At 68.8% G+C, this 115343-nt stretch carries 85 protein-coding genes (1 of these 85 running past the window's edge); 44 read left to right on the plus strand and 41 right to left on the minus strand.

The features are described 5' to 3' along the window. Positions 1-166 precede the first annotated feature (166 nt). The 18 genes from SK803_RS36040 to SK803_RS36125 all read right to left on the minus strand — a co-directional run bounded on the left by SK803_RS36040 (position 167) and on the right by SK803_RS36125 (position 28849). Positions 167-1009 (minus strand): helix-turn-helix domain-containing protein, encoded by an 843-nt coding sequence (locus SK803_RS36040; protein WP_319970666.1) that lies wholly within the window; start codon positions 1007-1009, stop codon positions 167-169. Between the two features lie 29 nt (positions 1010-1038). Then, a complete protein-coding gene (locus SK803_RS36045; protein ID WP_406601634.1) occupies positions 1039-1554 on the minus strand; it encodes a DUF6879 family protein in 516 nt (171 codons plus the stop codon). After that, a complete protein-coding gene (locus SK803_RS36050) occupies positions 1551-1790 on the minus strand; it encodes a hypothetical protein (protein WP_319970668.1) in 240 nt (79 codons plus the stop codon). The genes SK803_RS36045 and SK803_RS36050 overlap by 4 nt, the downstream gene beginning before the upstream one ends. Positions 1791-1937: 147 nt before the next feature. Beyond that, positions 1938-2324, minus strand: coding sequence for a VOC family protein (locus SK803_RS36055; protein WP_319970669.1), 387 nt, complete (start codon positions 2322-2324; stop codon positions 1938-1940). 23 nt (positions 2325-2347) lie between these two features. Next, positions 2348-3292 (minus strand): alpha/beta hydrolase-fold protein, encoded by a 945-nt coding sequence (locus SK803_RS36060; protein WP_319970670.1) that lies wholly within the window; start codon positions 3290-3292, stop codon positions 2348-2350. Then, positions 3289-4980, minus strand: a complete 1692-nt coding sequence (locus tag SK803_RS36065; protein WP_319970671.1) for an ABC transporter ATP-binding protein — start codon at positions 4978-4980, stop codon at positions 3289-3291. The genes SK803_RS36060 and SK803_RS36065 overlap by 4 nt, the downstream gene beginning before the upstream one ends. Beyond that, a complete protein-coding gene (locus tag SK803_RS36070) occupies positions 4967-15844 on the minus strand; it encodes a non-ribosomal peptide synthetase (RefSeq protein WP_319970672.1) in 10878 nt (3625 codons plus the stop codon). The genes SK803_RS36065 and SK803_RS36070 overlap by 14 nt, the downstream gene beginning before the upstream one ends. A 29-nt stretch (positions 15845-15873) precedes the next feature. Next, positions 15874-17670 (minus strand): ABC transporter ATP-binding protein, encoded by a 1797-nt coding sequence (locus SK803_RS36075; protein ID WP_319970673.1) that lies wholly within the window; start codon positions 17668-17670, stop codon positions 15874-15876. A gap of 230 nt (positions 17671-17900) precedes the next feature. Then, on the minus strand, positions 17901-18929 hold the full coding sequence (locus SK803_RS36080; RefSeq protein WP_319970674.1) for an iron-siderophore ABC transporter substrate-binding protein: 1029 nt from the start codon (positions 18927-18929) through the stop codon (positions 17901-17903). Between the two features lie 84 nt (positions 18930-19013). Continuing rightward, positions 19014-19856 (minus strand): ABC transporter ATP-binding protein, encoded by an 843-nt coding sequence (locus tag SK803_RS36085; protein WP_319970675.1) that lies wholly within the window; start codon positions 19854-19856, stop codon positions 19014-19016. A gap of 29 nt (positions 19857-19885) precedes the next feature. Further along, positions 19886-20239 carry a DoxX family protein gene (locus SK803_RS36090; protein WP_319970676.1) on the minus strand — a complete coding sequence of 118 codons (354 nt, stop codon included), beginning with the start codon at positions 20237-20239 and terminating at the stop codon, positions 19886-19888. Between the two features lie 86 nt (positions 20240-20325). Next, on the minus strand, positions 20326-21204 hold the full coding sequence (gene sigJ, locus SK803_RS36095; RefSeq protein WP_319970677.1) for an RNA polymerase sigma factor SigJ: 879 nt from the start codon (positions 21202-21204) through the stop codon (positions 20326-20328). 10 nt (positions 21205-21214) lie between these two features. Further along, entirely contained in the window at positions 21215-22279 is a 1065-nt protein-coding gene (locus tag SK803_RS36100; RefSeq protein WP_319970678.1) for a FecCD family ABC transporter permease, read from the minus strand. Further along, complete coding sequence (locus SK803_RS36105; protein ID WP_319970679.1) at positions 22276-23340, minus strand: FecCD family ABC transporter permease; 1065 nt, start codon at positions 23338-23340, stop codon at positions 22276-22278. Before SK803_RS36105 ends, SK803_RS36100 begins: the two co-directional genes overlap by 4 nt. Before the next feature lie 50 nt (positions 23341-23390). Continuing rightward, positions 23391-23840, minus strand: a complete 450-nt coding sequence (locus SK803_RS36110) for a hypothetical protein (RefSeq protein ID WP_319970680.1) — start codon at positions 23838-23840, stop codon at positions 23391-23393. Positions 23841-23920: 80 nt separating this feature from the next. After that, on the minus strand, positions 23921-26632 hold the full coding sequence (locus tag SK803_RS36115) for an AfsR/SARP family transcriptional regulator (protein ID WP_319970681.1): 2712 nt from the start codon (positions 26630-26632) through the stop codon (positions 23921-23923). A gap of 169 nt (positions 26633-26801) precedes the next feature. Further along, entirely contained in the window at positions 26802-27647 is an 846-nt protein-coding gene (locus SK803_RS36120) for an alpha/beta hydrolase (protein ID WP_319970682.1), read from the minus strand. A 29-nt stretch (positions 27648-27676) separates the two neighbouring features. Then, a complete protein-coding gene (locus SK803_RS36125) occupies positions 27677-28849 on the minus strand; it encodes a right-handed parallel beta-helix repeat-containing protein (RefSeq protein WP_319970683.1) in 1173 nt (390 codons plus the stop codon). 348 nt (positions 28850-29197) lie between these two features. Here SK803_RS36125 and SK803_RS36130 point away from each other — a divergent pair, with 348 nt between their 5' ends. The 5 genes from SK803_RS36130 to SK803_RS36150 all read left to right on the plus strand — a co-directional run bounded on the left by SK803_RS36130 (position 29198) and on the right by SK803_RS36150 (position 32559). Continuing rightward, positions 29198-29659, plus strand: a complete 462-nt coding sequence (locus SK803_RS36130) for a hypothetical protein (RefSeq protein WP_319970684.1) — start codon at positions 29198-29200, stop codon at positions 29657-29659. Between the two features lie 64 nt (positions 29660-29723). Continuing rightward, on the plus strand, positions 29724-30050 hold the full coding sequence (locus SK803_RS36135) for a lycopene cyclase domain-containing protein (RefSeq protein WP_319970685.1): 327 nt from the start codon (positions 29724-29726) through the stop codon (positions 30048-30050). Next, positions 30043-30360 (plus strand): lycopene cyclase domain-containing protein, encoded by a 318-nt coding sequence (locus SK803_RS36140; RefSeq protein WP_319970686.1) that lies wholly within the window; start codon positions 30043-30045, stop codon positions 30358-30360. Before SK803_RS36135 ends, SK803_RS36140 begins: the two co-directional genes overlap by 8 nt. After that, positions 30347-31039: a class I SAM-dependent methyltransferase gene (locus SK803_RS36145; protein ID WP_319970687.1), complete on the plus strand. Its 693-nt coding sequence runs from the start codon at positions 30347-30349 to the stop codon at positions 31037-31039. Before SK803_RS36140 ends, SK803_RS36145 begins: the two co-directional genes overlap by 14 nt. Continuing rightward, positions 31036-32559, plus strand: coding sequence for an FAD-dependent oxidoreductase (locus SK803_RS36150; RefSeq protein WP_319970688.1), 1524 nt, complete (start codon positions 31036-31038; stop codon positions 32557-32559). Before SK803_RS36145 ends, SK803_RS36150 begins: the two co-directional genes overlap by 4 nt. A 4-nt stretch (positions 32560-32563) precedes the next feature. On the opposite strand, the gene SK803_RS36155 is transcribed toward SK803_RS36150, so the two are convergent. From SK803_RS36155 to SK803_RS36170, 4 genes are all read right to left on the minus strand, one after another. Further along, the gene (locus SK803_RS36155) at positions 32564-33430 is read right to left on the minus strand and encodes a MerR family transcriptional regulator (RefSeq protein WP_319970689.1); all 867 of its coding nucleotides are present in this window, start codon (positions 33428-33430) and stop codon (positions 32564-32566) included. Next, positions 33427-33714 carry a WhiB family transcriptional regulator gene (locus SK803_RS36160; RefSeq protein ID WP_319970690.1) on the minus strand — a complete coding sequence of 96 codons (288 nt, stop codon included), beginning with the start codon at positions 33712-33714 and terminating at the stop codon, positions 33427-33429. Before SK803_RS36160 ends, SK803_RS36155 begins: the two co-directional genes overlap by 4 nt. Positions 33715-33793: 79 nt before the next feature. After that, complete coding sequence (locus SK803_RS36165) at positions 33794-34756, minus strand: DUF5914 domain-containing protein (RefSeq protein ID WP_319970691.1); 963 nt, start codon at positions 34754-34756, stop codon at positions 33794-33796. A 13-nt stretch (positions 34757-34769) separates the two neighbouring features. Beyond that, positions 34770-35696, minus strand: coding sequence for a phytoene/squalene synthase family protein (locus tag SK803_RS36170; RefSeq protein WP_319970692.1), 927 nt, complete (start codon positions 35694-35696; stop codon positions 34770-34772). A 143-nt stretch (positions 35697-35839) separates the two neighbouring features. On the opposite strand from SK803_RS36170, the gene SK803_RS36175 reads away from it, so the two are divergent. The 4 genes from SK803_RS36175 to SK803_RS36190 all read left to right on the plus strand — a co-directional run bounded on the left by SK803_RS36175 (position 35840) and on the right by SK803_RS36190 (position 42004). After that, the gene (locus SK803_RS36175; protein ID WP_319970693.1) at positions 35840-36916 is read left to right on the plus strand and encodes a polyprenyl synthetase family protein; all 1077 of its coding nucleotides are present in this window, start codon (positions 35840-35842) and stop codon (positions 36914-36916) included. Between the two features lie 17 nt (positions 36917-36933). Then, positions 36934-38394, plus strand: a complete 1461-nt coding sequence (gene crtI, locus SK803_RS36180; RefSeq protein WP_319970750.1) for a phytoene desaturase family protein — start codon at positions 36934-36936, stop codon at positions 38392-38394. Between the two features lie 154 nt (positions 38395-38548). Continuing rightward, the gene (locus SK803_RS36185; RefSeq protein WP_319970694.1) at positions 38549-39916 is read left to right on the plus strand and encodes a glycoside hydrolase family 43 protein; all 1368 of its coding nucleotides are present in this window, start codon (positions 38549-38551) and stop codon (positions 39914-39916) included. 246 nt (positions 39917-40162) lie between these two features. Continuing rightward, positions 40163-42004 carry a rhamnogalacturonan lyase gene (locus SK803_RS36190; RefSeq protein WP_319970695.1) on the plus strand — a complete coding sequence of 614 codons (1842 nt, stop codon included), beginning with the start codon at positions 40163-40165 and terminating at the stop codon, positions 42002-42004. A gap of 43 nt (positions 42005-42047) precedes the next feature. Here SK803_RS36190 and SK803_RS36195 read toward each other — a convergent pair whose 3' ends face one another. After that, positions 42048-43319, minus strand: coding sequence for an ROK family transcriptional regulator (locus tag SK803_RS36195; RefSeq protein WP_319970696.1), 1272 nt, complete (start codon positions 43317-43319; stop codon positions 42048-42050). Between the two features lie 182 nt (positions 43320-43501). Here SK803_RS36195 and SK803_RS36200 point away from each other — a divergent pair, with 182 nt between their 5' ends. The 10 genes from SK803_RS36200 to SK803_RS36245 all read left to right on the plus strand — a co-directional run bounded on the left by SK803_RS36200 (position 43502) and on the right by SK803_RS36245 (position 56112). Then, the gene (locus SK803_RS36200) at positions 43502-45184 is read left to right on the plus strand and encodes an ABC transporter substrate-binding protein (RefSeq protein WP_319970697.1); all 1683 of its coding nucleotides are present in this window, start codon (positions 43502-43504) and stop codon (positions 45182-45184) included. 7 nt (positions 45185-45191) lie between these two features. Continuing rightward, entirely contained in the window at positions 45192-46181 is a 990-nt protein-coding gene (locus SK803_RS36205; RefSeq protein ID WP_319970698.1) for an ABC transporter permease, read from the plus strand. A gap of 12 nt (positions 46182-46193) precedes the next feature. Continuing rightward, positions 46194-48002: a dipeptide/oligopeptide/nickel ABC transporter permease/ATP-binding protein gene (locus tag SK803_RS36210; RefSeq protein WP_319970699.1), complete on the plus strand. Its 1809-nt coding sequence runs from the start codon at positions 46194-46196 to the stop codon at positions 48000-48002. Continuing rightward, entirely contained in the window at positions 47999-48874 is an 876-nt protein-coding gene (locus tag SK803_RS36215) for an ABC transporter ATP-binding protein (protein ID WP_319970700.1), read from the plus strand. Before SK803_RS36210 ends, SK803_RS36215 begins: the two co-directional genes overlap by 4 nt. Before the next feature lie 103 nt (positions 48875-48977). Then, a complete protein-coding gene (locus SK803_RS36220; protein ID WP_319970701.1) occupies positions 48978-50384 on the plus strand; it encodes a glycosyl hydrolase in 1407 nt (468 codons plus the stop codon). A gap of 131 nt (positions 50385-50515) precedes the next feature. Next, positions 50516-52984, plus strand: coding sequence for a glycoside hydrolase family 2 protein (locus tag SK803_RS36225; RefSeq protein ID WP_319970702.1), 2469 nt, complete (start codon positions 50516-50518; stop codon positions 52982-52984). Then, complete coding sequence (locus tag SK803_RS36230; RefSeq protein ID WP_319970703.1) at positions 52985-53860, plus strand: LacI family DNA-binding transcriptional regulator; 876 nt, start codon at positions 52985-52987, stop codon at positions 53858-53860. Between the two features lie 121 nt (positions 53861-53981). Beyond that, the gene (locus SK803_RS36235; RefSeq protein WP_319970704.1) at positions 53982-54458 is read left to right on the plus strand and encodes a pectate lyase family protein; all 477 of its coding nucleotides are present in this window, start codon (positions 53982-53984) and stop codon (positions 54456-54458) included. A 71-nt stretch (positions 54459-54529) separates the two neighbouring features. Then, positions 54530-55279 (plus strand): class I SAM-dependent methyltransferase, encoded by a 750-nt coding sequence (locus SK803_RS36240; RefSeq protein ID WP_319970705.1) that lies wholly within the window; start codon positions 54530-54532, stop codon positions 55277-55279. A 14-nt stretch (positions 55280-55293) separates the two neighbouring features. Then, entirely contained in the window at positions 55294-56112 is an 819-nt protein-coding gene (locus tag SK803_RS36245; protein ID WP_319970706.1) for a GH12 family glycosyl hydrolase domain-containing protein, read from the plus strand. Positions 56113-56157: 45 nt separating this feature from the next. Here SK803_RS36245 and SK803_RS36250 read toward each other — a convergent pair whose 3' ends face one another. Next, on the minus strand, positions 56158-57489 hold the full coding sequence (locus SK803_RS36250; protein ID WP_319970707.1) for a TIGR01777 family oxidoreductase: 1332 nt from the start codon (positions 57487-57489) through the stop codon (positions 56158-56160). An 86-nt stretch (positions 57490-57575) separates the two neighbouring features. Here SK803_RS36250 and SK803_RS36255 point away from each other — a divergent pair, with 86 nt between their 5' ends. Next, complete coding sequence (locus SK803_RS36255; RefSeq protein WP_319970708.1) at positions 57576-58025, plus strand: hypothetical protein; 450 nt, start codon at positions 57576-57578, stop codon at positions 58023-58025. 30 nt (positions 58026-58055) lie between these two features. On the opposite strand, the gene yjfF is transcribed toward SK803_RS36255, so the two are convergent. The 4 genes from yjfF to SK803_RS36275 form a co-directional block, all read right to left on the minus strand. Beyond that, positions 58056-59045 carry a galactofuranose ABC transporter, permease protein YjfF gene (gene yjfF / locus SK803_RS36260; protein WP_319970709.1) on the minus strand — a complete coding sequence of 330 codons (990 nt, stop codon included), beginning with the start codon at positions 59043-59045 and terminating at the stop codon, positions 58056-58058. Beyond that, positions 59042-60022, minus strand: coding sequence for an ABC transporter permease (locus SK803_RS36265; RefSeq protein WP_319970710.1), 981 nt, complete (start codon positions 60020-60022; stop codon positions 59042-59044). Before SK803_RS36265 ends, yjfF begins: the two co-directional genes overlap by 4 nt. Then, positions 60019-61548 carry a sugar ABC transporter ATP-binding protein gene (locus SK803_RS36270; protein ID WP_319970711.1) on the minus strand — a complete coding sequence of 510 codons (1530 nt, stop codon included), beginning with the start codon at positions 61546-61548 and terminating at the stop codon, positions 60019-60021. Before SK803_RS36270 ends, SK803_RS36265 begins: the two co-directional genes overlap by 4 nt. A gap of 81 nt (positions 61549-61629) precedes the next feature. Next, on the minus strand, positions 61630-62598 hold the full coding sequence (locus SK803_RS36275; RefSeq protein ID WP_319970712.1) for an ABC transporter substrate-binding protein: 969 nt from the start codon (positions 62596-62598) through the stop codon (positions 61630-61632). A 201-nt stretch (positions 62599-62799) separates the two neighbouring features. Between SK803_RS36275 and SK803_RS36280 the strand changes: the two genes are divergently transcribed. The 7 genes from SK803_RS36280 to araA all read left to right on the plus strand — a co-directional run bounded on the left by SK803_RS36280 (position 62800) and on the right by araA (position 72452). Further along, entirely contained in the window at positions 62800-65280 is a 2481-nt protein-coding gene (locus SK803_RS36280) for an alpha-L-arabinofuranosidase C-terminal domain-containing protein (protein ID WP_319970713.1), read from the plus strand. Beyond that, complete coding sequence (locus SK803_RS36285; RefSeq protein WP_319970714.1) at positions 65277-66710, plus strand: family 43 glycosylhydrolase; 1434 nt, start codon at positions 65277-65279, stop codon at positions 66708-66710. Before SK803_RS36280 ends, SK803_RS36285 begins: the two co-directional genes overlap by 4 nt. Before the next feature lie 83 nt (positions 66711-66793). Further along, positions 66794-67807, plus strand: coding sequence for a LacI family DNA-binding transcriptional regulator (locus SK803_RS36290; RefSeq protein ID WP_319970715.1), 1014 nt, complete (start codon positions 66794-66796; stop codon positions 67805-67807). 222 nt (positions 67808-68029) lie between these two features. Further along, positions 68030-68374: a hypothetical protein gene (locus tag SK803_RS36295; RefSeq protein ID WP_319970716.1), complete on the plus strand. Its 345-nt coding sequence runs from the start codon at positions 68030-68032 to the stop codon at positions 68372-68374. Between the two features lie 213 nt (positions 68375-68587). Then, complete coding sequence (gene araB / locus SK803_RS36300) at positions 68588-70273, plus strand: ribulokinase (protein ID WP_319970717.1); 1686 nt, start codon at positions 68588-68590, stop codon at positions 70271-70273. Next, the gene (locus SK803_RS36305) at positions 70273-70926 is read left to right on the plus strand and encodes an L-ribulose-5-phosphate 4-epimerase (protein WP_319970718.1); all 654 of its coding nucleotides are present in this window, start codon (positions 70273-70275) and stop codon (positions 70924-70926) included. Before araB ends, SK803_RS36305 begins: the two co-directional genes overlap by 1 nt. 17 nt (positions 70927-70943) lie before the next feature. Continuing rightward, complete coding sequence (gene araA / locus SK803_RS36310; protein ID WP_319970719.1) at positions 70944-72452, plus strand: L-arabinose isomerase; 1509 nt, start codon at positions 70944-70946, stop codon at positions 72450-72452. Here the strand turns inward: araA and SK803_RS36315 are convergent. Further along, entirely contained in the window at positions 72422-73237 is an 816-nt protein-coding gene (locus SK803_RS36315; RefSeq protein WP_319970720.1) for an alpha/beta fold hydrolase, read from the minus strand. The genes araA and SK803_RS36315 overlap by 31 nt on opposite strands. A 180-nt stretch (positions 73238-73417) precedes the next feature. On the opposite strand from SK803_RS36315, the gene SK803_RS36320 reads away from it, so the two are divergent. The 3 genes from SK803_RS36320 (at position 73418) to SK803_RS36330 (ending at position 77249) form a co-directional block, all read left to right on the plus strand. Next, positions 73418-74194 (plus strand): hypothetical protein, encoded by a 777-nt coding sequence (locus SK803_RS36320; RefSeq protein WP_319970721.1) that lies wholly within the window; start codon positions 73418-73420, stop codon positions 74192-74194. Between the two features lie 160 nt (positions 74195-74354). After that, positions 74355-76337: an RICIN domain-containing protein gene (locus SK803_RS36325; protein WP_319970722.1), complete on the plus strand. Its 1983-nt coding sequence runs from the start codon at positions 74355-74357 to the stop codon at positions 76335-76337. Between the two features lie 12 nt (positions 76338-76349). Then, on the plus strand, positions 76350-77249 hold the full coding sequence (locus SK803_RS36330) for a cellulose binding domain-containing protein (RefSeq protein ID WP_319970723.1): 900 nt from the start codon (positions 76350-76352) through the stop codon (positions 77247-77249). 3 nt (positions 77250-77252) lie between these two features. On the opposite strand, the gene SK803_RS36335 is transcribed toward SK803_RS36330, so the two are convergent. Next, a complete protein-coding gene (locus tag SK803_RS36335; protein ID WP_319970724.1) occupies positions 77253-78395 on the minus strand; it encodes a hypothetical protein in 1143 nt (380 codons plus the stop codon). A 132-nt stretch (positions 78396-78527) separates the two neighbouring features. Here SK803_RS36335 and yicI point away from each other — a divergent pair, with 132 nt between their 5' ends. Further along, complete coding sequence (gene yicI, locus SK803_RS36340; protein ID WP_319970725.1) at positions 78528-80756, plus strand: alpha-xylosidase; 2229 nt, start codon at positions 78528-78530, stop codon at positions 80754-80756. A gap of 17 nt (positions 80757-80773) precedes the next feature. On the opposite strand, the gene SK803_RS36345 is transcribed toward yicI, so the two are convergent. Beyond that, positions 80774-81610: an SGNH/GDSL hydrolase family protein gene (locus SK803_RS36345; RefSeq protein WP_319970726.1), complete on the minus strand. Its 837-nt coding sequence runs from the start codon at positions 81608-81610 to the stop codon at positions 80774-80776. A 148-nt stretch (positions 81611-81758) separates the two neighbouring features. Here SK803_RS36345 and SK803_RS36350 point away from each other — a divergent pair, with 148 nt between their 5' ends. From SK803_RS36350 to SK803_RS36370, 5 genes are all read left to right on the plus strand, one after another. Continuing rightward, on the plus strand, positions 81759-83066 hold the full coding sequence (locus SK803_RS36350) for a DUF1996 domain-containing protein (protein WP_319970727.1): 1308 nt from the start codon (positions 81759-81761) through the stop codon (positions 83064-83066). A 107-nt stretch (positions 83067-83173) separates the two neighbouring features. Continuing rightward, on the plus strand, positions 83174-84871 hold the full coding sequence (locus SK803_RS36355; RefSeq protein WP_319970728.1) for a cellulase family glycosylhydrolase: 1698 nt from the start codon (positions 83174-83176) through the stop codon (positions 84869-84871). Continuing rightward, positions 84868-85920, plus strand: a complete 1053-nt coding sequence (locus SK803_RS36360; protein WP_319970729.1) for an SGNH/GDSL hydrolase family protein — start codon at positions 84868-84870, stop codon at positions 85918-85920. The genes SK803_RS36355 and SK803_RS36360 overlap by 4 nt, the downstream gene beginning before the upstream one ends. Continuing rightward, positions 85917-86762, plus strand: coding sequence for an expansin EXLX1 family cellulose-binding protein (locus SK803_RS36365; protein WP_319970730.1), 846 nt, complete (start codon positions 85917-85919; stop codon positions 86760-86762). The genes SK803_RS36360 and SK803_RS36365 overlap by 4 nt, the downstream gene beginning before the upstream one ends. Positions 86763-87041: 279 nt before the next feature. Then, positions 87042-88349, plus strand: coding sequence for a glycoside hydrolase family 6 protein (locus SK803_RS36370; RefSeq protein ID WP_319970731.1), 1308 nt, complete (start codon positions 87042-87044; stop codon positions 88347-88349). A 4-nt stretch (positions 88350-88353) separates the two neighbouring features. On the opposite strand, the gene SK803_RS36375 is transcribed toward SK803_RS36370, so the two are convergent. Continuing rightward, on the minus strand, positions 88354-89109 hold the full coding sequence (locus tag SK803_RS36375) for a hypothetical protein (protein ID WP_319970732.1): 756 nt from the start codon (positions 89107-89109) through the stop codon (positions 88354-88356). A gap of 247 nt (positions 89110-89356) precedes the next feature. On the opposite strand from SK803_RS36375, the gene SK803_RS36380 reads away from it, so the two are divergent. Both SK803_RS36380 and SK803_RS36385 read left to right on the plus strand, forming a co-directional pair. Next, entirely contained in the window at positions 89357-92440 is a 3084-nt protein-coding gene (locus SK803_RS36380; RefSeq protein ID WP_319970733.1) for a glycoside hydrolase family 2 TIM barrel-domain containing protein, read from the plus strand. 7 nt (positions 92441-92447) lie between these two features. Continuing rightward, positions 92448-93335: an extracellular catalytic domain type 1 short-chain-length polyhydroxyalkanoate depolymerase gene (locus tag SK803_RS36385; protein ID WP_319970734.1), complete on the plus strand. Its 888-nt coding sequence runs from the start codon at positions 92448-92450 to the stop codon at positions 93333-93335. Positions 93336-93353: 18 nt separating this feature from the next. Here SK803_RS36385 and SK803_RS36390 read toward each other — a convergent pair whose 3' ends face one another. The 5 genes from SK803_RS36390 to SK803_RS36410 all read right to left on the minus strand — a co-directional run bounded on the left by SK803_RS36390 (position 93354) and on the right by SK803_RS36410 (position 100863). Further along, positions 93354-94811 carry a glycoside hydrolase gene (locus tag SK803_RS36390; RefSeq protein WP_319970735.1) on the minus strand — a complete coding sequence of 486 codons (1458 nt, stop codon included), beginning with the start codon at positions 94809-94811 and terminating at the stop codon, positions 93354-93356. A gap of 208 nt (positions 94812-95019) precedes the next feature. Then, positions 95020-96393 (minus strand): glycoside hydrolase family 30 protein, encoded by a 1374-nt coding sequence (locus SK803_RS36395; RefSeq protein WP_319970736.1) that lies wholly within the window; start codon positions 96391-96393, stop codon positions 95020-95022. A 70-nt stretch (positions 96394-96463) separates the two neighbouring features. Then, the gene (locus SK803_RS36400; protein ID WP_319970737.1) at positions 96464-97549 is read right to left on the minus strand and encodes an aldose epimerase family protein; all 1086 of its coding nucleotides are present in this window, start codon (positions 97547-97549) and stop codon (positions 96464-96466) included. Between the two features lie 15 nt (positions 97550-97564). After that, positions 97565-99856 (minus strand): beta-xylosidase/alpha-l-arabinosidase, encoded by a 2292-nt coding sequence (locus SK803_RS36405; protein ID WP_455032252.1) that lies wholly within the window; start codon positions 99854-99856, stop codon positions 97565-97567. Further along, the gene (locus SK803_RS36410) at positions 99853-100863 is read right to left on the minus strand and encodes a LacI family DNA-binding transcriptional regulator (protein WP_319970738.1); all 1011 of its coding nucleotides are present in this window, start codon (positions 100861-100863) and stop codon (positions 99853-99855) included. The genes SK803_RS36405 and SK803_RS36410 overlap by 4 nt, the downstream gene beginning before the upstream one ends. 130 nt (positions 100864-100993) lie before the next feature. On the opposite strand from SK803_RS36410, the gene SK803_RS36415 reads away from it, so the two are divergent. Genes SK803_RS36415 through SK803_RS36435 form a run of 5 tightly spaced genes read left to right on the plus strand, consistent with a single transcriptional unit; the run spans position 100994 to position 106581 of the window. Beyond that, complete coding sequence (locus SK803_RS36415) at positions 100994-102244, plus strand: extracellular solute-binding protein (RefSeq protein ID WP_319970739.1); 1251 nt, start codon at positions 100994-100996, stop codon at positions 102242-102244. Continuing rightward, complete coding sequence (locus SK803_RS36420; protein WP_319970740.1) at positions 102244-103206, plus strand: carbohydrate ABC transporter permease; 963 nt, start codon at positions 102244-102246, stop codon at positions 103204-103206. Before SK803_RS36415 ends, SK803_RS36420 begins: the two co-directional genes overlap by 1 nt. Then, positions 103206-104018, plus strand: a complete 813-nt coding sequence (locus SK803_RS36425; protein ID WP_319970741.1) for a carbohydrate ABC transporter permease — start codon at positions 103206-103208, stop codon at positions 104016-104018. The genes SK803_RS36420 and SK803_RS36425 overlap by 1 nt, the downstream gene beginning before the upstream one ends. A gap of 3 nt (positions 104019-104021) precedes the next feature. Beyond that, positions 104022-105014 carry an endo-1,4-beta-xylanase gene (locus tag SK803_RS36430; RefSeq protein WP_319970742.1) on the plus strand — a complete coding sequence of 331 codons (993 nt, stop codon included), beginning with the start codon at positions 104022-104024 and terminating at the stop codon, positions 105012-105014. A gap of 13 nt (positions 105015-105027) precedes the next feature. Beyond that, on the plus strand, positions 105028-106581 hold the full coding sequence (locus SK803_RS36435) for a glycoside hydrolase family 43 protein (protein WP_319970743.1): 1554 nt from the start codon (positions 105028-105030) through the stop codon (positions 106579-106581). Here SK803_RS36435 and SK803_RS36440 read toward each other — a convergent pair. From SK803_RS36440 to SK803_RS36455, 4 genes are read right to left on the minus strand one after another with little or no spacing between them, the layout of a single operon-like run. Continuing rightward, on the minus strand, positions 106548-110627 hold the full coding sequence (locus tag SK803_RS36440; RefSeq protein ID WP_319970744.1) for a glycoside hydrolase family 38 N-terminal domain-containing protein: 4080 nt from the start codon (positions 110625-110627) through the stop codon (positions 106548-106550). The two genes, SK803_RS36435 and SK803_RS36440, sit on opposite strands and share 34 nt — an antisense overlap. A gap of 37 nt (positions 110628-110664) precedes the next feature. Further along, complete coding sequence (locus tag SK803_RS36445; protein WP_319970745.1) at positions 110665-111966, minus strand: ABC transporter substrate-binding protein; 1302 nt, start codon at positions 111964-111966, stop codon at positions 110665-110667. Between the two features lie 28 nt (positions 111967-111994). Beyond that, entirely contained in the window at positions 111995-112825 is an 831-nt protein-coding gene (locus SK803_RS36450; protein WP_319970746.1) for a carbohydrate ABC transporter permease, read from the minus strand. Further along, positions 112815-113717 (minus strand): carbohydrate ABC transporter permease, encoded by a 903-nt coding sequence (locus SK803_RS36455; protein ID WP_319970747.1) that lies wholly within the window; start codon positions 113715-113717, stop codon positions 112815-112817. The genes SK803_RS36450 and SK803_RS36455 overlap by 11 nt, the downstream gene beginning before the upstream one ends. Before the next feature lie 336 nt (positions 113718-114053). Here SK803_RS36455 and SK803_RS36460 point away from each other — a divergent pair, with 336 nt between their 5' ends. Then, positions 114054-115343, plus strand: partial view of a hypothetical protein gene (locus SK803_RS36460; protein WP_319970748.1) — the 5' portion only. The gene runs 678 nt beyond the window's last position; only the first 1290 of its 1968 coding nucleotides appear in the window; it begins with the start codon at positions 114054-114056; the stop codon falls past the right edge of the window.

Genomic DNA, 115343 nt, shown 5'->3' on the forward strand with positions numbered 1-115343 from the left:
GCCGGGCGATCCGGTCCTTGCTGAGCAAAGGCACAGGCGTGATCACGGTGCTCTTCTCCAAGGTCAGAGGGCTTGACGCTGGGTGAGAGTAAGCACGTGATTTCCGTCTGGCCAGAAATTTGCTCGTCTTTTCTCGAAATACTTTGAGATCACCTAACAGAAGAAATCAGGAGCCAAGATCTTCTTCGGTTTCGTCTGCCAGCTCCCTCATCACACGGCTGATGATCGCCCGCGCCTCACCGCCGTAGCTGGCGACAGCGGCCAGGTGTTCGAAGATGTTGGTGTAGAGCTCGATCTCCTGAGGCTGCCGAAGGTTGATCTCTGCCGAGTACGACTCGAACCGCACGAGATGGTCGTCCAGTACCCAGAAGCCGTGCCGAGGGTCGGTGACGTACCGGGTCTTGAAGCCGATGATCCCGAGCTTCACGTTGCGCATGGAGGTCATGGCCATCAAGCGGTCGAGCTGGCCGATCATGATGTCCGGGCTCACCAGCCGGTAGCGCAGCGCAGCTTCTGTTAGCACGAAGTGGAAGCGCTTGTCCGGCTGGTACAGCATCTCCTGGCGCCGCATACGCGCCTTCACGGCTTCGTTGATGTCGTTGGGCACCTTGTGCACGGCCACAACTTGAGCAAAGCGAGCGCGAGCGTACTCGGGCGTCTGGATGAGTCCAGGAATCACCGTGTTGTCGAACCCGCGATAGAGCCTGGTCTTCTGATCCACCTGGCTCAGCGTGGCCTGGTGAGACTTCATGCCGGCTCGGAGCACGCGCTGCCACTCGGCGTGCTGAAGCTCAAGATTTTGCAGCGCCGCCAGAAGACTGGCGGTTTCCCCCTGCGATTTCGTGGCCTTGGTCCACGCCCGGATGTCTTCCTCGGTCGGGGCCTGGTGCCCATTCTGGATCTTGGAGACCTTTGAACCTGGCCACGACAAGGACTCCGCGAGCTGTTGACCGGTCAGCTCGGCGGCTACCCGCAGCTCGCGGAGTCGTTTGCCCAAGGCGCTGCGCATCTCGTCAACGCCCGATGTCCCGCTATTACTCATAGTCTGGCTACGAACTCGTCTCGGATCGTGGCGTAGTGCTTCGCCGCATCACGCCAGTAGTTGTGTTCAACGACGACGGCCGGATCTTCGATCACTTCCCCGTGAGCGAAGCGGCCATCGTCGCCGAAGTGCATCTTCACCAGCTTGCGGGAGTCGAACAGCCAGTAGTCGTACTGCGGGAGTTCGACCGCCTGCTCACGAGTGACATAGCGGATGTCGTCCCCGGCCTCCCTGGTGAACCCGGCGACCCACATACCGAAGTGGATGTAGTCGGAGAGAGGCAGGCTGACCACCCGCACCCGAGAGAACAGGCGTCCTTCCGCGGTCGCCTGCCGCACCATGCTCAGCCAGTTCTCGTGGTACGAGGCGTCACGCTCTCCGGCGAGAAACTTGCGATACGCCTCGGCCTCGCGCGGCGAGTTGTACTGATCGCGCGTCTCCAGGCGGAAGGCGGTGTGCTCGAAGCTCGTGAAGAGCTTGGCGAACTCCGGCCCCGGCTCGATGAGGGTCAGTTCCCCGTCTCCCTGTCCTGGGCGTAGCGGCGGACGTACATCTTCAGGACGTCCTCGGGGATCTCGATCAGGGTCTCGTGATCCGGCACCGACCCGACATCGGCAAGCACCTGGGGGTCGGTCACCTTCCAGCCCTGGGCGATGTAGGTGACACGGTCGGCGCGGTCCGTGGCGAACAGCGTCGGGGAGTCGCCTTCGGTGGACTCGGGATCTTTTCCGAGAAATTCAGCGCGCATGGCCAACCTTTGCTCGAAGGTCGAGAAAACTGCTCGACCATGGTGGGACACGAGCAAAGTCGGCGTCAAGGCTTGAACAGGGCGAAGTGGCCGTCTCGCCTCGAATGACTCGGCCCCGGCGGAGTGGTGGAGGTGTGGCCGTTGGAGTCAGCGCAAAGGTGACCTGTCGCCCACGGACCACTTGTGGCCGAACGGATCCGTGAAGCCGCCCTGCCGATGCGTCCCCCACGGCATCTGATGCTCCACGACCGCCGATCCGGCGACCGCCCCGGCGGCGAGAGCGCGCCCCACCAGACCCTCGGGGTCATCGCAGAACAGCTCGACGCGCACGTTCGTGACCCCACCGGGGCTGGTCTCCGCCGGGTTGTCGGGGTTCACCTGGTGGATGAAGAAAGGCGCTCCACCGATCGAGAGACCGGCGACGCCGCCGAGGTTCCACAGCTCCGTGGCGCCGAGCGCGGCCCTGTACCAGGTGACCGCGGCATCGGCGTCCGGGACGATCAGCATCACTGAGATCACCGCAGGCTCGCCCATGCCGGACAGCCTGCCGGATCCGCTCAGAGATCGCTGAGCAACCAGGCCACGTCGCGCACCAGAGCGTGCCGCCAGCCCACGCGGTCGTGCCCGGCAGGAGACCGGTTCACCCGCACGGTCGCACCCGCCTGCGCGGTCAGCTCTTCCACGGCCTCGCAGTGGCGGTGCATCTTCGGCTCGTGCTCGCCGACGTCGAACGCGACCCGCAACCAGGACAGGTCCGGAGCCGAACGCAGGCGCTCAGCGGTGTCACCACCGGCCGGGCCGTCCAGCGCGAGCCCGGCCTGGGGCAGCTCGCGGGCGTACCAGAACGACCCTGACTGGCACGCCACCCGCGACACCAGCGAAGGGAAGTCCAGCGCTGCCTGGAAAGCGCTCAGACCGCCCAGACTCTGCCCCGCGACCACGAACCGTGAAAGGTCCACGGTCACGCCGTTCTCCGCCAGCAACGGCAGCAGCTCGTCCCGGATCGCCTCCCACAGCGCGGAAGAGCCGTACTCGGCATCGCGATCCCGTGGCGTGGGCAGGAAGATCAGGGTGGGCATCGCATCGCCCATCGCCGACTCGAACGCGGCGACGGCTGGGTGCACGTACATCCAGTCGTCGCCGTCGAGCAGCAGCACGACCGGCTCGCCACCCTTGTGCACGCGCACTGTCTTGCGCCCCAACGCACCCGTCCAGCGGATCCGCGACGATGGCACGTCCAGCACCTCGTCCGGCCCGACGACCGGCCAGTGCGGTTGCGGTTCCAGATCGGGCGTGGTGAAGATCGATCGGTTCGGCCCGGCACCGGCGGGGTTGGCCGGGTCGGCGTGCTCCTCGCCGTCGAAGAAGTGGTAGGTCACGCGCAACCGCGGCGGCATCTCGACCTCTGCCGACCACAGCGAACCGGATTGCCTGAACGGCACCGGGTCCAGCGCGCTCTCGAACCGCACCTCGCCGGGACCCGTCCACCGGAACGTCGTCATCGGGCCACCGCCAGAAGGTATGAGGAGTCACGGCCGAGGAGTTCGCGGTGCGTGCCCTCGCCGGTCACCGTGCCGTCGGACAGCACGATCACCCGGTCGGCCACGTCGAGCAGCGCCGGGCTGCTGGTGATCACGATCGTCGTGCGGCCGCGGCGCAAAGCCGTGACGTTGCGGGCGATGAGCTGTTCGGTCACCGCGTCGACGGCCGTGGTCGGGTCGTGCAGCACCAGGATGTCCGGGTCCGCGGCCAGCGCGCGGGCCAGTGACAGGCGCTGTCGTTGCCCGCCGGAGAGGTTCGCGCCGCGGTCGCGCACGGCGTAGTCGAGGCCGTCGGAGTGCAACGCCACCACGTCGGTCAGCATCGCGGCGGACACGGCTTCCTCGACCGACGAGCTGGTCCCGGACGGATCCACGTTGTCGCGCAACGTTCCCGCGAACACCTCGTGGTGCGACGGGTTCACCAGCAGCGCCGTCCGCACGCTCTCGATGGACAGCGAGGCGATCTCCCGCTTGCCCACCCGGACGACACCCGAGTACGCGGAAGGCGGCACCTCGACGGAAAGCAGCGACGCGAGCTCGGCCGCAGCCTGGGGCTCGTAGGCGGCGATCGCCACGAACTCACCGGGTCGCACCGAGAACGTCAAGTCCCGCAACGTTCCGTGCGTGACAGCCGAGACCTCGAGGCCGCTCGACGGTCCGGGTACGTCGACGCCGGGCGTCATCCTGGCGGGTGCGGCCAGGATCAGCGCCATCCGCTCGGCGGAGGCCCGCGCGATCATCACGTACTTGGGCATCTCGGAGAACAGCTTGAGCGGCTCGATCAGGAACTGCGCCAGGCCGACCACCATCACCAGCTGGCCGATCGTGATGGAACCCTGGAACGTCAGCACACCCGCCCACAACGTCACCGCCGCGGCGAGCAACGAGTTCAGCGCCAACGCGAGCCCGGCATAGATGCCGTTGACCCGCGCCACGACGATCGACTGCTTCTTGGCCTCGGTGCTCACCCGGCGATAGGCCTGGAAAGCCGCGTAGCTGCCGCCGAAACCGTGCAACGGCCGCAGACCTGCGATCAGGTCGGACACCTTGGCGCCGGCCCGCGCGACCTTGGCCTGCTGCGTCTGCGTGCTCGCCCCGATCCGCCGCGACATCACGCTCAGCACGCTCAGGATCGCCGCGGTACCAACGAACACCAGCACGCCGAGCGGGACGCTGATCACCGCCAGCACCACGCCCGTGATCACCACGGACACGAGCGAGCTGACCAGCAGCGGCACCACCTCGATGATGTCCGCGGTCTGGTCGGCGTCCTCGGTGGCGATGGTGAGCACCTCGCCGGACTTGAGGTCGACGTCGCGCGCCACCGGCTGCAGGCCGTGGTCCGCGACCGCGACCCGCCATCGATGCGCTTCCGTCGTGTTCGCCTTCTGCAGGATGCGCATGCCGAACCGCCACGAGTACGAGACGGTGGCCATGACCAGCCCGAGCGCCAGCAACGCCAAGCCCAGCGAACTGAGCTGACCGCCGCGCAGGGCGAACTCGACGATCACGCCGAGCAGGATCGGCACGGCGGTCTCGGCGGCCTGGTAGCACCCCATCAGCAGGGTTCCCGAGGCCATGGCGCCGCCGTTGCGGCGGAGTGCGACCCGCAGGATGTCCCGGCCGGTCCGTACTTCAGTGTTCGTCAACGTGGCGCGCAATCGCTTCGGGGGTGGACAGGGCCAGAAGGTCGCGGATCGTGACGACCGGGCCGAACTCGCGGCGCAGCAGGCCGATGAGCCGGACCGCGAGCATGGAGTGCCCGCCCAGGTCCGTGAAACCGCTCGCCATGCCCACCTCGTCCTCGTCGAGGTCGAGCGCCTCGGCGAACATCTCCCTCACCACGAGCTCGGTTTCGGTGAGCTCCCTGACCTCCTGCTCGACCAGGGTGCCGAGCGGGCGGGCCTCGGGCAAGGCTGACGTGTCCGCCTTGCCGTTGACCGTCAACGGGATCGCGTCCACCTCGGCGAAGTGCGACGGCCGCAGGTAGTCCGGCATCCCGGCACCGACCTCCGCCGCGATCGACGGGATGTCCGCGCCTTCGGCCAGCACCAGGTAGGCCGCGAGCCGGTACGCGCCGTCGACCTGCGGGTCGGCCTGCGCGACGGCGGCGACGAACCGGACGCCCGGATGCGCGGCGAACCGCGCCTCGACCTCGCCCAGCTCCACGCGGTGGCCGCGGATCTTGACCTGCTTGTCGGTGCGGCCCAGGTAGAGCAGGTTCCCGTCGGGCCGCCTGATCACCAGGTCGCCCGTCCGGTACATCCGCTCACCCGGCACCCACGGGCACGCCACGAACCGTTCCGCGGACTGCCCTGGCTGGCCGAGGTAACCGCGCGCGATGCCCACGCCCGACACGTAAAGCTCACCCGCGACCCCGTCCGGCACGTGCCGCAGCCACGGGTCCAGCACGTACACGTCGGTGTTGTCGATCGCCACGCCGACCACCGGGTCGACGCAGTCGAACGTGCCGACGCCCAACGTGTTGATCGTGTACTCCGTTGGCCCGTAAAGGTTGTAGCCGATCGTGCCGGGGGTGTCGGCGAGCTGCTGCCACAGCGTCGGCGTCACGGCCTCACCGCCCAGCAGCACCAGCGCCGGCTTGTGCCCGGCACCCAGCAGACCCTCGGCCACCAGCTGCTGCGCGTAGGTCGGCGTCACGTTGATGACGTCGATCTCGTGCTGGAGGCAGTACTCGACCAGCCCGGTCGCGTCGCGGCGCAGCTCCTCGTCGCAGATGTGCACCTCGTGCCCGTCGGCGAGCCAGAGCAGCTCCTCCCACGACATGTCGAAGGCGAACGACACGGTGTGCGCGATCCGGAACATCCGGTGCCCGTGCTCGGCCAGCACCGGCTCGAAGATCCGCCGCTGGTGGTTGACCAGCATGTTCGTCAGGCCCGCGTACTCGGTGACCACGCCCTTGGGCTTGCCGGTCGAACCCGAGGTGTAGATCGTGTAGGCCGCGTGCTTCAGCCGGTTCGGGTCGCCGGCCGCGAACGTGATCACCGGTTCGGCGTCCGGCCACGGCTCGTCGAGCTGGAACACCTCGCCCCGGATCCGCGGCGCCACCGCGCTGGTCGTGATGATCAACGACGGCTGCGCGTCCTCGATGATCGCGGCGATCCGCTCGTCCGGGTGGTCCAGTTCCAGCGGCACGTACGCCGCACCGCACCGCAGGATTCCGAACAGCGCGACAACCCAGTCCAACGAGCGCGGCACCGCGATGGCGACCGACGTCTCGACGCCGATCCCCTTGCCGGACAACACACCCGCGAGGTGCCGGCTGCGGTCCCTGAGCTCCGCGAACGTCATCGTCTTGCCGTGCGCGACCAACGCGATCCGGTCCGGGTTGCGGTCGGCCGCGGTGTCGAACAGGTCGACGACGGTCTGGTTGCCGAAGTCGTTGGCGGGGTTGAGTTCCGGCTGCGGCCCGGTGCCGCGGATCGCGCCAAGTGCGCCTTCAGCGGTGGCAAGATCGCCGAGCACCCGCAGGTAGTCGTCGAACAACCGCTGGGCCAGCGCGGTGTCGGTGACCTCTGGCCGGTACTCCAGCTTGACCGTGAGCTGCTTGCCCGGCGTCACCACCCAGGTGAACGGGTAGTGCGTCGAGTCCTCGGACTCGTGGTCGATGATGCCGTTCGCGGTGTTCAGCTCGTCGAACGTGCTGTCGTCCAGGAAGTTCTGCAGCACGAACAGGTTGTCGAACAGCTGGTCGTGGCCGCTCGCGCGCTGGATCTCGCCGAGCCCGACGTGCTCGTGGTCCATCGCGTTGACCCGCGACGCCTGCACGTTCGCGAGGAACGTCGCCGCCGTGTCGTCCGGCCGCGCGGTGATCCGCATCGGCACGGTGTTCAGCAGCACGCCGACGATCCCGTCCGTGGCCTCTTCCTCACGTCCGGACACCGTGACACCGAACGTCGCGTCGCCGCGTCCGGTCTCGCTGCCGAGCAACAACCCGAGCGCGCCCGTGACGACCGAGTTCAGCGTGACGCCGTGCCTGCGCGCGGCTTCCCTGACCCGATCGGAGTCCTCAGCGGACAGTGTCCGCACGATCTTCGTCGGCAGAGCGTCCGAAGTGGACCCGTCGCCGAGCAGCGTCGGGCCCGGCAGGTCCGCGAGGTAACCGGCCCAGAACCGTTCGGCTGCTCGGGCGTCCTTGGCGGCGAGAGCACGGGTGTAGCTCTCGAAGCTCGGCGTGGCGGGGGAGGAGTCGAGCGGTTCGCCCGCGAGGAACGCCCGGTAGGCACCGAACAGGTCGCGCAGCACGATCTCGCGCGACCAGCCGTCCCACAGCAGCAGGTGGTAGCTGAACAGCAACGCGTCCCTGCCCTCCGGCAGCCGCAACACGGTGAGCCGCACCAACGGCGGCGCGCCGAGGTCGAAGCCCGTCCGGCGGTCTTCGACGCGCAACGCGTCCACGGTGTCCTGGTTCAGCACGTCGACCGTGCGGACCTCCACCTGGCCGCCGGGGGTGAGGACCTGGACCGGTGCGCCGTCCTCGTCCTCGAAGCCCGCGCCGACGACCGGGTGCCGGGCGATGACGTGCGCCATCGCCTTCTGGAGCGCGTTGACGTCCAGCCGGCGGTCGAACGTGAAGTAGCTCTGCGCCACGTAATGCCCGGCGTCGCCCGCGAGCTCGGCCTGGAAGTACAGGCCGCGCTGCAACGGCGAGACCGGCGCGGTGCGGCGCGCGTTCACCGAGGCGTCCGCGATCCGTTCGAGCGCGAGCAACCACCGTGCGGCGATCTCGTCGGACACGTCCTCGCTCAGCGCGAACGTGGCCCGCAGACTGCCGGTCGTCGTGTCGACCCAGGAGTTGACCTCGACCGCGTACGGGCTCGGCTGCGATCCGGCGTCGACGTGCAGGGCCTGCGCCTCGCTGCCCCGGCCGAGGTAGTTGAACAGCACCTGCGGCCTGGGCAGCGCCGCCAGCACCGGCGCGGTCTGCGGGTTGAGGTACCGCAGCTGCCCGTACCCGACGTGCGCCTGCTCGTCCGGCTGACGTGCCACGAGCTCGCGCGCCGCCTTGACCGGGTCGGTGTGCGGGCTGAGCCTCACCGGCGCGATGGAGGTGAACCAGCCGACCGTGCGCGTGTAGTCGTGGTGGTCGAGCACCGGCACACGGCCGTGGCGTTCCAGCTCGATCACCAGATCCGTGGGGTTGCCCTGGATCTCGGTCAACGCGGTGCGCAGCGCGCCGCACAGGAGTTCGGTCAGGCCGACGCCGAGCGCGGTCGGTGCGGTGTGCACGACGCGGTCCGTGATGTCGGCGGACAGGTTGACCGTGACCTCACGCTGGTCGCCGATCTGCGGCGTGAGCACCGGGGTGTCCAGCACCTCGATCCAGCGGCGCAGGTCGCCGCCGGTTTGTGCGCTCAGGGTGAGAGCACTGGTGTAGGCGGCGAACGAGGTGGTCGCGGGCGCCAGGTCCTCGCCGCGCAGGGCGGCGGCGATGTCATCGAGGAGGATCAACCAGGAGACGGCGTCGACGGCGAAGTGGTGCACGACGATCACGAGCGTCCGGGTGGACTCCAGCCACGTGAACGCGACCATGACACCGGCTTCGGGGTCGAGGCGGCGAGCGGCCTCGTCGGCGGCGACCTGCGGATCGTCAGAATTGTCAGACCCGTTTGAGACGATAGGAGTGGGGACCCGATCCCCCCAGGGGGCCTGCGAATCGGGATCGATTCCGAACGCCCACACCCCGTGCTCGACCCGCAATCGCATCCGCAGCGCGGGGTGAGCGTCGATGACGGCCTTGGCCGCCCGTTCGATGCCCTGCAGCTCAACGCCTTCGGGCACCTGCAGCTGCCGCGCCTGGGCGAACGAACGAAGGTCGCCGCCCAGCTCCCGCTGCCGCAGCACGATCGGCGTCGGCACCACCGGCCCGTCCGCTCGCTCTTCGAGCGCACGCGGGGAGCTTTCGTGCGATTGGAGCGCACGGGAGGGCCCCGCGTGCGAGGCGAGGGCGCGCGGGGTTTTGTGGAGGAAGAGGTCTCGGGGAGCGATGCGCAGGCCGATCGCGCGCGCCCGGTTGACCACGCCGATCGCGATGATGCTGTCGCCACCGGCCACGAAGAAGTCCGTGTCGGCGTCCACAGTGGACCCCGGCAGCACGTCGGCGAAGATGCCGACCAGCGACTCCAGCGCCGGCGAGTCGCCAGCCACAACAACGTCCTCGGACGAGCGGGCGCGCTCTTCCAAGGCCTTGCGGTCCAGCTTGCCGTTCACCGTCAACGGCAGCGCGTCCAGCGGAATCACCCGCTGCGGCACCATGTGCACCGGCAGCTTCGACCCGAGAACCGCGGCGACATCGGCAGAAGGCGTGCCCACGACGTGCGCGATGAGGTGGTCGGCGGTGTCGGCCACCGTCACGGCCACGTCGACGACGCCGGGCACAGAACGGATCGCCGACTCGACCTCGCCCAGCTCGATCCGGAAACCCTTGAGCTGCACCTGGTTGTCGGCGCGGCCGATGAACTCCAGTTCGCCGTCGAGGTTGCGGCGCGCGAGGTCGCCCGAGTTGTACATGCGCGAACCGTCGGCGGCGAACGGGTCCGCCACGAACCGGCTGGAGGTGAGGTCCGGCCGGTTGTGGTAGCCGAGCGCGAGTTGGGAGCCCGCCACGTAGATCGCGCCCACCTGGCCCGGCGCGACCGGCTGCAGCCGCGAGTCCAGCAGGTACGTGCGCAGGCCGGGGATCGGGCCGCCGATCGGGCTGACCTCACGGCCTGAGGCGAAGTCCGAGGAGTCCAGCACCCGATGCGTCACGTGGACCGTGGTCTCGGTGATGCCGTACATGTTGACCAGCTCGGGACGGCCGGTGCCGTACCGCTCGACCCAGCCGCGCAGGCGGGAGAGTTCCAGCGCCTCGCCGCCGAAGATGACGCGGCGCAACGCGGGCAGCGGCTCGGCCAGCCGGTCGGCCTCGATGAACTGGTAGAACGCCGACGGCGTCTGGTTCAGCACGGTGACGCCACGGGCGCGAACCAACTGGTGGAAGTCGACCGGCGAACGGGTCAGGCCGTGGTCGGGCACCAGGAGTTCGCCGCCGTACGCGAGGGCGCCCCACAGCTCCCACACCGCGAAGTCGAACGAGTACGAGTGGAACTGCGTCCACACGTCGTCCGGTCCGAAGTCCATGTCCGGCTGGGTGTTCGCCAGCAGCGACACCACGCTCGCGTGCGGCACGACGACGCCCTTGGGCTTGCCGGTCGAGCCGGACGTGTAGATCACGTACGCCGGGTTCTGCCAGTCGAACGCCGGCAACTCCGCGTCGCCCGGTACCTCGTCGCCGTAGACCAGCACCCGCGCCGGGACGCCGGCGTTGGCGAGCAGGCGTTCGAAGCGCTCCCGGTGCTCGCGTTCCACCAGCACGACCTGGGGTGCGGAGTCGGCGAGGACGTACTCGAGGCGTTCGTCCGGGTACGCGAGGTCCAGCGGCACGTACGCGCCACCGGCCGACACGATCGCGACCAGCGCGACGACCTGCTGCAACGAGCGGGGGATCGCGACCGCGACCCGTTGCCGCGGACCGACACCCGCGTTGGCCAAAGTCCGGGCGAGCCGATTCTTGGTGTCGGCGAGCATGCCGTAGGTGAGGCCCTCGGAGCTGCCGTCCAGGTGGCACATCGTCACGGCGCGCGCCGACGGGTCGCGCTGGGCGGCCGCGTCGAACAGGCCGGCCAGCGTGACGGGCTCGATCTCGGCCGCGGCGCGCGCGGTGGTGAGCGATGGCGTCGGAACAACACCGCCGCTGAGCAACGAGTCCACCGTGTCGGCGAACGCGCGCAGGATCGTGCGGGCGCCCTCCTCGCGGACGACGGCGGTGTCGTAGATGAGGTTGAACCGCAGCGTGCCGTCGTGGTGCCGCTGGACCTCGATGGTCAACGGGTAGTGCGGCGCGCCCTCGTTCACCGCGTTGGTGATCTCGAACCCGGTGGCCGAGCCGAGCGCGGTCACGTCCGTCGCGATGTCGAACACGACCAGCGTGTCGAACGCCGACCCGTGCGGTGCCTGCCGCCCGATCCGGGTGAGCGAGACGTGCTGGTGCGGCAGCACAGCGGTCTGGTGGCGTTGCACCGACGCCAGCAGTTCGGCGGCGGTCGTGCCGGCGGACCACCTGGCGCGCACCGGAATCGTGTTGATGAACAGGCCGACCAGCGCGTCGATGCCCGGCACGTCGGCGTCCCTGCCGGACACCGTGGAGCCGAACACGACGTCCTGCCTGCCGAGGATGCCGCCGAGCGTCACACCCCACGCGCTGTGCACGGCGACGCTGAGCGACACCCCGGCCGCCCGCAGCTTCTCGTCGAGACCAGCGGGTGCGTCGATCGCCGTGTCGGTGAAGCGGTTCGACGGCTCGTGCCCCTCGATGGTGAGCGACGGACCGGGCAGTCCGGCGAGTTCCTCCGCCCAGACGCGGTCGCTCTCCGCCGCGTCGGCCCGCACGAGCCACCGCACGTAATCGGCGTAGCTGCCGCGCACGTGCACCGAGCCCGGCGCGTCGTACTCGGCCAGCAGCGCGCGCCACATCGGCGGCACCGACCAGCCGTCCGCGATGATGTGGTGCACGGTCTGCACGAGGACATACCGGCCAGGCGCGGTGCGGATCAGCGTGAAGCGCATCAACGGCCCGCGGGCGAGGTCGAACCCGGCGACCCGGTCCTGCTCGGCGAAGGCCGCGATGTCCTCCTCGGTCATGCCCTGACCGTCCACAGTGGAGAACTCCGGCCGCACACCGGACTCCAGCACGGAGACGACCCGGCCGTCCGGCAGACCGACGAACCGCGCGGCGAGGTTCGGGAACAGCTCCAGCACGCGCGTCGCGGCTGCTTCGAGCCTGGAAGCGTCCACCGAACCAGTCAGCGTCAGCAGCTGCTGCTCGACGTACCGGTGTGCCGACTCGTCGTCGAACACCGAGTGGAAGTACAGGCCCTCCTGCAACGGCGTCAGCGGCAGCACGTCCCGCAACGCCGGCGAGTCCAGGGAGTCGACGTCGGCCTGGGTGAGCGGCAGCAGGTCGAAGTCGCTGGGGGAGTGGCCGCCCTCGGCCAGAGGGGAATGTGCCAGCGCGGCCAGGCCCTCCAGCGCGCCCACGAAGTACTCGCCGATCTTCGCCGTGTCAGCGTCCGTGAACACCCCGGACGGCCACGAGATGACCGTGACCAGTTCCAGTTCGCCGTCGGCGCCAGGCTCGGCGGAGGCGTTGAACTCCAGTGCCCGCGGCAGCCGCATCGCCGGGTCGCGCTTCTCGCCGAGCTGGCCTGCGTTCTCCGCGAGCTGCCAGTCGCCGGTGGTGCCACCGTTGAACCGGCCGAGGTAGTTGAACAGCACCTGTGGCCGTCCGACACCGAACTCGTCGCGCCCCAGGTACTTCAGCGCGCCGTACGAGACGCCGTTGCTCGGCACCCGCGCGAGGTCTTCCTTGACCCGCTTCAACGCCGAAGCCAGGTCGCCCGCACCCGGATCCACGGTGACGGGGAACAGCGTCGTGAACCAGCCGACCGTGCGGGAGAGGTCCGGGTCGAGCGGCACGAACCGGCCCTCGCGGCCGTGGCCCTCCAGTTCGATGTGCGCGAACGTCTGGTCCTGGCCGTTGTCCCGGCGCCACCGGGCCAGCGCGACCGCGAGACCGGTCAGCAGCACGTCGTTGACTTTGGCGTGGAACAACGCGGGCACGTCGCCGAGCAGCGCGGCCGTGGCGCGGGAACCGACTGTCACCGTGCGGACCTGTTCGCCCGCAACGACGTCCTCGTCGGTGAGCTCACGCCGGCCGAGCAGCTGGTCCACACCCGGCAGCGCGCGCTGGTAGTACTCGCGATCGGCCTCGAACCCGGCCTGCTCCAGCAGCTGGGTCCAGCGGCGGAACGACGTCCCGACCGGACGGAGTTCCACGGAGGCACCGGAAAAAACCTGTTGCCACGCCTGCGCGAGATCGTCGAACAGGATCCGCCACGACACACCGTCGATCACCACGTGGTGGATCACGATGACGAGCTGCCGCGCCTCGGAACGCCACACCGCGCGCAGCATGATGCCCGCGTCCGGGTTGAGCCCCTCGGTCGCGGCGGCCACGCACTCGTCGAGCGGCGCGTTGCTCTCCTCCCACAACGCATGGCCGTCGGCCGGGATGTCGAACGACCAGCGCTCGCCCCGGACCAGCTTGGCGCGCAACATGTCGTGCCGCTCGACCAGCGCGTGGAGGATCTCGCTCAGCTGGGAGGCGGTGAGCGCCGCGGGCGTGTTGAGCACGACCGACTGCACGAACCCGTCGACGGCGTCCGTGGTCTCGCCGAGCCACTGCACGATCGGCAGACCCGCCACCGGCCCGGTCGGCACGTCGTCGTGGTCGACGGTCGAGGCACCGTCGCGTGACGCGACGGCGGCCAGCGCGCGGGGAGTGCGGTTGAGGAAGATCTGGGTGGCGGTGACGAACACGCCCTCGGCACGCAGCGCGGACAGCAGCGAGATCGCCAGGATGCTGTCGCCGCCCAGCTCGAAGAAGTCCTGGTCGGCGCCGACCTGCTCGACCCGCAGCACCGCCGCGATCGCGGCGCAGATCACGGCCTCGTCGTCGTTGGCAGCGGCGGTGACCGGCCCGGTCTCGACGGTCGGCTCGGGCAGTGCGCGCCGGTCGAGCTTTCCGTTGGCGGTCAACGGGAACTCGTCCATCACCACGATGTGCGTGGGCACCATGTACTCGACCAGGTGCTCGGTCGCCCACTGCTTCACGGCGTCCGCGGTCAGGCTCCCGACGGACGGCACGACGTACCCGACGAGATAGTTGCCGCCGGCGGAGTTCTTCCTGACCACGACACAGGTGTGGCGGACCTCGGGGTGTTCGGCCAGCGCGACCTCGACGTCCTCCAGCTCCAGCCGCATGCCGCGGATCTTGACCTGGTTGTCGACGCGGCCGAGGAAGTCGAGCGACCCGTCCGGCGCGAACCGCGCCAGATCACCGGTGCGGTAGAGGCGCGACCCGTCGGACGCGAAAGGGTTCGCCACGAACCGTGAGGCGGTGAGGCCGGGCGCGTTCACATATCCGCGGCCCAACAGGAATCCGCCGATGTACAGCTCGCCGCCGACGCCGGGAGGGCACGGCCGCAGCTGGTCGTCCAGCACGTAGAGGTCCGTGTTCGGGTTCGCCTTGCCGATCGACGTCGACAGCCGCTCGGCCTCGCTGCGGTAGATCACGTGCGAGACGCCGATCGTGGCCTCGGCCGGGCCGTAACCGTGGTACATCGGGATGTCGAGCTGCGTGCGGAACCGGTCGTACAGCTCGGGAGTCAGCACCTCGCCGCCGCACCACACGTGCCGCAGGCTGTCCAGCTCACCGTCGCCCGCGATGTTCAGCAGCACGTCCAGCATCGACGACACCAGGTACACGAACGTCACGCGGTGCTGGGAGATCGTGCGCAGCAGGTGGTGCGGGTCGCGCTCGCCGCCGGACCGCACGACGACGGTGCGGCCGCCGCACACCAGCGGCAGGAAGATCTCGTTGATGGAGATGTCGAACGACAGCGGCGCCTTGAACAGCGACGCGTCGGAGTGTCCGAAGTGGAGGATCTGGTGCACCTGCCACAGCAGGCGTTCGCTGATCGCCTCGTGCCGGATCATCGCGCCCTTGGGGCGGCCGGTCGAGCCGGACGTGAACATCACGTACGCCAGCTGCGCGCCCTGGATCGTGACATCCGTGGGTTCGCCCGAGTAGTCCCCGAAACCCCACGAGCCGAGGTCGACGGCGACCGCTTCGGGTTCGCCTTCCTGTCCTGTCCCGAGAAGTAACACGACCTGTGCGTCGGTGATCACCGACTCACGCCGCGACGCCGGCCACTGCGGGTCGAGCGGTACGAACGCGGCCCCGGCCTGCAGCACGGCGAGCAGGCTGATCACCATCTCGGCCGAGCGGTCCAGCGAGATGCCGACGACCTGCTCAGTGGTCAGGCCGCGGTCGATCAGGTGGCGGGCCAGCTGGTTGGACCGGGTGAGCGCCTCGCCGTAGGTGAACGCGCGCTCGCCGTCGTTGATCGCGACGGCGTCCGGGCGCTGCCTGGCCTGCTCGCGGAACAGTTCGACGATGCTCGGCCGGTCTCGTGCGAACTCGTTGTCGTTCCACCGCGCCAGATCCGCGAGCCGTTCGTCCACGGTCTGGGACGTCAGCGTGCCGATCGCGCGGTTCGGGAACTCGGCCAGGTCGTCCAGCGCCCGCTGCGCCTCGGCCGGATCGACGCCCTCTGGCAACGGGATCAGCCAGCCATCAGGCCGCTCGACGACGTCCGACTGCTGGCCTTTGTCGGCCCAGACGAGCAGATCGCTGAAAAGCGTGGCAGCGGTGAGCTCAAGTCCATCGACCGCTAGACCGGGGTTCGCCCAGTGCGTCAGGGCGACGGCACTCGCGACGGCGATGGTCCGCTGAGGGTACTCACCGGCACGGCGCCGAATGGAGGCGATCCGGGCGGTCGAAAGAAGTACGTCACGCTCGGCCATCAGTTCCATCGACGACTCAGCCATCCCTTCACGATCGGTGAAGGTAGCCTAACCTAAGTATTTGCGGATCCGAATCGCCAAGCGGCCCAAAGTGCCGCGTAACGCCCGTCACGCGCGACAAGTTCTTCATGTGTGCCCTGCTCGATGACGCGTCCTGCGTCGAGCACAGCGATCCGGTCCGCCGCGATGGCCTGAGTCAACCGGTGGGCCACCAGAAGCGTCGTACGGCTGCGACAGGCCGCCAGGGCCGCCCGTTCGAGCGCCGCGGCACCCTGGCTGCCCGCCTCGGCCGTCGACTCGTCGAGCACGACGACGGGGGAGCGGCCGAGCACGAGCCGGGCCAGCGCGATCTGGGCGATCTTGGTCACGTCGAGGCGTTCGCCACCCTCGCCGACGTCGGTCCGCAGGCCCTGCGGAAGTGCTTCGACCCACGAATCCGCGCCCACCGTGCGCAGTGCGTCCATCAACTCGTCGTCGGTCGCGTCCGGGGCCGCCAGCCGCAGGTCCTCCGCGAGCGGACCGGCGAAGACGTGCGCCTCCTGGGTCAGGATGCTGACCAGCGCGCGGGAACCCGCCTCGTCGAGTTCGGCGAGATCGGCCTGCCCGATGTGCACGGACCCGGTCTGCGGCGTGCCGGTACCGGCGACCAATGCCGCCAGCGTCGTCTTGCCCGCGCCGGTGGCACCCACCAGGGCGAGCGAGGTGCCCGCGGGGATCTCCAGGTCGATGTCCTGCAACACGTCGTGCTCGGATTCGGGATAGCGGAAGGAAAGCCCGCGCACCGACACGGGTAGCGGCTCTGCGAACGGATCGATGGCGACCGCGCTGCGGACGAGTTCGTCGCCGTCGGATTCGGTGAGCACGCCGACCAAACGCGTCAGTCCGGCACCGGATTTCTGCGCCTCGTCGAAGAACGCCATGATCAAACCGAGCGGCACGAACAACTTGTGGAACAACAGCGCCGCGACCGACACCTGGCCGAGCGAGGATTCCCCGTTGGTCACCAGGAAGTAGCCGGCCACGATGATCAGTGCGAGGCCGATGAACTCGGCGCGGTTCTCCCTGCCGATGAACCGGCCGAAGAACCGGAAGACGTCGATGCCGATGTTGCGCACCCGCCACGACTCGGCGGTCACCTTGTCCCGGAAGGCGTTCTCGAGACGATAGGCGCGAACCGTCTCGATGCCGTCCAGACCGCTGATCAACGCCTGGGCGCGGTCGGCCTGAGCCTCGGAACGCGCGCGGTAAAGCGGTTGCGAGCGCGGCAGATACCAGCGCAGCGCCAGCCAGTAGGCGGGCAGCGCGCAGGCTCCGGCGAGACCGAGCCGCCAGTCGAGCCCGAACATGCCGGCGGTGGCGATGACGACCAGCACGACCGCCGAGAAGATCGTCGGAATCGCCGTGCGGAAACCCTTGGAGATCACCGCGACGTCGTCACCGACGCGGGACAGCACGTCGCCGCGGCCGACCTGCTCGATCCGCGCACTCGGCATCCCGAGCACCGCGCGGACCGCACCTTCCCTCAACCGCGCCAGCATTTCCGCGCCGACCCGGCCGACCAGGTACGTCGAGACCGAGGTCATGGCCGCGCCGAACAGCGCGGACACGACCGTGGCGATGCCGATCGACCAGAGGATCGACGCGTCACGCCCTTCGACGACGCCGTCCACCACGGTGCCCAAGAGGAACACCGGGATGATCTGCAGCACCGCCCCGGCCACCGTCGCCACTACGGTGGCGATCGGCAGGCCGGGGGCGGCGCGGCAGTGGTCGAGCACCCAGCGCAGCGCCTCCCGTCCGGTCGCCGTGCGCAGAATCTTCGCGGACGTGCCGGACACGCTCGTGGTCACGAGGGGACAGACCTTTCGCTGGATTGTGCTGCGCTACTGGCGCGACCCGGACGCCGGCCGCGTGGCTGGGCATCTGCAAGTACCACCAACTCATGATCGAATCGCCGCCAACCACACCCAACCTGTTCGCCATTCCTCGAACCAGCGGCGGGCGAGTTGGTGGCAGGAAAGTGCTTGTTGATGTTGAGTTGGTGGTACTTGCAGGCGCCGTCAGCGACGGCCTTGCTGGATCAGCCCGCGGACTTCGCGGCCTTGACCAGCTCGTCGATCGCGTACGGCATGGACGCCAGAGTGGCCTGCGAGATCGCGGCACCGACGGCGGGGCCCTCGCTGTCGAGGATGTAGTGGACCTTGCCGGCCTTGACCGCGGGCAGGTTCGCGAAGAGCTGGAAGCCCTTGATCGCCTTCGTGTCCGCCTCGTCGTTGATGATGAAGATGCGGTCGACGTTCATCACGTCGATGCGCTCGGGGGACAGCGACACGTAGAACTTGCCGGCCGCGAGCTCGTCGACCTTCGTGTTGCCCTTGAAGCCGATGCCGGTGAGGACCTGGCCACGCACGTCGGTCGTGGCGAACGGTCCGACGGCGTCCTTGTACCAGGACGCGACGACCGCGGTCTCGTTCGCCCAGGCCGGGTTCGCCTTCTTGGCCTCGGCCAGCTTGTCGTCGATCGCCTTGATGGCCTTGGCGCCCTCGTCGCCCTTGCCGATCGCCTTCGCGACCTGCAGCGCGTTGTCCTGCCACTTGGCGGAGAAGGGCTCCTTCTCCGCCTTGGTGCGGCCGACGGTCGGCGCGATCTTGGTGAGCTTGTCGTACCACTCCTGGGTCGCCTCGGAGTAGACGGCGACGATCAGGTCGGGACGCAGCTCCGCGATCTTCTCGAAGTTCGGCTCGGTGTCACCGTTCTTCATGATGACCTCGGGCGTGGTCGAACCCCACTTGTCCTTCACCCACGGCCACTGGGTGTTGATGTCGGGCTTCTTGCCCTCGGGGTTCGGGTACTGGTCGACCATGCCGACCGGGACGACGCCCAGGGCCAGCAGCGTCTGGTCGTCGGTGTAGCCGAGGGAGACGACGCGCTTGGGCGCTTCCTTGATCTCCGTCGTGCCGAAGAAGTGCTCGACCTTGGTCGGGAACGTGCCACCGGAGGCGGTGTTCGCGTCAGGGGTCGTGGCAGGCGTGGAAGAACCGCACCCGGCGAGGACGCTGGCACCGACCACCACAGCTGCTGCCACAGCGGTCAATCGCTTCCAGGTCATGGTCGTTCTCTGGCCCATTCGGCACCTCGTTCTTCGCTGCCCACGCGGCGGGGGAAATTAGGACAGCCGAACCTTATCACCCGGTTAGGGCAGGCTAACTTGTGTTTGGTCACTCTTCGATACCACGTGGGTCCGGCCGATGGGCACGATCAACGGCCGCTCGCTCACCGGGTCGTCGATGACCTTCGCCTGCAGGCCGAACGTGTCCAGCAACAACTCGCTGGTGATCACTTCGCTGGGGTGTCCCTGCGCGACGATGGATCCCGACTTCATCACGATCAGGTTGTCGCTGTAGCGAACGGCCAGGTTCAGATCGTGCAGCACCATGACGATCGTGCAGCCGCCCTCGTGCAGGTCGTCGACGAGGTCGATCACGTCGATCGCGTGCGCGAGATCCAGATAGGTCGTGGGCTCGTCCAGCAACAGCAGATCGGTGCCCTGGGCGAGCGTCATGGAGATCCACACCCGCTGCCGCTGACCGCCGGAAAGCGAGTCGACCGGCCGGTGGGCGAGATCGGCCACGCCGGTCATCCGCAGAGCCTCGGCGACGACGTCCGCGTCGTCGCTCGACCACTGGCGCACCCAGCTCTGGTGCGGATGCCGGCCGCGGGCGACCAGGTCGGCGACCGTCAGCCCCTCCGGCGCGATCGGGGTCTGCGGGAGCAGGCCCATCCTCTTCGCGACGTCCTTGGTCTTCAGGCGCGCGATGTCGTGACCGTCCAGCAGCACGGTTCCCTGGCGCGGTTTGAGCAGCCTGGACAGCGTGCGCAGCAGGGTCGACTTGCCGCAGCCGTTGGGCCCGATGACCGTGGTGATGACACCGGTCGGGATGGAGACGTCGAGGTTGTCGAGCACGACCCGGTCGGCGTACCCGACCGTGACGCCCTCGGCCCCCAGGCGGGCGGCATCGTTGCGCAGCGCGGTCATAGGGCAACCTTACTTAACTGAGGCATACCTCAGGCCGCGTGGTGCGCGAGATTGACCGCGAGTGCGGCCAGAGCGAGGCCGAAGAAGAGTGCCCAGCCGCCGAGCCGGAAATTGCCCGCCCGCACATGTGCGCCCAGCGCACCGAGGAAGTACAGCACCAGACCGGCCGCGGCGAGCACGCCCACGACCGGCACGACGAACCCGGCCAGCAGGCCGAGCGCGCCCGCACCCAGGAGCAGTCCCAACGGCCGTGTCCATGACCGGGGGATCCGATTGCGGTCCGCCTCCTTCTTCGGGTACTCGTGGCCGATCAGGTTCGCCACGGCGGCCGAACCGTTGAGGGCTGAGGCGAGCAGGGTCACCGTGAGATAGATGGTGAACATCGACGTCTCCGTATCCGTGGAAGCGGTGGTTCGCTCACGGACGAGACGGCGACCCTGATGTGTGACACCGTGTCGCGTGTCCTGCGTCACAGCGCGATGGCTGTCAGCTTCCGCGGGTTGCTGACGACGTGGATGGTCTGAACGAGGCCGTCCGCAAGGTGCAGCGTCATCGCCAGCACCGGTGTGCTGCCGCAGCGGACGACGACACCGGGGCCGCCGTTGAGGTGGAGCACCTCGGCCGTCGAGCCCGCCGGCTGTTGCCGGGACAGGACGACGATCGCGCGGGCGACGAGGTCCGCACCGTGGACGGGCTTGCGCGGCGCACCGGTGAGGCCGCCGCCGTCGCTGATCATGGTCACGTCAGGTGCCAGAACCTCGATCAGCGCTGTGATGTCACCGCCGGAACAGGCGGCCAGGAACCGCTCGGTCACCTGCTGCCGAGTCACGAGGTTGCTGTCATATCGGCGACGGCGGCTCTCCACCGCCTTCCTCGCCCGGTGCGCGAGCTGCCGCACCGCCGGCTCCTCACGTCCTACGAGCCGCGCGATCTCGGCGTACGGGTACCCGAACGCCTCGTTCAGCACGAACACCGCGCGTTGCAACGGAGACAACGTCTCGAGGACGAGCAGCAGCGCGGTGGAGACGGAGTCGGCGAGGACCGCGTCGGCGGCGACGTCCGGTCCGGTGAGGACGGGCTCAGGCAGCCACGGTCCGATGTAGGACTCACGCCGCGCACGGGCGCTGCGCAGGTGGTCGATCGCCAGCCGGATGGTCACCCGGACCAGGAAGGCCTCGGGGTCCACGACGGTGGCCGGTTCGACGCGGGTCCACCGCAGCCAGGCCTCCTGCACCACGTCCTCGGCTTCCGTGACGCTGCCGAGCACCCGGTACGCGACCGCGTACAACAACCCGCGGTGCTTGGTGAAGAGCGGCTCGTGCTGGTCACCTGGCACGTTGCCGGTCACCTGAACCACTTCAGGCCGCGCGCTTCACGTTCGCGCGCACCAGGAGGTAGACGAGGAACGGTCCGCCGATCATCGCGGTGACGATGCCGACCGGCAGATCGTTGGGCAGCACCAGCCGTGCGATGAGGTCGGAGCCGATCAGCAACAGCGCGCCGAACATCCCGGAGGCGAGCAGCGGTGGCACCGGGCTCTTGAGCAGCCGCATGGTGATCTGCGGCGCGACCAGGGCGACGAACGGCACCGGGCCCGCGGCCGAGACCGCGACAGCTGCCAGCAGAACGCCGCACAGCAGCAGTACGGCACGCACGGCGCCGTACCGGACACCGAGACCGGCGGCCACGTCGTCGCCGAAGTGCATCGGCCGGAGCTGGAAGGAGATCACCAGCACCACGAGGACGAGCGCGATGGTGACCCACAGCGTCGTCCACACCTGGCTCCACGACCGCGAGTCGAGCGAGCCGACCAGCCACACCTGCGCGCGGGCGACGTCCCGGATGTCCGCCAGTACCAGCAGCCACGTCGTGAGCGCCTGCATGACCGCGCTGACCGAGACACCGATGAGGATCAGCCGGAAACCGTCGATCCCCTTGCGCCACGCCAGGAAGTAGACGAGCAGTCCGGTGAACAGTCCGCCGGTGAGCGCGGCCGCCGGCAGGCCGATCGAGCTCGTGATCGCCGCGCCGCCGCTGGCCGTCACGAGGAACACCGCGGTCGCGCTGGCGCCGCCGGTGATGCCGAGAACGTCCGGGCTCGCCAGCGGATTGCGTGCGATCGACTGCGTGAGCGCGCCGGAGATCCCCAGCGCGGCGCCCGCGATCAGGCCGACCAGCGCGCGTGGCATCCGCAGGTCCATGATCACGAACTCGTCGACCCGCTCGCCCTGCCCGATCAGCGTCCGGAACACGGCGCCGAGGTCGATGGTGAAGTCGCCGATCGCGATCGACACGCAGAAGATCAGGAACGTCAGCGCCGCCAGGATCACTGTGACGAGCACGATCCACGGCCGCCAGACCCAGGACCAGCCGCCGACGCGGACACCGGCGTGCATCTGTTCTGGATGCGTCTGGGTGCTCATGCCTGCCTGAACTTTCCGAGCCAGACCAGCGCCGCGAAGAACGGTGCGCCGATGAGGGCGATGACGATGCCGGCCTGCAGTTCGGCGGGCCGCACGACCAGTCGTCCCAGGACGTCGCCGCCGAGCAGCACGACCGCGCCGAGCAATCCGGCGTACGGCACCATCCAGCGGTAGTCCGGGCCGGTCATCCACCTGGCGATGTGCGCGACCATCAGCCCCAGGAACGCGATCGGCCCGCACGCCGCCGTCGCCGCGCCCGCCAGCAACGTGACGGCGACGACGCCGACGGTCCTGCCCGCCGCGATGTTCACGCCGAGCCCGCGCGCCACGTCGTCGCCGAGGTTGAGCAGGTTGAGCGTGGGGGAGTTGAGCAACGCCAGCACCAGACCGACGCCGATGAACGCCGTCGCGACCCAGATGACGTCGAACCCGACGCCCTGCACGGAGCCTGCGTTCCAGAACCGCAGCACGTCCAGCGACTGCTTGTCGGCCAGCGCCACCGCGGAGGTCATCGCGGCGAGGAAGATCGTCACACCCTGCCCGGCCAGCGCGAGGGTGAGCGGGTTGCCCGACCCCCGGCCGAGACTCGACAGCCCGAACACGAGCACCCCTGCCGCCGCGGCGCCGACGAACGCGAACCACATGTACTGGACGGGGTTCTGCAGCCCGAACAGGTAGACCGCGAGCACCACGGTGAACGACGCCCCGGCGTTGACCCCGAGCAACCCGGTGTCCGCGATGGGGTTGCGGGTGTGGCCCTGGATCAACGCCCCGGCGACGCCGAGCGCGACACCCGCCACGATCGCGAGCACGGTCCGCGGGATGCGCAGGGTGTGCACGATGAGCGTGATCTCGGTGAGTCGCTGGTCGGTGCCTGGATCGCCGAACAACCCCTGCCACACCTCGGCCGGGCTGAGCGACCGCGCGCCGATGACCAGCGACAGCACCGCCGCCGTGGCGAGCAACACCACCAGGCACGCCAGCCCGAGCAGCCGCCGCTGCCGCGGACTCGCTCCGGCCGGTGCGGACTCCAGCCCGCGTTGCTCCACCACGATGCTCACGACGGGTTACGTTAGCTTCCGCCGGTCGGTCGGACCTAGGGCACCCTTACCTAACCGTTGTGAACCCTCGTCTCGATCGCTCGCACCGTCTTGGCGAGCGCTCCGCCCAGGACCTTCCGGCCGAACAGGCCGAGCGTGAGCCCGAGCAGCCGTCCCTTGAAGTTCTTGCCCTCCCGCAGCACTTCCGCGCGCACCACGGTCGTCCCGTCCGCCTGCTTCGAGAAGGTGTAGGTGTGCCCGGAACGTCCACCCCACACGTTGGAGTCCACGGTCCTGAGCACGACGTGACTGAGGTCGGACCAGTCGTAGTGCAGGCGCTCCCAGATGCCGCCGGACCCCTCGGTGACGTCGGCGAACGCGTCGCCCTGGTCGTGGACCACCAGCGCGTCGTCGGCGCTGTTGGGGAAGAGCGTCGCGCGGCCGGGACCGAAGTCGGTGAGTCCCGCGACGAACTGCTCGGGCGTCGCGGTGGTCTGCTGGGTCAGGCTGATGGTGGCCATGTCCTCGCTCCTCGTTGTGCTGATGGAGCAAGATTCGCCTGCCAGGGCCCTCGTTCGCGCCCGTGAACAACCCTGGTCGTTCAGTCCCCGGGGACCTCGGCGAGCTGCTTGCGCATGCGGTCGGCCTCGTCCTCGCGGCCCTGCTGCTCGAACATCTCCAGCGCCTGCTCCCAGACCTCGACGGCCTGGTCGCGCTGGTCCAGAGCCAGGTGCGGGTGGCCGAGGTTCGTCAGCACGTTGGCGGTGGTGTAGTCGTCGTTCTCGGCCCGGTACAGCTCGATGGCGTGCTCGTAGAGGGCGATGGCCTTGGCGTGGGCACCCACCTGGTGCTCGATCCGGGCGAGCGTGTCGACCGCGGTGGCCTCGCCCTGCCGGTCACCCAGCTCGTGCAGCAGGGTGAGGGCGTTCGTGGCGTGTTCGCGGCCTTGGTCGGTGTCGCCGACCTCTCCGGCGCAATGGCCGATGTTGTTGTGTGCCAACGCGATCAGCATCTGGTTGCCGGTCTTCTGGTAGTGCGGCAACGCGGCTTTGGCGTGCTCGAAGGCCTTGCCGTACTCCGAGCGGCTCGCCCACAACCAGGCGAGGGTGCCGTGCGCGTCGGCCAGTTGAAGCGGTTCGCCGACCTGTTCGGCCAGCGCCAGCGACGAGGCGAGGTGGTGCTGTGCCTCGTCGAAGCGGTGCACCTGGCCGAGGCTGCTGCCCATGATCCGGTGCGCGACGACCCTGTCCTCGGGATCGTCGGCGGCGTCGATGGCGGTCTGCCACATGGCCAGCTCGTCGTCGAGGTGGCCGCGCAGCTGGTGGTAGGCGTGCGACACCCTGGCCAGCAGCACGACCCTGTCGTTCCAGCCGCGCCAGGCGGCGGCCTGCTGGACGGCCTGGCGCGTGCCCCGTTCCGCGTCGAACCACGCCAGCGCGCCGGCCCTGTCGTCCGCGGGTGTGACAACGGTCTTCGGGGCAGCCTTGCCGAGTTCGATCAACGGGCGGTGCGGGTCGATCAGCCGGTCGTTGGCGTGCGCGGTGTGCGCGTGGTGGTCGACGAGCCGTCGCAGCGCTTCGCCGCGGTCGACGGGCCGCTCCGCCGCGTAGGCGCGGACCAGGTCGTGCATCCGGGCGCGGAACCCGCTGCCGATAGAGACCAGCGAGGCCTGTTCGAGTGCCAGCAACGTCGTCCGTGTGTCCTCTGTGGACAGACCGGCGAGGCTGGCCGCCGCCGGCAGGCCGATGTCCTCACCCGGTGCGCTGCCCAGCAGGGCGAACAGTTCCTTCTGCCGGTCGGTCAACGCGCGGTACGACCAGGAGAGCACGACCGGCACGCTGACGCTCGGGTCGGCGTCGAGCGCGCCCAGGCCGAGTTCTTCCAGCTGCTGGGCGATGGCGGCCAGCGAGAGTTCCGGTTCGGTGAGAATGCGCGCGCCGACGATGCTCAACGCCAGCGGCAGCCCGCCGCACAGGTCGATCAGCCGTGCCACGGCGAGTGGTTCGGCGCTCAGCCTGGTCGCGCCGATCCGGCCTGCCAGCAACGTGCTCGCGTCGCCGTCGGCGAGCACGTCCAGCCCGACCGCGCGGGCGCCGTGCCCGGTGACCAGGCCCTGCAGCCGGTTGCGGCTGGTCACGAGCACGCGGCAGGTGTCACCGCCGGGCAGGATCGGGACGACCTGCGAGGCGTCGACGGCGTTGTCGATGACCATGAGCATGCGCCGTTGAGCGGTCAGCGTGCGGAACAACGCGGCGCGAGCGCGCCGGTCGGATGGGACGCGGTTCGCGTCGAGGCCGAGCGCGTGCAGGAACCCGCGGATGGCGACGTCCGGTTCCATCGGCGTCTCGTCGGGGCTGAAACCGCGCAGGTCGACGAACAGCTGGCCGTCCGGGAAGCGGTGCAGGTTGCGGTGCGCCCAGTGCAACGCGAGCCACGTCTTGCCCATGCCGCCCGCGCCCGCGATCGCCGCGACGCCGTCCGTGCGCATCGCGTGGTCCAGCTCGGCCAGGTCTTCCTCGCGGCCGGCGAACTGCATGGGCGCGGACGGCAACTGCCGGGGCACCTCCGCGGCCGGTTCCTGGTCGCTCAGAAGGAGCTTTTCGTGCAGTTCGCGCAGCTCCACACCCGGTTCGGCGCCCAGCTCCTCGACGAGCCGGGCCCGGACGACGCGGAACTGGTCGAGCGCGTCGGAGCTCCGGCCGGCCTGCGCGAGCGCCCGCATGTGCTGTGCCGCAACGCGTTCGTCGAACGGTCGAGCGGACGCGCGGGCCGAGATCGTCGCGAGCAGCTCGGGACCGTGGCCGAGCCGCAGCCGTGCGTCGACGAGATCCAGCTCGGCGGCGTCACGTTCCAGCGCGAGCCGGTCGCGGGTGAGATCGGCCCACTCACCGCCGACCCCGGTCAGCGGTTCACCACGCCACAGGCTCGACGCTTCGGACAGGATCCGCGCGATGGCCTCGTCATCGGTCTGCTGCCGCGCGTCGTCGCGGAGCTGCCGGAACCGCGTGAGATCCACAGCGGACTCGTCGACGACGAGCGCGTACCCACCCGCCCGGCTGGCCAGCTCGATGTCGGTGTCCGCGAGCGCCTGCCGCAACCGGGACACGTAACTGTGCAACGTCGCCCGCGATCGCGCCGGCGGATCAGCACCCCAGATGCGTTCGGTCAGCTGCGCCACCGACACGGCCCGGTTGACGTCGACCGCCAACGCCGCGAGCACGCACCGCTGCCGCGCGGGGCCCAGTTCGACGCCATGGCCGCCGACCCGCGCGCTCACCTCTCCGAGCAGGGCGATTTCGACCGCCGATCCCACCGAACCTCCCGTCAGCGCCGTCAAACCAGCCTATGACACGGAGTCGGAACGGACGGCGGAGATACAGATCAGCGCTGTCTCTTCGACGCGACCAGCGAAACGACCGGGCACGAGCGTGCGGATGCCACGCGGACACAGGCCAGGGCGGTCCGCGTGACATCGCCCAGCTTCATCCAGCCACCTCTCGTTCCGAGGCGAAGTCCAGGCGGGCGGCGAGCCACCGCTCGATGTCGTGGCGTGCTGCCCTGGCCACGTCCGTGTCCCGGTTTGTGAAGGCGTGCGGCGCCTCGGCGTAGGTCCGCAGGTCGACCTCACCACCGGCCGCCGACACGCGCGCCGCCATGGCCTTGTTGTCCTCCACCAGGACATCGGCGGTTCCGACGACCATCAGGAGCGGAGGCAGGCCGCGCAGGTCGCCGTACACGGGGGAGATGTCGGGAATGGTCCGATCCGGCACGTGGCCGGCGTAGGCCTCGATGAAGTACTCGTCGGCGATCAGCCGGCCCGCGGGCGTCAGTCCACTCAGGTCGTACGTGCCGAACTGCAGCGCGGCCCCGGCGAACCGACCGGCCAGCCCGCGATCACGCAGCCGCAGGAGCGTTGTGACGGCGAGGGTGGATCCGGCCGAGAACCCGCCGATGGTCAGCCGGGCCGTGCCGAACCTCGCTCCGGAGTGCTCGATCAGCCACAACGCCGCCGTTTCGCAGTCGTCGGGCGCTGCCGGCCAGGGATCCTCCGGCGCGATCCGGTAGTCGACGCTCACCACGACGACGCCCAGCGCCTCCGCGAGCTGCTGGTTGCGCACGTTCTCCCGCAGCGTCGGGCCCAGGTAGAAGCCGCCGCCGTGGATGTCCAGGTGGACGCCACGCGGTGTCACGGCGGGAGAGAAGACGCGCACCGGCACCTGCCGTTGAGATGTCTCGACGACCTCGTGCGAGGTGGCCGCATCCCGTCCGGCCCGCAAAGCCAGCAGCTCGCCGTGGTTGCTCGGGCCTTTCATGGTGTCTGCTGACACGTGTGTCCCCCTCGGTTGTTTCCCCGCCGTCAGAACCTGGCGCCCACGTTCGCGCCGTTCTTCGGACGCAGGAAAGTAGACGACGGGATGGCACCGTCGGCGTTCCTCTGGCCGGTGATCGTGCCGGCGTCCGTGCTCGCCAACGGCCACGAGCCGCCGATGTTCCACGAGTTGCCCGTGCCGGTGGAGTTCGAGCCCAGCGACACGTCTGTTCCGTTCGCGACCGACAGGTTCCCGTTCAGCGTGCCGGCGGACCGGTTGAAGGCGAACCCGGTCTTCGGGTTGTCCCAGGCGGTGCTGCGTTCGATCCGGTGCTGACCGGGGTTGTTGTTGTCCACGAAGCCGCCGGCCGCGTTGTCCCACGTCATGCTGTTGCGCACGGTGTGGCCGGCCGCGACGCCGTTGCCGCCGAGTTTGAGCCCGTTGCCGTCACCGGTGAATCCCGGCAGGTTCCAGCGGTTGAACCCGTTGCCCCACGCCAGGGTGTTCTCCGTGAGGATCGACGAAGAGAACATCCAGTAGTCGAGGCCGTCGTCGGAGTTGTTCCACAGGCGTGCGCCGCGCACGACGTTGCCTGTGCCGGAACCTTCCTTGATGGCGAGGCCGTCCGCACTTTCACCGTTCTTGCGTGGATCGCGATTGCCGTAGGCGTCGAGGTTGACAATCAGGTTGTTGCTCGACGAACCCTGGATGTGCAGTCCCGACTCGTAGTTGTCCCTGGTCACCAGTAGCTCGAAGATGTTGTTGTTCGTGTCCACGCCGAACACGCCGTACGGGCCGTGGACGATCTCCAGGCCGATGAGTCGCCAGTGATCGCCTTCGATGTGGATGGCGCCACGGTCGGCGCGCGGGATCGACGATCCCACAGCTCCGGGTGTGTACGGCATGTTCTCGCCGTCGACGACCACCCGCTCACCGTCGTGGTTGCGAATGGTGATGGGGCGGGCCGAAGTGCCGTCCTTGAGCAGCTTGATGGTGGTGCTCGGCGCGTAGGTGCCGCCGCGGATCGAGACGGTGTCACCTGCCTGGGCCAGGTCGACGGCTTTCTGGATCGTCTTCAGCGGGGCGGCCGAGGTGCCCCCGTTGTTGTCGTCGCCGTTGGTCGCCACGTACAGCACCCGGAAGTCTTCTCCGGCTGCCGGGAGCGTCGGCGTTGTCAGAAGTGCCGCTGCGCTTAATGCGACAAGAAGTTTCACTCGCATGGCCCATCTCCGTCCCGGTCATCATTGCGGATCAATTCTTCATCGCCGTTTTGGGGAGTGCTTTGCGCACGCTACGCACGCCGTTGAAAAGGTGCAACGTCGGCGAAGAATCGCACTCGCCCGTTCAGAATTGTGAACAGTCGAATTGTTGTTCGACCAGCTGGAAGTCGAATTTCGTCGATTGTTCGACGCCGGTCAGTTCGTCCGTCCGCGCAGGTGACGCGGAGCCGGCTCCAGGTTTGAAAATCCGGCAGACGGGTGAAATGTCGGTCAGCCGTCATGCAGGTCTCCTCCGGCCGCTCGACGATGTTTCCGGTGTGCGACGCACGTGGAGGAGGTAGACCGTCGATGAGCGGAATCGACGACGCGCAAGCCAGAGGTCTGACGCTGGCTGCCGTGGGCGCGCTGAACCGGCGCGATCACGTCTGGGCCGGCGAAGCCGTGCAGATCCTGGCGTCGGACGAGCGGTCCAGGACGGTGGTCGTCGACACCTGCGCGTCCATCCTGCTGAGGGGTGTTCCCCGCGGTTCACTCGACCCGTCCACGAAGATCCCGGTCGCCTTCCTCTCCAGGCCTGGAGACGAGGCTCCCGCGCACGCTGTCGAAGTGGCTTCGGACGTCCTGAGCGCTCTGGCATGTGATGACCAACGTCGCGTTGCGTCCGTGCTGAGGCTGTTGGCGGATGAAGAGGGATTCGACGTGTTGCTGGTGCTGGTACGCGCCGCTGCCGCGTGGATCGACGCCTATGTGGGTATAGACGGTGACACCGTTGACGCTTACTACGCGATCTCCAAGGAGGCGGAAGCCTGACCCGTCGCCCCGCCGTTGTGCAGACCCGCCGCAGCGCCCATACGGTCGTTGCGGGAGGTTGGTGATGCGGAGCCAGTACGAATACCTCGTGGTGCTGGGCGTGTGCGTGCTCATCACGGTGCCACTGGAATGGATGGGACGCGGCGTCTACCGGCGCGGCTCGGAGCTGGCGCGTGCCATCGCTCCCGTGCTGCTCGTGCTCGCGGTCTGGGACGTCATCGCGATTCTGCGCGGCCACTGGAGCTTCCACCCCGAAGCCACGACGGGCGTGCTGATCGGCGGGGTGCTGCCGATAGAGGAAGTCCTGTTCTTCGTCGCCATCCCGATCTGCGCGGTGCTGACGTACGAGGCCGTGCGCGGACGTTCGGAACGTTGGTTGCGCGATGGTTGAGGAGTACCTGTTCGCCGCGATGGCGGCGGTTGTCGTGGTGCTGCTGCTTGAGCTGTGTGTGCTGCGCACAGGGTTGTTCAAGCGGCCCGCCTACTGGATCACGATGGTCATCGTGCTCGCGTTCCAGGTTCCGGTGGACGGGTGGCTGACGAAACTCGACGCGCCGGTGGTGCTGTACGCGGACTGGGCCATCAGCGGCTTGAGGGTGCCGTGGGACATTCCGGTGGAGGACTTCCTCTACGGGTTCGCCATGGTCACCGCTGTGTTGTTGTTGTGGGAGCGGGGAAGGCTGGCACGTGAACAAGCTTGAGGTACCGCGGAAGTTCGACCGCGCCGCTCGTGGTTACGACTTCCTCGTCGGGCTCAATCCCGGCTACCACGAGGCACTGCGCCGTTCGGCTCGAGCGCTGGGCCTGCGTCCCGGCATGCGGGTGCTGGACCTCGGTTGCGGCACCGGCGCGTCCACCGCGGCGTTGGTCGCGGCCGCGCCCGGAGTGGAGATCGTGGCCGTGGACGCGTCGGAGGGCATGCTCGCGCGAGCACGCGAAAAACGCTGGCCGAGCACGGTGAGGTTCGTGCACAGCCGCGCCGAGGACGTGGACGAGGGGCAGTTCGACGCGGTGTTCGCCGCCTACCTGGTGCGCAACCTGCCCGAGCCGGACGCCACGTTGCGGCGTGTTCGCGAGCTGCTGAAACCCGGTGCGCCGTTGGTGCTGCACGAGTACTCGGTGCGGGATTCGCTGGTGAGCACGGCACTGTGGACGATGCTGTGCGGGTTCATCGTGCCGGTGGGGTGGTTGGTCACGGGCGACCGCTCGCTCTACACCTATCTCTGGCGCAGCGTGATGAACTTCGACGGTGCGACCGCGTTGCGAGACCGGTTGCGGCGTAACGGTTTCACCGGGGTGCGCAGTGCTCCGGTGCCGGGCCTTCAGCTCGGCGTGGTGCACACCTTCGCCGGCCACGTGCCAGAGCAGGAGCAGCGGTGAGGGATCGCAGGGCGGTGCGCGTTCCCGCGCCGGTCGGGCGCGCGCAGTTCGAGGGAGAAGCGCCCGCGGTCGTCGTGGTGGGTGGTGGCATCGCGGGGCTCTCCGCGGCGACGCTGCTCGCCGAGCGCGGGGCCAGGGTCGTGCTCTGCGAACGGGAGAACTACCTGGGTGGCCGGGTCGGCGGCTGGAGCACCAGGCTTGCCGACGGCAGCGAAGTCACAATGACGCGCGGGTTTCACGCCTTCTTCCGTCAGTACTACAACCTGAGAGCGTTGCTGAAGCGCGTCGACCCCGCTGGACGTGCTCTGGTCGGGCTGCCGGACTACCCGCTGCAACACGCCTCCGGCCACCGGGACGGATTCGCCGGGCTGCCGACGGCGGTGCCGTGGAACGCGCTCGCGTTCCTGCGCAGCAGCCCCACGTTCCGCTGGCGCGATCTGCCCCAGGTCAACGCACGCGCCGCACTGTCGCTGCTCGACGTGTCCGTGCCGCGGGTGTACGAGGAGCTCGACGGCATCGACGCCGCGTCCTACCTCGAACAGATCCGCTTTCCCGAGGCGGCGCACGCACTCGCCTTCGAAGTGTTCTCCCGCAGCTTCTTCGTGCATCCCACCCGGATGTCGGCCGCCGAGCTCGCGGTGATGTTCCACATCTACTTCCTCGGCTCCGGCGAGGGCCTGCTGTTCGACGTCGCGGCGGACCCGTTCCCGCACGGCCTGTGGGAGCCGCTGGGGCGCCACCTCGCATCTCTCGGCGCGACCGTGTGCACAGGAGTCGAAGTCCGGTCCGTACAACCGGGCGAGCACAAGCGCTTCTCGGTCACCATCGGCGACGGTTCGATCGAAGCGGACGCCGTGGTGCTCGCTGCGGACGTGCCCGGCTTGCGCACCGTGGTCGGTGCCTCACCCGCGCTCGGGGACGCGGCGTGGCGCGAGCAGGTCGGCGAGCTGCGCACCGCACCCCGGTTCCTCGTGTCGAGGTACTGGCTGGACACCCCGGTGGATCCGGACCGGCCCGGGTTTCTCGGCACCAGCGGACATGATCTGCTCGACAACATCAGCGTGCTGAACCACTACGAGCACGAGGCACGGGCGTGGGCCGCGCGCACCGGTGGCGCCGTGGTGGAGCTGCACGGGTACGCGCTGCCGTCCGATGTGGACGAAGGTTCGGCGCGCACCCGGCTCTGGGAGCAGCTCACCGAGGTCTACCCGGAGACCAAGCGGGCCGCCGTGGTCGACGAACGACATGAGCTGCGTGAGGACTGCCCGTTGTTCCCGGCGCGCGGATACACGCGCAGGCCGGCCGTGGTGACACCGGACGACTTCCTGGTGGTCGCCGGAGACCTGGTGCGCATCGACCTGCCGGTCGCGCTCATGGAACGCGCTGCCACCACGGGTTTCGCGGCCGCCAACCACCTGCTGCAACGCTGGGGCGTGGCGGGCACCGACCTGTGGACCGTGCCGGTCGAAGGTCGCGTGCCGTTGCTGCGCTCGGTGGCCCGTCGCTGGAGGACGCTGTGATGTTCTAGTGCCGCACGCGATCCAGCACCAGCCCGAGCGCTTCGGTCAGGGTGCCCGGCCGGCGCACGAGCGGTGGCAACGACAGTCCGGCCCAGCCGGGTCCCGCGACAGCGAGCAGCGCGCTGGACCTCGCGCCGAGTTCGTCCAGCGGCACCTGCTGGGCGAGATCCGCGCGATGTGCCCAGATCAGCACGACGGTGGGGCGCAGCCGGTGCACGGCGTCGCACAACGCCTCCGCCGGCACTCGCGCGCCGAGGGCCCGCCAGGAGCAGTCCTGTTCGGACAGTGCGCCGCCCAGTGCCTCCAGCGCGAGCACGTGCTGTTCGTCCGGCGCACAGGACAGCAACGCGGACAGCACACCGGGCCTGCTCGGGCGCGGAACCGCACGCAAGGCGCTCTGCAGGCTCGCGCTCGCCACGTGCTCGACGTCCACACCCCGGCCGCTCTCGGCGACCAGGTGGCCCAGTTCCACCAGGCACGGAACGAACACCGACTCCCAGGCCGAGACGACGCCGTGCTCGGCGATGAGCCCGGCGGCGAGTTCGAGCATGAGCGACTCGTCGAGGCGTTTCGCCGCGGTGAGGAATCCCCGTCGCGCTGAACGCGCCGTCTCGTCGCTGATCGCCGCGCGCTGAGCGTCCGGTCTCGCCACCGGTTCCTGCCGAGCCAGGACGGCGGCGGAGGCGGGAGCCACTCCCTGTCCGGTCCACATCACCATGCGGCGCAGCACTTCGACATCCGCCTCCTGGTAGCGGCGATGCCCACCTTCGGTGCGGCCGGAGGGACCCAGGCCGTAGCGCTGGTCCCACGTTCTCAGCGTGGTGGGGGCGATCCCGAGCATCGCCGCTACCGCACGTGGCGCATAGATCATGGTTTGGGCGTGCGCCCCGCGAGGATCGCTCTCAACTCGCTCTCACCGAGCCCTCCCCAGATGCCGAAGGTCTCGTGCACCTCCAGCGCGTGTGATCGGCACTTTTGCATGACCGGGCACCGTTGGCAAATGGCCTTGGCGGCGGCTTCGCGCTGCTCACGGGCTGCGCCGCGCTCGTTGGGCCGGTGGAAGAAGTAGGCGCTGTCCATGCCGCGGCACAGACCGGACAGCTGCCAGTCCCACGACTCCGTGACCGGCTGAGGCAGACGGGACAGTTCTGGCATGACGCACGTCCTCTGCTGGGTCGACGCGGATGATGCCGCCATCCTAGAATCGACTCAGAAACGTTTCAACTCGACGTGGTCAGTCTGGGAAACGGCCCGCCTGGCGCAGTGCGTACCGGCGTTCGGCGTAGGCGAGGTCGTCGCGCCACAACCGTGCCGCTGCCCACCGCATGACCGGCCGCAACACCCCTGCGGCGGGCCTGGCCAGGGCGAAGCCGCGGCGGCCGGAGTGCGCGATGGTCGCCTCCACCACGGCGGTGCGGCCGTCGCGGATCGGGGTCGCGTGCGTTTCGACCACGCTGCCCTCGCCCTCGCCCTCGACGATGTGCATCACCACGGTTCGCGGTTCCGGGCAGGTGAACGCGGCGACGACCGGCACGCCGACGCGGCCGGCGAGGCGGAAGGTGACCTCGACCAGGAACCGGTCCTGCGCCTCGGTCGGGGTTTCCAGGACGTGCAGGTTGGCGAACGAGTACGGGTGGAACCACGCGCCGTGCCAGGGATCGAGCCGGTTGGCGACGACGTCCTCGGGGTCGCAGCGGCCGATGAGCGTGGCCACCGCGTCGATCGAACCCGGCGGCGGGCGTTCGGGCAGCACCGGCGCGGGCAGCGGTTCCTCACCGCCCGCGTGGTCCAGCCGGACCCACACCAGCACGCCGTCGTCGTGCGCGGGGTAGGGCGTCCACGCGCCGAACCGCGTGCCGTCGAGCGCGAGTCCGTGCCAGCGGCAGATCAGCTTGCCCTCGGCGACAGCGCCGTCGCACAGAAGCGCGCCCAGGTGCGGGCACGAGCCCGACCCCGCCATCAGCACGCCGTGCGGTCCGCGCCAGAGCACGACCTCGTGACCCGCGATGGTGCGACCGCACGGCTTCCCCTTGACGACGTCACTGCTCGCCCCTGCCACGAACCAGTTGCCGGACGGCCGGGCGACGGCGCGCTTGAGCGCCGCCTCGATCAGGGCCGGCTTCGCGTCCTGCCACGTCGGCCGTTGTGCCCGCCACGGCGGGCTCGAATAGATCCGCAACGGAATCCGGTCGCTCATCGGAGTCCCCTTCTCACGCCGCACGGGCGAACACCGCCCTCGCCAACGCCGGTAGCGCCACGGCAAGCCGCCTTCCGTTGGACACGACGACACGGCGCGACAGCACGTCGTAGTCCGCGTTCTCCACGAGATCGAGAATGCGTCCGTACAGCCGATACGCGGTCGACACGCACGGGCGTGATCTCGGCGCCAGCATTCCGATGCCGGGCAACGCACGCGTGTACACCTCGCGGGCCCGCCGCACCTGATCCCGCAGGGCGGCCCTGACCTGCTGGTCGGCGCGCCCCGCTGCCCGCGCGTGCAGCAGGCGTTCGCGGTCGACGCCGAACTCGGCCAGCTCGTCCGCGGGCAGGTACACCCGGCCGCGGTCGAGGTCCTCCCCGACGTCGCGGATGAAGTTGGTGAGCTGGAAGGCGATCCCGAGCGCGGCGGCGGCGGGCTCGGCGTCCTCCCTGGGCACGCTGGTCCCGAGCACCGGCAGCATCTGCAGGCCGATGACGGCGGCGGATCCGTGCACGTACCGTCCAAGATCGGCGTAGGTGGGGTAGTCGGTGACGGTGAGGTCCATCCGCATCGAAGCCATGAAGTCGTGGAAGTGCCGGACCGGGATGTCGTAGCGGTGCACGGTGTCGATCAACGCCGCCAGCACGGGCTCATCGGACGTACCGCTTTCCAGGGCTGCCTGAAGGCGGGTGTCGGCAGCTTCCAAAGCCGCGGCCTTGTCGTCCGGTCCACTGTGGATGTTGTCGACCACGTCGTCCACCCATCGGGCGAACCCGTAGAGCGCGTGCACGGCAGGACGTTGCTCCGCGCTGAGCAGTTTCGTCGCCAGGTAGTAGGTGCGGCCGTGCTGGGCGTTGAGCGCACGGCAGCGCCGATACGCGTCGCGCAGCGCCGGTGCGGTGACGCCCGCGGCGTCCAGTTCGCGCTCAGCCGACATGAGCGTCCTTTCGCGGAGAAGATTCCTCCACGCTAAGTCGGCGAGTTGCCCTTCGCACAACGGCGGCGCTCATCATGCAGACCCCTCGGCGCGCTGCTTAGCTCGAATCACCGAACTCCGACCGAACTCCCGAGGGAACGCCGATGTCGCTGTTGACCAGCGTGCACGCTGGCACGTCGCAGGTGGACGACTTCCGCGTCCTCCTCGACGAGGCGTTGCACGACTTCGTGCGAGCCAGACAGGATCTGGCGCCAGAGCTCACCGCGGAGCTGTCCCGGCTGATTCTGGCCGGTGGCAAGAGGATCCGGCCCACCTTCGCGTGGTGGGGATGGCGTGCGGCGGGCGGCGCACCGCGTGCGGACGCCGTGGTGCGGGCCATGGTGGCGTTGGAACTGCTGCAATGCTGCGCGCTGGTGCACGACGACGTGATGGACCGCTCGACGACCAGGCGCGGCAGGCCCTCCGTGCACGAGTCGTTCGCGGCGCGGCATCGGCGCGAACGCTGGGCGGCCAGCGCCCGCCAGTACGGCGACTCCGCGGCGATCCTGGTCGGCGACCTGGCGCTGGCCTGGGCGGACGACGCTCTCGTGACGGCCGGCCTGCCCGCCGACGCGCTGAGCCGTGCCTGGCAGCCGTGGCAGGCGATGCGGACGGAGATGATCGCGGGACAGCACCTCGACCTGCTCGCCGTCGCCCGGCGCGAGGAGTCCCTGGAACACGCCGTTCGGGTGGCCGCGCTGAAGACCGCCGCCTACACCGTGGAACGGCCGCTGCACCTCGGGGCCGCTCTCGCGGGTGCTGATGACGACGTCGTGGAGTGCTTGCGCGCGTACGGACACGACATCGGCGTGGCCTTCCAGCTGCGGGACGACCTGATCGGTGTGTTCGGCGACTCCTCGGTCACGGGAAAGCCGGTGGGGGAGGACCTGCGGGAGGGCAAGCGGACGACGTTGATGGCGATCGGGCTGTCGCGCGCGCAAGGCAGGACCTCGGCGCAGAGGCTGCTTCGCCGATGCCTGGAGAGCGGGAGCATCAGCGAACAGGCCGTCGGCGAGGTGAGTGCGCTGCTGGTGGAGCTGGGAGCGGTCACCGCGGTGGAGGAGCACATCGAGGCGCTGGCCGGCTCCGGGCTGGCCGCCCTGAAGCGAGCCGAGATCGACGACGGGGCACGCCAGGAATTGATGCGCCTCGCCGGCCGTGCCGTCACGAGAACGACCTGACCAAGGAGATCGCAGTGGTGCACGTGGTGAAAGGCCGCACGGACCGCGTGGTCGTGGTCGGGGCGGGGCTCGCCGGGCTGTCGGCTGCCCTGCACCTGCGCGGCGCGGGGCACGAAGTCACCGTCCTCGAACGGAACGCACACCCTGGTGGGCTCGCGGGCCGTCTGGACATCGGTGGCCACCGGATCGACACGGGTCCGACCGTGCTCACCATGCCGGAACTGCTCGACGACGCGTTCGCCGCTGTCGGCCGACGGCGAGAGAACTACCTCGAACTGCTGCCGCTGCATCCCGCCTATCGTGCGACGTTCGCCGACGGCACGGCGCTGGACGTGCACACCGACGCGAACCGCATGGAGCAGGCGGTGCACGAGTTCGCGGGCGGCCGGGAGGCGCAGGGGTACCGCGACCTGCGGACCTGGCTCACCAAGCTTTACGAGGTCGAACGCGACAGGTTCATCGGTGCGAGCTTCGACTCGCCGTTCGACCTGGTGGGACCTGATCTGGTGCGGCTCACCCGGCTCGGCGGCTTCGGCTCACTCGCCCGCGCCGTGGGGAAGTTCCTGCACGACGAACGGCTTCGGCGGGTCTTCACCTTCCAGTCGCTCTACGCCGGCGTCGCACCGCGAGACGCCCTCGCGGCCTACGCCGTCATCGCCTACATGGACACCGTGGCCGGCGTGTGGTTTCCGCGCGGAGGCATGCGCGCCGTGCCACAGGCACTGGCCGACGCTGCTTCCGACGCAGGGGTTCGGTTCCACTACGGCGTCGAAGTCGAGGAGCTCGAACGTGCGGGACACCGGGTGACCGCCCTGCGCACACCCGACGCCCGATTTCCTTGCGATGCGGTCGTTCTCGCCACCGGGCCCGCGCAGAGCACCCGTCTGCTGCGCGGCGAGCCGCGCCGGATCAGGCCGCTGCGCTGGTCGCCGTCCGCCGTCGTCGTGCACCTGAGCGCTCGCCGCGTGGTGGACGACCTCGCACACCACACGATCTCCTTCGGCGACAAGTGGAACGGCACGTTCGACGAGATCATTCGTCAGGGGAAGCTGATGAGCGACCCCTCGTTGTTGCTGACCACGCCGACGCTGACCGACCCCGCACTCGCCCCCGAGGGAAAGCACCTGCAGTACCTGCTGGCGCCCTGCCCGAACCTGGACAGCGCTCCGATCCGCTGGGACGCAAGGGCACGCGGGTACGCCGAGCAGCTCGTCGAGGAGATGTCCGCCCGCAAGCTCGTCGTCGACGCCGAGCCGCTCGCCGTGGTGACACCGGATGACTGGGCACGCGACGGCCAGGCCGCCGGCACGCCGTTCTCCGCCGCGCACACCTTCGCGCAGACAGGCCCGTTCCGGCCGAACAACCTGCCGTTCCGCGACGGCAACGTCGTGCTCGCCGGCAGCGGCACCACGCCCGGTGTCGGAATCCCTCCGGTGCTCATCTCCGGCAGGCTCGCCGCGGAACGGCTCCGGCGCTAGTTGGTGTTATCGCTAACGCGACACGCGGGGATTCTGCATCTGGCCAGTCTGCGTTGGCGTGTCTGGACAGAAGGCCATTGCCACGCGGTCAGTCATGCCACATAGTGTTAGCGCTCACTATCCGGTGCCTCTCAACGTTGCAAGGAGCCGGTCCATGCGCTCGTCCCTGCCGCGCGCCGCTCGTTTCGCGCGAAAGTCCGTGCTGATCGCTGCCACGATCACCCTCGCCGTCGTCGCGAGCGTCCTCGCCCCGTCGGTGGCTTCGGCCGTCGGCCCTGTGCCGCACTACCTGATGACGGCGTTCACCAACAGCAGCGAGTCGAACATGTACGTCTACGACTCGGCGAACGCGACCAGCTTCACGCAGGTCAGGGCCAACGCCTACACGCCACCGTCAGGCCTGATCCGCGATCCCAGCGTGCTCCGGCACACCGATGGCTACTACTACATCGTCTACACGACGAACTGGACAGGCGACACGATCGGTTTCGCCCGCAGCGCCGACTACGTCTCCTGGACGTTCTTGCGCAACGTCAAGGTGGGCCTCAACGGGGCGACCGGTAGCACGTGGGCGCCGGAGTGGTTCAAGGACTCCGACGGCAGCGTGCACGTGATCTTCTCGGCGTCGACGACAGGCACGGCGGGACAGTTCCGCCCGTATCGGATCACTGCCACGAACTCGGACCTGTCGGCGTGGACCAGCCCGGTGGCGCTCGGCATCCCGGCCAACTTCATCGACAGCTTCGTGGTCAAGGTCGGTGGCACCTATCACAACTTCCTCAAGAACGAGTCCACGAAGTACATCGAGCACGCGACCGCCACCTCGTTGAACGGCCCCTGGACGTTCACCGGAACGGGCAACTGGGCGGGCTGGGGCTCCGGCCTGGAGGGCCCGGCGCTGGTGCGGCTGCCGGACGGCCGCTGGCGGATCTACTTCGACCAATACGGTCAGCGGCGCTACTTCTACGCCGACAGCGCGAACCTGAACTCCTTCGGCGCCAAGGTCGAACTGCCCGGTCTGTCCGGTGTGGCACGTCACTTCACGGTGCTGCGGGAGGACGCGGGCGACAACACCGCGGTGCCGACCGGCAACCGTTCCCTGCGCTCGATCAGCGTTCCCGACCGCTTCGTCCGCCACCGCGACAACCTGGCCTACATCGAGCCGGTGAGCTCCTCCAGCAGCGTCACCGCTCGCCAGGACGCGACGTTCACCATCGTGCCGGGACTCGCGAACGGCAACTGCTACTCGTTCCGCTCGGTGAACTTCCCGGACCGCTACCTGCGGCACTACGCGTTCCGCGTCCGGCTGGACACCAACTCCGGTGACTCGGTGTTCGCGCGCGACGCCACGTTCTGCGGCCGCGCCGGCTTGGCCGGTGGTACGAGCACGTCGTTCGAGTCGTACTCCCATCCGGGTCGCTACCTGCGTCACCACAACTTCGAGGTGCGGGTCGACTGGCGCACCTCGGATGCGGCGTTCGCGGGCGACGCGTCGTTCACCGTGTCGGCGCCACTGGCCTGAAAGGACAGTCGCGGGGCGGAACTGGTGGACTGCCTGCACAAAGCGGGCACGGGTCGAACCGTCGAATTCGCTCGTCGAATGCGAAGTCGAACCAGGTCGAATTGCGACCGCGGTTGAAGTCGAATGCCGTGTCGTCGGCCGATCGCAATGTTGACCGGCCTTGACCGCTCCTCTACCTTCATTCTCGGAAAGCGCTTTCCCGTTGCCTTCTCAATCCCTGGACGGTTCCCTGACTGGACGGTAGAAATGAAACGGTTCAACAGATCGGCGCGGATCTGTGTCACCCCTGTGCTGGCGATGGTGCTGACGGCCGCCGCCCTCACCGCCGCCACCGGGACGGCGGTCTCCGCACCGGTGAGCAAAAGCGGGCAGTCCCTGGCTCAGAGCGAACGGCTGGATCGTGGCCTGACAAGCATCCGGACGGCCACCGGAAACGGCAACTTCGTGTCGTGGCGGTTGCTGGCGACGGACGCGGCAGATGTGGCGTTCAACGTCTACCGCGACGGCGGGAAGGTGAACAGCACGCCCATTTCCGCGGCGACGAGCTTCCTCGACGCCGGGGCTCCCGCGGGGGCGAGGTATTCGGTGCGGCCGGTGGTCGCCGGCGTCGAGTCGGCACTGGCGGACGAGGTCGGCACGCTGGCGACGAGCCAGGACGTTCCACTGCAGATCCCGCCGGGCGGCACCACGCCGAGTGGTGAGTCGTACAGCTACCAGGCGAACGACGCCTCCGTCGGTGACCTGGACGGCGACGGCACCTGGGAGATCGTTCTCAAGTGGGATCCCAGCAACGCCAAGGACAACTCGCAGGCCGGATACACCGGCAACGTCCACCTCGACGCCTACAAGCTCAACGGCACCCGGTTGTGGCGCATCGACCTCGGCCGCAACATCCGGGCGGGCGCGCACTACACCCAGTTCCAGGTCTTCGACTACGACGGGGACGGCAGGGCCGAGGTGGCGGTGAAGACCGCCGACGGCACCCGGTCGGGTACGGGTCAGACGATCGGCAACGCGAGTGCTGATCACCGCAACTCGAGCGGCTACGTCCTGGCGGGGCCGGAGTACCTGACCGTCTTCCGCGGCACCGACGGCGCTGTTCTCGACACCGAGAACTACGTCCCCGCCCGCGGCACGGTGTCGTCGTGGGGCGACAGCTACGGCAACCGGGTGGACCGGTTCCTCGCTGGAACGGCCTATGTGGACGGTTCGCGGCCGAGCATCATCATGGCTCGCGGCTATTACACCCGTGCGGTCGTCGTCGCGTGGGACTTCCGCAACGGCGCTTTGACGCGCAGGTGGACCTACGACTCGGGAACGGGTGGTGGCGGCGCCTACGGACAGGGTGCGCACAGCCTGTCCGTGGCGGACGTCGACGCCGACGGCCGGGACGAGATCATCTACGGCGCCGCGACGATCGACGACAACGGATCTCTTCTGTACCGGACCGGTTTCGGCCACGGTGACGCGCTGCACGTCGGTGACTTCGTGCCGAGCAGGCAGGGTCTGGAGGTCTACATGCCGCACGAGTCCGGCAACCAGCCCGCGGAGGATCTGCACGACGCGCGCACCGGCGCGGTCATCAGGCAGGCGGCTGCCTGCAACTGCGACAACGGCCGCGGTGTGGCCGCGGACGTGTGGGCGGGCAACCCCGGCGCGGAGGTGTGGTCGAGTGCCGTCGGCGGACTGCGCAGCGCCACCACGGGCGCACAGGTGGCGAGCCGCAAGCCGGGCTCGGCCAACTTCGTGATCTGGTGGGACGGAGACGCTCAGCGGGAGCTGTTGAACGGCACGACGATCGACAAGTACGGCACCTCCGGCGACACCCGTCTGCTCACCGGTTCAGGTGTCTCCTCGAACAACGGGACCAAGTCCACTCCGGCGCTTTCGGCGGACATTCTCGGTGACTGGCGCGAGGAAGTCATCTGGCGGACGTCGGACAACACGAAGCTGCGCATCTATTCCACCACGGAGCCGACGAGCATCAGGCGCGTGTCCCTGATGCAGGACCGGCAGTACCGCGTCGCGGTCGCATGGCAGAACACCGCCTACAACCAGCCGCCGCACGCGAGCTTCGCCTCTCCGTGAGGAACGCGGGCAGGTGGGACGAACTCGTTGTGCGGTAACCGGATCACGCGCTGGGCGGGGAGACGAGCGCCGGTTCGTCACCGGTGAGGTTCTCCGGCAGCCGCTGGGCCGCGTGCAGGGGTACGAGTTCGGACTGCAGCACCATGGCGGCAGCGCCGATCGCGGGCGCTGTCGCCGCCGTGTGGGAAAGCCGCACGTCGACCTCGTGCACGCCGCGGGCGAAGAAGCCCCGGTCGAGCTCCTCGCGCACGATCGGCAGGTAGATCGATCCGGCGATGGCGAAGCTCGGTCCGGTGAGGACGAGGAAGTCCACGTCCATCACGTTGGCCAGGGTGCGGGCGGCGACCGCGACGTACCGCGCGGAGCGTTCGAGGATCGCGGTGGCCTGCGGCTCGCCTCGCCGGGCGGCGCGGCTCACCGCCGCGAAGTCCGCTGCCAGGGAGTGGTGGGACCGGCTGGTGCCGACGAGGCGGGCCAGTGCCTGGTCGGCGCGTGCCGCGGCGACCACGGCGCCGGGGCCGGCCAGCGCCTCGACGCACCCGCGCGCCCCGCACCAGCACTCGGGACCCATGACGTCGACGCAGGTGTGCCCGATCTCGCCGGCGTTGCCGCTCGTGCCGCGGTAGGTGATGCCGCCGATCACGATGCCCGCCCCGATACCGGTGCCCATGTAGAGCGCCGCGGAAGTGGAGGAACTGCCCATGCCGCCCGACCAGTGCTCGCCGAGCGCCGCTGCCGTGGCGTCGTTGTCCAGCACCACCGGCAGGTCGGTCGCCGCGGAGAGCTCGCGGTCGACGGGATAGTCCTCCCACTGGCGCATCGCGGGCGGGGCGAGGGCCATCCCGGTGCTGGCACCGAGCGGGCCGGGGGACACCAGTCCGATCCCCAGGACCCGGCTGGGCTCGACGCCGACCCTGGTGACGAGCGTCGAGACCTCGTCGGCCATGCGCTGGACGATCACGGAAGGTTCCCGGACTCCGGCGCCGGGCCTGGTGATGCGCGCGACCACGGCACCACCGAGATTGGTCAGCACGTACGTGATGCGTCCGTGGTCCAGGTGCACGCCGACCGCGTAGCGGGAGTTGTGGTTGAGCTGGAGCAGCACCCTGCGTTTGCCGCCGGTGGACTCGGCGCGGCCGGTCTCCACCACGAGGCCCTCGTCGAGCAGCTTGCGGACCGAGATGGAGATCGTCGCACCGGTCAGTCCCGTGGCGTTGATCAGTCCGACCCGGCTGATCGTGCCCGCCGCTCGGATGACGTCCAGCACCGCGGCCTTGCTGCTCGCGTGCGGGGTGATGCGGGCCGGGCCGTTCACGGTGACCTCCCCGAGGTTACTTCGCCTGCCGATCAAAGGTTAGCAACCGGCGGTGTGGGCACCGCGCGTTAACACCAGTGATCCGACAGGTATTGACTTTGTTTCTTCATCTACTTAAGAATCTCACCCGATGGTGTGATGCAGCCCACTCCAAGGTCTCCCGGTCAGTGAGAGGATCCACGATGTCCCTGAAGTCACAGCGGGTGCGCGTCGCCGCAGCCGGCTTGGCGGTGCTCGGCCTGGTGGCGACCGGATGCGGCTCGTCCACCGGCACCAGTTCGGTGGACGCCGAGACGCTGGTCGTCTTCACCGGGCAGGCCGGTGACTACCAGGGCAACTTCAACCCGTACTCGCCGACCGTCAACGAGGGTCCCGGCACGATCTTCGAACCGCTGTTCTTCTTCAACGCCGTCAAGCGCGACGCGGAGCCGAAACCCCGGCTGGGCAAGGAGTTCTCCTGGAACGCCGACGGCACGGAGCTGTCGGTGACCTTGCGCGACGACGTCAAGTGGTCCGACGGGCAGAAGTTCTCCGCGAAGGACGTCGTGTTCACGCTCGACATGGTGCGCAAGAACAACACCATGAACTCGACCGGCTATCGCGGCACGGCGACGGCCGTGGACGACACGCACGTCGTCATCAAGTTCGACGAGCCCGCGTTCATGGAAGGCCCGCAGGTGCTCGGCAGGCTGTGGATGGTCCCGGAGCACCTCTGGAAGGACCTCGCCACACCGGCGACCGACCCGATCAAGACGCCGGTCGGCACGGGCCCCTTCCAGCTCGAGGAGTTCAAGGCGCAGGCCATCACGCTGAAGTCGAACCCCGGCTACTACGGCGGAGAGCCCGCCGTGAAGAAGGTCCGTTACCTGTCCCTGTCCGGCAACCAGGCCGGAGCCGACGCGCTCAAGGCCGGCAAGATCGACTGGCAGACCGGACCGGTCCCGGACATGAAGAACGTCGAGAAGAACTACCCCGGCTACAAGGCCATCACCATTCCGCAGAACCAGACGGCGCTGTTCACCTGCTCCAGCGCCGAGCTCGGCTGCGCGGGCCCGCAGACCGATCCCGCCGTCCGCAGGGCGATCTACTACGGCCTCAACCGCGGGCAGCTCAACGCGCTCGCGTTCCAGGACACCTCGAGCGAGATCTCGCCGGGATTCGCGCTGCTCGACCGGGACCAGCCCTACATCTCCGGGAAGCTGCGGGAGAAGTCCGCGCCGATGGGTGCCGACGTGGCGAAGGCGACCCAGCTGCTCGAGAGCGCGGGCTACGCCAAGGGGCCGGACGGCATCTACGCCAAGGGCGGCAAACCGTTGTCGCTCACCCTGAAGGTCGTGTCCGGCTGGACCGACTACATCACGGCGGTCAACACGATCGGTCAGCAGCTGCAGCAGGTCGGCATCAAGGTGACGCCGCAGCAGCTCTCCTGGAACGAGTGGTCGGATCAGCGCAACCAGGGCAACTACGAGCTGTTGATCGACGCGGTCGACCAGGGGCCGGCGGCGGACCCGTACTACACCTTCAGCTACTTCTTCGACAGCGGCAACACGGCGCGCGTCGGTGAGACCGCCAACCCGAACTTCGGCCGGATGAAGGACGCGCAGGTCGACGCCGCGCTGGCCGCGCTCAAGCGCATCAACCCCGAGGACACCGCGGCCAGGCAGCCCCACTTCGACGTGATCCAGACCCGGATCGAAGAGGTCATGCCGTACATCCCGGTCCTCACCGGCGGCACGACCAGTGAGTACAACGCGAAGAAGTTCACCGGCTGGCCGACCAAGGACGACCTCTACGCCTTCCCTGCGGTCTGGTCGCGGCCGGCGCACTCGGAGATCTTCATGAAGCTCAAGCCAGCGGGCAAGTGACGAACAGATGGCGTACTATGGCAGGAAGCTGCTGTTCTACCTGGTCGCCCTCTGGGCGGCGGTGACGCTGAACTTCATCATTCCCAGGCTGATGCCGGGCAACCCGGTGGACATCCTGCTGGCGAAGCTGCAGCAGCGAGGTGGCTCGGTCGACCCGTCCGTGCGGCGCTCGTACGAACTGCTGCTCGGCACCGGCGGCGGTGGATCTCCGGTGAGCGAGTACTTCTCGTACCTCGGCAACCTGGCCCGTGGCGATCTCGGCATCTCGGTGAGCGTGTTCCCGTCGCCGGTGTCCGAGGTCATCATGGCCTCGCTGTGGTGGACCATCGTGCTGGTCGGCATCGCGACGCTGCTGTCGTTCCTGCTCGGCGTCTCGCTGGGCGCCGTGGTCGGCTGGCGGCGGGGCACCTGGCTCGACAACCTGGTGCCCTCGACCACCGTGCTCGCGGCGGTGCCGTACTTCTGGCTCGCCCTGCTCCTGGTGGCGCTGTTGTCGTCGGCGCTGGGCTGGTTCCCGCTGCTCGGCGGGTACGACGTGGTGCTGTCGCCCGGATGGAACGCCGAGTTCCTCTCCTCGGCGATCTACCACGGCACGTTGCCCGCGCTCACCATCGTCATCTCGTCGGTGGGCGGCTGGCTGCTGGGCATGCGCAACATGATGGTGTCGGCGATGTCCGACGACTACGTGCTGACCGCGCGGGCGAAAGGCTTGCGCGGCAGCCGGGTCATGATCCGGTACGCGGCGCGCAACGCCGTGCTGCCGTCGGTGGCCGGTTTCGCGATCTCGCTGGGTTTCGTGGTCGCCGGCTCGATCGTCACCGAGCAGGTCTTCTCCTATCCCGGCATCGGCTCGCGGTTGCTGCAGGCGGTGCAGAACAACGACTACGCCCTGATGCAGGGCATCTTCCTGGTGATCACCATCGCCGTGCTCGGCGCCAACCTGGTGGTCGACCTGGCCTACGCCCTGATCGACCCCCGAACCCGCGTGAGCGGCTGAGAGGAGCTGGCCGTGACCAACATCAGCACAGCCACCACCCCGTCCGCCGCGGCAGCCTCCCGTGCGGGGTGGCGGTCGATGCTGCCGCGCTGGACGCCGAAGCTCGGCGTCGGGCTCGGCCTGATCATCGTGATCACCCTGTTCGGGGTGCTCGGGCCGCTGTTCGCGGGCGATCCGGACGCGGTGCGCGACATCGGGCTGACCGCGCCGAGCGGCGAGCACCTGGTGGGCACCACCCAGACCGGCCAGGACGTGCTCTCCCAACTCACGCACGCCACCAGGGGTTCGTTGCAGATCGGCCTGCTGGTGGGCGTGATGGCCACGATCCTGTCCGCCTTCTTCGGCATCATCGGCGCCTACGTCGGTGGCTTCACCGACGAGTTCTTCTCGTTGTTCTCCAACGTGATGCTGGTGATCCCAGGCCTGCCGCTGGTGATCGTCATCGCCGGGTTCGTGCCGGCCGACCAGCGCGGGGCGTGGACGATCGCGATCGTGCTGGCGGTCACGAGCTGGGCGGCGTCGGCACGCGTGTTGCGAGCGCAGACGCTGTCGTTGCGCAGCCGTGACTACGTCGCCGCGGCACGGGTGGCGGGGGAGAAGTCCTGGCGGGTGATCACGGTGGAGATCCTGCCGAACCTGCTGCCGTTGCTGGCTTCCCAGTTCGTGTTCGCGGTCATCGCGGCGATCCTCGGTGAGGCCGGGCTGTCGTTCCTCGGGCTGGGGGCCTCGAACTCCTCGACCCTGGGCACGATGCTCTTCTTCGCGCAGAACGGTTTCGCGTTGCAGCTCAACGCGTGGTGGTGGTTCATCCCGCCGGGCCTGATCATCGCTTTGTTCGGGTGCGGCCTCTCGCTGGTGAACTTCAGCATCGACGAGATCATCAACCCGAAGCTGCGCCACGTGCCGCTGCGCACGAACGAGGCTCCGGTGGCGTCACAGGCACGACCGGCCGCACGTGCGAGCGAGGACGCGGTGCTCACCGTTGAGGATCTTTCCGTTGTGTACCAAGGACCTGCTCCGGTGCACGCGGTGCGCGACGTGTCCTTCACCCTGCGCCGCGGCGAGATCCTCGGCCTGGCGGGGGAGTCGGGGTGCGGCAAGACCACCCTGGCCTACGCGGTCAACCGGTTGCACCGTCCGCCGGCCGAGGTGACGTCCGGGTCCGTGACCTTCCACGACCGCGACGGCGAGGACGTCGACGTGCTGGCCTTGGAGCCGGAAGAACTGCGTGTTTTCCGGTGGTCGAAGCTGTCCATGGTCTTCCAGGGAGCCATGAACGCGCTCAACCCGGTGACGACCGTCGGCGCGCAACTCGACGACGTGCTCACCACGCATCGTCCGGAGATGTCCCGCGACGACCGGCGGCAGCGGTGCGCCGAAGTGCTGGAACTGGTCGGTGTCGACCCGCGGCGGCTCAGTTCGTTCGCGCACGAGCTGTCCGGCGGGATGCGGCAACGGGTCATGATCGCGATGGCGCTGCTGCTCGACCCGCAGGTCATGATCATGGACGAACCGACGACCGCACTGGACGTCGTGGTGCAGCGCGGCATTCTGCAGGAGATCCTGCGGTTCCGCGACGAGCTCGGCTTCGCGGTCGTCTTCATCACCCACGACCTGCCGCTGCTGCTGGAGATCAGCGACCGGATCGCGGTCATGCGCGACGGCCGCATCGTCGAGCTCGGCACGGCCGAGGAGATCCATCGCGCCGCCGAGCACCCCTACACCCGTGAGCTGCTCGCCGCGTTCCCGAGTCTCACCGGTGAACGCGACGGATTCCTGCGCGACGCGGAACCCGTGCTGCACGAAGGAGGAGTGCGATGACCACGCTGCAGGCACGCGACCTGGTCAAGGACTTCACCGTCCGCAACGGACTGCGCCGCACGGCTCTGCGTGCGGTCGGCGGTGTGTCCTTCACGCTCGAACCCGGCAGGACCGTGGCGCTCGTCGGCGAGTCCGGCTCCGGCAAGTCGACGATCGCGCGGATGATCGCCCGGCTGGAGAAGCCGACCTCCGGGGAGATCGTCGTCGCCGGTTCCGACGGCACCCCGGTGCCGGACCGCGACTACCGGCACCGCGTGCAGATGGTGTTCCAGGACCCCTTCGCCTCGCTCAACCCGTTCCACACGGTCGAGCACCACCTCGTGCGCCCCTTGCTCCTGCACGGCAGGGCACGGGGACGGGCGGAGTCGGCCCTGCTGGCGGAGGAGCTGCTGCAACGGGTGACCCTGCTGCCGCCCGGCGACTTCCTCCAGCGGCGGCCGCACGAGCTGTCCGGCGGCCAGCGTCAGCGGGTCGCCATCGCGCGTGCGCTCGCTCCTGGCGCGGAGATCCTCGTCGCCGACGAGCCGGTGTCCATGCTGGACGTCTCGATCCGGCTCGGTGTGCTCAAGCTGCTCGCCCGGTTGCAGCGCGAGGAGAACCTCGCCGTCCTGTACATCACGCACGATCTGGCGACGGCCCGGCACTTCTCCGACGAGATCCTGGTGCTGCACCGGGGCCGGGTGGTCGAACGCGGCCCTGCCGACGCGGTGATCCTCGATCCCCGCCACCCCTACACCAAGCTGCTCGCCGCCGCCTCACCGAATCCCGACGCCCGCGGGCGCACGTTCGACGCCGGGCGCGATGTCGTGGCGGAGGCCGGTGCCGCCGCGGCGTACGACCACCACACGGGTCAGTGGGAGGGCGCGGCGTGATCTGGTCCGCGAGTGGTGTGCGACTGGAGCACATCGCCTGTGCGGCAACACCCCCGACTTCCGCCGTCGTCCGACTCGCTCGCAAGTGATCAAGGGAGATCTCATGCGACACCTCTCCAGGGTGGGTGCGGTCCTGTCCGCTCTCGTCCTGACAACCCCTCTGCTCGCGCTGATCGACCAGGGCGTCGCGGTCGCGGCACCCGCGGCCTACGTCAGCGCGGCGTCCGGCCGATGCCTGGACGTCACCGGCGCCTCCACCAGTCCGGGCGCGCTGGTTCAGATCTACGACTGCAACGGCGGGGCGAACCAGGCCTGGGACCTGACCTCCGCGGCGGAACTGCGCGTGTTCGGAGGCACCCGGTGCCTGGAGGTACCGGCGGGCCAGACCGCGCCCGGCACGCGCCCGCAGATCGCGAACTGCACCGGCGGCGCCGGCCAGAAGTTCCGGCTCAACTCCGACGGCAGCATCGCGTCCACCCAGGTCGGCCTCTGCCTGGACGTCGCCAACGCGGCCACGGCGAACGGGTCGGCGGTGCTTCTCTGGAACTGCAACGGACAGTCGAACCAGCGGTGGTCGGCGGGCGGCGGTACACCACAGCCCGTGTGCTCGGCCAACCCGGTCGGCCCGAACTCGACCACCCAGGCCCGCAAGCTGTTGTGCTACCTGTACAGCCAGTACGGCAACCACATCCTGTCCGGCCAGCAGGAGTCGACGTGGATCGGCGGGCCCGACTACGAGATCAACTACATCCGGAACAACACCGGCAAGCTGCCGGCCATCCGGGCCCTCGACTACGGCGACTCCAAGGACCTCGCGCCCAGGGCGATCGCGTGGTGGCAGGCGGGTGGCATCCCGATGATCGGCTACCACATGGGCGCGCCGACCAAGCCGGACACCTACGAGGGCACCCAGATGACGGTGTCGATCAATGCCGTGCTCACGCCCGGCACGGCCGAGTACGCCTCGTTCATCCAACGCCTGGACGGCGCGGCGGGCATGCTGCAGCAGCTGAAGAACGCCGGCGCCGCGGTGATCTGGCGGCCGTTCCACGAGGCCGGCGGCACCTGGTTCTGGTGGAGCAAGGAGGGCGGCGGCCAGTACAACCGGCTGTGGCGCTTCATGTTCGACTACTTCACCAGGGTCAAGGGGCTGAACAACCTGGTGTGGCTGCACGGGTACAACGGTGCTCCGCAGTCGTCGTTCTACCCAGGTAAGTCCTATGTGGACGTCGGTGGCGCGGACACCTACGCCGGTGACGGCAACTACGACCCGCTCAAGCCGATGTTCGACTCCGTGCGCAACATCGTCGGCGGCACGATCCCGATCGCGCTGCACGAGAACGGTCCCATCCCGGACCCGGACCGCATGCAGTCCACCGGCGCGCGCTGGGTGCTGTTCGGCACCTGGCACGGCAACCACCTGACGCAGAGCAACTCGGTGAGCCACCTGCAGAAGGTTTACGGCCACAGCTATGTGATCACCCGCGATGAGCTGCCCAGTCTGAGGTAGCCCGCGCGGCTGTCGCGGGCACACGCGGGCGCGGCGCCCGCGACAGCCGGTCCCACATCGCGTTGACTTACTTTACTTGCCAACGTAAGAATCGCCGAGGGTTGACCGCGGCATCGGGGAGCGAGGAAACGATGGAGCGCCAGACGTTGCACGACGGGTGGCAGCTGAGCGTGGCGGCGGGCCCTGCGTCCGACAGCGTGCCCGACAGCGTGCGGGACGCCCGCGTGCCTGCCGCGGTGCCCGGCAGCACACACCTCGACCTGCTGGCCGCGGGACTCATCCCGGATCCGTTCCTCGACCGGAACGAGGAGTCGGTCACCTGGATGCACCGCGCGGACTGGCGGTACGAGCTGACCTTCGAGACCAGGGCGCCCGCCGGGAACGAGCGGGTCGACCTCGTGTTCGAGGGACTCGACACCGTGGCCACCGTCGAGCTGAACGGCATTCCGGTCGGCGCCGCGGCGAACATGCACCGAACGCACCGGTTCGACGTGCGCCCTCTGCTCCGCAACGGCGCCAACGAGCTGACCGTCGTCTTCTCGTCCGCGTTGACGCACGCCCAGCAGGTCGAGCAGGAACTGGGCTGGCGGGACCACGCCTACCCGCACCCGTTCAACATGATCCGCAAGATGGCCTGCTCGTTCGGCTGGGACTGGGGTCCCGACCTGCAGACCGCGGGCATCTGGCGGCCGGTGCGCCTGGAACGCTGGCGCACCGCGCGGCTGGCGTCCGTGCGCCCGCTGGTGACCATCGACCCCGACGGCACGGGCCGGGTCGAGGTGCACGCCGACGTCGAGCGCGGCGAGCCGGGGACGCGGCGGCTCTGGCTGGTGGCCGAAGTGGACGGACGCACGGCACGGGTTCCGTTCAGCGGTGACAAGGCCGTGGCGACCGCGTTCGTGCCGGACGCGCGGTTGTGGTGGCCGGCGGGACACGGCGAGCAGCCCCGGTACGACCTCGCCGTCTCGCTGGAGTCCGACGGCGAGAAGATCGACGCGACCGAGCACCGCATCGGGTTCCGCACGATCACGGTGGACACCGAACCCGACGAGGTCGGCACGCCGTTCACCTTCGTGGTCAACGGCAAGCGGATCTTCGCCAAGGGCGCGAACTGGATCCCGGACGACCACTTCCTCACCCGCGTCACCCGCGACCGGCTGGCGGGCCGGATCGACCAGGCCGTCGAGGCGAACTTCACGATGTTGCGGGTGTGGGGCGGCGGCATCTACGAGACCGAGGACTTCTACGACGTCTGTGACGAACGCGGAATCCTGGTGTGGCAGGACTTCCCGTTCGCGTGCGGCGCCTACCCGGAAGAGGAGCCGTTGTGGAGCGAGGTGGAGGCGGAGGCACGGGAGAACGTCGCCCGGCTGACCGGCCACCCGTCGCTCGCGCTGTGGAACGGCAACAACGAGAACCTGTGGGGCTTCGCCGACTGGGGCTGGCCGGAGCAGCTCGGCGGAAAGACCTGGGGCCTGCGGTACTACACCGAACTGCTGCCCGCGATCGTCGCCGAGCTGGACCCGACCAGGCACTACTCGCCGGGCAGCCCGTACAGCCCTGGTGAGCGGCATCCCAACGACGCCGACCACGGCACCCGGCACGACTGGGAGGTGTGGAACCGCGTCGGCTACCAGCACTACCGCGACCACGTGCCGCGCTTCTGCTCCGAGTTCGGCTTCCAGGGCCCGCCCACGTGGGCGACGCTGTCGAGGTGGGTGCACGACGAACCACTCACCCCGGCCTCCGCGGGTTTCCTGACGCACCAGAAGGCGGACGACGGCAACGGAAAGCTCGAACGCGGGCTGGCCGCCCACCTGCCGGTGCCGGCCGACTTCGCCGACTGGCACTGGGCGACCCAGCTCAACCAGGCACGTGCCGTGTCGTTCGGCATCGAGCACTACCGGTCGTGGTGGCCGCGCACGGCCGGCGCGCTGGTCTGGCAGCTCAACGACTGCTGGCCCGCGACGTCGTGGGCGGCGGTCGACAGCGACGGCCGGCGCAAACCGCTCTGGTACGCGCTCCGGCACGCGTTCGCGCCGCGCTCGCTGACCGTGCAGCCGAGGGACGGCCGGTCCGTCCTGTTCCTGGTGAACGATCACGACGACCAGTGGAGCGGCGACGTGCGCGTCGAGCGGCAGTCCTTCGCGGGAGCGGTCCTGGACTCCGCCGCCGTCCCGTTCTCGGTGGCCGCCCGGTCCGTCGTCGGCGTCGAGCTGCCGGACGCCCTGCTCACCCCGTCCGCACCGGCGGCGGAGGTGCTCGTCGCGACCACCGACGAAGCACGTGTCGTGCACCTGTTCCGCGAGGATCTCGATCTGGCCTACGACCCGGCACCGCTCACCGCGCAGGTGGTGGCCGTCGAGGGCGGATATCGTGTGGACGTGCGTGCCACGTCGTTCGCACGTGATGTCGCGGTGCTGGCCGACCGGGTCGCCCCGGACGCTGTTGTCGAGGAGATGCTGGTGCCGATGCTCGCCGGTGAGTCCCGTTCGTTCTTCGTGCGGACCGAAACACCGCTCGCCGACCCTGCCGTGCTCGCCGGGCCGCTGGTGCTGCGCAGCGCCAACGGACTTTGCGCACCAGTGGTGAGGTCCTGAGTGGCTGTCGTGAATTCCTCTGGCGTGGCTTCCTCCGGTGCCGTCGGGCTGGTGCTGGCCCGCCCGACCCGGCTGCTCGGCGCCGAGCCGTTCTTCATGGAGTTCATCGCCGGCATCGAGGAACGCCTCACCGAGCACGACCTGTCCGTCCTGCTGCACACCGTCACGACGCACGACGCGGAGCTCGCCGCGTACCGGCGCTGGGCGGCAGGAGGGCTGGTCGACGCGGTGGTGCTGGTCAACCGGTCGGTCCACGACCCGAGGCCCGCGCTGCTGCACGAGGTCGGCTTGCCGTTCGTCGTCGTCGGCGAACCCGCCGCCGGCCTCGACGCACCCGCGGTGCGCACCGACCACGCCGGCCCGGTCGTGGAGGCGCTGCGTCATCTGCTCGACCTCGGTCACTCGCGCATCGCCAGGATCAGCGGCCCGGCAGGCCTGCTGCACACCGAGGCGCGCACGGCGGCGATGATCGACTGCTGCCGCGCCGCCGGTGCTGTTCCGATGATCCTGGAAGGCGACTACTCCGAGGAGTCGGGCGCGAAGCTCACCGCCGCGTTGCTGGGACTCGCGGAGCCGCCGACCGCGATCCTCTACGACAACGACGTGATGGCGGTCGCCGGACTGGGTGTGGCGAAGGAGCTGGGCGTCCCGGTACCGGGCAGGCTCAGCCTGATCGCCTGGGACGACTCGACGTTGTGCCGGCTGGCGTCGCCCGCGCTGACGACGATGAGCGTCGACGTCCACCAGTTCGGCATCTCGGTCGCGGAGTCGGTGCTGGAACTGACCGGCGGACAGCAGGTCGCTGAACGGTGGTCGCCCACCGCCACGCTCCTCGTCCGGGAAAGCTCTTCTGTCGTGCCCTCTCAACAGGACTGAACAAGAAGCTCGACACAGCGCTGCGCACGGGAACCATTCGTGACGCACGCCGGTTTTTTGCTGCGCGAAAAGCATCCCTTCACTTGATGGAAGGTGCCATGTCCGCGAAAAAGATCACCAGGTGGTTCGCCTGTGCGCTCGTCGCGCTGCCGTCGACATCGTGCGCGGTGCCGAGTACGTGACCGTGTCCTGGAACTGGTTCCGCGGCACCGACAAGTCGATGCTGATCGGGCACTCGGACGGCAGCGCGAGCACCGACAAGGGCCACCCTCGTGTGCGGTTCGGCGAGCCGGTGCACGTCTACAACAACTACTTCCGCGCCAACGAGCTGTACGGCGTCGCGTCCACAATGGATGCCGGAGTGATGGTCGAGGGCAACTACTTCGACAACGTCCCGCACCCGGTTCTCGTCGGCTACGGCGACAGCGGCCCCGGCCGCGTCGTGCAGCGCGACAACGTCTTCGCGGGTTCGGGTGTCCCGCAGACGGCGGGCAGCGTGCAGGAACCGCGCTCCTACTACGCCTACACCCTGGATCGCGCTGCCGACGTGCCGCGCATCGTCCGGGCGAGTGCGGGTGTGAGCGTGCTCAGTGGTTGAACCGGTACGTCGTCAGGCGCGTATCCAGAGGTGGGATTCAGCGCGATCGCGGAGGTACGCACAGTAGGAGCATGGAACCAGTCACCAAGCGGAATCGGGCCGCGTGGGAAGTGGCGTCGGAGAAGCACGTCCGCGAGTACCGGGACTTGCTCGACCAAGCCAGGAACGGGTCGTCTCTTTTCGCGTGCGAACTCGATCTGCTGCGCCCCATGCTCATGAGCTCGCCCGACATCGTCCATCTGCAGAGCGGGCACGGGCTGGACGACATCGCTCTCGTCGCCGCCGGCGCGAAGTCCGTACTGGGAGTCGACTTCAGCGAGGTCGCCGCGACCGCGGCACAACGCCGGGCGGACGAGCTCCGTGTGCCGTGCCGCTACGTGGTGGCGGAACTGCCGGGTGCTCCGCTGTGTGACGAGTGCGCAGACCTCGTCTACACCGGCAAGGGGGCGTTGATCTGGATGCCTGATCTGCGCGCGTGGGCGAAGGACGCCGCTCGTCTGTTGCGACCGGGGGCCAGCCTGTTCGTCTACGAGGCTCACCCGGCTGTGCCGCTGTGGACCTGGGACGAGGACGAGCCCCGGATTCGGCCTGACCGCGGGTACTTCGAGCGTTCCCACGTCAACGACACGTTCCCCGCCAACGGAGCCGTGGAGTGGCAGGCGAGCCTGGGCGAGATCATCAACGCGGTGATCTCCGCCGGCCTGCGGATTCAGCACGTCGCCGAGTACGCCGAACCGTTCTGGCGACCCGATGACGTCTCGGCGGCCGCCTGGCGAGGGCGGCTGCCGAACTCGTTCTCCCTTGTCGCGCGACGGGAGTGAAAGGAGCTTTCCTCGTGAACAGTCCCCATGCCCAGATCGCCTTTCGTGCGGCGATCACGCTGGCGGCCGTAGGACTGGGCGGAGCACTGCTGGCCGCGCTCGTGGGAGTGGTGCTGTCCGTGGTCGGTTCGTCGGCGAGCGCCACCACCCGGCTCTGCGGCAAGGTCGACGTCGCGCCCGCCGGCGGCAGGGACTACCTCGCGCAGAACAACGTCTGGGGCGCGGACACCCCGCAGTGCGTCGCCGTCGGCGACCAGTCGCTGCAGGTCGAGAGCGCCGGCCACAGCCGCCCGCCCGAAGGTGCGCCGGCCGCGTCGCCGTCGCTGATCAGGGGATGTCACTGGGAGGAGTGCACGGACGTCGGAGATCTGCCGGTCCAGGTGTCGGCCATGCCGGAGGTCACGAGCGACCTCGTCACCAGGCAGGTCGACACCGGCGTCTTCAACGCGGCCTACGTCGTGTGGTTCCACAGCGGACCGGTCGCGAGCGGCACACCGGACGGCGCCGAGCTGGTGATCTGGATGCGCAGCAGGGGCGGCATCCGGCCCGGGGGCTCGATGGTGGCCGAGAACGTGGAGGTCGCCGGTGCCCGGTGGAACGTGTGGCTGGCCAGGGATGGCGGGCGCACCCGGATCACGTACGAGCGCGTGGTCGAGGTCACCGCGGTCTCCGGGCTCGACATCCGGGCGTTCACGCTGGACTCGACCAGGCGAGGTCACATCGACCCCAGGTGGTATCTCGTCGCCGTCGAGGCTGGGTTCAACCTGTGGCGCGGCGGCGCGGGCAACGCCATCGAGAGCTTCTCCGTCTCCGTCGGAGATCAGACGCCCTGACCGCGTGACCTGGCAGACACGGATCTGATCGGCCTCGGACGCGAATCAGCTCTCCGGCACGCGCCCCAGCACGTGCCGGAGAGCCGTTTCGAGGTCCGGATGCCGGAACGTGTGACCGGCCTTGGTGAGCACGGCCGGCCGGACGAGCTGGCTCGCCTCCGCCAGTTCCCTGGCGTCCTGCTCGCCGAGCAGGAGCCGCGGCCCGAACGACGGCACCGGCAGCAACGCGGGCCGGTGCAGCACTTTCGCGAGCGTGGCGGTGTAGGCGCTGTTGCGCACGGCGTGCGGGGCGACGGCGTTGACCGGCCCGCTGAGCGAGGTGTCGTAGAGCGCGCGGTGGTAGACGTCGACCAGGTCGTCCATGCCGATCCAGGACTGCCACATCCGGCCGTCGCCGAGCTTCCCGCCCAGACCGGCGGCGAACAACGGGTGGAAGAGCCGCAGGGTGCCGCCGTTGGGCGACTGGACCAGCCCGGTGCGCACGGTCACCACGCGCACCCCTGCCGACGCGGCGGGCTCGGTGGCGGCCTCCCAGTCGGCGACCACGTCGGCCAGGAAACCCTCACCGCGCGCACTGTCCTCGGTGAGTTCCTCGTCACCGCGGTCGGCGCCGTAGAAGCCGATCGCCGACGCGCTCACGAACACCTGCACGCCACTGGTCGCGGCCAGGCCGGCGAGCGCTCGGGTCGGCTCGATCCGCGAGGAACGGACCTCCCGCCGATGGTTTTCGGCGAACCTGCCCGCGATCGAAGCGCCCGCGAGGTGCACCACGGCGTCCACATCGGACAACAGATCGGGCTTCGGCCGTGCGGGGTCCCACTGTCGCTCGTCCGGGCCGGCGGGGGTGTGGCGCACCAACCTGATCACCCGGTGCCCCGCCGTGCTGAGGAACGGCCACAGCGCGCCGCCGACGAATCCGCTGCCGCCGGTGATCGCCACCGTCATCGGCCGGTCGCCTGCCTGCCGCGCGGCCGCCTGCGCGGCGAGGTCGGCGGCGAGCTGGCGGTGCCGGTAGGCGAACATCGACCGCAGCAACGCACCGGGCACCGGCGTGTCCACCCGATCCGTCATCCGCGTCCGATCGCCCTCGGCCTCGAACTCGTGGGTGTGCCGCCACCGCAGCGCCCAGCGCAGCGGCGCGGAGTCGAGCTCGTCGACGAACCGGTGCGGCGGCGCGTACTCGGTGTGCTTGGCGCCCCAGCGCAGTCCCAGCGGCAGCCCCAGCACCGCGCGGCCACCGTCCAGGGAGCCCGCCTCGCGCACGACTCCCACCGGCTGCCACGGCGGCGTCAGCCGGTGCACGGCTCCAGGTCGCTCGTGCCAGGCGAACACTTCGTCCAGCGGCGCGTCCACGACGCTGGAACAGATCAGGGACATGGCTCAACGCTAGGTGCGGCGTCGCGCGGCCGCATGATGAGCGAAGGGGCAGATGAGCGATGTGCCCGCCTGACTAGGTTGGGCACGTGACGACGATGCTGGTGGCTGTGGAAGCTGAGGTCGGGATGGGGAACCGGCACTGCTACGTCGAAGATGTCGCCGTTGAAGAGCCGATCGACGCCCTCGACTTCTCCCGTCCAGGTCGTTGGCTGGTCGCCATGACGAACCGCCTGGCGTTGCTCAGTGAAGCGCACAGCTACCACCACGCACTGGTCCGGATCGAGGCTTGGACCGCGGAACCGCCGACCGAGGTCGAGTGGGGCGAGGCGCAGGACGTCGCACTGTGGCTGGACGAGGGTCAGGTCGAGATGTGGGAGCTCGGCGCGGGCCGGGCGACCGCGGGGCCTGTCGCGCTGGGGTTTCGCGGCGAGGTGCGGGCACGCGGCTACCGCAGGGGTGGGCGGGCGGTCGACGCGCACGAGGGCGTTGCCCGCGGGGTGGAGAAGTTCCTGGTGCGGTTCTGGCCGGCGCGGTGAACCGGCCAGAACCGCCCGTGGAACCAGAGGTCAGGACGCGAGTATCGCCCGTCGTCGTGGGCCGCGCGCCATGCCTCGCTGCACCGCGATGAAGACCAGCAGCAACGCGCCGATCACGATCTTGGTCCACCACGAGCTGAGCGTGCCCTGGAACGAGATCAGCGTCTGGATCGTGCCGAGCACCAGCACGCCGGCCAGCGAGCCGAGGACGTAGCCGACACCGCCCGCGAGCAGGGTGCCGCCGATGACGACGGCCGCGATCGCGTCCAGTTCCATGCCGACGGCGTGCAGGCCGTAGCCGGACAGCATGTAGAGGCTGAACAGCAGGCCGGCCAGCGCCGAGCAGAAGCCGCTGATCACGTACACGCCGACCTTGGTGCGCGCGGTCTTGAGGCCCATCAGCAACGCCGACTGCTCGTTGCCGCCCACCGCGTAGACGGACCGGCCGAACCTGGTGCGGTGCAGGACGTAGAGCGCGGCGAGCACGACCAGGAGCGCGATCACGACGTTGTAGGTGATCGTGACGCCGCCGGGCAGTTCGATGACGGCGGTGGCGACCGCGCGGAACGTGCTGTCCTTGATGGACACCGACTCCACGCTGATCAGGAAGCACAGGCCGCGGGCGAGGAACATGCCGGCGAGGGTGACGATGAACGGCTGGATGTCGAACTTGTGGATCACCAGGCCCATCAGCAGGCCCAGCGTGCTGCCGATGACCAGCACGGCGACGACCACGAGCGGGACCGGCCAGCCCGCCTTGAGGCCAGCCGCGGTGACCATTGTGGACAGTGCCACGACCGAGCCGACGGACAGGTCGATGCCGCCGCTGAGGATCACGAACGTCATGCCGGCCGCGAGCACGATCAGGAACGCGTTGTCGATGAACAGGTTCGCGATCACCTGCCCGGACGCGAAGCCCTCGTAGCTCGCCGAGCCGGCGCCGAACGTGAGCACGAACAGCACCACGGTCGCGAGGACGGGGAGGAACCGCGCCGGAATCCGTTCGGTGAGAGCGGTCATGACACGGCCACCTTCCGGAAGCTGAGCATTGCACGGGCCTTCGGCGCCTGGACCAGGCACACGGCGATGACGACGACCGCCTTGAACACCAGCGTGATCTCGGGCGCCACGCCGATCGTGTAGACGGTCGTGGTGAGGGTCTGGATGATCAACGCGCCCAGGAGCGTGCCGGTGAGGGAGTACCGGCCGCCCGCGAGGGACGTGCCGCCGATGACGACCGCCAGGATCGCGTCCATCTCGATCCACAACCCGGCGTTGTTGGCGTCGGCGGCGTTGACGTTCGAGGCGATCATGAGGCCCGCGATGCCCGCGCACACCGCCGCGAACACGTACACGGTCCAGATGATCGTCCGTGACCGCACACCGGCCAGCCTCGACGCCTCGGGGTTCACGCCGACCGCTTCGATCAGCATGCCCAGCGCGGTCTTGCGCGTGGTGAGGGCCACCAGGCCGAGGACCGCGAGGCTGATCAGGATGGAGATCGGGAGTCCTACGAACCCTGCTCCGACCTGCCGGAACGCGTCGTTGTTGACGGTGATGATCTGGCCCTCGGTCACCAGCATCGCGATGCCGCGGCCCGCGGTCATCAGCACCAGGGTGGCGATGATGGGCTGGATGCCGAGTCCGGCGACGAGGAAACCGTTCCACAGGCCCAGCAACGCGCACAGCACCAGTGCGATCGCCATGCCCGCGAACGCCGTTCTCGCGTCTCCGGACGTGCCGATGTGGACGCACGTGACCGCGCCCGCGATCGCCGCGACGGCGCCGACGGACAGGTCGATGCCGCGGGTGGCGATCACCAGCGTCATGCCCAGCGCGATGAGGAGCGTCGGCGCGCCGTTCTTGAGCACGTCGACCAGGCCGCCGTAGAGGTGGCCGTCCTGGATGCGCAACGAGAAGAACGACGGCGTGACGACGAGGTTGAGCAGCAGCAGCGCGACGAGCGCGATCAGCGGCCAGAGCAGGCGGTTCTTCATGACGCCGTCCTCTCCGGGACCGGGTCGCCCGCGATGAGTTCGACGACTTCGTCGATGCTCGCGCCACCGTCCAGTTCGGCGATCTTGTGCCGGTCGCGCAGCACGACGATCCGGTCGGCGATGCGCACGACCTCCTCCAACTCCGCAGAGATGAACAGCACCGCTGTCCCTTCCGCGGCCAGGGTCGTGACGAGCTGCTGGATCTGGGCCTTCGCGCCGATGTCGATGCCGCGCGTCGGCTCGTCCAGGATCAGCAGTCGTGGTTCGGTCACCAGCCAGCGGGCCAGCAGCACCTTCTGCTGGTTGCCGCCGGAGAGCGTGCGCACCAGCGCGTCCGGGTTGGCGGGCCGGATGTCCAGCGCTGCCAGGTACTTCTCGACGAGGCTGTCCTTGAGCCGGCGCGACACCGGGCGGCTCCACCCGCGGGCGGCCTGCATGGCCAGCACCAGGTTGTCGCGGATCGAGAGGTCCGCGACGAGCCCTTCGCCCTTGCGGTCCTCCGAGCAGAACGCGATTCCGGCCGCGATGGCCGACCGCGGTCCGCGCAGGTGCAGCGGCGCGCCGTCGACCAGCAACCGGCCGGTGTCGGCCTTGTCGGCACCGAACAGCAACCGGGCCATCTCCGTGCGACCGGACCCGAGCAGGCCGGCCAGCCCGACCACCTCGCCCGCGCGGATCTCCAGGTCGAACGGCGCGATCGCGCCGCGCCGGCCGAGCCCTTCCGCGTGGACGAGCACGGGACCGGAAGCGGTTCGACGCTCACTCGCGTCCTCGATCGCCTCCAGCACGCCCAGCTCGCGGCCGATCATGGCGGAGATCAGCGCACGCCGGTCCAGTTCCTTGGTGAGGTGCTCGCCGACCAGGGCTCCGTTGCGGAGCACGGTCATCCGGTCGGAGATCTCGTAGACCTGGTCCAGGAAGTGCGACACGAACAGGATCGCGACACCTTCGTCGCGCAGCACCCGCATGATCCGGAACAGCTCGGCGACCTCGCCCGCGTCCAGGCTGGACGTGGGTTCGTCGAGCACGAGCACCCGGCAGTCAACGGCGATGGCCCGCGCGATGGCGACAAGTTGTTGCACCGCAATGGGGTGCGTGCTGAGCACGGATGCTGGGTCGATGTGCACGCCGATGCGGGCCAGCACCTCGGCTGCCCGCGCGCGCATCGCTGGGAAGTCGATGCCGCCGAACCTGCGGGGTTCTCGGCCCAGCAGGATGTTCTCCGCCACCGTGAGGTTCGCGCAGAGGTTGACCTCCTGGTACACCGTGCTGATCCCGGCCTGCTGAGCCTGTCCGGGAGAGGAGAACGCGACGGCGTCACCCGCCAGCAGCACTGAGCCGCTGTCCGGGCTGTGCACGCCCGTCAGCGTCTTGATCAGGGTGGACTTGCCGGCGCCGTTCTCGCCCATCAGAGCGTGCACTTCGCCCGGGAACAGCCGGAAGTCGACGTCCTGCAACGCCTTCACGCCGGGAAACGCGAGGCTGATGCCCCGCATTTCGACGAACGGCGGCGGTGACTCGGTCATGGCGGGAGCCTTCGTCGCTGGAGTGCGGGGCCCGGCACCGGATGCGCAGTCGGTGCCAGGCCCCGCAGTCTGTGGGGGAGATCAGTACTGGCGCTGCGGGAGTGCGGCCTTGGCCTGCTCCGGCGTGAACGTGCCCTCCACGGTCACGACCCGCGCCGGCACCTCCTCGCCCTTGACGACCTTCTTCGCGAGCTCCATCAACTGCTTGCCCAGCAGCGGGTTGCACTCGACGATGAAGTTGATCTCGCCGTTGGACAGTGCGGTCATGCCATCCTTCACCGCGTCGACGGTGATGATCTTGATGTCCTTGCCGGGCACCTTGCCGGCGGCCTTGATGGCCTCGATCGCGCCCAGGCCCATGTCGTCGTTGTGCGCGTAGACGACGTCGATCTTCGGCTGGGACTTGAGGAACGCCTCCATGACCTGCTTGCCGCCGGACCGGGTGAAGTCACCGGTCTGCGAGGCGACGACCTTGATGTCGGGCTTGGCGGCGATCTTCTCCTCGAAGCCCTTATTGCGGTCGATCGCCGGCGCGGCACCGGTGGTGCCCTGCAGCTCCACGACGTTTGTCGGTCCGGTCGCGTTGGCGACCATCCAGTCGCCGGCCTTGCGGCCCTCTTCGACGAAGTCCGAGCCGAGGAACGTCTTGTACAGCGACGTGTCGTCGGAGTCGATCGAGCGGTCGGTGAGGATCACCGGGATGTTGGCGCGCTTGGCTTCCAGCAGCACGGTGTCCCAGCCGGTCTCGACGACCGGGCTGAACGCGATCACGCTGACCTTCTGCTGGATGTACGAGCGGATCGCCTTGATCTGGTTCTCCTGCTTCTGCTGAGCGTCGGAGAACTTCAGGTCGATCCCGGCGGCCTTGGCCTCGTCCTGGATCGACTTGGTGTTCGCGGTGCGCCAGCCGCTCTCGGCGCCCACCTGGGCGAAGCCCATCGTGATGGTGTCGCCGGAAGAGGCGGCGGTACCACCGCCAGAGCCAGAGCTGCAAGCTGTCAGCACGAACAGCGCGATCACGCTGGCGGCTGTCGTGATCTTCTTCAACACAGGGATTCCTCCGAGGTGACTACGGTGTCGCGGAGCCCGACCGCGTTGACGCGGCTGTCAGGTGGACAAGAGTGAACGCTCACATCAGTCCCGTCAAGCCTTCAACCATAACGACTTGTGAGCGTTGACCTGATCTGTCGGCAATCGTATGTTAGCGCTAACTTTCGCAGCGAACCCACGAACGCCGGGAGCTCACCCCCCATGTCCCCCAGGCACGTTCTGCTGTCCGCGGCACTCGCGGCCTCCCTGCTCGCCGCCGTCCCCGGTTCGGGAGCGGCGGCAGAGACCGATTACACGATCAAAGTCGACGCCACCAAGAAGGGCGCGTCGATCGACGACACGATGTACGGCGTCTTCTTCGAGGACATCAACCGGGCCGCTGACGGCGGCCTGTACGCCGAACTCGTGCAGAACCGCTCGTTCGAGTACGACAAGGCCGACAACGCCTCGTACCACGGCATGACCTCGTGGGCACCGCAGAGCGGCACCCTCGACGTGGTCGACGACAGCGGCCGGATGAACGAGCGCAACCGCCGTTACCTGAAGCTCGGCCTGCCCGCCGGCGTGATCAACTCCGGTTACAACTCCGGCATCGCCGTCCAGGAGGGCCAGCGCTACGACTTCTCCGTCTGGGCTCGCACCGACCAGGGCAGCGGCGTGCCCCTCACCGCCGCGATCACCGACCCGGCGGGGAACCCGCTCGGCGACCCGGTGAAGGTCCAGGTCAAGGGCGACGGCTGGACCCGCTACACCGGCACCGTCCGCGCGAAGAAGGCCACGACGACCGGCCGGCTGCTGGTCACCGGCGGCGGCACCGGGACCCTGCGCCTCGACATGATCTCGCTGATGCCGCAGGACACCTTCAAGGGCCACGGCCTGCGCCGCGACCTCGCCGAGAAGATCGCCGCCCTGAAGCCCGGCTTCGTCCGGTTCCCCGGCGGCTGCCTGGTCAACACCGGCAGCCACTACGGCTACGACGCGCCGGACTACGAGCGCCGCCGGTCCTACCAGTGGAAGGACACCATCGGGCCGGTCGAGCAGCGCGCCACGAACTCGAACTTCTGGGGCTACAACCAGTCCTACGGCCTCGGCTACTACGAGTACTTCCAGTTCAGCGAGGACGTCGGCGCCATGCCGCTGCCGGTCGTGCCCGCGCTGGTCACGGGCTGCGGTCAGAACCGCGCCACGAACGACCCCGCGCTGTTGCAGCGGCACATCCAGGACACCCTCGACCTGATCGAGTTCGCCAACGGGCCCGCCGACTCCACCTGGGGCCGCAAGCGCGCCGAGATGGGACACCCGAAGCCGTTCAAGCTGACCCACCTCGGCGTCGGCAACGAGGAGAACCTGCCGGACGAGTTCTTCGCCCGCTTCACCGAGTTCCGCAAGGCGATCAACGCGAAGTACCCGGACATCACCGTGGTCAGCAACTCCGGCCCCGATGACACCGGCGGCACGTTCGACCGGTTGTGGCAGCTCAACAAGCAGGCCGGCGTGAAGATGGTCGACGAGCACTACTACAACAGCCCGAACTGGTTCCTGGAGAACAACAACCGCTACGACTCCTACGACCGCAACGGCCCGAAGGTGTTCCTCGGCGAGTACGCCTCGCTGGACAACAAGTTCTTCAACGCGCTGAGCGAAGCCGCGTTCATGACCGGCCTCGAGCGCAACGCCGACGTCGTGAAGCTCGCCTCCTACGCGCCGCTGCTGGCCAACGAGGACTACGTGCAGTGGCGGCCGGACATGATCTGGTTCAACAACCACGCGTCGTGGGGCTCGGCGAGCTACGAGACGCAGAAGCTGTTCATGAACAACGTCGGCGACCAGGTCGTGCCGAGCACCGCATCGGCCACGCCGTCCACCCAGGGCCCGATCACGGGCGCGATCGGCCTGTCCACCTGGGCGACCGCGGCGTCGTACGACGACGTGCGCGTCACCAGCGCGGCCGGTCAGCAGCTGTTCAGCGACGACTTCTCCGGCACCGACGCGCAGTGGACCAGGACCGGGCCGGGCGCCTGGAACGTGGTCAACGGCGCCTACGTCCAGTCCGACGCCGCCGCCGAGAACACCCTCGTCACGGCCGGCTCGCGGGACTGGCGCGACTACACGCTGAACCTCAAGGCCACCAAGCAGGCCGGCCGCGAGGGTTTCCTCGTCGCGTTCGGCGTGCAGGACACCGGCAACTACTACTGGTGGAACCTCGGCGGCTGGAACAACACCCAGTCCGCCGTGGAGAAGGCCGTGGCGGGCGGCAAGAGCACGTTGATGAGCAACGGCACCAGCATCGACACGGGCCGCACCTACGACGTGCGGATCGACGTGCGCGGACGGCAGGTCACGCTGTTCCTCGACGGCCAGAAGTGGGGCGAGTTCACCGACGACTCGCGCGTTGAACCGTTTCGACAGGTCGTGACCCGCGACAACGCGACCGGCGAACTGATCGTCAAGGTCGTCAACGCCCAGGACAACGCCGCCCGCACGAACATCGACCTCGGCATGCCGGTGGCGTCGACCGCGCGGGTCACCGTCCTGCAGGGACGCCCCGACGACGTGAACACCGAGTTCGCCCAGCCGATCAGGCCGCGCACCACCCAGATCAGCGTGCGCACGTCGTTCAGTCACACGTTCCCGCCGAACTCCATCACGGTCTTCCGCGTCAAGGACAGGAGCCGCAAGTGATCGACCGCAGAACCCTGCTGCTGGGCACGGGTGGCGCGCTGGCCGTGGCCGGCACGCTCACCGCCGCCGCTCCTGTCGTCGCCGCGCCGGAGACTCCCGCGGAACTGCCGACCCGCAACCCGCTCGTCGAGCAGCGCGCCGACCCGTTCATCACGCCGCCGACCGACGGCATGTACTACCTGACCGGGTCCGTGCCGGAGTACGACCGGATCGTCGTGCGCGGCGCGTCCACGTTGGACGGTCTGAGTTCCGCGCGGGAACGGACGATCTGGCGCAGGCCCGCCACCGGCAGGATGGGTGGCTACATCTGGGCGCCGGAGCTGCACCGCGTCGACGGCAAGTGGTACGTCTACTTCGCCGCCGGGGACAAGGACGAGCCGTTCCGCATCCGCACCTACGTGCTGGAATCCTCGAACGCTGATCCGCGTGCCGACGGGTGGGTGCTGCGTGGCCAGGTGGTGACGCACCTGGACACCTTCACGCTGGACGCGACGACGTTCGAGCACCGCGGGAAGCGCTACTTCCTGTGGGCGCAGAACGATCCCGCGGTCGGTTCCGGCACCAACCTCTACATCGCCGAGATGGCCTCGCCGCTCGCGTTGAGGACGACGCCGGTCCGCATCGCGACGCCCACGCTGTCGTGGGAGGTGCAGGGTTTCCGGGTGAATGAGGGGCCCGCGGTGCTGATCCGCAACGGCCGGGTGTTCGTCACGTTCTCCGCGAGCGCCACCGACGCCCGTTACTGCATGGGTTTGCTCACCGCCGACGAGAACGCGAACCTGCTCGACGCGCGGTCGTGGACGAAGTCGCCGAACCCGATTTTCGCCACTCACGTGCCGACGTCGCAGTACGGACCGGGGCACAACTCGTTCACCACGGTCGGTTCTCTCGACGTGCTCGTCTACCACGCACGCGACTACCGCGACATCAGCGGAGATCCGCTGTTCGACCCGAATCGTCACACGCGAGTGCAGCGGTTGCACTGGAACGACGACGGCACACCGAGTTTCGGCGTGCCGGTCGGCAAGGGCGGGCCGATCGTGCGGCTGACCACGTTGGACGGTCTGTTCGTGCGGCACTACGAGTACCGGATGCGGGTCGACGGCAACGTCCGCGAGCTGGCCGACTCGCAGTTCCGTTTCGTACCGGGGTTTCTCGGCTCCGGCACGGTGGCGCTGCAGTCGGTGAACTTCCCCGACCGGTACGTGCGGGTGGACGGGGATGCCATCCGCATCGACCCCTTCGAGGACACAGATGCTTACGGTCGTGCGGCGAGCTTTGTTCGCGTACCAGGACTCGCTGACAGCAAGGCGATTTCGTTGAATGTTGGAGCAAACTCTTATCTCATTCACGATCGAGGCAGACTGGTGGTCGCCAGCCCGGGCAACGACCGCGACGCGCGCCGACGTGCGACGTTCCGGCTCGGATAGACGTCACAATGGGTGCGCTGCAACGAGGCCGAGAGGTGTGATCGCTAACATCATCGGTCTAGACCAAGGATCGGAGCCCGTCCGTGGACCAGAAGACCCAGCGTGATCCCGCGATGACCGATGTCGCCCGCCTCGCCGGGGTGTCCCACCAGACGGTTTCGCGCGTCCTCAACGACCACCCGAACGTCCGCGAACAGACTCGTCTGCGCGTGCGCGCCGCCATCAAGGAACTGGGCTACCGCCCCAACCGCGCGGCGCGCGCGCTCGTCACCGGCAAGACGCAGCTGATCGGCGTGGTGGCGCAGAACTCGACGCTCTACGGCCCGGCCTCCCTGCTGTCCGCCTTCGAGGAGGCGGCGGGCGAGGCCGGGTTCGCGGTGAGCATCGGCCGGGTGAAGGTCCTGGACCGCGAGTCGATAGCGGCCGCTGTCGAACGCCACCGCGACCAGCGCGTGGCGGGCCTGGTGGTGATCGCCCCGAACGCCTCGGCCGCCGACGCGCTTGCCGACGTCCCCGCCGGTCTGCCGCTGGTCACTGTGGACGGTGATCCGGAGCGCACGACCGCGCTGGTCACGGTCGACCAGGCGGCCGGTGCCTTCGAGGCCACCACGCACCTGCTGGAGACGGGCCACCAGACCGTCTGGCACGTGTCGGGCCCGCAGGACTGGTTCGACGCGGCCGGTCGCGTGCAGGGCTGGAAGCGCGCCCTGGACGCGGTGAACGCCGAGGTCCCGCCAGTGGTGGCGGCCGACTGGAGCGCCGCCGCCGGCTACAAGGCGGGCCAGATGCTGGCCAGGATGCCCGAGGTCACCGCCGTGTTCGCGTCCAACGACCACCTCGCCCTGGGCGTGCTGCGCGCCATGCACGAGCGCGGCCGCCGGGTGCCGCACGACGTCAGCGTGGTCGGGTTCGACGACGTGCCGGAAGCGGCCTACTTCATTCCGCCGCTCACCACGGTCCGCCCGGACTTCGCGGCGGTGGCGCGGGAGACGCTCGGGCTGCTGCTCGAGCAGGTCACCGCGGGCGAGTCCACGACGTCGAGGCGGACCATCGCGCCGGTGCTGGTGCGGCGGGAGAGCGTGGCGTTCCCGTCCTGACCGAGGGGCCGGCTGGCGGGCGGTCCAGCGGGCGGGCGATGGCGTGTGCCAGGTCGTTGGGCTGTCAGCTGCGGGGCTGCTGGCGGGTTGGGTGTGATGTGCGGTGCTGCTGGCGCGTGCTGTGCCGCCGGGCTGGCCGGTGGTCGGCGGGCGGCGATGGCGTGTGCCAGGTCGCTGGATTGTCAGCTGCGGGGTTGTCGGCGGGGTTGGGTGTGACGTGCGGTGCTGCTGGCGCGTGCTGCGCCGCCGGGCCGGCCGAGGGTCGGCGAGCGCGTGACCTCGCGGGCCAGGCCGGCGGCGATGCGGTGGGGTTGGGCGTGCCGGTGCTGCTGGAGCGCGGTGCCGGCGTACGGCGACGGGTGGCGTGCTGGTGCGGCCCGAGCACGCGGCACCGCTGACCTGACCGCAGGGCCTGGCTGGCGTGCGTGCGACGGCGCAGGCCGGGTCGGCGGCGATGCGTGCGGTGCCAGGATCACCGTGCCGCAGGGCGAAATTCCGGACGGCGCGGTCCTGCTGCTCACGGGACCTGTGGCAGCGCATCCGGGTACGCCGGGCGGCGGGGCGTGACACCGCGGCCCCGAGCGGCGATATGCCGGTCATGGCACTTCAGCACGTGGCCGGCGATCGTTCTGACGTCGCTCGCCCGGGCAGGGGCCGGGATCAGCTGACCGGGGGCTTTGTCGTGCGTTCACTCTCCTGCGCATTCCGTGGTTCATCACGGGTTTCGCGACGTTCGGCCCGCATCTTGACGCGCAGAATGTTAGCGATAACACTCATCTCGTGACTGACGAGACGATCCATCCCGACGCCTGTGTGGTGGGCGTCGACTTCGGTACGTTGTCCGGGCGCGCGGTGGTGGTCCGCGTCCGCGACGGCGCTGAGCTCGGCACCGCTGTGCACGACTACGGCCATGGTGTGGTGGACCGCGCTTTGCCCGGGTCGGGCAGGGCGCTGCCGCCCGAGTGGGCGTTGCAGGTGCCGTCCGACTACGTCGACGTGCTGCGGACCGCCGTCCCGCAGGCCGTCGAGGCGGCCGGGGTCGCGCCGGAGCTGGTCATCGGGATCGGCACCGACTTCACCGCCTGCACCATGGTGCCGGTGACCGCGGACGGGACGCCGTTGTGCGAGCTGCCCGAGTTCGCGGACAACCCGCACGCCTACATCAAGCTCTGGCGCCACCACGCTGCCCAGCCGCAGGCCGATCGCATCAACGAGCTTGCGCGGCAACGGAAGGAATCGTGGCTGCCGCGGTACGGCGGGCTGATCTCCTCGGAGTGGGAGTTCGCCAAGGGCCTGCAGGTCCTGGAAGAGGCGCCCGAGGTCTACGAGGCGATGGCCCGGTGGGTCGAGGCCGCCGACTGGATCGTCTGGCAGCTCACCGGTGAGTACACCCGCAACGCGTGCACCGCCGGTTACAAGGGAATCCTCCAGGACGGCGAGTATCCGAGCGAGGACTTCCTCGCCGCGCTCAACCCGGCGTTCGCGAAGTTCGTCGCGGACAAGCTCGATCACCCGTTGTCCGCTCTCGGTGACAAGGCCGGCAGCCTGACCGCGGAAGCCGCGGCCTGGACCGGTCTGCCGCAGGGGATCGCGGTGAGCGTCGGCAACGTCGACGCGCACGTCACCGCCCCCGCCGCGCAGGCCGTGGAGCCTGGGCAGATGGTCGCGATCATGGGCACCTCCACCTGTCACGTCATGAGCGGCGACGTGCTGCGCGAGGTGCCGGGCATGTGTGGCGTCGTCGACGGCGGGATCGTGCCGGGCTTCTGGGGTTATGAGGCCGGGCAGAGCGGTGTCGGTGACATCTTCGGGTGGTTCGTGAAGAACCAGGTGCCGCCCGCCTATCACGAGCAGGCGAGCGAACGCGGGATCACCGTGCACGAGCTGCTCACCGAGCTCGCGAACGAACAGGCGGTGGGCGAGCACGGGCTGATCGCGCTCGACTGGCACAGCGGCAACAGGTCCGTGCTCGTCGACCACGAGCTGTCCGGTGTGGTCCTCGGGCAAACGCTGGCCACGAAGGCGGAGGACGTCTACCGGGCGCTGCTGGAGGCCACCGCGTTCGGCACGCGGGTGATCGTGGACGCGTTCACCGACGCCGGTGTCCCAGTGACCGAGCTGGTGATCGCGGGCGGCCTGATCAAGAACAAGCTGCTGATGCAGATCTACTCCGACGTCACGGATCTGCCGCTGTCGGTCATCGGGTCCGAGCAGGGACCGGCGCTCGGCTCGGCGATGCACGCCGCGGTCGCCGCGGGTGCGTTCGCGGACATCCGCGAGGCGGCCGCGGCCATGGGATCGGTGCAGCGTCACGTCTTCACGCCGATTCCGGAGAACGTCGACGCCTACGAAGCGTTGTTCCTCGAGTACCAGGAGCTGCACGACCACTTCGGACGCGGTGGCAACGATGTCATGCGCCGGTTGCGCAGGTTCCGCCGTGAGGCGCTGGAAGGGAAGCTGAACTGATGTCCGCCACGGCAGAGCTGCGCCAGACGGTCGCCGACCTGCACCGCGAGCTGACCCGCTACGAGTTGGTGATCTGGACCGCGGGCAACGTCTCCGCACGGGTGCCCGGCCACGACCTGATGGTCATCAAACCGTCCGGTGTGTCCTATGACGAGCTCGGGCCCGATGCGATGGTCGTGACCGACCTGCACGGCAATCTCGTCGAAGGCGAGCTCGCCCCTTCCTCGGACACCGCGGCGCACGCGTACGTGTACCGGCACATGCCCGAGGTGAACGGGGTCGTGCACACGCATTCCCCTTACGCCACAGCGTGGGCGGCGCGCGGTGAGCCGATCCCGTGCGTCCTGACGATGATCGCGGACGAGTTCGGCGGCGACATCCCGATCGGCCCGTTCGCGTTGATCGGCGACGACTCGATCGGCCAGGGCATCGTGGAGACGCTCAAGGCCAGCAGGTCCCGGGCGGTGCTCATGCGCAACCACGGCCCGTTCACGATCGGCCCGACGGCACGGTCCGCGGTGAAGGCCGCGGTGATGCTGGAGGACGTGGCGCGAACCGTCCACTTCGCACTCCAGCTGGGCAAGGCCGAAGTGATCGAACAGCAGCACGTCGACCGTCTTTACGAGCGCTACCAGAACGTCTACGGGCAGTGAGCCCACGAGGAGAGCACATGTCGTTCGCGGGCAAGCCGCAGATCTGGTTCCTCACCGGCAGCCAGCACCTCTACGGCCAGGAGACGCTCGACCAGGTGGCGGCGCAGTCCCAGCAGATCCAGCGGATGCTCGGCGAGTCCGGGCGGATCAGCGCGGAGATCGTGTGGAAGCCGGTGCTCACCGACGCCTCCGCGATCCGTTCCGCCATGCAGCACGCCAACAACGACCCGTCCTGCGTCGGCGTGATCGCGTGGATGCACACGTTCTCGCCGGCGAAGATGTGGATCACCGGCCTCGATCTGCTGCGCAAGCCGTTGCTGCACCTGCACACGCAGCTCAACGAGGCACTGCCGTGGTCCACGATCGACATGGACTTCATGAACCTCAACCAGGCCGCGCACGGGGACCGCGAGTTCGCCTACGTCCAGACGCGCATCGGCGTGGCCCGCAAGACGGTGGCCGGGCACGCCAGCGACCCGGAGCTGGCCGGCCGGATCGACGGCTGGGCCCGCGCCGCCGCAGGTCTTGCGCACCTGCGCACGTTGAAGCTCGCGCGGTTCGGCGACAACATGCGCGACGTCGCGGTGACCGAGGGCGACAAGGTCGAGGCCGAGCTGCGGTTCGGCGTCTCGGTCAACACCTACGGCGTCAACGATCTCGTCGCCGTGGTGGACGCGGTGCCGGACGAGGACATCGACCTGCTCGTCGCCGACTACGCCGAGGCCTACCGGCTTGCCCCGGAGCTCGCGCGCGGGGGAGAACGGCACGCGTCGCTGCGGTACGCGGCCCGCATCGAGATCGGCCTGCGGTCCTTTTTGGACGAGGGCGGGTTCGGCGCGTTCACCACGAACTTCCAGGACCTGGGCGGACTGCGGCAGCTCCCGGGAATCGCGGTGCAGCGGCTGATGGCCGACGGCTACGGCTTCGGCGGCGAGGGCGACTGGAAGACCTCGGCGTTGCTGGCCGCGGTGAAGGTGATGGGCGCGGGAACGGGTCGCGGCACCTCGTTCATGGAGGACTACACCTACCACTTCGGGCCGGGCGTGCCGAAGGTGCTGGGCGCGCACATGCTCGAGGTGTGCCCGACGATCGCGGACGGCCTGCCGTCGTGCGAGATCCACCCGCTCGGCATCGGCGACCGGGAGGACCCGGTGCGGCTGGTGTTCGACGCGGCGGCCGGTCCCGCGGTGGTGATCGGCCTCGCCGATCTCGGCGACCGCTTCCGGTTGGTGGCCAACGAGGTCGAGGTGGTCGGCCCGGACGAGCCGCTGCCGAACCTGCCCGTCGCTCGCGCGGTGTGGCGGCCGGCGCCGTCGCTCTCGACGTCCGCGGAGTGCTGGCTCACCGCGGGCGGCCCGCACCACACCGTGCTGACCCAGTCGGTCGGCTCGGAGTCGTTGCGGGACTTCGCGACCATGGCGGCCACCGAACTGGTGCTGATCGACTCGTCGACCACCCCCGATCAGTTCGGCGACCGGCTGCGCTGGAACTCCGCCTACCACCGCCTCGCCGCGGGAATGCGCTGACTGACCGTGCGCGCGTAGAACTCGGCGATCCGCTTCCAGGTCGCGACGGGGTTCGAGTAGATCGGGAGGTGCCCGCTGTGCGGGATCTCGGCGAGCTCGACCCCGTTCGCGTCCAGCAGCGGCAGGTAGGACAGTGACGCACACTCCTCGCCGTAGAGGTACATCCGCGGGCAGGGCAGCGAGAGGAACTTCGGCAGCAGGTCGCCGTGGTCGGCGAGTTCCACCACGGACCTGAAGATGCTCGGCACGGCGCCGCGGCGGACCTTGTGCGGCAGACCGGCGGCGTACAGGCCGCTCGAGTAGCCCTGCCCACCTCGGACGAGGTCCATGAACCGGGTGAACACCTCACCCGGTTCCTGGTTCGACAACACGTGTCTGGTCGGCGCACAGTCCTCGGGTGCCAGCGTGCCCTTGATGTTCACGAAGCTGAGCACACGGCCCGGTTCGCGGTGCGCGAGCAGCAGCGCGGTCAGTCCGCCCAGCGAGTGCCCGACCAGGTGGTAGCGCCCGATACCGGCCCGGTCGAGCACGGCTCTGGCCGTGTCGACCAGGAACGGCACGTCGATCGCCCCGAGATCGGCGCACTCCGTGGCACCGCAGCCCGGTGCGTCGTAGGCGAGAAAGGCGCGGCCGGTGAACTCGTGCCGCTGCGTGATGTCGGTGTAGTCCTCCTTGCTGGTCCCGAAACCGTGCATGAAGACGATCGGTTCGTCCGTGCCGCCGCGGTGCGTCGCGGCGATCTTGAGATTGACGCCCTGGACTCTCAAGCGAAGTTGTTCGTCCACGACTCTGTGCCCCGATGGCATGGTGATTTCCCCGAATTCTGCGCAGGTGCGGGTCTGCGTGACGAGACGGCCAGCATGCCACCGACTGTGAACGCTCACAAGTAGTTGAACCCCGTACGGTCCCGGTCCGTATCCCGGTATGCCGGCAAATGACGTCCACCGATTCGTGAGGGTTCGAACATGTCGAGAGCACATGCAAAACCAGAACGGCGCAAGAGGGTGCTCGTTGCCGGAATCGCCGTCGCGGCCACTTTGACCGGCGTGACCGCGGTCGCCGCGTTCGCAGGTGGGGAGAGCGGAAGCACTCAGTCGATCGCCTGTCCGCAGCCCGTCGTCCCCGCGGTCCCCGCCCAGGCGCAGGCCGAGGTGCAGCGCGAACTGGCCAATCTGGACAAGCAGATCGCCGAGGCGAACAACCGGTTGCGCACCTCCGCTGGCGAGGGCGGGCCGAACTTCGTGCAGAACGCGATCCTCGGCCCGCTCGCGAGCAAGCGGGTCGCGGCGCTGAACCGGATCGAGACCGCGATCGGCCGCGTCGCCGAGAAGCCGGAAGGTTTGGAACGGTTCGCGACCTGCGGACTCGGTCAGGCGCCCGCCGTGTCCGCGGCGCCGGCGACGACCTCGCGCTCCTCGTCCGCTGGAACCGGTTCCGGTACTGGTTCGTCGGCGTCGGGGAAGACGATCGAGTGCCCGTTGCCGGTTCTGCAGAACGTGCCGGCCAAGGCTCAGGCCGAAGTGGACCGTGAGCTCGCGAACCTGAGCAAGCAGCAGGCGGAGGCGAACGAGCGGCTGCGCACGTCGGCCGGTCAGGGTGGGCCGAACTTCGTGCAGAACGCGATCCTCGGTCCGTTGGCCGGCAAGCGGGCCTCCGCGCTCGACCGGATCGCGATCGCCATCGGCCGCGTGGGCGAGCGGCCTCAGGGACTGGAACGTTTCGCCACCTGTTCGCTCAAGTAACTCTCCTCGGGGTTCGAGCGTCCAGGGCCCGCCTCTCCTCGGGGGTGAACGTCCCAGGGGGTCTGCCGAGCGGAACGCGCCACCGCTCGGCAGGCCCTTGACGTGCAGGGTGGTCCTCGGTAGTTGTTAGCGTGAACATCGCCCGTTCAACGGAGAACCGATGACCAGATTCCCTGCCTTTCTCGTCGCTTCGGCGCTCACACTGTCCACAGTGGTCTTCGGCGGCGCACCTGCCTCCGCCGCCGTGGAATCCGTGACCGTGCGGCCGGATCCGACCTACCAGCAAGAGCCTTTTCAGGGTTGGGGAACGAGCCTCGTGTGGTTCGCCAACGCGACCGGGGGATACCCGGACGAGATCCGCAACCAGCTCGCGGAGTTGTTGTTCGGAGAGGACGGGCTGAACCTCAACATCGCCCGCTACAACATCGGTGGCGGCAACGCGCCGGACGTCCCGGAGTACCTTCGCGCGGGTGCCGCCGTGCCTGGTTGGTGGAAGGCGCCGGCGGGCACGACCCGCACGGACACCGACTGGTGGAAGCCAGGCGATCCCCGGTTCTTCGACGCCGCGGCGGATCCCCGCCAGCGCTGGTGGGTCGACCGGATCAAGTCGCAGGTGACCAAGTGGGAGGCGTTCAGCAACTCGCCGCCGTGGTTCCAGACCGTCAGCGGGTACGTGTCGGGTGGCTTTGACGCGTCCGCGGACCAGCTGCGCGAGGACAGGATCAAGGACTTCGCCTCGTACCTGACGCAGGCGACCGCGGAGCTGGAACGCGCACACGGCATCAAGTTCGCGACGCTCGACCCGTTCAACGAGCCCAACACCCCGTACTGGAGCACCAAGCTCGGCCCGGACGGCAACCCGACCGGCGGCAGGCAGGAGGGCGCGCACATCGGCCCGGCGCTGCAGGCGAAGGTCGTGCCCGCGGTGGCGGACGCGTTGCGCGCCAAGCGGTTGAAGGCCGTCGTCTCCGCGCCGGACGAGACCAACCCCGGCATCTTCGCCGACGACTGGGCCGGCTACCCGGCCGCCGTGCGGTCGCAGGTCGGCCAGTTGAACGTGCACACCTACGGCCAGGACCGCCGCACGTCCGCCCGTGACATCGCGAAGGCCGCGGACAAGCCGTTGTGGATGAGCGAGGTAGACGGCTCGTGGGGGACCGGGCAGAGCTTCACCGCCATGGACTCAGGGCTGGGCATCGCCGCGCGCGTGATCGACGACGTGCGCGAGCTGGAACCGCGCGCCTGGCTGCTGTGGCAGGCGATCGAGGACTACGACAACATGAAGCCCGGCGGTGAGACGCCGAACGGCATGAACTGGGGCGTCGTCCAGATCCCGTTCAACTGCGGCCCGCAGGACACGCTCGCGACGTGCCCCGCGCGGGTCAACAGCAAGTTCCACACGCTGCGGAACTTCACCCACTACGTCAAACCGGGCGACCGGATGATCAAGGTCAACACCAGGACCGACGTGGCGGCGGTGCGCAACACCGAGCTGAAGACCGTGGTGCACCTGAACCAGTCCGAGCAGCCGCGGTCCGTGACGCTGGACCTCTCGGCGTTCGGGTCGGTGCGGCCGAACGCATCGGTCCGGCCGATCGTGACGGACATGTTCGGCGCGCTGGTCAAGGGCGCCGCGGTGCGCGTGAAGGACCGCAAGGCAACGCTCAGCGTGCCCGCGCGGTCGGTCGTGACGTTCGACGTGTCGGGTGTCAGCGGTCTCGACCGGTCGGCTGCCCTGAACGGCGCCTACCGGCTCACCGGCGCGCAGAGCGGCAAGTCCCTCGCTCCGTCCGGCACCACGCTAGTCCAGCGCACGACGGACACCGGTGCGCGGGACCAGGTGTGGCGGCTTGAGCGGAAGACGGGCGGGTACGGCAACGACGTCGAGTTCTCCGTGGTCAACACCGCCACCGGGCAGCGAATCGCGGCTGTGGACGGTAACGCGACGTTGATCTCCAACGACAGTCCTGCCGCCAGGTGGGTCCTGTCGTCCACCGGGGACGGCAGCTGGACGTTCGTCAACGCCGTCACCGGATCGCTGCTCGACGTGGTCGGCGAGTCGCGTGAGGACGGTGCCAGAATCGGTTTGTACCACGCGACTTCCGGTGCGAACCAACGTTGGTCAGCTTTGTCGGTCAGGTAGTCGGGAGTGACGGTGGCACGCAAGCACTTGCTGGTGATGTTGGTTCTGCTCAGCGGAGCCTGCACGGCTGATCCGGTCGCGCCGTCACCGTCCTCCCGCACCCCGCCCAAACCACCCACGCTCATCAACGAGGTGGTGCCACCACAGAACGTGATCACCGTCGTGCGAGACGTGATCGACGGCCGCACGATCGAACTCGCCGACGGCTCGAAGGTCCGCGTCACGTCGCTGGCCGCGCCCGCGCCCTGCTGGGCCGAGGCCGCACTGGCGTTCGCCAGGAAGACCCTGCTGGCCAGCTCCGTCCGGTTCACCGGCCTCGCGCCCGGCGAGATCACCCTGGAGCTGGAGGACGGCACGGACTACGCGGTGCTGGCCGTGCAACAGGGCGCGCTGCGGCCGGAAGGTGTCGACGGCGGCCCGCTGATCAACGCCCAGTCCGAGGCGGCCGCGGCCAAGCGGGGACTGTGGGGACCGCCCTGCGACGGCTCCGAGAAGTCGAAGCCCGCTCCGCCTCCGGCGGCCACGACCACCACGCCTCCCGCCGCGCCACCGCCTCCTCCTCCGGCGCCGACGACCACTCCGCCGCCCGCCAAGCCGTGTGCCGTCGCCTACCGGATCATCGGCCAGTGGCAGGGCGGCTTCCAGGCCAGCGTGACCGTGCGCAACACCGGCACGAAGACGGCGAACGGCTGGTCGCTGCGCTGGACCTTCGCCAACGGTGAGTCCATCAGGGAGATGTGGAACGCCTCGCCGCGGCAGTCCGGCGCGACGGTCACCGCGGTGAACGCCGACTACAACCCGCAGATCGCACCGGGCGGTTCGGTGCAGATCGGCTTCAACGGCAACTCACGCGGTGCGAACTCTGCGCCCGGAGCGTTCTCGTTCAACGGGGCTCAGTGCTCGGTCGAGTGACCGTTACGGGCAGACGTTCGACGTGCTGTTGTTCAGCGTGAGGTTGCGGAACGTCGTGTTGGTGCCACAAGGACTTTCGCGCACCGACGAGTTGGTCACCGTCAGGTTCTGGACGGTGATGTCGCTGTTGTTCGGGAACTCGGAGCGCGCGGCCAGCCGGATCTCCCCGCCGCCGCTGACCGTGCCGCTCTGCGCCGCGAGGTTCACGTTGTAGCAGTTCTCGATCAGGACGGCGTTGTTGCCGGTGTTCGCGAGGTCGATCCGGTCGATGGTCAGCCCGCCGCTCTCCGACACGCAGAAGACACCACGGCCGCCACCGCGGGCCCGTACGGTGCCGACGCGGATGTTGGCCGGGTAGCTGGAGCCGATGCGGCCGTTGCGGTTCGCCGTGCGGAAGGCCGCGTAACCGGTGCCCGCGCCGGCGTTCTCGGCGTCGACGGTGCCCACGGTGGCGTTGATGGTGTCGTTGAGCAGCAGGCCGGACTCGCCGACGTTGCGGGCTGTCACGGTGCCGATGGTGATGGTGTCGACGCCGTACGTTTCGACGGCGTGGCTGCTCGCGCCGGAGACGAAGACGTTGTCGATCCTGATGTTCCGGCTGCGCACGCTGGTGTTGCCGCGGTTGTCGACGCGCACGCCGAGGCCGCCGGACAGGCGCATGTCGATCTGGCCGAGGACGAGGTTGTCGACGTTGCGCATGAAGATCCCGTACAGCGGGCGGCCGGTGACGGTGAGGTAGCGCACCTCGACGTCGCGGGTGCCCCTGGAGTAGATCGGGGCCTGGTCGCCGGAACCGGTGCCGGTCACGTTGATCGTGCCGCAGACGTCGATGCCGGTGTAGCTGGGCAACGAGATGCGCGAACCCGCGCTGATCGAACCGCTGCCGCGCACCAGAACCCATTGCTTCGACGTGCGTCCCGCGGTGAGGCTGCCGACCGCGGCCTGCACGGCGGACCGCATGTCGCCGCCGGTGTAGACGGTCCGGGCGCCGTTGCGGGCGGTCCACGTGCTGCCGCTCAGCACGGCCTCGGCGTTGAACGAGCGGTCACCGCAGGCGAGAATCCGGGTTTCGGCCGCCGCGGGAACACCGCCGAGCAGCGCGGACACGGCCACGACCGCGCCCAGCCGCCACCTGGTGGAAAGCATGGGAAATCTCCGTCCGGTAAGGGAATGCGGGAATCGGCGGGGCTTCCTCACCAGGCACGTTATCGCTAACGTTTGCCGCGGGAAAGCGTGTCGAAACGGTTCGATTCGAATTCGAACGGCGAAAGCGGTCGAATGAAGTTCAGCAACGGGTACTGGCTGCTGCGCGATGGTGTGCGGGCGGCGCATCCGGTCGAGGTCTACGACATCACCCAGTCGGCGGGGGAGCTCGTGGTCCACGCGCCGACGCGCCCGATCCGCCATCGCGGCGACCTGTTGCAGGGACCGGTGGCGACGGTCCGGTTCTCCTCGCCGATGCCGGACGTGATCGGCGTGAGCCTGACGCACTTCGAGGGCGAACGGCGCAGGCGGCCGGAGTTCGCTTTGGCCACCGGCGACACGGACGTCCACCTCACCGGCGAGAGCCTCACGTCCGGCGCGCTGGAGGTGAGGATCGGGCGTGACTGGAAAGTCGAGTTCGTCGCAGGCGACGAGGTGCTGACCGCCAGCCCGGCCAAGGGCATGGGGTTCATGACGCTGGACGGTCAGCACTACGTCCGCGACCGGCTCGACCTCGGCGTCGGCGACGTGGTGTACGGGCTCGGCGAGCGTTTCGGGCCGTTGGTGCGCAATGGTCAGGTGGTCGACATCTGGAACGCGGACGGCGGCACGAGCAGCGAGCAGGCGTACAAGAACGTGCCGTTCTACCTGACCAACGCGGGTTATGGCGTGTTCGTCAACCATCCCGGCCACGTCTCGTTCGAGGTGGCGTCGGAAAAGGTGTCGTGCGTGCAGTTCAGCGTCGAAGGGCAGTCGCTGGAGTACTTCGTGATCTACGGCCCGAGCCCCAAGGAGATCCTGCGCAAGTACACGTTGCTGACCGGCCGCCCGGCGATGCCGCCGACGTGGTCGTTCGGCCTGTGGCTGTCCACCTCCTTCACCACGTCGTACGACGAGCAGACGGTGTCCGGCTTCATCGACGGCATGATCGAGCGCGATCTGCCGTTGAGCGTGTTCCACTTCGACTGCTTCTGGATGCGCGAGTACAACTGGTGCGACTTCGAGTGGGATCCGCGCACGTTCCCGGATCCGGTGGGCATGCTCGACCGGCTCAGAGCGCGCGACCTCAGGATCTCGGTCTGGATCAATCCCTATGTGGGACAACGATCTCCGCTGTTCGCCGAAGGCGTCGAGGGTGACTACCTGCTCAAGCGGCCCAACGGTGACGTGTGGCAGTGGGACCTCTGGCAACCGGGGATGGCGCTGGTGGACTTCAGCAACCCGGCCGCGCGTGAGTGGTATGCGTCCAAATTGGACGCACTGCTCGATCAGGGCGTGGACTGCTTCAAGACCGACTTCGGCGAACGCATCCCGACCGACGTCGAGTACTTCGACGGCTCCGAACCCCAGCGGATGCACAACTACTACGCCTATCTCTACAACAAGACCGTTTTCGATGTGCTGCGCAAACGCCGCGGCGACGGTGACGCGGTGGTGTTCGCCCGTGCGGCCACGGCGGGATCGCAGCAGTTCCCGGTGCACTGGGGCGGTGACTGCGAGTCGACCTACGAGGCCATGGCCGAGAGTCTGCGCGGCGGGCTTTCCCTGGGGTTGTCCGGTTTCGGCTTCTGGAGTCACGACATCGGTGGCTTCGAGGGCACCCCCGGTCCGGCGTTGTTCAAGCGGTGGATCGCGTTCGGCCTGTTGTCGTCGCACAGCCGCCTGCACGGCAGCTCGTCGTACCGCGTGCCGTGGCTGTTCGACGAGGAGGCCGTCGACGTGCTGCGGGTGTTCGCCAAGCTCAAGGCGCGGTTGATGCCGTACCTGCACCACGCCGCGCTGCAGGCGGCCACCGAGGGCACACCGATGATGCGGGCGATGGCGCTGGAATTCCCGGACGATCCGGCGTGCACGCACCTCGAACGGCAGTACATGCTCGGTGACGGCCTCCTGGTGGCGCCGGTGTTCTCCGACAGCGGCGAGGTGTCGTTCTACGTGCCGGACGGTGTGTGGACCGACTACTTCAGCGGCGCCGAGGTGCGAGGCGGCCGGTGGACAACGATGACGTGCGACTTCCTCACCGTGCCGTTGCTGGTGCGGCCGAACACCGTCCTCCCGCTCGGTGCCGTCGACGACCGCCCGGACTACGACTACGCCGACGGCGTCACGTTGCGGATCCACCAGCTCGACGACGGCGCCTCGATCACGACCGAGGTGGCCGGTTCGACGTTCCGCACCCGCCGTCGCGGCAACCGTTTCGACGTCGAGGTCGAGTCGTCGCCGTCCGGGTGGCAGGTCCAGTTTCCGTCCGGTGACCCGATTCCCGGTGCCGGCAACGCTCTCACCGTCGAGCACGTCCGGTGAGAGCGTTGCACGTCACCTCACTTGAGGTAGCTGGAGAGGGGAATCCGCTGGTCGCGCAGGGCCTTGGCGACGACACCGGCGATCTGCCTCGCTCCGGCCGCCTCGAAGTGGGTGTGGTCGTTGCAGAAGAAGGCGCCGACCGGACCCTTGGTGTAGTCACCGTCGTTGGGGCACAACTTGAGCGTGTTGTAGAGCGTGTAGCTCAGCTTGTGCAGATCGATGACGGTCGCTCCGCCGGCCCGGCCCGCGTTGGCCGTCTCGGTGAGGAAACCGCGGGTGCCGACGGCCGAGTTGCCGCTGCACCTGATCGCCGAGACCGGCGTCAGGAAGATCGGGGTGACGCCGCGATCCCTGGCCGCCTTGGCCATCATGGTGAGGAGTTCCTGATACCGGCCGGAACCCACGTGGCGGGGGCAGTTGGGGTCACCGTCGTTGATCCCGAACTGGATCATCAGGTAGTCGCCGGCCTTCATGCCGGTGGCCGGGTCGAGCATGTTCTGCCAGCGCTGGTGGAACGTCCGGGGACTCACCACGCATTCGCCCGCGGAGTCTTTGGTGCTCTTCACGTTGGATTCGTAGAGCCACGTCTGGACGCTCCTGCCCGCCACCGCGTTGTTCACCACGGTGACATCGGTGGTGAACAGCGGATCGAACTGGCTGCCCCAGCCCACCGGGCAACTGGACCGGGGATCGGCCATCGTCGAGTCGCCGGCGAGCCAGACCTTGACGGGCGCGGCACTGGCGGACACCTCGGTGGCGGGGGAGCAGCCGGGTTCGGCGGCTACCGCCGGACCAGTGCCGGTGAGGAACGGCAGGACGGCGAGTGCGACCAGGGTCAGGGAACGTTTCCGCACAATGGTCTCCAGACGGCAGGGTTGTCTGATGCGGCGAAGAAGAAAATGATCTTCGTTTTCATCGTACTGCCGAACCCCGCGTTCGACGATCATTCGAGTCGAACGTCGTCGAAATGATCCGTTCCGGTCTCCTGTCCGTACCCCGGGTATGAGCCTCTACAAAGGACAGCCCCTCGCGCTGAAGGTGGCGGCGGGTGTGCTCGGCCTGGTCGCGGTGGGCGCGCTCGCCGTGGCGACCACGAGCAGCGGCGATTCCGCTCTGGCGGACGGGGCGGACAAGAGCTCCTTCGTCGACATCACGAAGGTCAAGCCCAACGTCAAGAAACCCAGACCGGAGAACGGCGCGACCACCGGCACGTTCACGGTCGACTGCGGCCGCAACGAGAACGGGCACTTCAACCCGGACAACTTCATCGCGCAGCCCGGTGTCCTCAACGGTGCCCAGCACCTGCACGACTACGTCGGCAACCTGTCGACCGACGCCAACTCGAACAACAAGTCGCTGGAAGCGGCCGGCACGACGTGCAAGAACGGTGACAAGTCGGCTTACTTCTGGCCGGTCGTCCGCATCGATGACGACGACGAGGAGGCCGAGGCCAAGGTCGTGAGCTGCCCGGACGTCGCGGGCAAGCTGCCGGCCGTGCCGAGCCAGGCGAAGGCGGAGGTCGACCGCAACCTGGCGTTGCTGAAGACGCAGATCGACGAGGCGAACAAGCGGCTGGCGAAGAACGAGAACCCGCGCGATCCCAACTTCAACCAGAACGCCATCGTGGGGCCGTTGAAGGACAAACGGGTCGCGACCATCGACCGCATCGCCATCGCGATCGGCCGCAACGCGCAGCGTCCGCAGGGGCTCGAGCAGCTGGCACCGTGCAAGCTCGCAGGCGGCGAGGGTGGCGGCGAGAACGAACTTCCCGGCAACGACGGCGACATCCAGCGCCCGGAGGTCGCCGAGCTCACGTTCCGCGGTTCGCCGGTCGGCAAGGTCGTCGCGATGCCGAAGTTCCTGCGCGTGCTCTACGGCGACGCCAAGGTGTCGACCAACGGCACGAAGAACGCCAAGGACTCGTGGACCTGCACCGGTTTCGAGGACAAGGTGCTGATCAACAAGTACCCGGTCTGCCCGCAGGGCTCGAAGGTCAAGCGCATCCACGACTTCCCGAGCTGCTGGGACGGCAAGAACATCGACTCCGCGAAGCACCGTGAGCACATCCTGTTCCCGGATGCCAACGGCAGGTGCCAGAAGGGCTTCAAGGCTGTTCCGCAGCTGCGGATCTCGCTGACCTACAACATCCCCCGCGACATCCAGCAGCGGGGCAAGTACGCGGTCGACTCCTTCCCGGAGGAGAAGCACAACCCGTTCTCCGACCACGACGACTTCGCGAACGTGATGTCGCAGCAGATCATGAACCGCCTGGTCAACTGCGTGAACACCGGCAAGAAGTGCCGCGAGTGAATTGTCCCCGCGTTGTTCGACGATTCGACGCATCGAATTCGTCGAAGCGCATCGATTTCTGGCAGGGCGCCTTGACGACCTCAAGGCGCCGTGCCAGCTTTCGGTTCATGCCACGATTATTCGTTGACAGGCGGCCGGTCCGCTGGCTCATCGGTTCGGTGGTGGCCGCGATGGTCGCCGTGAGCGTCACGCCGGTCGCTGTCGCGGACGTCCGGGCCCGCGGTGCGATGGATCAGGTCGCGGCGATGCAACCGGGGTGGAACCTCGGCAACACGCTCGACTCGACCGGCTCCGACGAGACGTCGTGGGGCAACCCGCGCATCACGGAAGCCTTGCTGGACAACGTGAAGAGCCAGGGCTTCAGGAGCGTCCGGCTGCCCGTCACGTGGAGCGCGCACCTGGCGTCCAACGGCACGATCGAGGCGGCGTACCTCAACCGCGTGCAGGAGGTCGTGCGCTGGGCGTTGGCGCGCAACCTCTACGTGATGGTCAACATCCACCACGACTCGTGGCAGTGGATCAACGCCATGCCCGGTGATCGCACCGGGGTGTTGAACCGCTTCAACGCGGTGTGGACGCAGCTGTCCGCCGCGTTCCGCGATTTCGGGCCGAAGCTGACGCTGGAAAGCGTGAACGAGCCGCAGTTCGCCGGCAGTTCCGGGCAGGCTCAGGAAATCCAGCTGCTGAACGAGCTCAACGCGTCGTTCCGCGACATCGTGCGCCGGTCCGGCGGTCACAACGCGACCCGCCTGCTGGTCCTGCCGACGCTGCACACGTCGGCCGATCAGCCGCTGATCGACGCGCTGGCGAGCCAGATGCGCGGGTTCAACGATCCCAACCTGGCCGCGACGGTCCACTACTACGGCTACTGGCCGTTCAGCGTGAACATCGCGGGCGGGACGCGGTTCGACGCCACCGCGCAGAACGACCTCACGGGCTACTTCGACCGCGTGCACGCCGCGTTCGTCGCGAAGGGCGTCCCGGTGATCCTCGGTGAGTACGGCCTGCTGGGCTTCGATCGGCACACCGGGACCATCGAGCAGGGCGAGAAGCTGAAGTTCTTCGAGCACCTCGGCTACTACGCGCGTACCAAGAAGATCACCACGATGCTGTGGGACAACGGCCAGCACCTCGGTCGCACGTCGTTCCAGTGGAGCGACCCGGAGCTCTTCGCACAGATCAGGTCGAGCTGGACGACGCGGTCCGGCACCGCGTTCACCGACCAGGTGTTCAACGCGAAGTCGAGCGACATCACCGCCAAGACGATCACGTTGAACCTCAACGGAACCTCGTTCTCGGGGCTGTGGCAGGGCAACACGGCACTGGTCCGCGGCCGGGACTACACCGTCGCGGGAGATCAGCTCACGCTGACCGCGCAGGCGTTGACCAGGCTGAGCGGATCGCGGCAGTACGGCACCAACGCGGTGCTGACCGCCCGCTTCTCTCAGGGCGTGCCGTGGAAGTTCAACGTCATCACCTACGACCGGCCGGTGCTCTCGAACGCCGGTGGGACAACGGGTTCGTTCGCGATCCCGACGGCTTTCCGCGGTGACCTCCTCGCGACGATGGAAGCGAAGTACGACGACGGCACGAACGCCGGTCCGAACGACTGGACGTCGTTCAAGGAGTACGACCGCACGTTCGCACCGAACTACTCAGCTGGCACCACGGCCGTGACGGCGGAGTTCTTCAACGCTGTCAGGGACAACGCGCGGGTGACGCTCACGTTCCACTACTGGAGCGGCACCAAGGTGACCTACTACGTGACCAAGTCGGGCAGCACGGTGACGGGAGCGATCGCATGATCCGCGCAACGGTTGTCGTCCTCGTCGCGGCGCTGCTCGGCGCACCCGCGGTTCAAGCCGCGCCCGGTGCGCTGGACAGGGCGCACACCGCGGGCAGGGTGACCAAGCAGGTCCAGTACACCTGGCCCGGCGTCTACTTCGAGGGCCGGTTCCGCGGCACCAGCGTCGGGATCTCGCTCAACGACTCGTCGAGCTACTACGACGTGCAGATCGACGGTCGAACGGTTTCGACGCTGGTCAAACCGGGCCGGACCACCTACTGGGTGCGCAACCTGAGCAACGCCGAGCACCGCGTCCGGCTCGTCAAGCGGTCCGAAAGCCCTTGGGCCGCAGGGGAGTTCGGCGGGTTCGTGGGGAACGTGCTGTCGAAGCCGGCGGCCAGGGCCAGGCAGATCGAGTTCATCGGCGACTCGCTGACCGCGGGCTACGGCAACCTGTCCACCACCCGTGACTGCTCGGCGAACGGCGGCGTCGACCGCAACACCAACACGGACCTGAGCTTCGGCGCGCTCACCTCCCGTGCGCTGAACGCCGACTACCAGGTCAACGCGTTCTCCGGCCGCGGCATGGTGCGCAACTACGGCGGCGGCGAACCCGGCACCAGCTACCGCACCTACTACGACCGGGCGTTGCTGAACGTCGACGGCGACGTGTGGCAGAACCCCGGCACGTGGCGGCCGCAGCTGATCGTGGTCGGCCTGGGCACCAACGACTTCTCCACCGCGCTCAAGCCCGGTGAGCAGTGGTCCACGCCGCAGGACCTCGTGGCCGCGTACAAGTCGGCCTATCAAGGATTTCTCGACAAGCTGCGGGCCAGGTACGGTCCCGGCACGACGATCGTGGTGAGCGTGCCGGAGGGCTCCGGGACGTTCGCCGACGCCGCGCGGCAGGTCGTGCAGGAGCGGGCTGACAGCCGGGTCCGCTACTGGAACTACGCCGATCCGGCGTTGGACCGGCTCGGTTGCGACTGGCACTTCTCGCAGCGCGACCACCAGCTGATCTCCGGGCTGCTGAAGGACTACATCGCTGGATTGGGGCTTGCTTGGTGACGAGACGTCGACTCGCGGTGCTGCTCGTGGGGGCGTTGGCACTGGTGGCAGTGGGTGTGGCGGTGTGGGGCAACGCGGACGTGACCGGCCGCGCCGTCGCTGCCGCCATCCCCACGACCACCGAGGCCACGACGACACCACCAGTCCCGGTGGCACCGTCCTCGTCGGCGGCGCCGCCGACGTCCTCGGTACCTCCGTCCTCCCCACCGCCGGCGGCCGGCACACCGTTGGCAGGCCAGATCAAACCGGGTGTCACCCGCAGTGGTCCGGCGACGTTCTACACCTCCGACGGTGGCGGTGCGTGCTCGTACGACCCAGGCCCGGATCCGCTGACGGTCGCGATGAACTGGTCGGACTACGAGGACGCGAAGGCCTGCGGCGCCTACGTCCTGGTGCGGGCGGCGAACGGCAAGAGCGTCACGGTCCGGGTGACGAACCTCTGCCCGGCGCCGTGCCGGGTCGGCCAGCTGGACCTGAGCAGGGAGGCGTTCGCCCTGCTGGCGGATCCGCGGGCGGGGGAGATCCCGGTGACGTGGACGCTGGTGAGCCCGCCGCTGGAGAAGAAGATCGCCGTGCGCTACAAGACCGGGTCCAGTCAGTGGTGGTGCGGGATCCAGGTGATCGACCACCGCAACCCGGTGGCACGCCTGGAGGTTCAGGCAGGCGGGCAGTGGAGGGAACTGCGCCGCGCCGAATACAACTACTTCCTCTCCGAGAACGGCTCCGGTTGTGGTGGGTCCATCGCGATCACCGACGTCCACGGTGAGCGCCTCGTGGTGACCCCGCTGCCGGTCAGGCCGGACGTGGTTCAGCCGACCAGTCTGCAGTTCACCGCGCACTGAGACCTGGGAACGCTCCCATACTGTTCGGCCCAACGGCAGCGGTTTTCGTTGTTCCTGGCCGCCGGAACGGTCTAGTGCGCCAGGAGTCGGGCCACTCTGGGTCTTCTTGCTTCCGTCTTGCGTTCTGCCTGCTGTGATCGGTTTTCGACGATTGGCGTCTGGCGGTCACCGACCGTGCCGGTGCTTGTCGAACCCGTTCGACGAACCCCTTTCCGAACGGCCGATCCGCCAATAGAGTGTGCCGCCAGTCTGGGAGCGCTCCCAGAATGAGGAGGCAGGATGCGCAACAAAGGAGTCGCCGCCGGCATCGCTGTGGCCACGCTCGCGGCCACAGCGGCCGCGGTCTTGGGCAGCGCGCAGGCGGCCGCGTCGCCGTTCTACGTCGACCCGGACACCAGCGCGGCCCGGTGGGTCGCGGCGAACCCCGGCGACTGGCGCACGCCGATGATCCGCGACCGGATCGCGAGCGTGCCGCAGGCCAGGTGGTTCACCACCACCAACACCAGCACGGTGCGAGGCGAGGTGGACGCCTTCGTGGGCGCCGCCGCGGCCGCCGGCAGGATCCCGATCCTGGTGGTCTACGACATCCCGAATCGCGACTGCGGTGGGGCGAGCGGCGGCGGCGCGCCCTCGCACAGCGCGTACCGGGCATGGGTGGACCAGGTGGCTGCGGGGCTGGCGGGACGGCCGGCGGCGATCGTGCTGGAGCCGGACGTGCTGCCGTTGATGACGAACTGCCAGAGCGCCGGTCAGCAGGCCGAGACCACGGCGTCGATCGCCTACGCGGGCAAGCGGCTCAAGGCGGGGTCCGGGCAGGCCAAGGTCTACATCGACATCGGGCACTCCGCATGGCTCGCGCCGGGCGAGGCAGCGGCCCGGTTGCGGGCGGCGGACATCTCGAACAGCGCCGACGGCATCTCGACCAACGTGTCCAACTACCGCTCGTCGTCCGACGAGGTGGCGTTCGCCAGGGCGGTGCTCAACTCGGTCGGCGACTCCCGGCTGCGCGCGGTGATCGACACCAGCCGCAACGGCAACGGTCCCGCCGGCAGCGAGTGGTGCGACCCGGCGGGCCGGGCGATCGGCACGCCGAGCACCGACCAGACCGGTGACGGTCAGATCGCCGCGTTCCTGTGGGTCAAGCTGCCCGGCGAGGCGGACGGGTGCATCGCGGGCGCAGGCCAGTTCGTGCCGCAACGCGCGTACGAACTGGCCAGCGCCGGAAGGCCGCCGTCGAGCACCACCACCACTACCACCACGACAACTCCGCCGGCGCAGGGCGGCTGCAAGGCCACGCACAAGGTGACGAGCAGCTGGTCCGGCGGCTACGGCGGCGAGATCGTCATCGAGAACCGGGCGGCGCCGATCAACGGCTGGAAGTTCACCTTCTCCGCGCCCGGCGTGACCGTGAGCCAAGGTTGGAACGGCACCTGGGCCGACCAGGGTGACGTCGTGGAAGTCAGCAACGCGGCCTGGAACGGCTCTGTCGGCACCGGCGGGACCGTCACCATCGGTTTCAACGCGACCTATGGCGGCGGCACCCCGCCGTTCCTGTCGCCGACGCTGAACGGGGTGGTCTGCGGGTGAGAGCTCAGCAGCCGATCCGCTTGGTCGCCAGTGCGATGTCGTCCATCCAGAGGTCGTACGCGCCGTCGTTCTGCTGGTAGAGCTGCCAGCCGAACTTGACGGTGTCGAAGCGCGGGAACAAGAAGTCCACCGGGTTCCCGCCGTGGTTGCGCGTCGAAACGGTGAGGTCGGGCTGAGGGACGCCGTCGAACCAGATTTCGATCCGGTTGTCGGCGGCGTCCATCCGCCACTCGACGCACTGCCACACGTCCTCGCGGGACGGAGCCGACTCGCGCCAGTTCGTCCAGTCACCGGTCGGCCCGCCGTCCGCGCCCACACCCCACAGCGCACGGTCCACAGTGGGCACGTACTGACCGCCCAGCGGCCGCACGATCTCCGGCCCCTGACCGGTGGCCTCGATCAGGGTGTAGTGGGCCCAGTCGGGCCGGCGCGGGAAGGCGTCGGTCCTGAGCCGCACCCGCCCGTAGAAGCTGTTGCCGGGCGCCGAGAAGTCCTCCACGCGCAGGAACGCCCGGCCGTTGCGTTCGGTGTGCACCCGCAGAACCCGTTGGCCGCGCGGCGCCTTCTCCACGGTGAGCGTGCCGTGGCTGGTGTCGACGCCCCACCTGAGGCTGGTTGCGCCGCCGAGCGGCACGGACTGGAAGTCCTCGCAGAACAACACGCCGGGGCGGGAGCACGAAGGGGAGTGGGCCGCGGCGGCTGGTGCGGCGGCGACGAGGTGCAGAGCCAGGACCACGGAGAGCGCTTTCCGCATTGACATGCCTGAAAACCTAGGAGAACTTCCGAGCGGCGGGCAACCCGCCGATCGCGCGGATTTTGTTTTCTTTCAACGGTTTGTCATCTGACGAAGGGGATCATCGGACTTGCGCAGGACATGGGTAAGCGCTTTCCTGGAGACGAGTAACGGCGTCGGCGGGCGCGAGAATCGTGACAGGCGGTGAGTTTTGACCATTCGACGATCGAATCGACAGTCGAACAAACTCTGGGCACTCGTTCTCTGCTGGGTGGTGGTGGCCGGGCTGTGCGCCGTCCCGGCATCAGCGGAGGCGGAGCGGGTCCGGCCGGCTGGGAGGAGCGTCGACTTCACAGGAGGGTGGCAGTTCGCCCTGGTCAACACCACCGGCGAGGACGCTCCACAGCCCGCTGACAACGACGCGGCGTGGCGGGACACGCGGCTGCCGCACGACTGGAGCATCGGGCTCGACCCCGTCGAAGGTCCGCACACCGGCGCCGGAACAGGGTTTCTGCCTGGCGGCCTCGGCTGGTATCGCAAGACTTTCACGCTGCCGTCGTCGATGGCGGGAAAGAAGTTGTCGATCGAATTCGACGGCGTCTACATGGACTCCGAGGTGTATCTCAACGGCGTGCTGATCGGCCGTCATCCCTATGGCTACACCGGATTCGCTTATGATCTCAACGCTCGCGCCGACGGCACGCCGAACGTCCTCGCGGTGAAGGTGCGCAACCAGGTGCCCAGCAGCCGGTGGTACTCGGGCAGCGGCATCTACCGCGACGTCCGGCTGGTCGTGACCGAGCCCGCGCACGTCACGCGGCACGGCGTGCAGGTGACGACACCTGAGCTGGAGACCACGATCAAGTCCGGTTTCGCCACGATGCGGGTGGCGACGACCGCCGTCAGCGAGCACAGTGCTCAAGCCGAGATCGTCTCGACGGTCAAGGACCCGCGCGGACGGATCGTCGGCAGAGGTACGGCCCGCGCCCCGCTCGCAGCGGAACCTAGCACCACGACCACGGACATCAGGATCGCCAAGCCTGCCCTGTGGTCGGTGGACCAGCCGAACCTGTACACGGTGGACACCGAGATCCGGGTCGGCGGCAGGACCGTGGACGTGGTCAGCACTCGTACCGGCATCCGGTACTTCGCGTTCGACCCGGACAACGGCTTCTCGCTCAACGGCGCGGAGATGAAGCTCAAGGGCGTCAACCTCCACCACGACCTGGGCGCGCTCGGCTCGGCGGTCTCGTCCGACGCGATCGCCCGGCAGCTGCGGATCATGAAGAGCATGGGCGTGAACGCCGTGCGCACCTCGCACAACCCGCCCTCGCCGCAGTTCATCAGGGCGTGCGAGGAACTGGGGATCCTGCTGCAGGTCGAGGCGTTCGACACCTGGCGGACGCCCAAGGTGAAGAACGACTACGGCCGGTTCTTCGACGCCAACAGCAGCGCCGACCTCCGCGAGATGGTGCACGCGGCCAAGAACTCGCCGTCGGTGGTGATGTGGTCCATCGGCAACGAGATCCCCGACTCCAGCTCCGCCGCGGGCCCGCCCATCGCGCGGCGGCTCATCGACGACGTCCGCGCCGTCGACACCACCCGCCCGATCGTGATGGGCAGCGACCGGTACCGCCGGGTGCCCGCGATCGGCTCACCGCAGGACCAGATCCTGCAGATGCTCGACGGGCTGGGCCTGAACTACAACGACGCGTCCTCGATCGACCAGCTGCACGCCCGTTACCCCGGCAAGTTCTTCTTCGAGGCCGAGTCGTCGTCCTCCACGTCGACCCGCGGTTACTACCAGGACCCGGACCAGCTCAACACCGGTGAGAACTACACGCCGGGCAAGCGCAACACCTCCTCTTACGACAACAACCTGGAGACGTGGACCTACAGCGGTGAGTACGGACTGAAGAAGGACCGCGACCGCAAGTGGTTCGCCGGGCAGTTCCTGTGGACCGGCATCGACTACATCGGTGAACCCACGCCGTACAACGTGTTGCCGGTGAAGGCGTCGTTCTTCGGCGCGGTCGACACGGCCGGGTTCCCGAAGGACTTCTACCACCTGTTCCGCAGTCAGTGGAGCACCGAGCCGATGGTGCACCTGCTGCCGATGAACTGGACGAACCACAAGCTCGGTGAGCCGGTCTCGGTGTGGACGTACAGCAACGCGGACACCGTCGAGCTGTACCTCAACGGCAAGTCGTTGGGGGAGCGGAAGTTCGACACGAAGACCACCGTCTCCGGTTCGACGTACCTGGAGACCACCGAGGCGACCGGCGACGACAAGACCGTGACCACCGGCCCCTATCCCGGCAGCTACACCAGCCCGAACGGCAGCGCGGGCAAGCTGCACCTGACCTGGTCGGTGCCGTTCCAGCCGGGACGGCTCGTCGCGGTGGCGAGAAAGGCAGGCGTCGAGGTCGCGAGGGACGAGGTCCGCACCGCGGGCGAGCCGCATGCTCTCCGGCTGACACCGGATCGCAAGGTGACGAAGGCCGACGGCAAGTCGCTCACGTTCGTCACCGCCGAGGTCGTCGACCGCGCGGGCGTGGTCGTGCCGGAGGCGGACGACCTGATCTCGTTCCAGGTCCGGGGTGGCGGCCTGGCCGGTCTCGACAACGGCCGTCAGGAGAGCGCGGAGAACTACCAGGCGGACTCGCGCACCGCGTTCAACGGCAAGGCGCTGGCGATGGTCCGATCAGGACAGTCGGCGGTGATCTCCGTGACGGCACGGGCGCCGGGACTGCGGACCGCGACGACGCTCGTCGCGGCGACAGGCGGGAGGCGGTGCGGGGTGCGGTCTGGCGCCGAGTCCGCACCCGCGCCGGAACCGTGCACTGCGGCCAGCTCGCTTCCGGCGACCGGTGGACGGCCAGGCGGCGTGCAGACCGGCGACGATTCGCCACCCGCACCCGCACCCGCCCCGGCACCGACGGCGGACGCGAGCTACTCGGGCGCCGTCGACACCGTCCCGGCCGCGATGCTCGACGTAAACGTCTCGACGTACTGGTCGAACTACTACCTCAAGCGCCCCACGGGGCTGTTGCCGCAGGTGAGCCGGGCGCACGCGACGGACTGGGTGTCGCTGCCGGTGCCGGGAGGTTCGGCCGGCTCGGTGCGGGCCTCGTTCCTCGCCAACGCGGCACACGCGTTGCCCGCCTCGATCGCGGTGTCGTACTGGAACGGCGAGAAGTTCGTGCCGGTACGTGACGCGAAGATCGACTGGGGCGGCTCCGTGAGCATCACCTTCGCTCCGGTGCGCAGCGATCGCCTCCGCCTGGACCTCACCAGCTCGGCACCGGGAACCGATCACGGGTTCATCGGCATCTCGCAAGCCTCGGTTGGACGTTAGGAGCGTCATGTTCCGCATAGCTCTGGCTGTAGCTGTCCTGCTCGGCCTGGTGGTCACACCTCAGGCCGCCGCGGCCTCGCTCGTCGAGGTCACGAACTTCGGCCCCAACCCCAGCAACCTCCGCCTGCACGTCTACAAACCGGACCGCGTCGCCGCCCGTCCCGGCATCCTGCTGGCCGTGCACTACTGCACCGGCTCCGGCCCGGACTTCCACAACGGCGCGGAGTTCGGGCGGCTGGCCGACCGGTACGGGTTCGTCATCGTCTACCCGTCGGTCACCCGCGCCGACAAGTGTTTCGACGTCTCGTCACCGCAAGCGCTTCGCCGTGACGGCGGCAGCGACCCGGTCGGGATGATGTCGATGGTCCGGTGGGCGTTGGGGACGTACGGGGGAGACCCGGCCCGCGTGTACGTCACCGGTGTCTCGTCCGGCGCCATGACGACCAACGTGATGGTCGCCAACTACCCCGACGTCTTCCAGGCAGGAGCCGCGTTCGCCGGAGTGCCGGACGGCTGCTTCGCGACGGACAACGGCTCCACCTGGAACACCGAGTGCGCCAACGGCCGGGTGCTCAAGTCGCCGCGTGAGTGGGGCGACATCGCGCGGTCGGCGTTCCCCGGCTACAACGGCAAACGGCCGCGCATGCAGCTCTGGCACGGCACCGCTGACGACGTGCTGCGCTACCCGAACCTCGGCGAGGAAGTCGACCAGTGGACCAACGTCCACCGGTTGCCGACCACGCCGACGTCCACCGACCATCCGCAGGCGAACTGGACCCGCCGCCGGTACGGCGACAAGGTCGAGTCGATCTCGATGCAGAACGTCGGGCACAACCTCATGACGTCCGGGATGGCGTTGCGCGCCATCCAGTTCTTCGGCCTGGACCGGCGGTAGAACGCGCGTCGCGGCCGGTCAGACGGACACCCCGTCGAGCTGGAAGGTCTGCACCTGACCGGCCGCGAACGGAACCTGGAGGAGCTTGCCGTTCAGGCGCACGTCGGTGCGCTGGGCGTACCGGTCGCTGCCGCTGGTCGTCGAGGTGGACCAGCGGGTGATCAACCCGGTCGGCAGCGTGCCGAACCTGGCCAGGTCGAAGGTGATCGTCTGCGCCGAGGTGGCGGTGTTGACGGCCACGAGCACGAGCCGCCGGGCGGCGGGATCGTAGGCCACGGCGGCGTTTCCGGTGGACGCCGAGATGATCCGCATACCGGGCCGGATGTGCCGGGTGAACTGCGCCAGCACGTAGAGCTTGTTCTGCACGGCGCCCGGCTGCAGCGTGTTCTGGTCGTAGGCGATCAACGCCCAGGCCGGCGTCGGGTCCATCACCTGCCAGTAGCACCACGCCGTCGGGTGCAGCCAGCGCCAGTCCAGGCACAGGTTGCTCGCCATCGAGAGCCCGGTGCCCTCGTTGTCGCCGTACTCGGAGTTCCACAGCACCTTGCCCGCCGTCCTGGCATCGGCGTGGAGGAGGTCGCGGCGGCCTCCGGAACCCTGGTAGCCGTGCACGTTGATCTGGTTCACGACGGACTTCGTGTTGGCGTCGAAGGAGTTCCACGTGCTGCGCGCCACGTCGTAGTTGGTCTCGTCGGATGCGGAGATGCGCGTTGCGGACAGCTCGCGGGTGTTCAGCTCCTCACGCAGGTACTGCAGCACGGTCCGTTGGAGTGACGGATCGAAGTGGCAGCCTTCTTGCTTTCCGGTCGCCGACCAGTAGGCGGACGCGGGCTCGTTGAACGGATCGACCGTACGGAACGTGACGCCGAAACGGTCGCGGAACTGTCGGGTGACCTCGGCCAGGTACGCGGCGTGGGTGCGGTAGTTCCACGACTGCAGGTTGTTGCTGCTCGCGTTGGCGGCGCCGGAAGGGTTGTGGTTGAGGCACATCCACCACGCCGGTGAGTTGGAGAACAGCTCCGTGATCGCACCGCGCGCAACAGCCTTCACCACGGAGGCGCGTTGTTTCGCGTCCGCACCCCACTGCCACGAGCCGGGGTCGGTCACCCGCCAGTCCTGCCAGAACGTCTCGATCTGCTTGAAGCGCGGGATGTTCGGCGACGCGACCATGCTCTCGCCCTCGACGGAGTTCCAGCTGCAGGCGCCGAGGTTGTAGCGGGCGATGTTCATGCCAAGTCCGGGCAGTGTCGTTCCGTTGTACGTGACGGACTTCGTGGTGAACCACAGGTCCGCGAAGTCGTCGCGGTCGCCGAACACGTTGGCCCACCAGGCGAGCGACGTGCCCCAGCCCTCCCACGTGCCGTAACTCGTGCCGGGGTCGATGGTGATCGTCTGGTCGGCGCGCGCGTTCACTCCCAGCGCGGTCGCGGCGACGGCGGCTGCTGTGCCGTGCAGCACAGTCCTGCGGTTGACCATGAATTCTCCCTGGGGATTCGGCAGGTCTGCTGTTCGGCGTCTGCAAGTACCACCAACTCATGATCGAACCGCCGCTACCTGCACCCAACTCGGCGGCGATGCCTGACTCCGTCAGTGCGGCCGCGGGGTGGAACAGCCAGGTTGGTAGTAGGAAAGTGCCTGCTGATGTTGAGTTGGTGGTACTTGCAAACGCCATCCGGCCGGGGAGTCATGGCGTGATCCGGTAGGTGATCAGCGCGCGGGCGGGCACGGTAGCGGTGAACGTGCCGCTGGCGACGCGGACGGGGGACTGGGCCGTGGTGCTGCCGGTGGCGCTGGTCAGGTACGGGGTCGCGGACCCGGTCGAGATCCCGCTGTTCCTGAGCGCGTACGAGACGGAACTGGCGCTGGCGCCGGTGTTGAGTGCGACGACGGCGAGGGAACCGTCGGCGTTGCGGAAGGCGGACAGCCGCAGAGCGCCGTTCGAGGTCGTCGCGCCGACCCTGGTCGCGTCGGGACGGATGAACCGGCTGTAGTTCGCCAGCGCCCACAGCCGTTTGGACACGTGGTAGCCGTCGCCGTCCATCTGGATCAGGCCTCGGGTGGCGCCGACCGACGCGCCGTACCAGTACACGTAACCGTTGGCGTTGCCGGTGGTGAGTGCGGTGTGCACGGCGTTGGCGATGGTGAAGCCGTCGTAACCGCTGCCGTCGTCCCAATTCTCGTTCCACGTCGTGCCGTTGGGCGACCACTCCGACATCCACGTGTGCCGCGAGGTCGGCAGCGGGCCGGTGATCGGGGACGCGTACGTGTGGCCGGCGTGCGTGGCGACGATGCGGCGTGCCGTCGCGTCGGCCTCGATCGCCTTGCTGTAGGCGGCTTGCTGGTCCCAGCCGAACGAGTCGCAGCAGGCGACCTTCAGGCCTGTCGCGATCGGCCCGAGGACCTTGGTGAACTCCACCGCCTGGGCCGGGGTGAACCGCATCGACGAGTAGGTGGCGGTGTAGTCGGGTTCGTTGGTGAACCCGATGTCGGTGATCCTGATGCCTTCCTGGGCGTAGAACTTCGCGTACTGCACCAGGTAGTTCGCGTAGGCGCGGCGCCAGTCACCGCTCGCGCAGGACGCGCCGGACAGACCGCAGAGACTGCCGCCGTTGGCTTCGTCGCCGTTGGTCTTCATGTAACCGGGTGCGCTCCACGCGTTGGCGTAGAAGCGGTTCACCCCGTACGCCTTGGCCTGCTGTGCCAGCCACACCTGGCTCTCGTCGTCACGGTCCCAGACGTAGCGCGGGGTCGCGGTGGGGCCGCCGGGGTCCGCCGGCTGGATGGAGTTGGCCGCCGTCGATCCGATGCCCAGTCGCAGGACGGACATGCCCGCGCCGGAGGTGCGGGACAGCAGCAGGTCGAGGATCTCCCGCTGTTTCGGCGCGGACAGTCCTTGCGAACCGTGCATGATCTCGGCCCGGCCGAACGCCTCGGAGAACCCGAAACCGTCTATCCGCTGGTGTTTGCGGGCGACGTCGACGGTCGCGGTGGTGGCCGCGGCCGGAACGACGGGCGAGCTGAGGAGGAGCAGTGCTGAGACAGCTACCGCGGGGATCATTCCTCCAGAATGCGGTAACCCTTGTGGTACAAGCAATCCAGAGCAGATCTTCGACTCGAATTCGACCGTTTCAGCCGACGGTCAGCTCGTAGACCGTTTCCTGGTGGTAGGTCTCGCCGGGACGCAGCACGGTGCTCGGGAAGTCCGGGCGGTTCGGCGAGTCGGGAAAGTGCTGTGCCTCCACCGCGAAACCCGCCCCGTGGTGGTACGGACGGCCGCTCGTGCCGACCAGCGCGTCGGTGAGGAAGTTGCCGGAGTAGAACTGCAGGCCCGGTTCGGTCGTCCAGGTCGTGAGCGTCCGGCCGGAACCGGGCTCGTGGGCCCGCGCCGCGAACGAACCGGGGTCCAGCACCCAGTTGTGGTCGTACCCGTGGCCGATCCGCAGCTGGGGATCGGGCGTGCCGATGCGGGCGCCGATCGGGGTGGCTTCGCGGAAGTCGAACGGCGTGCCGTCCACCGGGACCGGATCGCCCTGGGGGATGAGGCTCTCGTCGACCGCGCAGAACGACCCGGCGCGGATCGTCAGCAGGTGGTCGTGGACGTCGCCGGATCCTTCGCCGGCGAGGTTCCAGTACGTGTGGTTGGTCAGGTTCAGCACGGTCGGCGCGTCGGTTTCCGCGCGGTAGCTGATGGTCAGCCGGTTCCGCTGGTCCAGGCGGTAGGTCACCGCGGTCGTCACGCGGCCGGGAAAGCCCTGGTCGCCGTCCGGGCTGACGTGGCTGAGCCGTACCCCGACACCGTCCTCGCCGGTGAACGTGCTCGCCTGCCAGACGTGCGTGTCGAACCCCGAGACGCCGCCGTGCAGGCAGTTGTCGTTCTCGTTGGCGGACACGCGGTACGTCGAGCCGTCGAGGCTGAACGCCGCGCCGCCGATCCGGTTGGCGTAGCGGCCGATCAGGGCGCCGAAGAACACCCGGCCCGCGTCCGGCCGGTTGTTGGCCAGGTAGCCCTCGAGATCCGCGAACCCGAGCACCACGTTGGCCGGGGTGCCGTGCCGGTCCGGCGCGTCGATCGACTGGACCACGCCGCCCAGGTCGAGCACCCGGACGGTGATCCCGCCCGGATTGGCCAGCACGTACCGGTGCACGTCGGTGTCACCGATCCTGCCGAAGTGTTCGCTGCTGACCGTGGGGGTGGCGGTGCCGGATCGCTGCATCCAGCCATGTTAGCGCTAACAGTCGATCTCGAACTCCGGCGAGAGGACGCGGTCGAAGCCGACGAGCCGGCGAGGCCCGGTCAGCGTCGCGCTCACCGCGGCGTGGATGTCCCGGCTCGACCTCCCGATCCGCAGTTCGACGTCTCCGGGATCGACCTGGCGGTGACCCGAACGGCCGGTGTAGGCGGTGAGGTCCGCGTGCAGAACGGCGGTGACCACGCGGGTCTGCCCCGGTGCGAGGTCCGTCTTGACCGCGCCGATCAGCTGCTGGACCGGCCGGGCGACCTCGGCCACCGGGTCGTGCAGGTAGACCTGGACGACCTCGGTGGTGGCGATCTCGGTGTCGTTGCGCAGGACCGCGACCACCCGGCAGACGCCGTCGGTCGGCCACTCCCGCGCCTCGATGCCCGCGGTGATCCAGGTGACGGGCGCGTAGGACAGGCCGTGGCCGAACGGGAACAGCGGCGTCGGGTCGACGGTGCTGACCTCGCTGCGGGCACCGAGCGGGGCGGTGAGGTAGGTCGACGGCTGACTGGCGCCGGCGCCGGGGAAGCTGATCGGGAGCCGTCCGGACGGGTTGATCCGTCCACTGAGGACGCCCGCCAGCGCCGCCGCGCCTTCCTCGCCGGGGTAGAACCCGCACACGACCGCGGCGAGCCGGTCGATCTGCCGGGACAGCTCGTACGGCCTGCCGGAGAGCAGCACCAGGACGACCGGTGTGCCGGTGGTGAGCAGGGCTTCCAGCAGTTCTTCCTGCCGGCCTGGCAACCTGAGGTCCGCGGCGTCGCAGCCCTCGCCGGACGTGCCGCCGCCGAACAGACCTGCCTGGTCACCGAGCACCGCGACGCAGAGCTCCGCGTGCCGGGCGGCTTCGACGGCGTCGGCGATCTCCTCGTCGGTGCCTCCGAGCACCGGACAGCCCAGCGCGAACGTGACGTCGTGATCGGCGCGCAGGAGGTCCAGCACCGTCGGGACGTCGATGCCCATCGGCACGTCCGGGTGGTGCACACCGACGTGCAACGGGAACGAGTAACAACCCAACATCGCGCCGGAATCATCGGCGCGCGGCCCGACCACGGCGACGCGCCGCTCGCCGGTCAACGGCAGCACGCCGTCGTTGTGCAGCAGGACGATCGAGCGTTCGGCGACCTCGCGAGCCAGTGCGCGGGACTCGTCGTCGTCGAGCACCAGGTCCGATGACGGGTCGGGGGAGTAGCCGGGGTCGAGCAGCCCGAGCTCGCACTTCTGCCGCAGCACGCGTTCCAGCGCCCGGTCCACCAGCGCGATGTCGACGCGACCGGACTCGAGCCCCGCCAGCAGCGGGTCGCCGTAACAGTCCACAGTGGGCAGTTCCACGTCGATGCCCGCGGTCAGCGCCTGCGTGGCCGCGTCCTCGCGGTCGGCCGCGACGGCGTGCAGCATGTACAGGAACGGCACCGCGAAGTAGTCGGCGACCACGGTTCCGGTGAAGCCGTACTCGTCGCGCAGCAGAGCGGTCAGCATCGAGGCGTCCGCGGCGACCGGAACGCCGTCGTTGTCGGCGTAGGAGTTCATGACCGACCGGGCGCCCGCGCGCAGGGCCATCTCGAACGGCGGCAGGATCACATCGGCGAGTTCACGTGGACCGATCGACACCGGCGCGAGGTTGCGGCCTGCCCGGGAAGCCGAGTAGCCGGCGAAGTGCTTGAGCGTGGCCACGACACCCGCGGACTCCAGACCGGCGACGTACGCGGCGCCGATCGTGCCGACGAGGTGCGGATCCTCGCCGATGGTCTCCTCGATCCGGCCCCACCGCAGGTCGCGCGCGACGTCGAGGACCGGGGCGAGCCCCTGGTGCACGCCGAGCCGCCGCATCGAGGTGCCGATGCGGAAAGCCATGCGCCGCACCAGATCCGGTTCGAAGGTGGCGCCCCAGCACAGCGGGGACGGGTACGCCGTCGCCTGCCACGCGGCCAGGCCGGTGAGGCACTCCTCGTGGACCATCGCCGGAATGCCGAACCTGTTGCCCGCGACGATCCTGCGCTGGGTCCTCGCCAGGCTGTGCGCCCCCACCTCCGGCGCGATCGGCCGGGTGCCGAACACGCGGGTGAGCTGGCCGATGCCGTACTGGGACAGCTCGTCGAGGTCCGGTGGCACCACGAAGTCGTGCTGGTGCGGCGCCATCTCGCCGCCGGAGTCGATGCCGACCCAGACACCGTGCAGCTGGGCGATCTTCTCGCGCGGCGTCATCCGCGCCATCAGGTCGCGCACGCGCCGGGCGGGGGACAGCCGGGCGTCGCGCCAGCCCGACGTGGCCTCGGTGCTCACGAGAGCCGCCTGGTCGAGTGCCGGATCACCAGGTCGGTGCCGAGCGTGATGTGCGTTTCGTCGGGCTCCTCGCGGTTGATCAGCCGCACCAGCAACGTGACCGCGCGGTGGCCCATCTCGCGGATCGGCTGCTGCACCGTGGTGAGCGCCGGTGTGCACATCACCGACTCCGGGATGTTGTCGAAGCCGACGACCGAGAGATCTTCCGGCACCCGCAGACCCAGTTCCGCCGCCGTTTCGATGGCGGCGATGGCGGAGATGTCGTTGGCGGCGAACATCGCGGTGGGCCGGTTCGGCCCGCTGAGCAGGTCTCGGGTCGACCTGGCGGCGACGTCGTAGTCGTAGTCACCGCGCCGGATCAGGCTGCCGTCGACAGGGACACCCGCGGCGACCAGCGCACGCCGGTAGCCCGTTTCCCTTTGCTGGGCCGACTTCAGGTCCTCGCGGCCGGTGAGCAGCGCGATCCGGCGGTGGCCCAGTTCGAGCAGGTGCTCGGTCGCGAGCTGCCCGCCGCGCAGGTTGTCGGAGTCGACGGTGGGCAACGGGGAACGCCCGGTGTGCGGGTCGACCGCGACGACCGGGGTGCCCGGCAGGCCCTCGAGGTCGACCGCGGGCGTGACCAGCACGGCGCCGTCGACGAGGGTGCCGCTCAGCCGGGTCAGGTAGCGCTGCTCCCAGCCCTGCGGATCACCGACGCGCCCGCCGGCCGAGTACACGACGAGTTCGAAACCGGTGCCGCGGATGGCGTCCGCCGCACCCTTGAGCAGTTCGGTGCTGAACGGCTCTATGTCCGCGACGAGAATCCCGATCACGTTCGTCCGGTGGTTGCGCAGGCTCTGCGCTACCAGGCTCGCCTCGTAGCCGAGTTCCTTGATCACTGCCGTCACCCGCGCGAACGTCTCCGCGGAGACGCCGTAGCGCTGGTTGAGGACCTTGGACACGGTGGCGACCGAGACGTTCGCGTGGGCCGCGACGTCGCGGATGGTGATGCGAGAACGTGGGGGCACCGACACAGGCTAGCCGTGTAAAACGTTATCGACAACGATTGACATCGCGGTTTCGAGGGTGGACGCTCACTGGCGTCTTACGCATCGTCACACCCAGTCCAACTCGGCCGGCGTCGTCAGGAGTGGACCCATGCGTTCTGCAAGAAAGCTTTCGCTCGTCCTGGTCGCGCTTTTGCTGGCCGGCTGCACCAGCTCGGGGGGTGAGGCCAGCGGGCCGGCGACGCTCACCTGGTGGCACAACCGGACCACCGAGCCGATGAAGTCGGTGTGGCAGCAGATCGCCGACGACTACCACAACGCTCACCAGGACGTCTCGTTCACGGTCGAGCCGATCCAGAACGAGCAGTTCCAGACCAAGGTGCCGCTGGCGCTGCAGTCGACCACGCCGCCGGACCTCTTCCAGCAGTGGGGAGGCGGCGCGCTCGCCGACCAGATCCGCTCCGGCAAGATCGCCGAGATCGCCCAGGCCTCGCTCGGTGAGTACGGCAAGGGCTGGCAGGTCGGCGGCAAGCAGTACGGCCTGCCGTACCAGATGCACGCGGTCGGTTTCTGGTACCGCAAGGACCTCTTCACGCAGGCGGGCGTCACCAGCCCTCCGTCCACATTGGACGAACTCAACGCCGCGGTGGCCAAGCTGAGGTCGGCAGGACTTGTGCCGATCGCGATCGGCGGCAAGGACCGCTGGCCGGACGCGTTCTACTGGGGCTACTTCGCGGTCCGCCAGTGCTCGATCGACGCGCTGAAGAACGCCGTGGCCAAGACCGAGCTCGCGGACCCGTGCTTCACCAAGGCTGGCGAGAACCTCAAGACGTTCCTGGACACCAAACCGTTCCAGGACGGGTTCGTCGGGACGCCGGCTCAGCAGGGGGCCGGCAGCTCGGCGGGTCTGCTCGCGAACGGCAAGGCCGCCATGGAACTGCAGGGCGACTGGGACCCGGACGTGATGACCGCGCTGACCGAGGACAAGGCTCTCGACTCGAAGCTCGGCTGGTTCCCGTTCCCCTCGGTGCCTGGTGGGCAGGGCGACCCGAGCGTGCTGCTCGGCGGCGGTGACGGGTTCTCCTGCACCACGCGCGCCGCCAAGGCGTGCGAGGGCTTCCTGCAGCACCTCGTCAGCGAGGAAGTGCAGAAGAAGCTGGCCGCGACCGGATCGGGCCTGCCGGTGAACCCCGCCGCGGTGGCGTCGCTGAAGACCGAGACGCACAAGACGATCTCCGAGCACATGGCCAAGGCGAAGCACCTGCAGTTCTACTTCGACACCGCGTTCCCGACCAACGTCGGGCAGGCGCTCAACGACGCCATCGCGAACTTCTTCGCCGGGCAGGGAAGCCCGGAGACCATCGTGCAGTCGGTGAGCAAAGCGGCCACCGGGAACAAGTGATGAGCGCCGCGACCGACACGCGGCCGGAGACCGCCCCCGCGCCGCTCGCGCCAGCGGCCGGGGGCACCTACCGCCGCTCACGGCTGCGCACCCACCTCGAACTCGCGCTGCTGCTGGGACCCGGACTGCTGCTGTTCGCCGGGTTCGTGCTGGTGCCGATCGGCGTGGCCGGCTTCTACAGCCTCTACTCGTGGAACGGTTTCGGCCCGCTCACGGACTTCGTAGGCCTGCGCAACTACACCGACGCGTTGACCGGCGACGTCTTCCAGGGCGCGATCGGGCACAACCTGATCATCGCGACGCTGTCGATCGTGGTGCAGCTGCCGTTGAGCATCGGCCTCGCCCTGCTGCTCAACCGGAAGCTGCGCGGCCGCACGATCCTGCGGATGGTGGTCTTCGCGCCGTACGTGCTGTCCGAGGCGGTCACCGCGGTGATCTGGCTGCTGATGCTGCAACCGGGCGGGTTCGTCGACGAACTGCTGCGTGGCGTCGGCCTCGGCTGGCTGGTCCAGCAGTGGCTCGCCGACCCGTCGATCGTGCTCTACACGCTGTTCGTCGTGATCACCTGGAAGTACATCGGGTTCGGCGTGATCCTGCTGCTCGCGGGCCTGCAGGGCGTTCCGGTCGAGCTGCGGGAGGCCGCCGCGCTCGACGGCGCGTCGAGCTGGCAGATCACCCGCAACGTCGTGCTGCCGTTGCTGGGCCCGACGATCCGGATCTGGATCTTCCTGTCGGTGATCGGGTCGCTGCAGCTGTTCGACCTGGTCTGGATCATGACACTCGGCGGGCCGGCCAACTCGTCCACGACGATGGCGACCTACCTGGTGGACCACGGTTTCAAGCGGTACGAGTTCGGGTTCGGCAGCGCGGTCGCGGTGATCCTCTTCATCATCTGCTTCCTGTTCGCGTTGCTGTACCAGCGGTTCGCACTGCGCCGCGACACCGAAGGAGCGATCGGGTGATGCGTCGCAACGCCGTCGGGTACCTCGCCGCGTTCGCCGTCATCGGGGTGACGGTGGTGCCGCTGCTGTTCGTGCTGCTGGGCGGGTTCCGCACGACGGCTCAGATCAACACCTCGCCGGCGGGGCTCCCCGGCCCGTGGGTGTGGGACAACTACGCCGCCGTGCTCGGCTCGCCGCAGTTCTGGCGGCTGCTGGGCAACAGCACGCTGATCGCGGTCATCGCGACGGTGCTGGCGGTCGGACTCGGTGCGATGGCCGCGTTCGCGTTGTCCCGCTACGTGTTCAAGGGCCGCGAGGCGTTCTACACGCTGTTCACGCTAGGTCTGTTGTTCCCCATCGGCGTCGCCACGCTGCCGCTGTACCTGTGGCTGCGCCAGCTGGGGTTGCTGGAGAATCCGCTGGGGGTCGCGATCCCAGAGGCCGCGTTCTCGCTGCCCGTCACGATCGTGATCCTGCGCCCGTTCATGCGGGCGATCCCTCGCGAACTCGAGGACGCGGCGCTGCTCGACGGCGCGGCCAAGCTCGGGTTCTTCTGGCGGATCCTGCTGCCGCTGTCCCGTCCCGCGCTGATCACGGTGTCCGTGCTCGCATTCGTGACCAGTTGGAACTTCTACCTGTTGCCGCTGCTCGTGTTCAACGACTCCGCCCACTTCACGCTGCCGCTGGGCGTGGCGATGTTCCAGTCGGAGCACACCCAGGACACCGCGAGAGTTCTTGCCTTCACCGCGTTGTCCATGCTTCCGGCGCTTGCGTTCTTCGTACTCGCCGAACGACGAATGGTCGGCGGGCTCACGGGATCAGTGAAGGGATGAGTGATGATCGCTCGATTAGCGGTGGCAGTGGCAGCGTTGCTGCTGGTGCCGGTGGTACCGGCCTCAGCAGCGGGGCCGTTGAAGGACATCACGTCGAGGTACGTGGGCAGCGCGGTGGCGGCCCAACCCCTCAGCAGCGAAGCGGATTACCGGTCCGTGCTGACGCGCGAGTTCGACAGCGTGACGCCGGAGAACGAGATGAAGTGGGCGGTCGTCGAGCCGAACCGCGGCCAGTTCAACTGGTCCGGTGCGGACGCGATCGTGAACTACGCGCGGCAGAACGGGAAGTCGGTGCGCGGGCACACGCTGGTGTGGCACAGCCAGTATCCCGGCTGGTTGAACAACCTCGGCTCCGGTGAGCTGCGCAGCGTGGTCCAGCAGCACATCAACACGGAGATGGGCCGGTACCGCGGCCGGATCCGCGCGTGGGACGTCGTCAACGAGATGTTCAACGAGGACGGCTCGCGCCGGCAGTCGATCTTCCAGCAGCGGATGGGCGACAGCTATGTGGCTGACGCGTTTCGCTGGGCTCGCGCCGCGGACCCGTCCGCGAAGCTTTACATCAACGATTACAACACCGAGGGCATCAACGCGAAGAGCAACGCCCTCTACAACCTGGTGCGCTCGTTGAAGCAGCAGGGTGTGCCGATCGACGGCGTCGGCATTCAGACGCACCTGTCGACGCAGTACGGATTCCCGACGAGTCTGCGGCAGAACATCGAGCGGCTCGCCGCCCTCGGTGTCGACATCGCGATCACCGAGGCCGACGTCCGCATTCCGTTGCCGGCCGACTCGAACAAGCTCAACACCCAGGCGAGCTACTTCCGGCAGATCTGGGACGCCTGTCACGCCGTTCCCCGGTGCGTCGAGTTCACCACGTGGGGCTTCACCGATCGCCACTCGTGGGTGCCCGGCACGTTCCCCGGTGAGGGCGCTGCCTGCCTCTACGACACGAACCTGAGGCCGAAACCCGCCTACACCAGGCTCAACCCGTAGCTGGAGCGTCCACTTGGCACAGTTCGCCAACCCGATCCTGCCCGGCTCGCACCCCGATCCGTCGGTGTGCCGGGCAGGATCGGACTTCTACCTCGTCACGTCGACCTTCGAGTACTTCCCGGGGCTGCCGGTCTTCCACAGCCGCGACCTGGTGCACTGGCGGCAGGTCGGGCACGTGCTGGACCGGCCGTCCCAGTTGCCGTTGCAGGGTGTGCGGGCCTCCGGTGGGTTGTACGCGCCGACGATTCGGCACCACGACGGCGTGTTCTACGTGGTGTGCACGCTGGTCCACGGCACGCGGGAGACCGGCAACTTCGTCGTGACCGCCACCGATCCCGCCGGAGAGTGGTCGGAGCCGCACTGGCTTCCCGAGGCCGACGGGTTCGACCCGTCGCTGTTCTTCGACGACGACGGGCGGGCGTGGTGGACCGCGACCAGGGAGATCCAGGACGGCCGCACCGAGATCTACCTGCGCGAGTTCGACCCGGAGTCGCTCTCGGTGGCGGGCGAGGAGCGGGTGATCTTCCGCGGCGCGCTGCGGAACTCCCGGTGGCTGGAAGCGCCGCATCTGTACAAAGTGGATGGACGGTACGTGCTGGTGTGCGCGGAAGGTGGCACGGACTTCGAGCACTCGGTGGTCGTGGCCTTCGCGGACGAGGTCACCGGCCTGTACCGCGGTTCGCTGTTGAACCCGGTGCTGACTCATCGCCACCTGGGGCGCGCGTACCCGATCGCGGCGGCCGGGCACGCGGATCTGGTGTGCACGCAGGACGGCCAGTGGTACGCGGTGTTGCTCGCGACCCGGCCATATGGCGGCTATTACTACAACCTGGGCCGCGAGACCTTCCTCGTCCCGGTGTCGTGGGAGTCCGGCGGTCCGGTTTTCAGTCCCGGTACCGGACGTGTCGAGCTCGCCTATGACGTTCCTGACCTGCCCGCGCACCCGTGGCCGGACATCGCGGAGACCGACGACTTCTCGTCGCCGGAGCTCGATCCGGCGTGGATGTTCCTGCGCACGCCCGAGACCGACTTCTGGTCGCTGACCGAACGACCGGGGCACCTGCGGTTGCGCGTGCGTCCGGAGTCGATCACCGACCTCGTCAGCCCGAGCCTGGTCGTGCGACGCCAGCAACATCAGGACTTCCACGCCTCGTGCGTGCTCGACTTCTCGCGCGCCTGGCCGTCCGAAGCCGCCGGGCTCGTGCTCCTGCAGAACAACGACCACCACGTGCGCTTGCTGCTCGGGTCGGACCGGTTGGTGACCTTGGTGCGCCGCGTCGGCGGGCAGGACGAGCTGCTGGCCAAGACCGAGGTAGAGGACGGCCTGGTGCGGCTCGGCGTGGAGGCGCGCGGGCAGGACCACCAGGCGCTGGTCGCGGTGGGGGAGGGGGAGTGGGAACCGCTGGGTGAGCCGTTCGACGGACGGTTCCTGAGCACGCCGGTGGCCGGGGGGTTCACCGGCGTGCACATCGGGCTCTACGCGACCAGCGACGGAGAGCCGAGCGACTCGTGGGCGGACTTCGCGAGCTTCACCTACCGCACGCTGACCGGAATGGACGGGGAGTAGTACAACCTGCCGTGGGCTGCCACACGCACGAGTGCCCACCAGTGCGCGCCACGGCGAGCGCTGGGTGCCGCGGTGGCCGTCACGGGCACGGTGATCTTGCCTCCCGGCGGGATGGCGAACGGCTGGGTGCGCGGGCCGATGGCGACCTCGTCGTCCCAGGTGCCGAACGGGCTGATCACGGTGACCTCCCCGCGCACGTCGCCCTGGATCCGGTTCCGCAGCGTCACCGGGAGCAGCGCGTGCTCACCGGGGGCTAGCAGGAGAGCACCCGCCCTGAGCTGCACCTCGACCAGTTCGCGGTCCGTGGTGTGGCCGGACACGACCTCCAGGGTGTCCTCCAGCACCTGGCCGAGGTGGTCGCGGATGCGGGCGGCGTGCAGGTGCCGTCCCGGCCGGGCCGTCACGGTCGCGGTGAACTCGGCGAAGTCACCGGCGGCCAGGTCGTAGTCCCACGACTGGCCCCCGGTGAACTCCAGGCGCCCCTTGGCCGGCATGCCGCTGCAGCTCACGGTGATCCGCGCGTGGCAGGTGGCGCCGGGAGCCAGCCGGGTGAAGGACGGGGTGACGTGCACGGTGACCGGCAGGTTGCCCACAGGAGCGGGACCGGCGTTGTGGCGCCAGTACTTCGTGTAGATGGGCTGGACCGGCTCCGTCGATTCGACCTGTGTGCCGGGGCGGGCGGACGCGGGGACCAGCCGCAACGTCGCGACGTCCGCCGCGCCCAGCTCCACCCGCGCTTGTCCGGAGTGGACGGTCAAGGGCTCGACGTCGCATTCCTCCAGCAGATCCGTGCGCCGGGCTGCGTCGATTCCGCCGTGCAGCGACACCGAGGCGACCGCCGGTGATCCGGCCGACTCGTACAACCGCACGGTGATGTCGGAGCTGTGTTCGTCGGTGGAGGATGCGAGCGGGTTGCCGCGCGTCTTGGCCGCGGTGAGCAACACGTCCGGCGGTGACACGGCCAGCAAGCTCAGTGCGGCGGGCAGGTCACCCGCTGTCGAAGGCACCTGGCAGGCGTGCACCGGGTGGTTGACGTCCTGGCCGGCCCGGGCGAACCCGGCCTGGCGCCAGTCGCCCGCTCCCGCGACCACGGTCAGGTCGAACGTGTGGGACCAGTGCTGCCAGGCGAAGCTGGACCCGTCCGGCACCGTGCGGCGGTCGCCGTTGATCCACACCTCGGCCGGCCAGCCGCTGCACGACCGCATCAGCGACACGTGCAGCGTGCCATCCGGTGCCACGACGAATCCCGGCGTGCCGCGGTTGACGACGGCCACCGAGTAGTCGGTGGCGGGGTCGGTGGTGCTGCCGGGCACCTCGACGCACGCGTCCGCGAGGTCGTCGATCAGGGCGTCCACGTCCGTCACGATCAACACGGGCAGGTCGCGCGGCCCGCGCAGGTCGGCGTTCGGCACCCACTGCTGTGCTCGTGGCCGTACGGCGGGCACGAACACCCTGCCGTGGGCCTCGAGTGTTTCGCGGCTGCCGGGCGCGAAGGCCAGCACCGCGTTGGTGAAGTCGTTGTGCCCGACCACGATGCGCACGTCGGGCAGGTTGGAGTCGACGTCGAGGGAACCGTAGCGGGGGCCGGTAGGACGGGTGCACGTGGCGGTGACCCCCTTGGCGGCCAACGCGGCCAGCAGGGCCCGTCCGTCCTCTGCCACCACCTCGGCGATCCCGATGGCGTGCAGAACGCCGTCGGTCAGCCGCAGGCGCACGGTGGCGGAGAGGCCCGCCCAGGTGTGCGCGGGGCTGTCCAGCGTCCACAGGTGCTCGGCGGCGTCGACGTCCGGGAAACCGAACGAGCGGCCGACAGTGGCGAACCCGACCTCGGCGACGGGCAGCGCACCGGGCACGTCGAAGGCGAACCGGCTGCGCAGCAACCGGTCCTTGCCGATCGAGCCGTCCACAAAGGATCGGACATCGACGCGTGGCAGCCCGTGCCACAACGTCACCCGCTGGGTGATCCGCAGCTCGCCGAGGACCGTGCGGCTGACGAGGCGTTCGCCGACCGGGCTCGTCTCGACGTGCACGTCGGCCGGACCCGCCGTGGTGCCGGGTCCCTTGGGCAGCAGGTGCCACGGGCCCTCGCCCCACACCGGATGACCGGGATGTTCCTCCTGCACCACGAACTCCGCCGCGACACCGCCGGGGCGCACCAGTTCGCGGCCGGCCCCGCGGTCGTACACGCTCGTCAAAGCTCCGCCCCTGGCCGGATCGGCCTGGACGATGAACGAGTCGGAGGCGATCGCCACGCCGGTCCGCGGCATCCAGGACGGTGGCACCGCGGCGGCTTCGACCACGCGGTAGACCCGGTAGCCGGTCGCCGGCACCTCTCGGGCCAGGAACGTCAGCGTCAGTTCGAGCGTGCCGTCCGGATGCCGGACCACGGCCTCGGTGACCGCGGGTACCTCGTGACCGTCGGAGTCCCGGACGCGGGCGCCCGGAAAACCAGGCAGGCGAACGGTGACGGTGGCGATGGCGTCGCGGGCGAACGACAGGGTGTTCACGACGATCACGGCCTCGCCCGCACCGGTCGTGTCGGCACAGGACGCCAGGTGGGAGATCGCCCCGGTCAGCACGGAACGGCCGAGTTCGTCCGCCTCGCGCCACCCGGTGAGCAGGTCGAGGTAGACCTGGTCCGACTCGGTACCCGTGATGGCGTCGTGGTGGGCGCCGTAGATCAGCTGCCGCCACGCCTTGTCGAGTGCGAACGCCGGCCAGCCCGCGCCCGTCAGCGTCGCCACGGCGGCCATCCGCTCGCCGTCGAGCACCGCCACCTCGGCCGCCCGTTGCGCCTGTTTGGTGTCGATGTACGAGACGTCCTTGCCGGTGTAGACGGGGTTCATGTCCCTGGTCTGCGGGCTGAACGTCACCGAACGCGCCGAGGCGTCCGTGCGCACGGCGGCGAAGAAGTCCCGGGGCAGGCCGACCACGAACCGCGGCCACACGTACTTCTCGTTCCACGCGCGGTGGATCTGCGTGCAGAACCGGGACGGCACGTTGTGGTCGTGTCCCACCGGCAGCATCACGTTGCGCGTGGCCGCGACCTTCCGCAACGTGCTGAACTGCCGATAGGCCTCCGCCATCGCCTCGTCCAAAGTGGACTTGCGCTCGATGTCCCACCCGGCCACGTAATGATCGGCCAGATAGGACGTGAGCACACCGCGACCGCTCGGCGAGATCCACTCGAACTCCGACGGGAACTGCATCCTGGTGATGTCACCGGTGTGCCGCTTGGCGCCTACGTGGTGCCACGGCCCGCGCGCCCACACGCTCGACGTGAGCCCGGCGTCCGCCATCAGCCCGGGATAGGACGGGTCGTGCCCGAACACGTCGAGCATCCACGCCGTGCGCGGATCGGCGCCCAGCACGTCCCGTTGGTAACCGACGCCGTAGACCGCGTTGCGCACGGTCGACTCGGGATGGGTCAGGTTGGTGTTGGCCTCGTTGTAGTTGCCGCCGACGATCTCGATCCTGCCCTCGCGCAGGAACCGCCGCAGGTCCTTCCGGTCGTGCGGGAACGCGTCCCAGCGCGGCTTGAGGTAGTCGACCTCGGCGAGCACGAACCGGTAGTCCTCGTCGTCCCTGGCGGCGTCGAGGTGGGCGCGCACCAGGTCGAACGCGGAGAGCTGGAACGGCATCCGCTTGGCCTGCGCGCCCGGCAGGTCGAGCCACGTCTCGGTGAAGCCCGCCTGGGTGTTCCACCACACGGGGTCGTAGTGGAAGTGCGAGACCATCCACATCGTCCAGCCGGTCTCCGCGACGGTCACCGTGACGTCCCAGGCCATCGGCGGATCGCCGCTGACCGGCGCGACGAGCACGGTCGCCGGATACGTCGTGCCCGCGGTGGCCGGCGCGGAGAACACCACGCCGACCTCGGCCACGACTTCCTCCGGACCCACCCGCACCGGTTGTGGTGTGCGGACGAGCGGACCGGAGATCCGCACCCACGCCCACTCGCGTCGCGGCACCGCGAGGGTGACGCGCACGAGTTGGCGTGGCGCGGAAACCGGCCCGGCGAACAGATCCGTGCTCTCGACGACCACGCCGGTGTGATTTGGCCCGGGAATGCTTGCCACGGTGTTACTTGGCCCCGTTCAGTGCTGCCTCGGCGTCGCGGAAGTACAGCGCGACCGCGTCGGGAATCGACATCTTGCCGAACGCGACCTGCTTGGCCGCCGCGTCCAGCGCCGTCTTCGCGTCGTTGTAACCGGGTGGCGCGGTCGGTGCGGGCGGCAGTCCGTCCTTCGCCACCTCGTCGGCCACGTACTGCAGGTAGGTCACGTCTCGCTTCTCCGTCGCGGCCAGCGTCGGCGTGAGGGCCTCCAGCGACTTGCCCGACGGCGGGATCCCGCGCGTCAGGGCCATCGCCTTGATCGCGTCGACGTCGCTGATGAACAGGTCGATCAGCTTGGCCGCCGCCTCGGGGTTCTTGCTCTTGACCGGCACGCACAGCAGCACACCGCCGCTGAGCGCCTGCCCGGTCTTGCCGTTGCCGCCCCGCGGTACCACCACGATGTCCAGCGCGTGCTGGGTCAGCGGCTGCATCTGCGCGAGGCCCCAGCCGGTGGTCATCGCGATCTGGCCCGAGATCAACGGGTGGTTGCCCGACGCGGAGTCGGTGCTGGAGAGCATCTCGGGCGGGCAGATCGCACCGGCCTTGCGCAGCCCGTCCCACAGGGCGAACCACTCGGCCAGGTCGTCCTTGGTGAAGGCGAGCTCGCCCTCGGCGTTGTAGAGGTCCTTGCCCCGCTGCCGCAGCCACGGTTGCAGCGCGCCGGAGTCGTCTTTGGACGCGTCCAGAGCGCCGTACTTGCCCTGTCCCATGGCTTTCGAGAGCTCACCGCTGATGCGGCCGAAGTCGTCCCAGGTCCAGCTGTCGGTGGGAACCGGGATCTTCGCCTGCTCGAAGACGGTCTTGTCGTAGAGCATCGGTGCGAAGCCGGAGCCCGACGGCACGCCGTAGGGCTTGCCGTCCACCGTGCCGGCCGAGCGCACCGCGGGGTAGAGCGTGTCCAGGTGGATCGTGTCCGGGATCAACGAGGACAGGTCGGTCAGCACGCCCTTGGCCGCGTAGGTGCTGACGAGCGCGGTGTCCATCTGGAAGATGTCCGGTGGGTTGCCGCCCGCGAACTCGGTGTTGAGCTTGTTGAAGTACCCGTCGTAGCCCGAGTACTGGGCGTCGACCTTGGTGCCGGTCTTCTGGGTGAAGATCTGCAGGGCGTTCTGGTACGCCTTGTTCCTGGCCTCGCCACCCCACCAGCGGAACGTCAGCGAGTTGTTCGCCGCGCCACCGCTGTTGGACGGCGCGAAGCCGCAGCCGGCGACCGAGGCCGCGGCGAGGCCGCCGGCCAGGCCGAAGAGCCCTCTCCTGGAAATGGACATGCGTTTCCCTTCTTGGCGGTGAAAGGCCCTACTTGATGCCGGTGTTCGCGACGCCGTCGACGAGGCGGCGCTGGGAGACGAGGAAGACGGCGACGGTGGGCACGAGCGTGACCACGGACATCGCGAGCATGCCGCCGTAGCTGGATCCGCTCGCCCGGTCCACGAACGCGTTGAGGCCCAGCGGCGCGGTGTAGCGCGAGTGGTCGGACAGGTAGACCAGCTGGCGCAGGAAGTCGTTGAACGTCCAGATGAACGTCAAGATCGTGGTGGTGAGCAACGCCGGTTTCAGCAGCGGCAGGACGATGCTGAAGAACACCCGCACGTGCCCGGCGCCGTCCAGTGCCGCCGCCTCGTCCAGCTCGCACGGGATGCCGCGGATGAACTGCACCATCAGGAAGATGAAGAAGGCGTCGTAGGCCAACAGGTACGGCACCACCAGCGGCAGGAACGTGTTGATCCAGTTGAGTTGGTAGAAGATCACGTACTGGGGGATCAGGGTCGCCTGGAACGGCAGCATCATCGTGCCGAGCATCACCGCGAACCAGAACTTCCGGAACGCGAAGTCCAGGCGCGCGAAGGCGTACGCGGCCACCGAGCAGGACGCCACGTTCGCGACCACCGTGCAGATCGAGACCGTCAGCGAGTTCGACAGGTAGACGGTGAACGACGTGCCCGTCGCCGTCCAGCCGTTCACGTAGTTGGCGAAGGTGAAGGCGAGCGGCAGCGGGTTCATCGTGGTGAAGATCTGGTTCTCCGGCTTGAACGACGCGCCGACCAGCCACACCATCGGATAGATCATCGCTACCAGCACGAGCAGCAGCAGGGCGTGCGCCCGCCAGTGGTTCGCCTTAGTCCGCATAGTTCACCCACTTGCGGGCCGACCAGAAGTAGACGGCCGTGAAGAGGCCGATCACGGCGAACAACACCCACGCCATCGAGGAGGCGTAGCCCATCTGCATGCTGCCGAATCCCTTGAGGTACAGGTAAAGCGTGTAGAGCAGGGTCGAGTCGATCGGACCGCCCAGACCGCCGGAGACCACGTAGGCCGGCGTGAACGTCTGGAACGCGTTGATGGTCTCCAGCACGAGGTTGAAGAACACCATGGGGGACAGCAACGGCAGCGTGATCTTGAAGAACACCGTGTACCGGCCGGCGCCGTCGATCGCCGCCGCCTCGTAGAGGTCCTGCGGCAGCTGCTTGAGCCCGGCCAGGAAGATCAGCATCGGCGTGCCGAACTGCCAGGCGGACAGCAGCACCAGCGTCCACATCGCGTAGCGCGGGTCACCGATCCAGTCCGCGCCCTGGACCCCGAACAGCGCGAGGACCTGGTTGACCAGTCCCTCCCGGGAGAAGATCTGCCGCCACATCACCGACACCGCGACACTCGCGCCGAGCAGTGACGGCAGGTAGAACGTCGCCCGGTAGAAGCCGAGCGCCTTCAGACCGCGGTTGAGCGCGACGGCGACGAGCAACGCGGCGGCGAGCTTGAGCGGTACAGACGTCACCACGTAGATCAGCGTCACCTTGATCGACTGCAGGTAACGCTCGTCGGACAGCAACCGGACGTAGTTGTCGAAACCGGTCCACTGTGGAGCGGTGAGCAGGTTGAACTTCGTCAGCGACAGGTACAGCGAGTACACCATCGGAACGAGCGTGAAGGCGAACAGCCCGATCAACCAGGGTGCCAGGAAGGCGTACCCCGCGAGATTGTGCTTGTGCCGCTTGCGTTTGCGTATGGGTGTCGCTGACATGTCGCTCCTGGGACGTCATCGCCGGACCACGGGGTCGTCTTGCCGATGCCACGCACGGCGCAGTTCCGGTGGTCCGTCCCAGGGATCTGGAAAGCGCTTTCCGGGACTGTAGGAACCGAGTACCGGCCTGTCAAGACGATCTATTGGAAACCTTGTTTCCCGCGGGATCGAGGAATTTTGAGGCTTGACGCCGACCGGGTGAAGAAGTTTACGTTTAAACGAACGAAGCGGGTCCCAGCCGCGCCGCGCACGGAAACGACGAGGAGGCAGCGCACTTCGGCCACGCACGCCCATCTCCGCTGACGAACTCGGGCGAGCGACCCGCGAGGAGTACCCATGACCGCCGCCGCGGTGTATTTGCCGAGCCAGCACGCGAGCGTGCACGACCTGCCGGACGACGACGAACAGCTGCGGACGGTGCTCGCCAGGGCGGTGTCCGCCGTGATCGGCCGGCAGCGTCCCGACGGCAACCTCGAAGACGTCGCCGCTGTCGACGACATCGGTGACATGGCCCTGGGTGTGGTGTCGTTGCTCTGCCTGGCCTGGCATCGCGGCGACCGGCGTGACCCCGAGCTGGCGGACGCCGCCCGGCGCGGACTGGACTTCGTGCTGGCCGAACGGGTCTTCCGCGCCGACAACCCCGGCGAGCCGTTCCTGCGCGTGCGCGACAGCGGCCTGCCGTACGCCCGCTACGTGCTCGAAACCGGCGAGCACCCGTTCGGTGACTGGCCGAGCACCGTGTGGGCGCTCCTGCACGCGGTCAACGTGCTGGAGTTCGGCCGTGAGCTGATCACCGCGACCCAGTGGGCCGCGCTCGCGGACGTCGCGACCGGCTTCTGGCGCTGGCTGACGGAAGCGAGCATCTTCAACCCGCAGCAGACGGCGAACCAGGCGATCGGTGCCGTGGTGGCCGGATTGACGCTGGGGCGCCTGTTGTCCGAAAAGTCCATCGTGGACGATGCGATGTTCCTGTACCACAGTGAGATCAGGGCCAGGCGGGTCGTCGACCGCGAACTGAGGCTGCCGGTCGAGCACGGCGCCGGGCACGACCAGAACTACCTGCCCATCTCGCTCACGTTCCTGGCCAGGGCCTACCAGGTCAGCGGCGAGCAGTGCTTCCTCGACGACGGTGACGAGATCGCCCGGCACCTGGAGACGCGGCTGTCCGCACGCGGGTTCGACTACGGCGGACCTCGCTACAGCGAGCAGCACTGCGGTTGTGAGGGAATGCTCGGCCTGCGTTTCTTCAGCGGCCGGATCCGTGCCGAGCTCGGCCGCTACCTGGGAGACCGGCGAGTGGCCTACTACTGCGCCACCACGCCCGGCCTGCCGAGCGGCCACTTCGCCTTCACCACGGTGTGGTTCTTCCTCGACGAGCACCGGTGGTACCGCGCGCCGGCCGAGGTGCCCGTGCACACCCGCTACTCGTTGCGCCACGGCAGGGCGTCGGTGTCGCTGACCGGGCAGCTGACCCCGTACCTGATCGACGCCGGTGCCACCGCGGTGATCGAGTCCGTCGTGGACCACCAGCACGGCATCGGGCCGTTGGTGCGCTACGCCGACGGCAGGAGGATGCTGCTCACCCGGCCGCTCGGCCCGGCCCGTGTGCGCGACGTGGTGGACGGC

The sequence above is a fragment of the Lentzea miocenica genome (assembly GCF_033949945.1).
Classification (GTDB): domain Bacteria; phylum Actinomycetota; class Actinomycetes; order Mycobacteriales; family Pseudonocardiaceae; genus Lentzea; species Lentzea miocenica.

Bases quoted from the DNA above. Each gene is read 5' to 3' on its own strand.
- SK803_RS36170 (WP_319970692.1), bottom strand. From the start codon at position 35,696: ATGTCGGCTGAGCGCGAACTGGACGCCGCGGGCGTCACCGCACCGGCG.
- SK803_RS36050 (WP_319970668.1), bottom strand. From the start codon at position 1,790: ATGCGCGCTGAATTTCTCGGAAAAGATCCCGAGTCCACCGAAGGCGAC.
- SK803_RS36060 (WP_319970670.1), bottom strand. From the start codon at position 3,292: ATGACGACGTTCCGGTGGACGGGTCCCGGCGAGGTGCGGTTCGAGAGC.
- SK803_RS36455 (WP_319970747.1), bottom strand. From the start codon at position 113,717: ATGTCAGCGACACCCATACGCAAACGCAAGCGGCACAAGCACAATCTC.
- SK803_RS36190 (WP_319970695.1), top strand. From the start codon at position 40,163: ATGAAACGGTTCAACAGATCGGCGCGGATCTGTGTCACCCCTGTGCTG.
- SK803_RS36225 (WP_319970702.1), top strand. From the start codon at position 50,516: ATGGAGCGCCAGACGTTGCACGACGGGTGGCAGCTGAGCGTGGCGGCG.
- SK803_RS36355 (WP_319970728.1), top strand. From the start codon at position 83,174: ATGCCACGATTATTCGTTGACAGGCGGCCGGTCCGCTGGCTCATCGGT.
- SK803_RS36265 (WP_319970710.1), bottom strand. From the start codon at position 60,022: ATGAAGAACCGCCTGCTCTGGCCGCTGATCGCGCTCGTCGCGCTGCTG.
- SK803_RS36325 (WP_319970722.1), top strand. From the start codon at position 74,355: ATGACCAGATTCCCTGCCTTTCTCGTCGCTTCGGCGCTCACACTGTCC.
- SK803_RS36215 (WP_319970700.1), top strand. From the start codon at position 47,999: ATGACCACGCTGCAGGCACGCGACCTGGTCAAGGACTTCACCGTCCGC.
- SK803_RS36125 (WP_319970683.1), bottom strand. From the start codon at position 28,849: ATGCGAGTGAAACTTCTTGTCGCATTAAGCGCAGCGGCACTTCTGACA.
- SK803_RS36430 (WP_319970742.1), top strand. From the start codon at position 104,022: ATGATCGCTCGATTAGCGGTGGCAGTGGCAGCGTTGCTGCTGGTGCCG.
- SK803_RS36425 (WP_319970741.1), top strand. From the start codon at position 103,206: ATGCGTCGCAACGCCGTCGGGTACCTCGCCGCGTTCGCCGTCATCGGG.
- SK803_RS36250 (WP_319970707.1), bottom strand. From the start codon at position 57,489: ATGTCCCTGATCTGTTCCAGCGTCGTGGACGCGCCGCTGGACGAAGTG.
- SK803_RS36370 (WP_319970731.1), top strand. From the start codon at position 87,042: ATGCGCAACAAAGGAGTCGCCGCCGGCATCGCTGTGGCCACGCTCGCG.
- SK803_RS36160 (WP_319970690.1), bottom strand. From the start codon at position 33,714: ATGCCAGAACTGTCCCGTCTGCCTCAGCCGGTCACGGAGTCGTGGGAC.
- SK803_RS36360 (WP_319970729.1), top strand. From the start codon at position 84,868: ATGATCCGCGCAACGGTTGTCGTCCTCGTCGCGGCGCTGCTCGGCGCA.
- SK803_RS36400 (WP_319970737.1), bottom strand. From the start codon at position 97,549: ATGCAGCGATCCGGCACCGCCACCCCCACGGTCAGCAGCGAACACTTC.
- SK803_RS36200 (WP_319970697.1), top strand. From the start codon at position 43,502: ATGTCCCTGAAGTCACAGCGGGTGCGCGTCGCCGCAGCCGGCTTGGCG.
- yicI (WP_319970725.1), top strand. From the start codon at position 78,528: ATGAAGTTCAGCAACGGGTACTGGCTGCTGCGCGATGGTGTGCGGGCG.
- SK803_RS36175 (WP_319970693.1), top strand. From the start codon at position 35,840: ATGTCGCTGTTGACCAGCGTGCACGCTGGCACGTCGCAGGTGGACGAC.
- SK803_RS36070 (WP_319970672.1), bottom strand. From the start codon at position 15,844: ATGGCTGAGTCGTCGATGGAACTGATGGCCGAGCGTGACGTACTTCTT.
- SK803_RS36055 (WP_319970669.1), bottom strand. From the start codon at position 2,324: ATGGGCGAGCCTGCGGTGATCTCAGTGATGCTGATCGTCCCGGACGCC.
- SK803_RS36185 (WP_319970694.1), top strand. From the start codon at position 38,549: ATGCGCTCGTCCCTGCCGCGCGCCGCTCGTTTCGCGCGAAAGTCCGTG.
- SK803_RS36240 (WP_319970705.1), top strand. From the start codon at position 54,530: ATGGAACCAGTCACCAAGCGGAATCGGGCCGCGTGGGAAGTGGCGTCG.
- SK803_RS36390 (WP_319970735.1), bottom strand. From the start codon at position 94,811: ATGGTCAACCGCAGGACTGTGCTGCACGGCACAGCAGCCGCCGTCGCC.
- SK803_RS36085 (WP_319970675.1), bottom strand. From the start codon at position 19,856: ATGACCGCGCTGCGCAACGATGCCGCCCGCCTGGGGGCCGAGGGCGTC.
- SK803_RS36350 (WP_319970727.1), top strand. From the start codon at position 81,759: ATGAGCCTCTACAAAGGACAGCCCCTCGCGCTGAAGGTGGCGGCGGGT.
- SK803_RS36040 (WP_319970666.1), bottom strand. From the start codon at position 1,009: ATGCGCAGCGCCTTGGGCAAACGACTCCGCGAGCTGCGGGTAGCCGCC.
- SK803_RS36155 (WP_319970689.1), bottom strand. From the start codon at position 33,430: ATGATCTATGCGCCACGTGCGGTAGCGGCGATGCTCGGGATCGCCCCC.
- SK803_RS36110 (WP_319970680.1), bottom strand. From the start codon at position 23,840: ATGGCCACCATCAGCCTGACCCAGCAGACCACCGCGACGCCCGAGCAG.
- SK803_RS36450 (WP_319970746.1), bottom strand. From the start codon at position 112,825: ATGCGGACTAAGGCGAACCACTGGCGGGCGCACGCCCTGCTGCTGCTC.
- SK803_RS36415 (WP_319970739.1), top strand. From the start codon at position 100,994: ATGCGTTCTGCAAGAAAGCTTTCGCTCGTCCTGGTCGCGCTTTTGCTG.
- SK803_RS36320 (WP_319970721.1), top strand. From the start codon at position 73,418: ATGTCGAGAGCACATGCAAAACCAGAACGGCGCAAGAGGGTGCTCGTT.
- SK803_RS36090 (WP_319970676.1), bottom strand. From the start codon at position 20,239: ATGTTCACCATCTATCTCACGGTGACCCTGCTCGCCTCAGCCCTCAAC.
- SK803_RS36385 (WP_319970734.1), top strand. From the start codon at position 92,448: ATGTTCCGCATAGCTCTGGCTGTAGCTGTCCTGCTCGGCCTGGTGGTC.
- SK803_RS36375 (WP_319970732.1), bottom strand. From the start codon at position 89,109: ATGTCAATGCGGAAAGCGCTCTCCGTGGTCCTGGCTCTGCACCTCGTC.
- SK803_RS36335 (WP_319970724.1), bottom strand. From the start codon at position 78,395: ATGCTTTCCACCAGGTGGCGGCTGGGCGCGGTCGTGGCCGTGTCCGCG.
- SK803_RS36140 (WP_319970686.1), top strand. From the start codon at position 30,043: ATGGTTGAGGAGTACCTGTTCGCCGCGATGGCGGCGGTTGTCGTGGTG.
- SK803_RS36445 (WP_319970745.1), bottom strand. From the start codon at position 111,966: ATGTCCATTTCCAGGAGAGGGCTCTTCGGCCTGGCCGGCGGCCTCGCC.
- araA (WP_319970719.1), top strand. From the start codon at position 70,944: ATGTCGTTCGCGGGCAAGCCGCAGATCTGGTTCCTCACCGGCAGCCAG.
- SK803_RS36280 (WP_319970713.1), top strand. From the start codon at position 62,800: ATGTCCCCCAGGCACGTTCTGCTGTCCGCGGCACTCGCGGCCTCCCTG.
- yjfF (WP_319970709.1), bottom strand. From the start codon at position 59,045: ATGACCGCTCTCACCGAACGGATTCCGGCGCGGTTCCTCCCCGTCCTC.
- SK803_RS36395 (WP_319970736.1), bottom strand. From the start codon at position 96,393: ATGATCCCCGCGGTAGCTGTCTCAGCACTGCTCCTCCTCAGCTCGCCC.
- SK803_RS36420 (WP_319970740.1), top strand. From the start codon at position 102,244: ATGAGCGCCGCGACCGACACGCGGCCGGAGACCGCCCCCGCGCCGCTC.
- SK803_RS36205 (WP_319970698.1), top strand. From the start codon at position 45,192: ATGGCGTACTATGGCAGGAAGCTGCTGTTCTACCTGGTCGCCCTCTGG.
- SK803_RS36165 (WP_319970691.1), bottom strand. From the start codon at position 34,756: ATGAGCGACCGGATTCCGTTGCGGATCTATTCGAGCCCGCCGTGGCGG.
- SK803_RS36220 (WP_319970701.1), top strand. From the start codon at position 48,978: ATGCGACACCTCTCCAGGGTGGGTGCGGTCCTGTCCGCTCTCGTCCTG.
- SK803_RS36270 (WP_319970711.1), bottom strand. From the start codon at position 61,548: ATGACCGAGTCACCGCCGCCGTTCGTCGAAATGCGGGGCATCAGCCTC.
- SK803_RS36130 (WP_319970684.1), top strand. From the start codon at position 29,198: ATGAGCGGAATCGACGACGCGCAAGCCAGAGGTCTGACGCTGGCTGCC.
- SK803_RS36135 (WP_319970685.1), top strand. From the start codon at position 29,724: ATGCGGAGCCAGTACGAATACCTCGTGGTGCTGGGCGTGTGCGTGCTC.
- SK803_RS36080 (WP_319970674.1), bottom strand. From the start codon at position 18,929: ATGACCTGGAAGCGATTGACCGCTGTGGCAGCAGCTGTGGTGGTCGGT.
- SK803_RS36305 (WP_319970718.1), top strand. From the start codon at position 70,273: ATGTCCGCCACGGCAGAGCTGCGCCAGACGGTCGCCGACCTGCACCGC.
- SK803_RS36100 (WP_319970678.1), bottom strand. From the start codon at position 22,279: ATGAGCACCCAGACGCATCCAGAACAGATGCACGCCGGTGTCCGCGTC.